This is a genomic window from Mesorhizobium sp. GW821-FHT04C10 (assembly GCF_059420305.1).
Genome location: NZ_JBWKTL010000001.1, coordinates 6,435,618 through 6,550,960 on the forward strand (window position 1 = coordinate 6,435,618; position 115,343 = coordinate 6,550,960).

Annotated in this window: 98 protein-coding genes and 4 pseudogenes (1 of these 102 only partly in view); 28 read left to right on the forward strand and 74 right to left on the reverse strand. The window is 62.0% G+C overall.

What is annotated here, in order from left to right; translation table 11 throughout:
- Positions 1–34 precede the first annotated feature (34 nt).
- From AC07UC_RS30875 to AC07UC_RS30910, 8 genes are all read right to left on the reverse strand, one after another.
- Entirely contained in the window at positions 35–1,054 is a 1,020-nt protein-coding gene (locus AC07UC_RS30875; RefSeq protein WP_494908490.1) for an isopenicillin N synthase family dioxygenase, read from the reverse strand.
- 260 nt (positions 1,055–1,314) lie between these two features.
- Entirely contained in the window at positions 1,315–2,361 is a 1,047-nt protein-coding gene (gene ocd, locus AC07UC_RS30880; RefSeq protein ID WP_140774914.1) for an ornithine cyclodeaminase, read from the reverse strand.
- A 25-nt stretch (positions 2,362–2,386) separates the two neighbouring features.
- A complete protein-coding gene (locus AC07UC_RS30885) occupies positions 2,387–3,016 on the reverse strand; it encodes an FMN-binding negative transcriptional regulator (protein ID WP_494908491.1) in 630 nt (209 codons plus the stop codon).
- A 4-nt stretch (positions 3,017–3,020) separates the two neighbouring features.
- Positions 3,021–3,902 (reverse strand): branched-chain amino acid ABC transporter permease, encoded by an 882-nt coding sequence (locus AC07UC_RS30890; protein ID WP_494908492.1) that lies wholly within the window; start codon positions 3,900–3,902, stop codon positions 3,021–3,023.
- Positions 3,903–3,907: 5 nt separating this feature from the next.
- A complete protein-coding gene (locus AC07UC_RS30895) occupies positions 3,908–4,612 on the reverse strand; it encodes an ABC transporter ATP-binding protein (protein WP_056565325.1) in 705 nt (234 codons plus the stop codon).
- A 4-nt stretch (positions 4,613–4,616) separates the two neighbouring features.
- Positions 4,617–5,783 (reverse strand): ABC transporter substrate-binding protein, encoded by a 1,167-nt coding sequence (locus AC07UC_RS30900; RefSeq protein WP_494908493.1) that lies wholly within the window; start codon positions 5,781–5,783, stop codon positions 4,617–4,619.
- 48 nt (positions 5,784–5,831) lie between these two features.
- On the reverse strand, positions 5,832–7,673 hold the full coding sequence (locus AC07UC_RS30905) for a branched-chain amino acid ABC transporter ATP-binding protein/permease (RefSeq protein ID WP_494908494.1): 1,842 nt from the start codon (positions 7,671–7,673) through the stop codon (positions 5,832–5,834).
- 14 nt (positions 7,674–7,687) lie between these two features.
- The gene (locus tag AC07UC_RS30910) at positions 7,688–8,854 is read right to left on the reverse strand and encodes an NAD(P)/FAD-dependent oxidoreductase (protein ID WP_494908495.1); all 1,167 of its coding nucleotides are present in this window, start codon (positions 8,852–8,854) and stop codon (positions 7,688–7,690) included.
- Positions 8,855–9,008: 154 nt separating this feature from the next.
- On the opposite strand from AC07UC_RS30910, the gene AC07UC_RS30915 reads away from it, so the two are divergent.
- The 5 genes from AC07UC_RS30915 to AC07UC_RS30935 are packed head-to-tail and all read left to right on the forward strand — an operon-like array spanning position 9,009 to position 14,005.
- Positions 9,009–9,947 (forward strand): MurR/RpiR family transcriptional regulator, encoded by a 939-nt coding sequence (locus tag AC07UC_RS30915; RefSeq protein ID WP_494908496.1) that lies wholly within the window; start codon positions 9,009–9,011, stop codon positions 9,945–9,947.
- Positions 9,944–10,606 (forward strand): cysteine hydrolase family protein, encoded by a 663-nt coding sequence (locus tag AC07UC_RS30920; RefSeq protein ID WP_140774907.1) that lies wholly within the window; start codon positions 9,944–9,946, stop codon positions 10,604–10,606. Before AC07UC_RS30915 ends, AC07UC_RS30920 begins: the two co-directional genes overlap by 4 nt.
- Positions 10,603–11,925: a type I glutamate--ammonia ligase gene (locus AC07UC_RS30925; RefSeq protein ID WP_494908497.1), complete on the forward strand. Its 1,323-nt coding sequence runs from the start codon at positions 10,603–10,605 to the stop codon at positions 11,923–11,925. Before AC07UC_RS30920 ends, AC07UC_RS30925 begins: the two co-directional genes overlap by 4 nt.
- Positions 11,925–12,692: an N-formylglutamate amidohydrolase gene (locus AC07UC_RS30930; RefSeq protein ID WP_494908498.1), complete on the forward strand. Its 768-nt coding sequence runs from the start codon at positions 11,925–11,927 to the stop codon at positions 12,690–12,692. The genes AC07UC_RS30925 and AC07UC_RS30930 overlap by 1 nt, the downstream gene beginning before the upstream one ends.
- Entirely contained in the window at positions 12,689–14,005 is a 1,317-nt protein-coding gene (locus AC07UC_RS30935; RefSeq protein WP_494908499.1) for an aspartate aminotransferase family protein, read from the forward strand. The genes AC07UC_RS30930 and AC07UC_RS30935 overlap by 4 nt, the downstream gene beginning before the upstream one ends.
- Before the next feature lie 144 nt (positions 14,006–14,149).
- On the opposite strand, the gene AC07UC_RS30940 is transcribed toward AC07UC_RS30935, so the two are convergent.
- Positions 14,150–15,589, reverse strand: coding sequence for an FAD-binding oxidoreductase (locus AC07UC_RS30940; RefSeq protein WP_494908500.1), 1,440 nt, complete (start codon positions 15,587–15,589; stop codon positions 14,150–14,152).
- 281 nt (positions 15,590–15,870) lie between these two features.
- Here AC07UC_RS30940 and AC07UC_RS30945 point away from each other — a divergent pair, with 281 nt between their 5' ends.
- Together AC07UC_RS30945 and AC07UC_RS30950 are read left to right on the forward strand one after the other, a co-directional pair.
- Positions 15,871–16,347: a carboxymuconolactone decarboxylase family protein gene (locus AC07UC_RS30945; protein ID WP_494908501.1), complete on the forward strand. Its 477-nt coding sequence runs from the start codon at positions 15,871–15,873 to the stop codon at positions 16,345–16,347.
- Positions 16,347–17,204 carry a sigma-70 family RNA polymerase sigma factor gene (locus AC07UC_RS30950; RefSeq protein WP_494908502.1) on the forward strand — a complete coding sequence of 286 codons (858 nt, stop codon included), beginning with the start codon at positions 16,347–16,349 and terminating at the stop codon, positions 17,202–17,204. Before AC07UC_RS30945 ends, AC07UC_RS30950 begins: the two co-directional genes overlap by 1 nt.
- 13 nt (positions 17,205–17,217) lie before the next feature.
- Here AC07UC_RS30950 and uxuA read toward each other — a convergent pair whose 3' ends face one another.
- Complete coding sequence (gene uxuA, locus AC07UC_RS30955; RefSeq protein WP_494908503.1) at positions 17,218–18,402, reverse strand: mannonate dehydratase; 1,185 nt, start codon at positions 18,400–18,402, stop codon at positions 17,218–17,220.
- A 101-nt stretch (positions 18,403–18,503) separates the two neighbouring features.
- On the opposite strand from uxuA, the gene AC07UC_RS30960 reads away from it, so the two are divergent.
- Positions 18,504–19,289 (forward strand): SDR family NAD(P)-dependent oxidoreductase, encoded by a 786-nt coding sequence (locus tag AC07UC_RS30960; RefSeq protein WP_140774899.1) that lies wholly within the window; start codon positions 18,504–18,506, stop codon positions 19,287–19,289.
- 40 nt (positions 19,290–19,329) lie between these two features.
- Here the strand turns inward: AC07UC_RS30960 and AC07UC_RS30965 are convergent, their stop codons facing one another.
- Positions 19,330–19,944, reverse strand: coding sequence for an alpha-ketoglutarate-dependent dioxygenase AlkB (locus AC07UC_RS30965; protein ID WP_494908504.1), 615 nt, complete (start codon positions 19,942–19,944; stop codon positions 19,330–19,332).
- 136 nt (positions 19,945–20,080) lie between these two features.
- On the opposite strand from AC07UC_RS30965, the gene AC07UC_RS30970 reads away from it, so the two are divergent.
- Positions 20,081–20,281, forward strand: a complete 201-nt coding sequence (locus AC07UC_RS30970; RefSeq protein ID WP_494908505.1) for a KTSC domain-containing protein — start codon at positions 20,081–20,083, stop codon at positions 20,279–20,281.
- Positions 20,282–20,300: 19 nt separating this feature from the next.
- On the opposite strand, the gene AC07UC_RS30975 is transcribed toward AC07UC_RS30970, so the two are convergent.
- From AC07UC_RS30975 to cyoA, 8 genes are all read right to left on the reverse strand, one after another.
- A complete protein-coding gene (locus AC07UC_RS30975; protein ID WP_494908506.1) occupies positions 20,301–21,563 on the reverse strand; it encodes a DUF763 domain-containing protein in 1,263 nt (420 codons plus the stop codon).
- A 136-nt stretch (positions 21,564–21,699) separates the two neighbouring features.
- Complete coding sequence (locus AC07UC_RS30980) at positions 21,700–22,236, reverse strand: response regulator transcription factor (protein WP_056570570.1); 537 nt, start codon at positions 22,234–22,236, stop codon at positions 21,700–21,702.
- A complete protein-coding gene (locus tag AC07UC_RS30985) occupies positions 22,226–23,578 on the reverse strand; it encodes an ATP-binding protein (protein WP_494908507.1) in 1,353 nt (450 codons plus the stop codon). The genes AC07UC_RS30980 and AC07UC_RS30985 overlap by 11 nt, the downstream gene beginning before the upstream one ends.
- Positions 23,575–24,387 (reverse strand): SURF1 family protein, encoded by an 813-nt coding sequence (locus AC07UC_RS30990; RefSeq protein ID WP_494908508.1) that lies wholly within the window; start codon positions 24,385–24,387, stop codon positions 23,575–23,577. The genes AC07UC_RS30985 and AC07UC_RS30990 overlap by 4 nt, the downstream gene beginning before the upstream one ends.
- Positions 24,384–24,761, reverse strand: a complete 378-nt coding sequence (gene cyoD, locus AC07UC_RS30995; protein ID WP_494908509.1) for a cytochrome o ubiquinol oxidase subunit IV — start codon at positions 24,759–24,761, stop codon at positions 24,384–24,386. The genes AC07UC_RS30990 and cyoD overlap by 4 nt, the downstream gene beginning before the upstream one ends.
- On the reverse strand, positions 24,758–25,384 hold the full coding sequence (gene cyoC / locus AC07UC_RS31000; protein WP_494908510.1) for a cytochrome o ubiquinol oxidase subunit III: 627 nt from the start codon (positions 25,382–25,384) through the stop codon (positions 24,758–24,760). Before cyoC ends, cyoD begins: the two co-directional genes overlap by 4 nt.
- Before the next feature lie 9 nt (positions 25,385–25,393).
- Positions 25,394–27,391 carry a cytochrome o ubiquinol oxidase subunit I gene (cyoB, locus tag AC07UC_RS31005; protein ID WP_494908511.1) on the reverse strand — a complete coding sequence of 666 codons (1,998 nt, stop codon included), beginning with the start codon at positions 27,389–27,391 and terminating at the stop codon, positions 25,394–25,396.
- Between the two features lie 10 nt (positions 27,392–27,401).
- Positions 27,402–28,583, reverse strand: coding sequence for a ubiquinol oxidase subunit II (gene cyoA / locus AC07UC_RS31010; protein ID WP_494908512.1), 1,182 nt, complete (start codon positions 28,581–28,583; stop codon positions 27,402–27,404).
- 214 nt (positions 28,584–28,797) lie between these two features.
- Here cyoA and AC07UC_RS31015 point away from each other — a divergent pair, with 214 nt between their 5' ends.
- A complete protein-coding gene (locus AC07UC_RS31015; RefSeq protein WP_202323875.1) occupies positions 28,798–30,120 on the forward strand; it encodes an MFS transporter in 1,323 nt (440 codons plus the stop codon).
- 45 nt (positions 30,121–30,165) lie between these two features.
- Here the strand turns inward: AC07UC_RS31015 and AC07UC_RS31020 are convergent, their stop codons facing one another.
- Together AC07UC_RS31020 and AC07UC_RS31025 are read right to left on the reverse strand one after the other, a co-directional pair.
- The gene (locus AC07UC_RS31020) at positions 30,166–30,300 is read right to left on the reverse strand and encodes a hypothetical protein (RefSeq protein ID WP_494908513.1); all 135 of its coding nucleotides are present in this window, start codon (positions 30,298–30,300) and stop codon (positions 30,166–30,168) included.
- A 39-nt stretch (positions 30,301–30,339) separates the two neighbouring features.
- Positions 30,340–31,341: a bile acid:sodium symporter family protein gene (locus AC07UC_RS31025; protein ID WP_494908514.1), complete on the reverse strand. Its 1,002-nt coding sequence runs from the start codon at positions 31,339–31,341 to the stop codon at positions 30,340–30,342.
- Between the two features lie 93 nt (positions 31,342–31,434).
- On the opposite strand from AC07UC_RS31025, the gene AC07UC_RS31030 reads away from it, so the two are divergent.
- Positions 31,435–32,277, forward strand: a complete 843-nt coding sequence (locus tag AC07UC_RS31030; RefSeq protein ID WP_494908515.1) for a LysR substrate-binding domain-containing protein — start codon at positions 31,435–31,437, stop codon at positions 32,275–32,277.
- Between the two features lie 83 nt (positions 32,278–32,360).
- Here the strand turns inward: AC07UC_RS31030 and AC07UC_RS31035 are convergent, their stop codons facing one another.
- The 5 genes from AC07UC_RS31035 to glmS all read right to left on the reverse strand — a co-directional run bounded on the left by AC07UC_RS31035 (position 32,361) and on the right by glmS (position 36,829).
- Positions 32,361–32,690 carry a hypothetical protein gene (locus tag AC07UC_RS31035; protein WP_494908516.1) on the reverse strand — a complete coding sequence of 110 codons (330 nt, stop codon included), beginning with the start codon at positions 32,688–32,690 and terminating at the stop codon, positions 32,361–32,363.
- A 43-nt stretch (positions 32,691–32,733) separates the two neighbouring features.
- Positions 32,734–33,432 (reverse strand): L,D-transpeptidase, encoded by a 699-nt coding sequence (locus AC07UC_RS31040; protein WP_140775218.1) that lies wholly within the window; start codon positions 33,430–33,432, stop codon positions 32,734–32,736.
- A 14-nt stretch (positions 33,433–33,446) separates the two neighbouring features.
- Positions 33,447–34,415 carry an ABC transporter substrate-binding protein gene (locus tag AC07UC_RS31045; protein ID WP_140774886.1) on the reverse strand — a complete coding sequence of 323 codons (969 nt, stop codon included), beginning with the start codon at positions 34,413–34,415 and terminating at the stop codon, positions 33,447–33,449.
- On the reverse strand, positions 34,415–34,702 hold the full coding sequence (locus AC07UC_RS31050) for a hypothetical protein (RefSeq protein ID WP_494908517.1): 288 nt from the start codon (positions 34,700–34,702) through the stop codon (positions 34,415–34,417). Before AC07UC_RS31050 ends, AC07UC_RS31045 begins: the two co-directional genes overlap by 1 nt.
- Before the next feature lie 303 nt (positions 34,703–35,005).
- Positions 35,006–36,829 carry a glutamine--fructose-6-phosphate transaminase (isomerizing) gene (gene glmS / locus AC07UC_RS31055; protein ID WP_494908518.1) on the reverse strand — a complete coding sequence of 608 codons (1,824 nt, stop codon included), beginning with the start codon at positions 36,827–36,829 and terminating at the stop codon, positions 35,006–35,008.
- 587 nt (positions 36,830–37,416) lie between these two features.
- On the opposite strand from glmS, the gene AC07UC_RS31060 reads away from it, so the two are divergent.
- Positions 37,417–38,859: a coiled-coil domain-containing protein gene (locus tag AC07UC_RS31060; protein ID WP_494908519.1), complete on the forward strand. Its 1,443-nt coding sequence runs from the start codon at positions 37,417–37,419 to the stop codon at positions 38,857–38,859.
- Between the two features lie 46 nt (positions 38,860–38,905).
- Here AC07UC_RS31060 and AC07UC_RS31065 read toward each other — a convergent pair whose 3' ends face one another.
- From AC07UC_RS31065 to AC07UC_RS31105, 9 genes are all read right to left on the reverse strand, one after another.
- Entirely contained in the window at positions 38,906–40,264 is a 1,359-nt protein-coding gene (locus AC07UC_RS31065) for an HlyD family type I secretion periplasmic adaptor subunit (RefSeq protein WP_494908520.1), read from the reverse strand.
- Positions 40,265–40,275: 11 nt separating this feature from the next.
- On the reverse strand, positions 40,276–41,988 hold the full coding sequence (locus AC07UC_RS31070; protein ID WP_494908521.1) for a type I secretion system permease/ATPase: 1,713 nt from the start codon (positions 41,986–41,988) through the stop codon (positions 40,276–40,278).
- A gap of 423 nt (positions 41,989–42,411) precedes the next feature.
- The gene (locus AC07UC_RS31075; protein ID WP_494908522.1) at positions 42,412–43,329 is read right to left on the reverse strand and encodes a class I SAM-dependent methyltransferase; all 918 of its coding nucleotides are present in this window, start codon (positions 43,327–43,329) and stop codon (positions 42,412–42,414) included.
- Positions 43,330–43,413: 84 nt separating this feature from the next.
- Positions 43,414–44,673 carry a polysaccharide biosynthesis/export family protein gene (locus tag AC07UC_RS31080; RefSeq protein ID WP_494909012.1) on the reverse strand — a complete coding sequence of 420 codons (1,260 nt, stop codon included), beginning with the start codon at positions 44,671–44,673 and terminating at the stop codon, positions 43,414–43,416.
- Positions 44,660–45,928 (reverse strand): hypothetical protein, encoded by a 1,269-nt coding sequence (locus AC07UC_RS31085; protein ID WP_494909013.1) that lies wholly within the window; start codon positions 45,926–45,928, stop codon positions 44,660–44,662. Before AC07UC_RS31085 ends, AC07UC_RS31080 begins: the two co-directional genes overlap by 14 nt.
- Positions 45,925–46,929: an NAD-dependent epimerase/dehydratase family protein gene (locus tag AC07UC_RS31090; RefSeq protein ID WP_140774881.1), complete on the reverse strand. Its 1,005-nt coding sequence runs from the start codon at positions 46,927–46,929 to the stop codon at positions 45,925–45,927. Before AC07UC_RS31090 ends, AC07UC_RS31085 begins: the two co-directional genes overlap by 4 nt.
- Before the next feature lie 46 nt (positions 46,930–46,975).
- Positions 46,976–47,650 carry a sugar transferase gene (locus AC07UC_RS31095; RefSeq protein WP_140774880.1) on the reverse strand — a complete coding sequence of 225 codons (675 nt, stop codon included), beginning with the start codon at positions 47,648–47,650 and terminating at the stop codon, positions 46,976–46,978.
- Positions 47,647–48,783, reverse strand: coding sequence for a DegT/DnrJ/EryC1/StrS family aminotransferase (locus AC07UC_RS31100; RefSeq protein ID WP_494908523.1), 1,137 nt, complete (start codon positions 48,781–48,783; stop codon positions 47,647–47,649). The genes AC07UC_RS31095 and AC07UC_RS31100 overlap by 4 nt, the downstream gene beginning before the upstream one ends.
- Before the next feature lie 52 nt (positions 48,784–48,835).
- On the reverse strand, positions 48,836–49,558 hold the full coding sequence (locus tag AC07UC_RS31105; RefSeq protein WP_140774878.1) for a nucleotidyltransferase family protein: 723 nt from the start codon (positions 49,556–49,558) through the stop codon (positions 48,836–48,838).
- 574 nt (positions 49,559–50,132) lie between these two features.
- On the opposite strand from AC07UC_RS31105, the gene AC07UC_RS31110 reads away from it, so the two are divergent.
- Positions 50,133–50,807 (forward strand): LuxR C-terminal-related transcriptional regulator, encoded by a 675-nt coding sequence (locus tag AC07UC_RS31110; protein ID WP_140774877.1) that lies wholly within the window; start codon positions 50,133–50,135, stop codon positions 50,805–50,807.
- 89 nt (positions 50,808–50,896) lie between these two features.
- Here the strand turns inward: AC07UC_RS31110 and AC07UC_RS31115 are convergent, their stop codons facing one another.
- Positions 50,897–52,639, reverse strand: a complete 1,743-nt coding sequence (locus AC07UC_RS31115) for a sensor histidine kinase (RefSeq protein ID WP_494908524.1) — start codon at positions 52,637–52,639, stop codon at positions 50,897–50,899.
- Between the two features lie 290 nt (positions 52,640–52,929).
- Between AC07UC_RS31115 and AC07UC_RS31120 the strand changes: the two genes are divergently transcribed.
- Entirely contained in the window at positions 52,930–53,607 is a 678-nt protein-coding gene (locus AC07UC_RS31120) for a helix-turn-helix transcriptional regulator (RefSeq protein WP_140774875.1), read from the forward strand.
- 181 nt (positions 53,608–53,788) lie between these two features.
- A complete protein-coding gene (locus AC07UC_RS31125) occupies positions 53,789–54,919 on the forward strand; it encodes an NAD-dependent epimerase (RefSeq protein WP_494908525.1) in 1,131 nt (376 codons plus the stop codon).
- A gap of 224 nt (positions 54,920–55,143) precedes the next feature.
- Here the strand turns inward: AC07UC_RS31125 and AC07UC_RS31130 are convergent, their stop codons facing one another.
- From AC07UC_RS31130 to AC07UC_RS31155, 6 genes are all read right to left on the reverse strand, one after another.
- A complete protein-coding gene (locus AC07UC_RS31130; RefSeq protein ID WP_494908526.1) occupies positions 55,144–56,346 on the reverse strand; it encodes an acyltransferase family protein in 1,203 nt (400 codons plus the stop codon).
- Between the two features lie 218 nt (positions 56,347–56,564).
- Positions 56,565–58,799 carry an oligosaccharide flippase family protein gene (locus AC07UC_RS31135; protein WP_494908528.1) on the reverse strand — a complete coding sequence of 745 codons (2,235 nt, stop codon included), beginning with the start codon at positions 58,797–58,799 and terminating at the stop codon, positions 56,565–56,567.
- A 73-nt stretch (positions 58,800–58,872) separates the two neighbouring features.
- Positions 58,873–61,083, reverse strand: coding sequence for a GumC family protein (locus tag AC07UC_RS31140; protein WP_494908529.1), 2,211 nt, complete (start codon positions 61,081–61,083; stop codon positions 58,873–58,875).
- A gap of 1 nt (position 61,084) precedes the next feature.
- Complete coding sequence (asnB, locus tag AC07UC_RS31145) at positions 61,085–63,082, reverse strand: asparagine synthase (glutamine-hydrolyzing) (RefSeq protein ID WP_494908530.1); 1,998 nt, start codon at positions 63,080–63,082, stop codon at positions 61,085–61,087.
- 1 nt (position 63,083) lies between these two features.
- Complete coding sequence (locus tag AC07UC_RS31150; RefSeq protein ID WP_140774871.1) at positions 63,084–64,343, reverse strand: O-antigen ligase family protein; 1,260 nt, start codon at positions 64,341–64,343, stop codon at positions 63,084–63,086.
- Positions 64,340–65,557, reverse strand: a complete 1,218-nt coding sequence (locus AC07UC_RS31155; RefSeq protein WP_494908531.1) for a glycosyltransferase family 4 protein — start codon at positions 65,555–65,557, stop codon at positions 64,340–64,342. The genes AC07UC_RS31150 and AC07UC_RS31155 overlap by 4 nt, the downstream gene beginning before the upstream one ends.
- Before the next feature lie 482 nt (positions 65,558–66,039).
- Here AC07UC_RS31155 and AC07UC_RS31160 point away from each other — a divergent pair, with 482 nt between their 5' ends.
- The 3 genes from AC07UC_RS31160 to AC07UC_RS31170 all read left to right on the forward strand — a co-directional run bounded on the left by AC07UC_RS31160 (position 66,040) and on the right by AC07UC_RS31170 (position 70,651).
- Complete coding sequence (locus tag AC07UC_RS31160; protein WP_494909014.1) at positions 66,040–68,616, forward strand: AMP-binding protein; 2,577 nt, start codon at positions 66,040–66,042, stop codon at positions 68,614–68,616.
- A 222-nt stretch (positions 68,617–68,838) separates the two neighbouring features.
- Positions 68,839–70,344, forward strand: a complete 1,506-nt coding sequence (locus AC07UC_RS31165) for a calcium-binding protein (RefSeq protein ID WP_202323888.1) — start codon at positions 68,839–68,841, stop codon at positions 70,342–70,344.
- A gap of 94 nt (positions 70,345–70,438) precedes the next feature.
- The gene (locus AC07UC_RS31170) at positions 70,439–70,651 is read left to right on the forward strand and encodes a DUF768 domain-containing protein (RefSeq protein ID WP_202323889.1); all 213 of its coding nucleotides are present in this window, start codon (positions 70,439–70,441) and stop codon (positions 70,649–70,651) included.
- Between the two features lie 68 nt (positions 70,652–70,719).
- Here the strand turns inward: AC07UC_RS31170 and AC07UC_RS31175 are convergent, their stop codons facing one another.
- The 16 genes and pseudogenes from AC07UC_RS31175 to AC07UC_RS31250 all read right to left on the reverse strand — a co-directional run.
- Complete coding sequence (locus tag AC07UC_RS31175; RefSeq protein ID WP_494908532.1) at positions 70,720–71,739, reverse strand: Gfo/Idh/MocA family protein; 1,020 nt, start codon at positions 71,737–71,739, stop codon at positions 70,720–70,722.
- Positions 71,740–71,767: 28 nt separating this feature from the next.
- Positions 71,768–73,231 carry an aldehyde dehydrogenase family protein gene (locus AC07UC_RS31180; RefSeq protein ID WP_494908533.1) on the reverse strand — a complete coding sequence of 488 codons (1,464 nt, stop codon included), beginning with the start codon at positions 73,229–73,231 and terminating at the stop codon, positions 71,768–71,770.
- 59 nt (positions 73,232–73,290) lie between these two features.
- The gene (locus AC07UC_RS31185) at positions 73,291–73,866 is read right to left on the reverse strand and encodes a DUF1349 domain-containing protein (RefSeq protein ID WP_140774865.1); all 576 of its coding nucleotides are present in this window, start codon (positions 73,864–73,866) and stop codon (positions 73,291–73,293) included.
- Between the two features lie 78 nt (positions 73,867–73,944).
- Positions 73,945–74,973: a proline racemase family protein gene (locus AC07UC_RS31190; protein ID WP_202323893.1), complete on the reverse strand. Its 1,029-nt coding sequence runs from the start codon at positions 74,971–74,973 to the stop codon at positions 73,945–73,947.
- A 95-nt stretch (positions 74,974–75,068) separates the two neighbouring features.
- Positions 75,069–75,752, reverse strand: coding sequence for a GntR family transcriptional regulator (locus tag AC07UC_RS31195; protein ID WP_202323894.1), 684 nt, complete (start codon positions 75,750–75,752; stop codon positions 75,069–75,071).
- 94 nt (positions 75,753–75,846) lie between these two features.
- Complete coding sequence (locus tag AC07UC_RS31200; protein ID WP_494908534.1) at positions 75,847–76,959, reverse strand: ABC transporter ATP-binding protein; 1,113 nt, start codon at positions 76,957–76,959, stop codon at positions 75,847–75,849.
- Between the two features lie 8 nt (positions 76,960–76,967).
- Positions 76,968–77,756 (reverse strand): ABC transporter permease, encoded by a 789-nt coding sequence (locus AC07UC_RS31205; protein WP_140774861.1) that lies wholly within the window; start codon positions 77,754–77,756, stop codon positions 76,968–76,970.
- Complete coding sequence (locus AC07UC_RS31210; protein ID WP_494908535.1) at positions 77,756–78,664, reverse strand: ABC transporter permease; 909 nt, start codon at positions 78,662–78,664, stop codon at positions 77,756–77,758. Before AC07UC_RS31210 ends, AC07UC_RS31205 begins: the two co-directional genes overlap by 1 nt.
- Positions 78,665–78,707: 43 nt before the next feature.
- Positions 78,708–79,838, reverse strand: a complete 1,131-nt coding sequence (locus AC07UC_RS31215; RefSeq protein WP_494908536.1) for an ABC transporter substrate-binding protein — start codon at positions 79,836–79,838, stop codon at positions 78,708–78,710.
- Positions 79,839–79,993: 155 nt separating this feature from the next.
- Positions 79,994–81,640 (reverse strand): choline dehydrogenase, encoded by a 1,647-nt coding sequence (locus AC07UC_RS31220; protein ID WP_494908537.1) that lies wholly within the window; start codon positions 81,638–81,640, stop codon positions 79,994–79,996.
- Between the two features lie 112 nt (positions 81,641–81,752).
- The gene (locus AC07UC_RS31225) at positions 81,753–82,664 is read right to left on the reverse strand and encodes a dihydrodipicolinate synthase family protein (RefSeq protein ID WP_140774858.1); all 912 of its coding nucleotides are present in this window, start codon (positions 82,662–82,664) and stop codon (positions 81,753–81,755) included.
- Between the two features lie 144 nt (positions 82,665–82,808).
- Positions 82,809–84,959, reverse strand: a complete 2,151-nt coding sequence (locus AC07UC_RS31230; protein WP_494908538.1) for a N,N-dimethylformamidase beta subunit family domain-containing protein — start codon at positions 84,957–84,959, stop codon at positions 82,809–82,811.
- A gap of 70 nt (positions 84,960–85,029) precedes the next feature.
- Entirely contained in the window at positions 85,030–86,250 is a 1,221-nt protein-coding gene (locus tag AC07UC_RS31235; protein ID WP_140774856.1) for a sugar ABC transporter permease, read from the reverse strand.
- A gap of 8 nt (positions 86,251–86,258) precedes the next feature.
- On the reverse strand, positions 86,259–87,056 hold the full coding sequence (locus AC07UC_RS31240; RefSeq protein ID WP_494908539.1) for an ATP-binding cassette domain-containing protein: 798 nt from the start codon (positions 87,054–87,056) through the stop codon (positions 86,259–86,261).
- On the reverse strand, positions 87,044–88,150 hold the full coding sequence (locus AC07UC_RS31245; protein ID WP_181180058.1) for an ABC transporter substrate-binding protein: 1,107 nt from the start codon (positions 88,148–88,150) through the stop codon (positions 87,044–87,046). The genes AC07UC_RS31240 and AC07UC_RS31245 overlap by 13 nt, the downstream gene beginning before the upstream one ends.
- Before the next feature lie 131 nt (positions 88,151–88,281).
- Positions 88,282–88,542: pseudogene (locus tag AC07UC_RS31250) on the reverse strand (type VI secretion protein); the annotation flags it as partial.
- A gap of 81 nt (positions 88,543–88,623) precedes the next feature.
- Between AC07UC_RS31250 and AC07UC_RS31255 the strand changes: the two are divergent.
- Positions 88,624–89,640 carry a Zn-dependent oxidoreductase gene (locus AC07UC_RS31255; RefSeq protein ID WP_494908540.1) on the forward strand — a complete coding sequence of 339 codons (1,017 nt, stop codon included), beginning with the start codon at positions 88,624–88,626 and terminating at the stop codon, positions 89,638–89,640.
- Position 89,641: 1 nt separating this feature from the next.
- Here the strand turns inward: AC07UC_RS31255 and AC07UC_RS31260 are convergent, their stop codons facing one another.
- The 6 genes from AC07UC_RS31260 to AC07UC_RS31285 form a co-directional block, all read right to left on the reverse strand.
- Positions 89,642–90,349, reverse strand: coding sequence for a cyclase family protein (locus AC07UC_RS31260; RefSeq protein WP_140774853.1), 708 nt, complete (start codon positions 90,347–90,349; stop codon positions 89,642–89,644).
- Positions 90,346–91,284, reverse strand: a complete 939-nt coding sequence (locus AC07UC_RS31265) for an ABC transporter permease (protein WP_494908541.1) — start codon at positions 91,282–91,284, stop codon at positions 90,346–90,348. The genes AC07UC_RS31260 and AC07UC_RS31265 overlap by 4 nt, the downstream gene beginning before the upstream one ends.
- A complete protein-coding gene (locus AC07UC_RS31270) occupies positions 91,281–92,150 on the reverse strand; it encodes an ABC transporter permease (RefSeq protein ID WP_494909015.1) in 870 nt (289 codons plus the stop codon). The genes AC07UC_RS31265 and AC07UC_RS31270 overlap by 4 nt, the downstream gene beginning before the upstream one ends.
- 97 nt (positions 92,151–92,247) lie before the next feature.
- Positions 92,248–93,738 carry a sugar ABC transporter ATP-binding protein gene (locus tag AC07UC_RS31275; RefSeq protein WP_494908542.1) on the reverse strand — a complete coding sequence of 497 codons (1,491 nt, stop codon included), beginning with the start codon at positions 93,736–93,738 and terminating at the stop codon, positions 92,248–92,250.
- A 13-nt stretch (positions 93,739–93,751) separates the two neighbouring features.
- Positions 93,752–94,840, reverse strand: coding sequence for an ABC transporter substrate-binding protein (locus tag AC07UC_RS31280; RefSeq protein ID WP_140774850.1), 1,089 nt, complete (start codon positions 94,838–94,840; stop codon positions 93,752–93,754).
- A 61-nt stretch (positions 94,841–94,901) separates the two neighbouring features.
- Complete coding sequence (locus AC07UC_RS31285; RefSeq protein WP_202323904.1) at positions 94,902–96,149, reverse strand: enolase C-terminal domain-like protein; 1,248 nt, start codon at positions 96,147–96,149, stop codon at positions 94,902–94,904.
- Positions 96,150–96,297: 148 nt separating this feature from the next.
- On the opposite strand from AC07UC_RS31285, the gene AC07UC_RS31290 reads away from it, so the two are divergent.
- Entirely contained in the window at positions 96,298–97,044 is a 747-nt protein-coding gene (locus AC07UC_RS31290) for a GntR family transcriptional regulator (RefSeq protein ID WP_140774848.1), read from the forward strand.
- A gap of 213 nt (positions 97,045–97,257) precedes the next feature.
- Here the strand turns inward: AC07UC_RS31290 and AC07UC_RS31295 are convergent.
- The 5 genes and pseudogenes from AC07UC_RS31295 to AC07UC_RS31315 all read right to left on the reverse strand — a co-directional run.
- Positions 97,258–97,460, reverse strand: a pseudogene (locus AC07UC_RS31295) (DUF2958 domain-containing protein); the annotation flags it as partial.
- Positions 97,461–98,412: 952 nt separating this feature from the next.
- Complete coding sequence (locus AC07UC_RS31300) at positions 98,413–99,630, reverse strand: low temperature requirement protein A (protein WP_494908543.1); 1,218 nt, start codon at positions 99,628–99,630, stop codon at positions 98,413–98,415.
- A gap of 14 nt (positions 99,631–99,644) precedes the next feature.
- A complete protein-coding gene (locus tag AC07UC_RS31305; RefSeq protein WP_119920624.1) occupies positions 99,645–99,914 on the reverse strand; it encodes a hypothetical protein in 270 nt (89 codons plus the stop codon).
- Positions 99,915–99,927: 13 nt separating this feature from the next.
- Positions 99,928–101,304 (reverse strand): aldehyde dehydrogenase family protein, encoded by a 1,377-nt coding sequence (locus tag AC07UC_RS31310; protein WP_494908544.1) that lies wholly within the window; start codon positions 101,302–101,304, stop codon positions 99,928–99,930.
- 85 nt (positions 101,305–101,389) lie between these two features.
- Entirely contained in the window at positions 101,390–102,163 is a 774-nt protein-coding gene (locus AC07UC_RS31315; protein WP_494908545.1) for an SDR family oxidoreductase, read from the reverse strand.
- Between the two features lie 144 nt (positions 102,164–102,307).
- Here AC07UC_RS31315 and AC07UC_RS31320 point away from each other — a divergent pair.
- A pseudogene (locus tag AC07UC_RS31320) lies at positions 102,308–102,733 on the forward strand (LysR family transcriptional regulator); the annotation flags it as partial.
- Here the strand turns inward: AC07UC_RS31320 and AC07UC_RS31325 are convergent.
- Positions 102,731–102,928 (reverse strand): annotated as a pseudogene (locus AC07UC_RS31325) (transposase); the annotation flags it as partial. The pseudogenes AC07UC_RS31320 and AC07UC_RS31325 overlap by 3 nt on opposite strands.
- 77 nt (positions 102,929–103,005) lie before the next feature.
- Complete coding sequence (locus AC07UC_RS31330) at positions 103,006–103,656, reverse strand: TetR/AcrR family transcriptional regulator (RefSeq protein ID WP_494908546.1); 651 nt, start codon at positions 103,654–103,656, stop codon at positions 103,006–103,008.
- Here AC07UC_RS31330 and AC07UC_RS31335 point away from each other — a divergent pair.
- The 7 genes from AC07UC_RS31335 (at position 103,639) to AC07UC_RS31365 (ending at position 112,653) form a co-directional block, all read left to right on the forward strand.
- Positions 103,639–105,000, forward strand: coding sequence for an extracellular solute-binding protein (locus AC07UC_RS31335; RefSeq protein ID WP_494908547.1), 1,362 nt, complete (start codon positions 103,639–103,641; stop codon positions 104,998–105,000). The two genes, AC07UC_RS31330 and AC07UC_RS31335, sit on opposite strands and share 18 nt — an antisense overlap.
- A gap of 196 nt (positions 105,001–105,196) precedes the next feature.
- Positions 105,197–106,561: a glutamine synthetase family protein gene (locus tag AC07UC_RS31340; RefSeq protein WP_494908548.1), complete on the forward strand. Its 1,365-nt coding sequence runs from the start codon at positions 105,197–105,199 to the stop codon at positions 106,559–106,561.
- 118 nt (positions 106,562–106,679) lie between these two features.
- Positions 106,680–107,987, forward strand: a complete 1,308-nt coding sequence (locus tag AC07UC_RS31345; RefSeq protein ID WP_494908549.1) for an NAD(P)/FAD-dependent oxidoreductase — start codon at positions 106,680–106,682, stop codon at positions 107,985–107,987.
- 31 nt (positions 107,988–108,018) lie between these two features.
- Positions 108,019–109,740, forward strand: a complete 1,722-nt coding sequence (locus AC07UC_RS31350) for an amidohydrolase (RefSeq protein ID WP_494908550.1) — start codon at positions 108,019–108,021, stop codon at positions 109,738–109,740.
- A gap of 7 nt (positions 109,741–109,747) precedes the next feature.
- Positions 109,748–110,938, forward strand: a complete 1,191-nt coding sequence (locus AC07UC_RS31355) for an ABC transporter ATP-binding protein (protein ID WP_494908551.1) — start codon at positions 109,748–109,750, stop codon at positions 110,936–110,938.
- A 15-nt stretch (positions 110,939–110,953) separates the two neighbouring features.
- Positions 110,954–111,853 (forward strand): ABC transporter permease, encoded by a 900-nt coding sequence (locus AC07UC_RS31360; RefSeq protein ID WP_494908552.1) that lies wholly within the window; start codon positions 110,954–110,956, stop codon positions 111,851–111,853.
- Positions 111,850–112,653, forward strand: a complete 804-nt coding sequence (locus tag AC07UC_RS31365; RefSeq protein ID WP_494908553.1) for an ABC transporter permease — start codon at positions 111,850–111,852, stop codon at positions 112,651–112,653. Before AC07UC_RS31360 ends, AC07UC_RS31365 begins: the two co-directional genes overlap by 4 nt.
- A gap of 181 nt (positions 112,654–112,834) precedes the next feature.
- Here the strand turns inward: AC07UC_RS31365 and AC07UC_RS31370 are convergent, their stop codons facing one another.
- From AC07UC_RS31370 to AC07UC_RS31380, 3 genes are all read right to left on the reverse strand, one after another.
- Positions 112,835–114,046 (reverse strand): saccharopine dehydrogenase family protein, encoded by a 1,212-nt coding sequence (locus AC07UC_RS31370; protein ID WP_494908554.1) that lies wholly within the window; start codon positions 114,044–114,046, stop codon positions 112,835–112,837.
- A 69-nt stretch (positions 114,047–114,115) separates the two neighbouring features.
- Positions 114,116–115,264: an arginase family protein gene (locus AC07UC_RS31375; RefSeq protein ID WP_494908555.1), complete on the reverse strand. Its 1,149-nt coding sequence runs from the start codon at positions 115,262–115,264 to the stop codon at positions 114,116–114,118.
- Between the two features lie 47 nt (positions 115,265–115,311).
- On the reverse strand, positions 115,312–115,343 hold the 3' portion of the coding sequence (locus AC07UC_RS31380; protein ID WP_494908556.1) for a M24 family metallopeptidase. 1,120 nt of this gene lie beyond the right edge of the window; only the last 32 of its 1,152 coding nucleotides appear in the window; the start codon falls outside the window, past its right edge — the gene reads right to left on this strand; the stop codon is at positions 115,312–115,314.

Below are 115,343 nucleotides of genomic sequence, written 5' to 3' on the forward strand. Positions count from 1 at the left end.
TAGCGAAAATTCTGTCCCTTCTTCGCCAGGAAGCTCAACCAACCCGGCTTTCCCCTTCAAGCAGATCCGCGTAGTGGCGCCTCGCGACGTCGGGATGCGAGCGCAGCCGGCTTTTCAGCACATTGGTCCCAACATCGCGAAACAGCGGATTGTCCGGATCGCTGGCCGGCCCGCGCGCCTGCACCGCCAATTCCTCGGAAAGGCCAAGCAGCGGTATCGTCGCATCGAGCCTGGCGCTGAAGAAGAACGGCACCGAAATGCGTTCAACGCCGGCAGGCGGCGTCACGACCCGATGCACGGTCGCGCGCAAATAGCCGTTGGAGGCCAGTTCGAGGAGTTCGCCGATGTTGACGACGAGTGTGCCGGGAATGGGATCGACATCGACCCAGGCGCCGTCATAGTCGACCTGCAGCCCCTTGTTGTCATCCTGGAGCAGCAGCGTCAGGAAACCGCCATCCTTGTGCGCGCCCACGCCCTGCTCGCCGCCGGTTGCATCGCGGCCGGGGTAGCGCACGATCTTCATGCGATGGTTGGGCTCCCCGCGATAGATCGGGTCGAAGGCATCCTCGGGCTGATCGAGCGACAGCGCGAAGGCTTTGAGCAACCGGATCGCCACGGCCGTCACCTTGCTCTGCCAGGCAAGCAGCGCCGGCTTGAGGTCCGGCAGCGCCGCGGGCCACTGGTTCGGTCCCTGCAGCCGCGTCCAGGCGGGAACCCCCGGCCCTTGCGCGATTGCCGGGCGTTCGACGCCGATGTCGAGCTGCTCGCGCCAGTCCTCCTTGCCCTTGGTCAGTTCGCCGCCCGCGCGCGTATAGCCGCGAAACTGAGAGGACTTGACCATCTCGATTGCAAGCTTGTCGGCTTCCGGCAAGGCAAAGAAGTGACGCGATGCGGTGAGTACCTCGCTGATCTCCGCCCAGGAGATGCCATGTCCAGCCAGGTAGAAAAAGCCGATGTCGCGCGAAGCGGAGCGCAAGTCCGCCAGAAATGTCCGGCGTTCCGACGCGCCTTGCTCAAGACGGCTCAAATCGAGCACAGGCACTATTCTAGGCATATCAGGCTCCTTTCCCAGTGCTTTGCGGATGTTGCTTGAAACCTCCATCCGCAGAACACGGCCGATTGAACATGCAGGCACTTTTGCGCGACCATAGCCGCCATCAACGCGCGCAAGTCTCATCGACTTCGAATTGCCGGGAAAGAAACGATCGGCCCTTCGTCGCGGCCGCGACGAACAATTTTTCCATTCGGACGGGCGAGCTGATGAAGATCGCGATCATGCCGGGACAGGCAGACTCTGGGCGCGCCCAATCTCCCTCAATCCTGCCGGGCCGCCCTCAACAGCATGCCGAACAGGTCGCGCGGCTCATCGGGGTCTGCCAGCATGTCGAGTTCCTGGTAGAGGCCGGTCGACTTCAGCTGATCCCTGACATAGCGCAGCGCCGAAAAATCCTCGATGGCGAAGCCGACGGAATCGAACAGCGTGATCTGGCCGGCATCGCGCCTTCCTTGCACGGCGCCTGATATGACCTGCCACAGTTCAGTGACCTCATGATCCGGTGCGAGTTGCTGGATCTCGCCTTCGATACGGGTCTGCGGGGGATATTCGACGAAGATGTCGGAGCGCAACAGGATGTCGCGGTGCAGTTCTGTCTTGCCCGGGCAGTCGCCGCCGACCGCGTTGATGTGGACGCCGGAGCCGACCATGTTGTCGGTGAGAATGGTGGCATACTGCTTGTCGGCGGTGACGGTGGTGATGATGTCGGCGCCCTCGACCGCCTCCTGCGCGGTCGTGCAGGCGGTCATGTCGAAGCCGAGACCGGCCAGATTGCGGATGCATTTCTCGGTCGCCGAACGGTCGATATCGTAGAGGCGCAATGTGTCGATGCCGAGCAGTGCCTTGAAGGCCAGCGCCTGGAATTCGGCCTGGGCGCCGTTGCCGATCAGCGCCATGCTGCGGGAGCCGACTGGCGCCAGATGCTTTGCCGCAAGCGCCGACATCGCCGCCGTGCGCAGCGCGGTCAGGATGGTCATTTCCGACAAGAGCACCGGATAGCCGTTGTGGACATCGGCCAGCATGCCGAAGGCGGTGACCGTCTGGCGGCCCTCGCGCATGTTCTTGGGGTGGCCATTGACGTATTTGAAGCCATAGACCTCGCCGTCACTGGTCGGCATCAGTTCGATGACGCCCTCGGCGCTGTGCGAGGCGACACGCGGCGTCTTGTCGAACAGGTCCCAGCGGCGGAAATCATCCTCGATATAGCCGGCAAGTTCGACGAGGAAGCGTTCGACGCCGATCTTCAGCACCAGCTTCATCATGTGGTCGACGCTGACGAACGGCACGATGTTGAGATTGGGGATCATTTTGTTTTCCTTGCCGGCGTTCCGGTCAGTCCTTGCGATGCGCGTTGTGCGCCTTCATCATCGCGGCAAGCGCCGGGTCTTTCTCCTCCAGCGCGCTGATGGCGCCACCCGTATCGTAAAGGCGCTCATCCTGCCCCATCTTGAACTTGGCTTCGAGCCGCTCGATCGGCAGGTCGAAGCCGATGATGTGAGGTATGCGCCGTTCCATGCCGCCGGGACCGAGTTCGCGCATGCGCCAGCGGTCGTCGCGACCCTTTTCCAGCACGTCGACCAGTTGCAGCAGATGCCGGGCAGTGGCGTGCTCGTCGAGTGGCACCGGATGGCCGTGGCAATGAACCACCGCAAAGTTCCAGGTCGGCGCGCTGTCGCGCACCGGGTTGCGCGGATACCAGGAGGACGAGATGTAGCCATGCGGCCCCTGGAAGACGGCAACCGTCTCCCTGCCCTGCGCAATCAGCTCGCTGTGCGGATTGGCCCTGGCGAGATGCGAGACCAGCGTGCCGTTTGCGCCCCGCGTGCGGTCGAGCACGAACGGCAGATGCGAGACGACGAGCCCTTGCGGTCCTGATGTCACCACCGTGGCGAAAGCGGCCGCCTCGATCAGGCCGATCACGGCGTCGCGCGACAGCGGCGCGAATTCCGGCTTGCTGTACATCAGATCAGCTACGCTGGACCCGGACCGCCGGGATCAGGCCTTGCGGCCGCAACAGCAGCACGGCGATGACACCCGACAGCACGATCGCGTCGCGATAGGGCGCGATCGCCGCCGGCAGCGTCGCCTGCAGCAGCACCTCGATGATGCCGAGCAGGAAACCGCCCGCGACAGCACCCGGCAGGCTGCCCAGCCCACCGACGACGGCGGCGATGAAGGCTTTCAGCACCGGCGTGAAGCCCATCAGCGGATCGACCGAGGCGCGCTGCGCCACCCACAGCATGGCCGCCAGCCCCGCCAGCAGGCCGGAGAGCAGGAAAGCGGTGGCGATGATGCGGCTGGCCGGAATGCCCATCAGGCGCACGACGTCGAAATCTTCCGCCGCCGCGCGCATCGCCGTGCCGGTGACCGAGCGGCGCAGGAAGACCTCCAGCGCAATCAGCGCCAGCGCCGAGACGACGATCGAGATGCTAGGACCGACGCCGATGGTGAAATCACCGAAGGAGAAGGCGCCGGTCATCCAGCCGGGCATGGCGACAGCCTGCGGCCGGGCCGAAATGCCGTTCTGGAAGACGACTTTCAAAAGGCTGGACACGGCGAAACTGGTCAGCAGAAGACTGGTGACGCTGGCGCCGCGCATCGGCCTGAAGGCGATACGCTCCATGGCGACAGCGGCGAGCGCACCGCAGGACACGGCGACAAGCACGGCCACCGGGAAGGGAAAGCCGAGCACCAGTGAAGCCAGAAGCGCGTAGCCCGACAGCGTCATCAGCTCGCCATGGGCGAAATTGATGAGGCCGACGATGGAGAAGACGATCGCCAGGCCGAGTGCCAGCAGCGCATAGACGCCGCCGAGGCTGACCGCATTGATGATCTGCTGCGCGATCATGCTTCTCAAGCTCCCAGATAGGCCTGGCGGACGAGGTCCGAAGAGGCGAGTTCTTTTGCCGTGCCCGACAGCACCACCTCGCCATTGGCGAGCACGACGGCACGGTCGGCGATTTCCAGCGCCAGTGCCACATTCTGCTCGACCAGAAGGATGGTCAGGCCCTTGCGGCGCAGTTCGGCGATCAGGTCGAAAACGGTGTCGATCAGTTGCGGGGCAAGGCCGAGCGATGGCTCGTCGAGCAGAATCATGCGCGGTTTGCCCATCAGGGCGCGGGCGATGGCCAGCATCTGCTGCTCGCCGCCGGACAGATTGCCGCCCTTGACGCGATGATAGCGACGCAGGATCGGAAACAGCTCCAGCATCTCCTCCTCGCGCACCCTCGCCTCGGCGGCGGGCTGATGCACCGCGCCGCCGAGACGCAGATTGTCGGCGACCGTCAGGCTGGCGAAGATGCGGCGGCCTTCGGGAACCAGCGCCACGCCCTTGCGGGCGATGGCCTCCGGAGCCAGGCCGGTAATGTCGGCCCCGTCGAACACCACCTTGCCGGACGCAGCCGGCACCAACCCGGCGACGGCGCCAAGCGTCGAGCTCTTGCCGGCGCCATTGGCGCCGACCAGCGCGATGATCTCGCCGCTGTCGACGGTGAGGTCGACACGGCGCACCGCCTCGACTTCGCCGTACCGGATTTTCAGGGCTTCGACGCTCAGCATGGCATCACGGCGCGGGAACGTCGGCGGCGGCGGGGATCAGGGTTTCGACATGCTTGCCCTCGCCGCCGTCGTAGCGCATCAGCGCCACGGGCCTGAGCGGCATGCGGTCGGTGCCGGCATAGGTGATCTTGCCGGTGATGCCCTCGAAATCCTTGAGGTTGGCGATGGCGTCGCGGATGGCCTTGGGATCGTCGGAGCCGGCGGTCTTGACCGCCTGGTCGAGGATCAGCCCGATCTCGTAGCCATTGACCTCATAGGTCGATTCCGGCGCGTGGCCGGCATATTTGGTGAAGGCGGCGTTGAAGGCTTCGAGCTTGCTGCCCGGCTCGGCATAGCCGGCCGCGGTATAGACGACGCCATCGACCAGCTTGCCAAGGGCCTTGATGGTCGGCGTGCCGATGGCATCGGCGCCATAGACCGGGATGGTGACGCCGGCGCCGCGCAATTGCTGGATGAAGGCCGGGAAATCCGGCTCATAGGCCGCCGTCATGATCAGGTCCGGCTTGTCGGCCAAGCCTTTGATATTGGTGATCTCGGCGGAAAAGTCCGGCTGGCCCATTGTGAAGGTGCCGCGGCCGACGACGGCGCCGCCCTTCTTCTCGAACACCTTGCCGAAATATTCCGGCAGGTTGGCGGTGTAGGTGGAGTCCGGCGAGGTCAGCAGGAACACCTTCCTCTTGCCTTCGGAGACGGCGAAATCGGCCACTGCCGTCGCCTGCACATTGTCGGCCGGATAGGTGCCGAACATCACGTCGCCGACCGCACCTGTGAGCACGGGGGCGGAGCCGCACAAGGTCAGGGTCGGAATGCCGAGCGGCTGGGTGAGCTGGCCGGCGGAAATCGAGGGATCGGCGTCGCAGGGCGTGATCATGATCTTGGCGCCGGCGTCGATCAGTTCCTGGGCGACGGTGGCGGTCTGCGCGGTGTCGGAGCGCGTGTCCTTGATCAGCAGCTTGACGGTGTATTTGCCACCGAGCCCGCCCTTGGCGTTGAGCTCGTCAAGCGACATGCGCAAGCCGGCAAGGGCCGGCTGGTCGTAGGGGGCAAGGCCGCCGGTCTGCGCGGTCGCCGCACCGATGATGATCTCCTCGGCACTCGCCGTCGAAATGGCGGCGATGCCGGACACCGCCGCGCACAGGGCAGCGCGGTGGAGGCGATAGAGGCTTGGCATGTCGGTTCTCCTTCTGGATTTGTTATCGTTGGCTGTCGTCGTTGCGGTCTATGCGGGCTGGTTTTCAGGTGTCGCGGTCTTGGCGCGCGCCGTGCGGCTGCCGAGATAGGCGGCGATGACGGCGGGGTTGTTCTGGACATCGGCCGGCGTGCCGTCGGCGATGACGCGGCCGTGGTCGATGACGACGATGCGCTCGCAAAGGTTCATCACCAGCCGCATGTCATGCTCGATCAGCACGACGCCGATGCGGCGCTCGGCGCGCACCGCCGACAGGATGGAGACGAGTTCGGCGGTCTCGACGGCGTTCATGCCGGCGGCCGGTTCGTCGAGCAGCAGGAAGCGCGGCTTCAGCGCCAGGGCGCGCGCCACTTCCAGCCGACGGCGCTGGCCATAGGCAAGCCGGGCCGCCGGCTGGTCGGCTGACTTCTCCAGACCCATGCGGGACAGTTCGCGCATGGCGGCCGCCTCGGCGCGGCCGAGATCAGGTTCGACCTGGCGGGCGGCGACGACGACGTTTTCCAGCACGGTCATGTGCGGAAAGACGCGGATGTTCTGGAAGGTGCGGGCAATGCCTGATCGCGCAAAGCGAAAGGCCGAGGCCTGCCGCACCACGCCGCCGACGGACACGGTTCCCGCACTGGGTTGCACATCGCCGGCCAGCATGTTGAGCAGCGTCGTCTTGCCGGCGCCGTTGGGTCCGATGATGCCGGTGATGCTGTCGGTCTCGAAGCTCAAGCTGACGTCATCGACGGCGACGACGCCGGCATAACGGCGCGACAGATGGTCGGCCATCAGCCGGTCGGCACCAACCTGTTGCGGCACCGCGGCCGAAGCCATGTCCGCCCGGCGCCCGGACCGGCGCAAAAGGTTGAGCTCACGCTCGCCGAACAGGCCGGTGGGCCGGCGCCAGATGACCAGGATCATGGCGATAGCCAGCACGCCCTGGGTCAGGCCGAAGAGAACAGGCAAATGCAGGCCGAGCACCTCGCCGCCGCCCTCGAAGCGGCGCACCACCTCGATCACCACGATGGTGACGATGACGCCGGCGAAGGCGCCGAGCGAGGAGGTCATGCCGCCGACGATCAGCATGGCGAGCATGGTGAAGCCGAGATCGAAATAGAAGTCGCGCGGCGAAAACGCGCCCAGGAACTGCGCCATCATGGCGCCGGCGGCCATGGCAGCGACAACGCCCGCCACCCAGGCGGCGAGCCGCGCCGTGCGCTGGTCAACGCCGACAGCGGCGGCGCCTCGCTCGTCATTGGCGGCGGCGCGGGTGGCAAGACCGAAGGAGGTCTCGCGAAACAGCCTCGCCGCGATCAGCGTCACCGAGGCGATCGCCGCGGCGGTCCACAGCCCGACCTCTCGCGGCACACCGTAGAAGGGTTGGCTGCCCCGGGTGATCTCGCGCCCGGCGACCAGCAGCGTGTAGACGATGATCAGCATGGCGAGCGTGGCTATCGAGGCACTCGATCCGGTCAGTCGAAGCAAGGGCGTGCCGGTCAGCAGACCTATGACAACAGCCAGAACCAGGACGACGGCCAGCGCCGCGAAGAAGGAAAGTTGGTACCCGCCAAGGAATTCCGGCAGATCGCGCAGCGCCGTGCGCTGCAGCGCGCTCGGCATGGTGAGAATGCCGGTAGCGTAGGCGCCAAGGCCTACAAAGGCGGCCTGACCGAAAGAGACGATGCCGCTATTGCCGGAGAAAATCTGCAGCCCAAGCACCGCCGTCAGCATGATCGCGGCATAGGTGACGACGCGCTGCATGGCGGCGCCGCCGAAGATGAAGGCGGCAAGCGCCACCAAGAGCAGCACCGCCACCATGCACAAGGCATCGGCCGTGGCGTTGCGAAACGCGGCCGGCATGAAGCCGCGCGGCTTGCTCCCGCTCATCATCACCGCCGCCATCACGCGGCCTTGAAACGGCTGGGCGAAAACGGCGCCAGGATCGGCTGAGCGCCTTCGGTGACCAGTTTGGCGATTGCCTCGCCGACGGCTGGCCCGGTCTTGAAACCGTGGCCGGAGGACCCTGCCGAAACGACCAGACCTTCGACACCGGGCATGGCGCCGATGACCGGCAGGTCGTCGGGGCTCATATCGTAGAGCCCGGCATAGCCCGGGCGGATGCCAAGCTCGGCCATTGCGGGCACACGGGCAGCAAAGGTCTCCAGGATCTCGACCGATTCGGATTCTTCGACGCCTTCCATGTAGGTGTCGGGGTTCTCGACGAAACGCGGCCGGCCGGCGTGTTCGTGACGCAGGCCGGTGCCGCCGCCCGCCCAGGTGCCCGCCAGGATGACGCCGTCATTGTCGGGCCGCGCGTAGTTGCAGGAAATGTCATCGCACCAGGCGAACGGCATCACATGCCTAGCCTTGCCGGCGGCGTCGAGCACGGCCATCGGATGGCGCTCGACATGCAGCGGCAGATCGAGGCCGGCCGTCGCCAGCAGGCGGCGTGTCCAAGGGCCGGCGGCCAGCACGACCGTATCGGCCTCCAGCACCGTGCCATCGGTCAAGGTGACGCCGGTGATGCGGTCTACCTGCCGTCGGAGGTTTTCGACAAGCGTGTTCTGCAGGATCTTAGCGCCATTGGCACGGGCGGCGCGGGCGATGGCGTTGGTGGCGCCGAAGGCATCGGCATAGCCATATTCGGGTTCCCACAGCGCCAGTGCGACATTGTCCAGCGCGAAACCAGGCGCTGCATCCGCAAAGGCTTGCGGCGACAAGGTCTCGATCCGCGCGCCCTCGCCGCGAATGCGTTCGGCCGCCGCCTTCCAGCCCGCCACATTGTCGTTGCCGCAGACCCACATCATGCCGATCTCGGTGACGAAGGACCCCTCGCCCGCGATCTCGGGCAGCGACACCAGGATCTCGCGGCCACGGATGGAAAGCTGCGACAATTCCGGCATCAGGTAGAAGGCATGCAGCAGCGCCGAGGACTTGCCTGACGGACCGCCGGCGGGATGGGTCTGCTCGATCAGCACGACATTCGCACCGGCCTTGGCCAGATGATAGGCGGTGCTCGATCCAACAATTCCAGCACCAACGACGATGACGTCGCTTCCGTTTCGCATGGCTGTTCCCCACAGTCTCTTGGCTGCTTTCCGACAAGGTAAGGCTACTCTTCCGACTATGTCAACATCTCTTCATTGTTGACCTGAATTAAAATCCCTGTAATAAACTCGACATAACGAGGCTAAGAGCCCAACACCTATTTCGGGGAGGCCAATGGCGATACGCGATGTTCTGATGCGCGAGGATCTGGCGCTGACGCCATCGGAGGAGAAGATCGTCCGGCTGCTGTTGACGGACTATCCGACCTCCGGCCTCGGCACCGCCTCGTCGCTTGCACGACGTGCCGGCGTCAGCGATCCGACCGTGGTCAGGCTGGTGGTCAAGCTCGGCTATGAAGGCTTTCCGGACTTCCAGGCAAAGCTTCTGGCCGAAGTCGAGGCCAGGCTGCATTCACCGCTGTTGATGATGGAGGCAAAGCGGCAGAGCGGCTCAAGCGACAGCGCCGTGCTCGCCTATCTCGATTCCGTCACCGCGGCCCTGCAGAAAGCCACCGCCGCGACACCGGTGCAGACCTATGAGCGGGCCGCCCGCCTTTTGATGGAGGCCAAGGGTGAGATCGTGCTGGTCGGCGGCCGGTTCAGCCGCCATATCGCCGGCATGCTGGCCGGATATCTCGTGCAGTTCCGCACCGGTGTCCGCGATCTCGGCGTGCTCTCCCCCCAGGCATTCGACACGCTGGCCGACCTCGGCCGCCGTGACGTGCTCGTCGTCTTCGACTATCGCCGCTACCAGCTCGACGTGATGGCCTATGCAAGCCAGGCAGCGGCGCATGATGTACGCATCCTGCTTTTCACCGACCAATGGCTGTCGCCGATATCGGATCTCGCCGAAGTCACGATCGTCAGCCCGCTCGAAGTCGCCTCGCCCTACGACACGCTGGCGCCGGCAATCGCACAGATGGAAGCGCTTACCGCCCACATCGTTTCGACGTTGGGCGACGACGCCCGGGCTCGCATCGAGAGGATCGAGAAAGTGCGGCACGCCAATGCGGTGACGCTCGACAGCGACCCGCAAGAGAACGGCGCACGCCAGGCAGCCGGACCACGCAAGACACCCGGACCCAAATCACCAAAGCAGGACGACAAAGCATGACCCAAGCCTTATCCAAGCAGGCCTTACCCAAGCGAGACGAAGCCTTCCGTGCCGGCGAGACGGCGCTGCTGCTCGTCGACATGCAGCGCATCTGGCTGGAACCGGGCGCCGATCCCTCGCATCCGGAGCGCGGCCCCGACCATTATTTTTACCGCAAAACATCCTCGCAGACGATCCCCAACCAGGAGCGGCTGCTGGCGGCGGCGCGCGCCAATGGCGTCGAGGTGCTGCACACCATCATCCAGAGCCTGACCGAAGACGGCCGCGATCGCTCGCTCGACCACAAGCTGACGCCGATCCATGTCGCGCCGAGCCTCCCCGAGGGCCTGCCGGTTGCATCGCTGGCGCCGGTCGGCGACGAAATCATGCTGCCGAAGACCTCGTCCGGCATCTTCAACTCGACCAATGTCGACTATCTCCTGAAGAACCTCGGCATCCGCTACCTCGTCGTGGTCGGCGTGCTCACCGACCAATGCGTCGACATGACCGTGCGCGATGGCGCCGACCGAGGCTACCTCGTCACCTGCGTGTCGGACGCCTGCGCCACGATCACCCAGGAGCGCCACGATATCGCGCTGAAGGCTTTCGGCGGCTATTGCTGGGTCAGCGACACCGACACCGTCGTCGATCGTTTCAACGCCCTGGGAAAAAAGGCATGACATCGACCGTCGAGCCCCTCGTTGCCGTCGTCACCACGGATCTCTGCGCCGTCACGCGGGGCCGCTTCGTTGTCGAAAGCAGACTGCAGAAGACCGCAACAACCGGTGTCGGCTGGCTGCAGGCCAATCTGTCGATGACGCCGTTCAACTCCATCGTCGATCCCAATCCCTGGGGGTCGTCCGGCGATCTGCGGCTGATCCCCGATCTCAAGGCGCGCTTCCGAACCGAACGGACCGGAGCGGCGACGCCCTTCGACATGGTGGCCGGCGACATCGTAGAGCTCGACGGCAGCCCGTGGCTCGGCTGCACGCGAACCATGCTCAGGGATGCGCTGGCGGAGCTGAAGGCAGCGACCGGCCTTTCCGTCATCGCCGCCTTCGAGCATGAGTTCCACATTGCCGGCGGCAGCTTCGCACCGGCGCATTCGATGTCCTTCGCCGCGCTGCGCCGCACCGATCCGTTCGCCCCCAATCTGATGGCGGCACTGGAGGAGGCAGGCGTCGGCCCCGAGGTGGTCATCGCCGAATTCGGCGACGAGCAGTTCGAAGTGACGCACGAGCCCGCCGATGCGCTGACGGCGGCCGACCGCGCTGTCGCCATCCGTGAGATCACGCGCGAAGTGGCGCGCAATGCCGGCTGGCGCGCGAGCTTCGCGCCCAAGACAGGGCCAAATGCCGTCGGCAACGGTGTGCACATCCACTTCAGCTTCGTCGACGAGGCCGGCAAGCCGGTGACCTACGACGCAACGCAACCTGGCGGCCTGTCCGCCAAGGCTGGCGCCTTCTGTGCCGGCGTGCTGCGTCACCTCCCGGCGATCACCGCCATGACGGCGTCGAGCGTGTCGTCCTTCTACCGGTTGAAGCCGCATAGCTGGAGTTCGTCCTACACCTGGCTCGCCGACCGCGACCGCGAAGCGTCGCTGCGCATCTGTCCGACGGTGACGATCGGTGGACGTGATCCCGCGCGGCAATACAATGTCGAATACCGGGCGGCCGACGCCACCGGCAACCCCTATTTGTCGCTGGCGGCGATCATCCGCGCCGGGCTGGAAGGGCTGAAGGCGGACCTGCCGTCGCCGCCGTTGGTCACCGGTGACCCGACCCTGATGAGCGAGGCGGAGCGGACAAAGCTCGGCCTGGTGCGGCTGCCGGAGACCTTGCCGGCGGCACTGGATGCGCTTCTCGCCGACAAGACCGTCACGGGATGGTTCGCGCCGGTCTTCATAGAGACCTTTGTGGGACTGAAGCGCCATGAGGCCGAGCGTCTGGCCGGCCTCGACCCGGCCGCCATCTGCGATCTCTACCGGACGCTTTATTGATGACTGCGCAGACTGAAAAAGATTGGCCCGTCGCCGTCGAGGCTGTCAACGAGCACGGCCACTCGGATATTGTCCTGCTGTGCGAGCATGCCTCCAACCACATGCCAGCCGAGTATCGGCAGCTCGGCCTCGATGCCAGCCATCTGCAACGCCACATCGCCTGGGATATCGGCGCCGCGGAGGTGACGCGCCTCTTGTCGGCACGGCTCGATGCGCCGGCCTTCCTCAGCGGCTATTCGCGGCTGCTGATCGACCTCAATCGGCCATTGGGCACCCCGGGCAGCATCCCGGTGCTGTCGGAAGATACCGGCATTCCCGGCAATGTCGGCATCGATGCGGCGGAACGGGACCGACGCGCCAAAGTCATGTTTTCGCCTTTCCATGACCGGGTGGCCGCACATCTCGATCGACGGGTGGCCGAAGGGCGGCCAACGCGGATCGTGACGATCCACTCCTTCACGCCGGTCTTCCTGGGGGTCGCCAGGCCATGGCATGCGGGTGTGCTGCATGAGCATGCCGCCGGGCTCGCCGAAGCGATCCTTTCGGGCCTGCGCGCCGACGCGGCACTCAATGTCGCGGCCAATGTGCCCTATGTGATCAGCCGTGACGCCGATTACGCAGTGCCCATTCACGGCGACGATCGCGGCATCCCCGCCGTCCTTATCGAAATCCGGCAGGATCTGCTGGCAAACAGGGCCGGCATCGAGGAGTGGGCGGACCGCCTTGCGGCGGCACTGCCGGCACACGAGACGGAGACGGTTTCGTGAGCAATCCGAGCCTGCGCGAACGCGACGCCGCGACCATCGCGCAGATCGGCAAGCTGCGCTTCTCGCCGCTCAGCGTCGTCGGAGGTCAGGGTAACAGGCTGATCGAGGAAGGCGGCCGCTCGCTGCTCGACCTGTCGGGATCGGCCGGCCCGGCGGTGCTCGGCTATGGCCATCCGGCTGTCGTCGAAGCGGTCGAGACCTCGGTCCGGAACATGGCGGGCGCCAGCCTGCTGCTCTATCCGAACGAGCCCGCCGTTTCTCTGGCTGAGCGGTTGCTCGCGATCACACCGGGAGAAGGAGAGCGGCGCGTCTGGTTCGGCCATTCCGGGTCGGACGCCAATGACTGCGCGGTGCGCGTGCTGCAGGCGGCCACCGGCCGTTCGCGCTTCATCTCCTTCATCGGCTCCTATCACGGCAACCTCTCCGGCTCGATGGGCATCAGCGGCCACACCGCCATGACGCATACGCTGCCGCGACCGGGCGTGGTGCTGCTGCCCTACCCCGATCCGTTCCGGCCGAACTTCAGCGGCGAGGAGGTGCTTGCCCTGCTCGATTACCAGTTCGAGACCACCTGCCCACCGCATCAGGTCGCGGCCGTGTTCATCGAACCGCTGATGTCGGATGGCGGGCTGATCGTGCCGCCACCGGGGTTCCTGAAAGCACTGCAGGAACGCTGCCGCAAACACGGCATCAGGATCGTTATCGACGAGGTCAAGGTCGGGCTCGCCCGCAGCGGCATGATGCACTGCTTCCAGCACGAGGGACTGACGCCGGACCTAGTCGTGTTCGGCAAGGGCATCGGCGGCGGGCTGCCGCTGTCGGCCGTGGTCGGGCCCAAGGAGATCATGGACCATGCGCCGGCCTTCGCCTTGCAGACCACCGCCGGCAATCCGGTGGCGACATCGGCAGGCAATGCGGTGCTGAAGACGATCGAGCGCGAAGGCCTGGTCGAACGCTCGGCGCGGATCGGCATGCTGTTCTCCGACGCACTGCGGGTGCTTGGCGCAAAGCACGAGATCATCGGCGATGTGCGCGGCCGCGGCCTCGCCATCGGCGTCGACCTGGTCAAGGACCGCGTGACCCGCGAGCCGGTGCCTGCCACGACCACGGCCAAGATCATTTATCGCGGCTATGAGCTGGGCGCGGCCTTCACCTATGTCGGGCTGAAGGCCAATGTGCTCGAGTTCATGCCGCCGCTGACATTGACCGAGGACGAAGTGGCCGAGGGCGTGGCGATCGTCGACCAGGCGATCGCCGACGTGAACGCCGGCAAGGTCTCGGATGTGGATGTCGCATCCTTCATGATGTGGTGAAGAAGAAACGCGCGCTCCATCAATTTGCGCCAGCGGATCGGTCCTGTCTCCTGAAGCATGAACGGAAGAGCCGTGACCCATGGCTCTGCGAAAGCCCGCGCCACTGGCGGAGGCGCGGGCTTTCGTCACGGCAACGCGGCCGGCTCAGGCAGCGCGCTGGCTTTGCTTCGGCCGCAAGTTCTGGTTCATGCGGAACATGTTCAGCGGGTCATAACGCTGCTTGATCTCAAGAAGCCGCTGGTAATTGCCGCCATAGGCCGCTTCGACCCGGTCGACCTCGTCCTCCGGCATGAAGTTCACATAGGCCGTGCCGGCGGCATAGGGTTTGGCCGCCTCATAGAGGCCGCGCGCCCAACCGATGCAGGCCCTGTCCATCGCCGGTTCGCGCCAGCGGGCATGGACATTCATGACGAAGTGCGAGCTGCGTTGCGGAAACGCGGTTGCGTTCTGCGCCACACGGCCCGCCGCACCGCCGACATGGCCGATGAATATCTCGCATTCCGGACCGGGAAGCTCACGTATCGCTTCAGTGACGATCTCGGCTGCCCTGTCGGAAAGCTCGGTGAAGTCATGGCTCTTCCAGTAGTTGCGGGCGCCGGGGGTGAGCAATGGATCAAATGCCTGCTGCCAGCCGGTGAACGGGTTGGGGCCGACGACATCGGCAATCGGCGAGCCGATGGCGCGAAGCTTCTTCGTCGCCTTTTCACCTGCCTGGAGATCACCGCAATAGCACATGGCCAGCACCAGAACATCCTTGCCATGCCACTCGGCCGGCAGGAAGGGCAGCGGCGGCGCTTGCCGCATGACCACCCAGCAGGTCAGTTCGTCGGGCGCCGTTTCGAGCGCCTTGCGATACTCCTCCAGCACCTTCTCGGCATCGGCGAAAGGATGGACGACAAGCCCCGACAGGACCTGCGGACCCATCTGGTGAAGCTGAAACTCGAATGCCGTGACAATGCCGAAATTGCCGCCGCCGCCACGAAGCGCCCAGAACAGGTCCGGATTTTCCGTCTCGCTGGCGCGCAGCAACTTGCCGTCGGCGGTGACCACATCGGCGGAGACAAGATTGTCGATGGTCAGGCCGAATTTGCGGGTGATCCAGCCAAAGCCACCGCCCAGCGTCAGGCCTGATATGCCGGTTGTCGAATTGATGCCTGTCGGCACCGCCAGCCCAAAGGCCTGCGTTTCGCGGTCGACGTCGGCAAGCGTAGCGCCAGGTCCGACCCATGCCCGCCGTGCGGCGGGATCGACCCGCACCGACTTCATCGGCGACAGATCGATCATCAGACCGCCGTCGCAGACGGCGCTGCCGGCAATGTTATGGCCGCCGCCGCGCACGGAGACAAGAAGCCTGTTTTCCCTGGCGAAATTCACGGCACGGATAACGTCGGAGGCGCCGACGCAACACACAATCAGCCCGGGCCGTCGGTCGACCGTGGCATTCCAGATGGTGCGGGCTTCGTTGTAGGCGGCGTCTCCCTGCTGGAGCAGCGTGCCGCGCAATTGTGCGGAAAGCACTTCGATGGCTGCGGCGTCGACTGTCGTCTTGCCGCGATCAAGCGTGGTGAGGCTCATGCTGTTCATGGTTTCCTCCCGATTTGCTTATGAGCCGTTCTCCTTCAAACGCCTTCAATTCTGCTCCCATATTAGACGTCGCGCAAGTTTATGCGGGCTTTGAGCCAGATGGTGGGCCGCCGCTTGGTGCGCATCCAGTTGCCAGTGGTCGAAGGTGACTTGGCCGACGCCGCTAAGCATGCTGGAGCGGCTGACGGGAACAGCGCATGGCCGAAAAAATCCTGGCCTTCATGTCACACTGGCGGACACTGCCTCGTCATGTGGACGGCACCAACAGAAGGAAGCCTACCATGACCGCAAAAATCGATCTCTTCGCCGTCGCCCCTTCGCTGATGAAGAACTGGCAGCGCTCCTCGATCGAACTCTCCGCAGCCGCCAGCCTCGAGCACAGCCTCACCGAACTGGTGAAACTGCGCGCCTCGCAGATCAATGGCTGTGCCAACTGCATCAATCTCCACGCGACGGAGGCGCGCGAGAACGGTGAAACCGAGCAGCGCATCTATCTTTTGCCAGCCTGGCGCGAGGCACCCTGCTACAGCGACCGCGAACGCGCGGCCCTTGCCTGGACCGAGGCCTTGACCCGGCTCTCGGAAGGTACCAGCCATGCTAGTGTCCATGAAGAGCTGAAGGCGCATTTCACGGAGGAGGAGCAGATCAAGCTCACCTTGACGATCAACATCATCAACGCCTGGAACCGTATCGCCGTCGGTTTCGGTCTGTATGCCGACCCGGCCGCCGTGAAGGCCGCCCGGGTGGCCGCGGCCTGATGACGAGCGCAGCGCCCGACGATGCCGCGGCGGGTTTCGGTCCATTGCGTCCAAAGCTTATGCGCGTCGCCTACCGCATGCTGGGCTCGGTGTCGGACGCCGAGGATGCCGTGCAGGAGGCCTTCATCCGCTGGATGAAGGCCGACCGCGACACGGTGCGCGAGCCCGAGGCATTCCTGCGCCGCACGGTGACACGCCTGTGCCTCGACCAGCTCAAATCCGCGCGGCGCAAGCGCGAGACCTATGTCGGCCCCTGGCTTCCCGATCCCGTGGTGGAAGACGACGAGGTGGAAGACGTCACCTTGCCATTGATGCTGGTGCTGGAGCGCCTGTCTCCGCTCGAGCGGGCGGCCTTTCTTCTGCACGATGTGTTCGGCCTGGGATTCGACGAGGTCGCGGCCGCGATAGAACGCGACCCGGCGGCCTGCCGCCAGCTCGCGACCCGAGCGCGTGGCCATGTCCGCGAGGCGCGGCCCCGCTTCACGGTGGAAAGGCAACGCGGCCTGGCACTTGCCGAGGCCTTCTTCACGGCTTCGCGCAGCGGTGACATGAAGGCGCTTGGCGCGATGCTGACGGCAGACGTCAGCGCCCATGCGGATGGCGGCGGCAAGCGTCCCGCGGCCACCGAGCCGGCCCTGGGTTTCGACGCCGTCATGAAGCAATATGAACAGGTGGCGGCCTGGTTGCGCACGCATGGCTCAAAACTTGTCCGCGTCGGTTTCATCAACGGCTTGCCGGGGTTCGTCACCCTGGAAGCCGATGGCGAACTCCAGACCACCGCACTCGACATCGAGGACGGCAGGATCGCGGCCATCTATGTCGTGCGCAATCCTGACAAGCTCAGGCACCTACACTAGGAGCCGGATTCGATCAGGCCAACCCGAACTTCTCCACGGCGCGCATGATGCCGCGCAGTTCGGCGAGGCCTTTCAGCCGGCCGATCAGCGAGTAGCCGGGATTGATCTTCTTCTTGCCGATATCGTCGGCCAGCAGGTGGCCATGGTCCGGCCGCATCGGAATGCGCCAGTCGGCGCGACCCTCCTTGCGGCGGCGCGCCTCCTCCTGCATCAGAGCGAGGATGACATGCGCCATGTCGGTGCCGCCCTCTAGATGCTCGGCTTCGTAGAACGAGCCATCTTCCTCGATGGTGATGTTGCGCAGATGGACGAAATGGATGCGGTCGGCGAATTCCTTGATCATGGCGACGATGTCGTTGTCGGCGCGCGTGCCATAGGAGCCGGTGCAGAAGGTCAGCCCATTGGCCGGGCTGTCGACGGCGTCGAGGATGAAGCGCGCATCCTGCGCGGTCGAAACGACGCGCGGCAGGCCGTAGAGCGAGAAGGGCGGATCGTCGGGGTGGATGCACATGCGCACCCCCTCCTCTTGCGCCGCCGGAATGATCTCGCGCAAGAACCAGGCGAGGTTGTCGCGCAATTCCTTCGGCCCGATCCCGTCATACTCCGCCAAAGCCTCGCGAAAACTGTCGCGGTCGTACTTGCGCTCGGTCGCCGGCAGGCCAGCGATGAGGTTGCGCTCGATCTGGTCGACCTGCTCCGATGTCAGCGCCTTCAGGCGCTTCTCGGCCTCGGCGATACGCGCCGGCGTATAGCTGGCCGCGCCGTTCTTGCGCCGCAGCACGAAAAGGTCATAGGCGGCAAAATCGATGGCATCGAAACGCAAGGCGTAGCCGGTTGTCGGCAGGCGATACATGAGGTCGGTGCGCGTCCAGTCCACCACCGGCATGAAATTGTAGCAGATCGTCTTGATGCCGGCCCTGGCAAGCGTGCGGATGCTGTCGCGATAGTAGCCGGCGTAGCGCTCGCGTTCGGGCGCGCCGATCTTGAATGAATTGTGGACCGGGATGCTCTCGACGACAGACCATGTCAGGCCGGCGGCCTCGATGATGCGCTTGCGCTCGAGCACATCGGCTTCAGGCCAGGCCCTGCCATCATAGATGTGGTGAAGCGCCGAAACCACGCCGGTAGCGCCAGCCTGCCTGACATGCTCAAGCGTCACCGGATCATCCGGACCATACCAGCGCCAACACTGTTCCATTGCAACTTTCCTTTTTGCGAGAGACCGGCAACCTATTGTTTGACTCCGATGAGTGTCAAACTCAGAACCGGGTTTTGATAGCGCATGAAGGAGCTCCCGCGATGAAGGATTTCGACGGCAAGGTGGCATTGGTGACAGGGACGACCGGCATCGCGCTCGCCACCGCAAGACGGCTGGCGCAGGGGGGTGCGGCGATCATCGCCTGCGGCATCGACCGGGCCGCCAATGCCGCCATGCAGGAAAGCCTTGCCAAGGCCGGAGCGGATGCGCTGGTGCAAACGGTCGACGTCTCCGTTTCCGATCAGGTCCGCGACGCGGTCGCGGCCGGCGTCGCGAAATTCGGCGGCATCGACGTCATCGTCAATTCCGCCGCGGTGCATCCTTACGGAACCGCGACGACGACCGACTGGGAAACCTGGAACCGGGCGATGACGGTCAATGTCGGCTCGATCTACCTGACCGCGCATTTCGGCATTCCGGAAATGATCAAGCGCGGCGGCGGCGCCATCGTCAACGTCGCTTCGGTGCAAGGCTTCGCCTGCCAGCAGAACGTCGCCGCCTATGCCACGACCAAGGGGGCGATCCACACGCTGACCCGCTCGCTGGCGCTCGACTACGCGGCATCAGGTATAAGGGTGAATTCAGTCAGCCCGGGCTCGATCCGCACGCCGATCCTCGAAAAGGCCGCGCGTGGCGACCATGGCAGCGATGCCGATGTCGAAGAGGCCTACAGGCGCTTCGGCGCGGCCCATCCGCTTGGCCGCATCGGCGAGCCTGAGGAGGTGGCGGAGCTGATCGCCTTCCTGTGCTCGTCCAAGGCCGGCTTCTGCACCGGTGCGGACTACAGAATAGATGGCGGCCTGACCGCCGGCATTGGTGTGAAGTAGAACGAGGACGATCGGCCTTGCCTCACCGCCGACGCGATGCTCAGGGGTTTTGAGAGCGCAGCGTCCGCAAGGTGATCGAGTAGCGATGCTCGGCGAGCGGCGGGATGCTGTGCTCCCACTCCGTGCGTGAAGGGCCGGCCATGAGATAGGCCGACCGTGGCTCGACGACGATGGTCCGGCGCTCCCATTTGTCACCATGCTTTCGCCGCAGCCGAAAGCTGCAGGGCGCCAGCAGGGAAACCCCGGCGACATCTTCGAAATGCGGCTTGTCGCGATGCCAGCCTATACCGGCGCCAGGCCGGTATTCATTGATCAGCACCTGCGCGAAGGCCTCGGCAGGCCGGTGCGCAAAGGCCGCGACCTGCTCTCGCAAAGGCAGCAGGAAGTCGGGGATCGGCAGCGCCTCGACGACTTCCCGACGGTCATAATCATAGCGCAGACCGAAACCGACGACGCGACGGTTTGCCAGATGACCATGGAAATCGAACGCCTGGAACGGCAGTCCTTCAAGATGCCGGGCAAGCTCCGTCTCTTCCCGCGGCGTGATCAATCCGGGCTGGTAGGCAAAACCTTCGGGCAGATCCTCGGCGGTACCAAAGAGATCATGCTGGAGTACCGGAGCGCGGCCGGTGGCTTTCGATTTGAGCGACGACATCCCGCCTAGATGGTGAATGCTGTGTAGCAAGGCAATACGGAGCCCTTGCTCGCGTGCGGACAGGTGATGCCATGGGCAAGGCAGGGAACTCGATCCGTGGCTGGCGGGTTATCTGGCTGAGCAGTCAGGTGCCAAGATGCCATCGACCGCGATCCGAAACACACAATACGATCCCGCGACCAGAACCCTCTCCGTCTGGTTCGTGCCGAGCGGCGATCGCTACGATTACGCGGACGTTGCCCCGGCAACCTATGCCGCTTTCATAAAGGCTTCCTCGAAAGGCCGCTTCTTCAACGAATTCATCCGGGATCGCTACAGCTACCGTCGCGTGGCGTGACGCGGGCGCTGGCGACCTGTCATGCCTTCTTGTTCAACTCTGCCGGCGTCTGGTCCGGCGCCGGTTCCCAACCAAAGACGCTGCGGCCGCCAAGCAGATGCGACTGGTCGAATTCGCCGGCGATGATTTCCTTCAGGCTGGGGCCGGTGACGTATCGCTCGACCTGCCGCGACTGATCGTCGAGCCGCCTCAGCGCGCCGATTTCTTCTTCACGACCAAGCTTGGCCTTTTGCACGGCCGACTTCAGCACGCCGATTGTTTCGTCATAGACCTTGAGCGGAACAGGGAACGGGTGCCTGTCCTTGCCGCCATGCGCCAGCGAGAAGCGGCCGGGATCGGAAAACCGGCACGGCGCGCCATGCACCACTTCGGCGACGAGGGCCAGCGCGCGCACCGTGCGCGCGCCCACGCCGGGAACCAGCAGAAGCTCGGAAAAATCCTCCGGGCCGCGTTCGGCGGCGGCCGCCATGTTCCCGTGAAGACGACGCATCACGACATCGCTTTCGCGAACATCATGGTGGGCCGGCATGACCAGATGCGGTAGCAGCGGCTGCTCGGGAGCAGATGCGGTGCCGGGGTGCAAGGCAGCGAACTCGCGCAGAATGCGGTCCGGCCCAAGGTCCTGGAGCAGATCCAGCTGTCCCTGTCGCGAGGCCTCGGCGCGATGGTCGGTCAGGTTGACGATCTCGCCCTGGTTGGCGCCCTCGATCGCGGCGTGCGGCTGATCGACAAAACTCTTCAGACCCTCGGACAGCCAATGGTAGCGGCGCGCCACCTTGCTGTCGCCGTTCATGCCTTGCTGCACCACCACCCAGTCGCCGTCATCGGTGACGATGAAACCGTGCAGATAGAGGTCGAAGCCATCCTGAACGGCGGCGCTGTCGACCTTGGCGACCAGCCGGCTGACGGTTGCCAGGCGCGTGCCGTCGAAGCCGATCCGCTCGCCTATTGCCGCAAGTTCATGCGGGGTCTTGCGCGAATGCGCGCCACGGCCGCCGCAGACATGAATGCCGAGTTCGCCCGACCGCGGCGTCAGACCGCGTTTCAAGGCACCGACGACGCTGGTCGTGATGCCGGAGGAATGCCAGTCCATGCCCATCACGGCGCCGAAGGACTGGAACCAGAACGGATGCGCCAGACGCCTTAGCAACTCGTTGCGGCCGTAGTGATGAATGATCGCCTCGCACATGACGGCGCCAAGGCGCGTCATGCGGTCGCCCAGCCATTTCGGCACGCGTCCGCCATGAAGTGGAAGATCAGCACTGCCCGATCGTTGCGCCAAGTCCGTTGCCTGTTCCGGTTGCTATCCGGACAGATATGTATCCGAGATCGCATAAGGAAGCATCGAATGAGAGCGCCCGAGGTGGTTCGATGGGCCACACCGGGTTCGACCCGATCACGGGCACGGCAACTTCCTGCTATCTCACCACGCGTTTTTCGAGCTTGCGGGCCAGGGTGCGCCGGTGCAGGCCGAGCCGGCGCGCGGTTTCGGAGATGTTGAAGCCGGTCTCGACCAGCGTTTCATGGATGCGTTCCCATTCGAGGTTCTTGATCGAGGTGGGACGGCTGCTCAGCGAAACCGAAACATCGCCCTCGGCGCGGCCGAAGGCGGCTTCGATATCGTCGGTGTTGGCGGGCTTGGCCAGGTAGTGACATGCGCCGAGCTTGATCGCCTCGACCGCCGTGGCGATGCTGGCAAAGCCGGTCAGCACGACAATCCTCATCGAAGCATCGCGGGCGCTGAGCAGCTTGACGCATTCCAGCCCGGAGCCGCCGGCGCCAAGCTTGAGATCAACGACGGCATAAGCCGGAACCGCTGTCTCGAGGGCGCGAGCCAAGTCTTCCCTGCCGTGGCAGACCATGACGTCATAGTCGCGCTTTTCGAAAGAGCGCTTCAGCGTTTTCGCGAAGGTGGCGTCGTCCTCGACGATAAACAGGGATCGATCAGGCCGCATGATCATCTCCATCGGTCAGCGCCGCGAGCGGCAGCGAGAGGGTAACACAGGCGCCCTGCTCCATATTGCGCGCCGAAAAGTCGCCGCCGAGCTTTCGAACCACGTTGACGACCAGGAAAAGACCAAGGCCACCGCCCGGCCGTCCCTTGCTCGACATATAGGGCTGGCCGAGCGCGGCCAGTATACCCTTGTCAAAACCCGGCCCACCGTCGCGCACGGAAATCACCAGTTTCTCGCCTTGCCGCTCGGCGGTGACGTCGACCCAATCGGGCGATGCTTCCTGGGCGTTGTCGAAGACGTTGAAGATGACCTGCTTCAGCGCCGTGTCGGAAACGATCTGCTCGTCGGGTTCGAAATCATTGCTGTAGCGCAGATTGAGCGGCTGGCGGCTGACACGCCATTCCTCGACAAGATCGTCGAGGAAATGGCGGATGCTGGTGCGGATCGTGCCTTCGCCCCGCGCCTGTCCCGACGACATCAGGATGCCAGAGACGATGCTTTTGCAGCGCTCGATCTGCGCCTGCATTTCGGCCATGTCCGCCGCCAGTTCGCGGTTGCGCGTGACGCTGCGCATCTGGCGCCAGTCGGAGAGGATGACGGAGATGGTCGAAAGCGGCGTGCCCAGCTCATGCGCGGCGCCCGACGCCAGCAGGCCCATGCGCACAATGTGGTCCTCCTCGGCCGATCGCTGGCGCAGATCGGCGAGATAGGCATCACGTTCGCGCAGATTGCGATTGATGCGCGTCATGAAGATCACGATCAGGCCGGCAGCCAGCACGAAGCAGATGAACATGCCCCTGATATGCAGGACCAGCAGGTCGCTGCCGCCGTGATGCGGGATCGCGATCGGCTGGAACTGGAAGGTGAGGAAGACGAAGCAGGCGGAAGCGGCGGCCACCAGGCTCCAGGTGGACCAAGGTGTCAGCAGCGCGGCGCCAAGCGTGATCTGCAGCAGATAGAGTGACACGAACGGGTTCGAGGCGCCGCCGCTGAGGTAAAGCTGGGTCGTCAGCGCCGCCATATCGAAAATGAGCGCGACGAACAGTTGCGCGTTGCTGATCGGGCGCTGACCGCGCAAGGCGAGCAGGCTGAAGATGTTCAGCCCGACGAGGAAAAGCACCACGCCCGCCATCTCCGGCAACGGAAGCGGGATATCGAACCAGTATTCCGTCACCAGGATGGTGAGGACCTGACCCGCCACCGCCAGCCAGCGCAGCTGGATGAGCAGGAGCAGGTTCTTCCTGTTCGCCGCGTCGGGATCGGCGACCGCGCCGCCCTTGCCAGCAAGGGATGCCGCCGCGAAGGATTTGTCGTTGCGAAGCATTTGGGTCGGGACGCTCATCTTGCAGGTCCTTGCCGCCGGCGGCGACCGATCATCGGCGCGGCCAGGGCCGCGGCAAGCATCGCAGCGAGCGTGAACCAGGTCAAAGCATAGACCAGATGGCTGTTGCGGAAAGTCACGACGGTCAGGCCGCCGCGCGGCCAGTCACCGGATGCCCCCGCATCGACGAAATAAGGCGCGACATCTCTCAGGCCGCGCGCGGTTGCGATGGCGGCGACGTCGCGCGAATACCAGCGATTGGCCGCGGCATCGTTGCTGCGCAGGAAGCCGCCGCCGGGCTCGCTCATGCGCAACAACCCGTCAATGACGGCCGGCGACGGAAAACCGCCGCTCTCCCGTTCGAATTCGGCCTTGCGCTCCTGGGGAATAAAGCCGCGATTGACCAGCACGACAAAGCCGCTGTCGGTTCGCATCGGCGTCAGGACCCAATAGCCGCCGCCAAGCTCCGTCACCGCCTGCACCAGCGTGTTGGCGCCGCCCAGAAAGCGCCCGGCCAATCGCACATGGCTGTATTCGCTGCTGGCTGCGGTCATTCCGTCCCAGGTGCCCGGGCCAGGCGCATCGACAAGCGGAGCATGGATACGTTGGTCGACGCGGGCGATCAGGTCGAGCTTCCAGACCCGCCTTTCCAGTTGCCATATGCCGAGCCCAGCAAACACCAGCACGCCGAGGAGGCCAAGCAACACAAGGAAAAATCGCGACGCGGGCGACCTGCCGGCGTCCCTGCGCGGCGCGGCGGACAAGCCTATGCCAGCGTGCTCGATCCCTATCTCGCCAGTGGTCCTCCTCGCGCCCGGCGACGGGCTCATGGCATCTCGCGCATGTCGTGAAGCCCGGGCATCATGTTGGCGTTGAGATGGTACATCACCCAAAGCGAGCCGGTCAGCACGATGACGACCAGGATCAGCGTGAAGATCAAGGCCAGCATCGACCATCCGCCCTCCGAGGCGGTGTTCATATGCAGGAAGAAGACCATGTGGACCACGATCTGCACCGCGGCGAAGACCATGATGACGATCGCCGTGGCCTGCTTGTTGTCGAGAGCGCCGGTCATGACCAGCCAGAACGGGATAGCGGTGAGGATCACCGACAGGACGAAGCCGGTCAGATAGCTTTTGAGCGATCCATGCGCGGCCCCGCCATGGGCGGGGCCGTGATCGGCGGCATGATCATGAGCGCTCATCGCAACATCCCCATCAGGTAGACAAAGGTGAAGACGCCGATCCAGACGACGTCGAGGAAGTGCCAGAACATCGAGAGGCACATCAGCCGGCGGCGGTTGGCTTCGATGAGGCCGAACCGGGCGACTTGCGTCATCAGCGTCACCAGCCAGACAATGCCGAAGGTGACATGCAGCCCGTGCGTGCCGACCAGGGTGAAGAAGGACGACAGGAAGGCACTGCGCTGCGGCGTGGCGCCTTCATGGATCATGTGGGCGAATTCGTAGAGCTCGATGGACAGGAAGGCCAGGCCGAACAGGCCGGTCACCGCCAGCCAGGCCTGGGTCGCCGCGATTCGGCCCTTGTCCATGGTCAGCATGGCAAAGCCATAGGTGATCGAGGAGAAGAGCAGCATGGCGGTGTTGACCGCCACCAGGTTGAGGTCGAACAGGTCCTTGGGCGCCGGACCCGCGGCGTAGTTGGCGCCGAGCACGCCATAGGCCGCGAACAGCATCGCGAAGATCAGGCAGTCGCTCATCAGATAGAGCCAGAAGCCGAGCATGGTGCTGCCGCCTTCGGCGTGCGCATGCTCTTCTTCCAGGTGGAAAACCGGTTCGGTTCCGGTCGTGGTTGCCATCGAAGCCATGCTCGAACCCTAGCCCTGAGCGGCGAGGAGCGTCGTCCTCGCCTCTTCCGTCTGCGTGACCTCGGCAGCCGGAATGTGGAAGTCTCTGATATAGTTGAAGGTGTGGCCGATCACGGTGGCTATGAGGCAGACGAAGCTCAGCGCCGCCAGCCACCAGATGTACCAGATCATGCCGAAACCGAGCGCGACGCTAAAGGCTGCCAGGATGATGCCGGTGCCGGTATTGCTGGGCATGTGGATCGGCTTGAAGCCCGAGAGCGGCCTGATGTAGCCGGCCTTCTTCATGTCCCACCAGGCGTCATTGTCGCGCACGACAGGCGTGAAGGCGAAATTGTAGGCCGGAGGCGGCGAGGACGTCGACCATTCGAGCGTGCGGCCATCCCAGGGATCGCCTGTCGGATCGGCCAGCGCCTCGCGCCTGCGGATGGAGACGAAGATCTGGATCAGGAAGGCGGCAATGCCGATGGCGATCAGCACCGCGCCGAAGGCGGCGATGACGAACCAGATCTGCAGCGAAGGGTCGTCGAAGACGCGCATGCGGCGCGTCACGCCCATCAGGCCGAGTATGTAGAGCGGCATGAAGGCGAACCAGAAGCCGACCACCCAGCACCAGAACGACACCTTGCCCCAGAACGGATCGAGCTTGAATCCGAAGGCCTTGGGCCACCAGTAGGCAATGCCGGCGAACAGGCCGAACAGCACGCCGCCGATGATGACGTTGTGGAAATGTGCGATCAGGAACAGGCTGTTGTGCAGCACGAAGTCCGCCGGCGGGACGGCAAGCAGCACGCCGGTCATGCCGCCGACGGTGAAGGTGAGCATGAAAGCCACCGTCCACATCATCGGCAGTTCGAAGCGGATGCGGCCGCGATACATGGTGAACAGCCAGTTGAAGATCTTCGCCCCTGTCGGGATCGAGATGATCATCGTGGTGATGCCGAAGAAGGAATTGACGCTGGCGCCGGAGCCCATGGTGAAGAAGTGGTGCAGCCAGACAAGGTACGACAGGATGGTGATGACCACCGTCGCGTAGACCATCGAGGTGTAGCCGAACAGGCGCTTGCCGGAGAAGGTCGAGGTGACCTCGGAAAAGACGCCGAACAGCGGCAGGATGAGGATGTAGACTTCCGGGTGACCCCATATCCAGATGAGGTTCACATACATCATCGGGTTGCCGCCGAAGTCGTTGGTGAAGAAGTTGGTGCCGACATAGCGGTCGAGCGACAGCAGCGCGAGCACCGCCGTCAACACCGGAAAGGACGCCACGATCAACACGTTGGTGCACAGCGACGTCCAGGTGAAGACAGGCATGCGCATCAGCGTCATGCCGGGCGCGCGCATCTTGATGATCGTGCAGATGAGATTGATGCCCGACAGCGTCGTGCCGACGCCCGCCACCTGCAGCGCCCAGATGTAATAGTCGACGCCGACGTCGGGACTGTAGCCGATGCCGGAGAGCGGCGGATAGGCGAGCCAGCCGGTGCGGGCGAATTCGCCGACAAACAGCGACGCCATGACCAGGATCGCGCCGCCGACCGTCATCCAGAAACTGAAATTGTTGAGGAAGGGGAAGGACACGTCACGCGCGCCGATCTGCAGCGGCACGACGAAGTTCATCAGCCCGGTGACGAAGGGCATCGCCACGAAGAAGATCATGATCACGCCGTGCGCCGTGAAGATCTGGTCATAGTGATGCGAGTTGAGATAGCCCTCGGAGCCGTTGAAGGCGATGGCCTGCTGCAGGCGCATCATGATGGCGTCGGAGAAGCCGCGCAGCAGCATGACGAGGCCGAGCACCATGTACATGATGCCGATCTTCTTGTGGTCGACGCTGGTGAACCACTCGCGCCACAGATAGGTCCACAGCTTGAAATAGGTGATCGCGCCGAAAAGGGCGATGCCGCCAAGCGCCACCGCGACGAAAGTGGCCACGACGATCGGCTCGTGCAGCGGCAGCGAGTCCCAAGTCAGACGGCCGAAGATGAACTTGGTCAGCGTATCGGGCATCGGTTGTCTCTCACAATTCGCGCCGCAGCAGGCCAAGCGCCGGCGTATCCGCCTCGGCGCGACGGCTCTCGGTCCCGGGCCTGAGCAGCCCCGCCCCGCGCAGCGGAGAAAGATCCTTCGACGGCCAATCCGTCGGCGTGGCATTGCTGGCGGCGCGTGCCGCGGCAGCCGCTTCCTCCGCCGTGCAGATGCTGGCGACATAGGATGGATCGTTCCCGAACACCGCGCCGCGCCGGGCGAGCTTGTCGTATTGCAGCGGCAGCGTGTTGCGGACGCCGGCAAGACCGAGGCCACCCTTGGCGTCGATCGACATCATCTCGTTCATGCACATCTTGCCGCGCTCGACGCACAGGTTGAGGATGGCGCCGTAAAGGTCGGGATCGACGGAGGCATAGTGGCGGACCGGCTCGTTCTCGCTCGGCTTCTCGAGTTCGAGATAGTTCTCGCGGTTGAGCGCCGCCGAGGCTGTCTTGCTCTGCGCCACCCACTGGTCGAAAGCCTGGTCGGACAAGCCATGGAAGGCAAAGCGCATCCCCGAGAAGCCGGCGCCGCTGTAATTGGCCGAGAAGCCGCTATAGGTGCCCGGCTGGTTGATGACGGCGTGCAGCTTCGTTTCCATGCCCGGCATGGCATAGATCTGCCCGGCCAATGCCGGAATGTAGAAGGAGTTCATCACCGCCGACGAGGTGATGCGGAAGTCGATCGGCTGGTTGACCGGCGCGGCCAGTTCGTTGACGGAGGCGATGCCGTAGTCTGGATAGATGAACAGCCATTTCCAGTCGAGCGCCACGACCTCGACCTTGAGCGGCTTGTGGTTCTGCGTGACCGGCTGGCCGGGCTCGATCCGGTCGATCCGACGGTATGGGTCGAGCAGGTGCGTGCCGAGCCAGGTCAGCGCCCCGAGACATATGATGATGAGCAGGGGCGCGGCCCAGATCACCAATTCCAGTTTCGTCGAATGGTCCCAGTCCGGCGTATAGGTCGCCGAGGCGTTGGATTGCCGATAGCGCCAGGCAAAAAAGACGGTCAGCGCCATGACCGGCACGATGATGACCAGCATCAGCAAGGTCGAGACCACGAGCAGGTCGCGCTGCTGGACCGCGACATCGCCGGCGGGCGCGAGCACGACCAGATCGCAGCCGCTCAACAACCCGGCCAGGGGGAACAGAAGCAAGGTTCCAAATCGTTTCATCAAACGCTGCCCTCGATGGACCGCGGCAACGGCTCATGTTGCAGTGCGGTATCAATCAAGGGCTACTGCTCGCGGCGGCGCGGTGACATTGGACAATTTGTCCAATGCCCAGAAGGCATGGCTTTGGCCCAGTGTGCAGCGCACAATGGAACCTTTGGGGAATCCCCCGAATTGGGTCCCGGACACTTCATTCCACGCGGTGGCGACGGATAAGATGGCTCAGACTTCGACTGCCGAAACGAACAGCGAGCTGATCGGCTCGCATCATGGCCAGGTCAGCGCGGGCGACATCGCGGTTGGCGTGATCGTCGGCAGGACGTCGGAATTCTTCGACTTCTTCGTCTATGCGATCGCCTCCGTCATCGTGTTTCCCAGGCTGGTGTTTCCGACGCACGATCCGCTCGTCGGGACGCTGTATTCCTTCTCCATCTTCGCGCTCGCCTTCGTCGCGCGCCCGTTCGGCTCCGTGCTGTTCATGGCCATCGATCGCGCCTATGGCCGTGGCGCGAAACTGACGATCTCGCTGTTCCTGCTCGGCACGTCGACCGTCGCCATCGCGTTTCTGCCTGCCTATGGCGATATCGGCGTGGTCGCGATCTGGCTGCTGGCGCTTGCCCGCATCGGACAGGGACTGGCGCTCGGCGGAACATGGGACGGACTGCCCTCGCTGCTGGCGCTGAACGCGCCGAAGAACCGGCGCGGCTTCTATGCCATGATCCCGCAACTGGGCGCCCCGATCGGCCTCATCGTGGCAAGCTCCCTCTTCGCCTTCTTCGTCGCCAACCTGTCGGCCGACGACTTCTTCACCTGGGGCTGGCGCTATCCCTTCTTCGTCGCCTTCGCCATCAATGTGGTCGCCTTGTTCGCCCGGCTGCGCATTGTCGTCACACCTGAATTCTCGAAACTGTACGAGAGCGGGGACCTGCAGCCGACACGCATCAGGGACACGATCCGGGCCGAAGGCCGCAATGTTGTCGTCGGCGCCTTCGCGCCGCTAGCGAGTTTCGCGCTGTTCCACATGGTGACGGTGTTTCCGCTCTCCTGGGTGTTCCTGTTCACCAATGAGGGACCGGCGCGGTTCCTGGTGATCGAGGCGGTGAGCGCGCTGTTCGGCATTGCGGCCATCGTCGCGTCAGGGCCACTGGCCGACCGCGTTGGACGCCGTGCGCTGCTTGGCGGTTCGGCGATCGCCATCGCGACGTTCAGCGGCTTTGCCCCGCAGCTTCTGGATGGCGGTGCAGTCGGCGAAGCCCTGTTCATGGTGCTGGGCTTCATCCTCCTGGGGCTGAGTTTCGGGCAATCGTCGGGCGTCGTCGCCTCGAGCTTTTCCCGGCAGCATCGCTATACGGGCTCGGCGATAACCTCGGACCTGGCCTGGATGTTTGGCGCCGGCTTCGCGCCGCTCGCGGCCCTGCTGCTCGCCGGCAATTTCGGACTCATCGCCGCCGGCGCCTATCTGCTGTCGGGCGCGGCTTGCACATTGCTCGCCCTGTGGATCGACGGACGTCGTCCGGCCGCGGATCGTCAAGCCGATTAATCCGGGGCCTTCGATTGCGGATATGAGGCCGATCGCATTGGTGACTCAGCCCGTTGCCGCATTGCCATGCTCGCCTGCCCGCCCAATGCGGCGCATTCTCCAGGCGGAGGTGATCCACCGGGCCATGTCGCGATAGAAGGCTGGGCGCCGGCCGACAAATTCGCGCAGGATGAAGCCCATCCGCGGCGCGAGATCCTCCTGCTATACACGCAAACCCAACTAAGCCACCGAAGCAGCCGGCTTGGCTTGCCGCGTGGCGGACCGGTGCGCCGCACTGGCATATTTCTGGGCGATCATGGCGCAGACCATGAGCTGTATCTGGTGGAAGAGCATCAGCGGCAGAACGATCGCGCCGACGCCCTGGCCGGCAAAGATGACGTTGGCCATCGGGACGCCGCTCGCCAGGCTCTTCTTCGAGCCGCAGAAGGTGATCGTGATCTGGTCGGCCTTGTCGAAGCCAAGAAGCCGGCTGCCATAGGCCGTGCACAGAAGCACGAGGCCGAGCAGCAGCATATCGGCGACAACGACCACGGCGATATCGCGCAGCGAGAACATATGCCATAGCCCCTCGGCGACGGCCGTGCTGAAGGCCAGGTAGACGACCATCAGGATCGAGCCGCGATCGACGGGCATCAGCAGCGTCTTGCGAGATCGTATCCAGTTGCCGATCCGCGGTTCCAGCAGCTGTCCGAGTGCAAAGGGCAAGAGCAGTTGCACCAGGATCTGGCTCACCGCGTTCCATGAAAACCCGCCGTGACCGCCGATGGAGAAGAGCAATCCGACGAGCAGGGGCGTGAGGAACATGCCGAAGATGTTGGAGGCGGAAGCCGAGCAGATGGCCGCTGGGACATTTCCACCAGCCATCGAGGTGAACGCGATCGAGGACTGGACCGTCGAGGGCAGGACACACAGAAAAAGAATGCCGAGATAGAGCGGCTTAGGCAAGATCGCGGCAGGCAGATAGCCGAGCGCCAGACCCAGCAGCGGGAACAGGCCAAAGGTCGTCAGAAGGATGACCAGGTGCAGGCGCCAATGCATCAGGCCGGCGACAACGACATCGCGCGAGAGCCGCGCGCCATGCAGGAAAAACAGAAGCGCCACGGCAAGATTGGTCGCAACCGCGAACCATCCCGCGAACGTCCCGGTTGCTGGCGCGACAGACGCAAGCGCGACCGTGCACAACAGCAGGATCAGAAAGGAGTCCGGCAGAAAGCGGCGCATGACATGTTCGCTCCAGAATGGGCCCAGCGCCGTCTTTTCGTGCATTGTGAAATAGGATACAAGGAATAACAGTTATCGTGATTTGAGATATCAGTGCTCGATCTGGTCCAACTTCGCAGTTTCGTCACCGTCCAGCAGATGGGAAGCTTCACCTTCGCGGCCGAGAGGCTGGGGCTTGGGCAATCCACCGTCAGCCAGCACATCGGCAAGCTGGAGGCCGCGATTGGCAGGCGGTTGCTGGCCCGGGATACGCACAAGGTGGTGCTGACGCCTGACGGCGAAGCCCTGCTCGGCCATGCCCGGACCCTGTTGTCCATAGAGGGGCAGGTGCAGGCGCTGTTCACCGCGCAGAGGCTGCGCGGCACATTGAGGCTCGGCGTATCCGAGGACCTGGTTGCCAGCCGTCTGCCACTGGTGCTGGAGGATTTTGTCCGGTCTCACCCATCCGTCGATCTCGAACTGACCGTTGCTCTCAGCGGCGTGCTCTACCAGATGCAGGACAATGGCGAACTCGATCTCGTCCTGGCGAAGCGCCGGCTGGGCGACAGCCGTGGCCGGCTCGTCTATCGTGAGCCGCTTGTCTGGCTCGCCCGTGATCCGGAACACGTCCTGTCACTCGCGGCCTTGCCGTTGATCTCCTTCCCCCCGCCGAGCGTCACGCGCATCATCGCGCTGGAAGCGCTCGAGCGGCATCGCATGCCGTGGCGCATTGTCTGCACATGCGGAAGCCTGAGCGGGCTGACGGCCGCCGCACGCGCCGGGATGGGGGTTCTGGTGCAACCGCAAAGCATGTCGCCTTCAGGTCTCAAGGAGATCGGCCGCCTGCCACAGTTGGAGGACGTGGAATTCGTCCTCATCCCGAGCAAGGGCGCCGACAGGGCGCTCGTCTCAGCGCTTTCGGATGATATTCTGAACAAGGTGAGAGGCCTGCGCTGACCGGCAGCGTAGGTGGCGGTCAGCGCTGAAGCCCGGCCGAGCGCGCCCGTCCCGCTCCTCGATGCCTTTCGGCTTTTCTGAAATCAGGCCGGCTGAACTGAAGCCACCTTGCCGTCGCTATCGACGATGCAGCTGGTTGGCTTTCCCGCGACGTTCAGTTCGACCTGGAAGCTCTTGGAATCGAGCCTGCGCGAGCTGGTCGGCAACGCCTTGCCGCTATCGACCCCGCCCGCTTTCGCCGCCGCGCCGGCGCAAAGAAGCTGGAGATCGGCCGGTGCTGTTTCGACCGTCGTCCTCGACATCTGGTCGGGCGTCGGCGCGCTCTGGCATGCCGCCAGAACCGTTGTGATGACGATTGAGGCCGATCCGCAAACGGCCCAGTGCCTCATCCTGATCTGCCTGCCGGTCTCCATGGTGTTGTCCCCTGTGTTTATCGAACTATACGTCCGTCCTTGATCACACACCCTTGTAGAGCGCCGCGCCCTGCATCAGCACGATGACCTTCGCCCCGACCTTGATGCGGGAATGCAGATCGATGATGTCGCCATTGTTCATGCGGATGCATCCGGAAGACACGTCCAGACCAATGGTCCACGGTTCGGGCGTGCCATGGATCCGGTAGATGGTGTCATGGCCGTCTTCGTAGAGGTAGAGCGCCCGCGCGCCGAGCGGATTGTCGGGCCCACCGGGCATGCCATTGGCCCACGGCCGGGCTTTTGGATCCCGGGCAACCATTTCGGCCGGCGGTGTCCAGGTCGGCCATTCCGCCATGCGCCCGACCTTGACGATGCCGGCCCATCCGAAGCCCTCCCGGCCCACACCGATGCCGTAGCGGATCGCCTGCTGGCCGGGCTGGACGAGATAGAGGAAGTGCTGGTTGCCGTCGATGATGATGGTGCCGGGCTGCTCGGCGGTGCGGAACTTGACCACCTGCGGGCGGAAGGATTCCGGCACCTGCTTGTGAAGCTTGTAGTACTGGTAGGCCTTGGTGCGATTGTAATCCGTCCACTGCCGCGTCTTGGGATCGTAGACCTGCGTTCCCGCGGCAAGGGACGCGGTGGTGGAAAAAACCAATCCCAGCGCCAGCACGACCGCGAGGCCTGCCGCATGCCTGCCGCCAGTTCCCGCCGCTCGTTCGTCGGTGCCGAACCTCATCTTCCTGCGTCTGGTCATTGCTTGGCCCATCCTTCGACGCGCGCCTCGTTCTTGGCCACCCATTGCTCGGCGTAAGCAGAGGGCGCCTGCCGCTCGACCTGGAGCGCGTAGCTCATATCGATCGCCTCCTCCGGCTTGAAGTCGACGTGCTCCAGGAAGCGAACCACCTCCGGATGTTTCTTGCGCAACGAAGTCGCGTAGGCGATGTGGTAGTGGGCCGTGTCCCAGCCAACCGCGGCATTCGATTTCGAAAGCCATTGCGGGTCTTCCGTCGGCAGGACGATCTTCCATTTGGCGGCATCGTATGGTGGCTCCGTCAGGCGCACGATGTCATGCAATTTGAAGACCACATGCGGCGCATAGCAAGCGAAGACCATCGGCCGATCCGAGGCCTCCGCCGCATCTACAGCCGCCATGCCAACATCTTCCGGCATTTCGAGCAGCGTCAGGTTCTTGGCATAGCCGTAGCTGTTGGCGCGGATGCGCTCGATGGTGGTCGACGACCACGTTTGGGCGCCAATCCACATCTCGCCCTTGCCGTCTCCGTCCGTGTCGAGCGCCTCGGTCTTCTTCGGATCACTGAGGTCGGAAATGTCCTTGAAGCCGTATTTGTCGGCCGCTGTCCGGTTGGCGCAGATACCCTGCCAGGCCGGAACTCCGATCGGGCTGATCGCGACCGTACCGGCCTGGGTGACATACTTCTTGACCAAGGTGTCGAGGTTCGGCAGCCACACTTCCGGATGGATGTCGACCTGGCCGGAGTCAAGACCGGCGAATGCAATCATGGTGCCCATCTCCACCACATCCGCATCGAGCCCGAACTCCTTCTTGAGACTCACTTTCAGGATGTTGGCCGTCGCCTGGCCCGACGACCAGTTCGGCATTGCAATAACCAGATCAGCAGCGTGGGTGCGAATATCGCCGAACACAATCGCCGAGGCAACCACCGCCACTTTCAATGCCAGTTTCACCAGGTCGGCCATCAAGTGATCCTCTTTACGTGCTCATTTTGGAATCCTGTCGAAGACACCCAATCGCTAAAGCAGTTCATCGACAGCTGGTTTCGTTCGTCGATTGCCACCGGAGATGCCTCCAACCTTTCGGCCAGATTGTTGGTCTGACCCGGAAGATTGCGTCGCCTGTTCGGATCCACAACGGACAGAGTAGCGCTTACCGCCAAGCGGCGCCAGCGCTCCTCCCGCGCGGTGGCGCGGGCGGTCGAAATCGTCGGAGGAGCCAAGATGAGCAGGGATTGCTTCGCGACGGTCATGGGAGCCCCGAATCTGACTGGCGTCGCTGCCAAGCTTGCATCTGAGGCCGCATCGAAGGAGTACGTAACAGTAACAACCATCGGCTCACACAGGAAGCAACTGGAGTTGCAACCGCGACCACGACGCACGTCGTCGATCGGAAGCACCCACTATTGCCGTCATCGCCGAAGCAGCTTCCCGCCGCCGTGGAAACCTCCGCGGGATCCGCCTCCGCCACCAGGATGGGAAATCAGGGCGTTGTGCTGGATCCGGTCAGCAGCTGCCGCATGGTGCGGCCTGCCTTGGAAAGCGCGACATCGCCGTCACTCCACCGTGACGGATTTCGCCAGGTTGCGTGGCTGGTCGACGTCGGTGCCCATGAAGACGGCGGTGAAATAGGCCAGCATCTGGATCGGCAGCGCATAGATGATCGGCGAGATGATTTCGGGCACGTCCGGCAGGATGATGGTCTCCATCGTCTTCACGCTCGCCTGCGCCGCCCCCTTGCTGTCGGTGATCAGGATGATCTTGCCGCCGCGCGCCGCCACTTCCTGCATGTTGGACACCGTCTTCTCGAAGATGCGGTCATGCGGCGCGATCACGATGACCGGCATGTTCTCGTCGATCAGCGCGATCGGCCCGTGCTTCAGTTCGCCGGCCGCATAGCCTTCGGCGTGGATGTAGGAGATTTCCTTGAGTTTCAGCGCGCCTTCCATGGCCAGCGGGAAATTGGTGTCGCGGCCGAGATAGAGCACATCGGAATAGCGTGACAGCTCCCGCGCGATGCGCTCGATCTGCTCCTCGAGCTTGAGCACCTGGTTGGCATAGCGCGGCGCTTCCGAGAGCGCCCGCACCAAGGCTTTCTCCTCATCCTTCGAGATCGCCCCGCGCGCCACGCCGGCGCGCACCGCAAGCGACGCCAGCACCGAGAGCTGGCAAGTAAAAGCCTTGGTCGAGGCGACGCCGATCTCGGGCCCGGCCAGCGTCGGCAGCACGACATCGGATTCGCGCGCCATGGTCGATTCCCGCACATTGACGACGGCGCCGATCTTCATGCCGGCCTTGCGGCAGTAGCGCAGCGAGGCCAGCGTGTCGGCGGTCTCGCCCGACTGCGAGATGAAGAAGGCGGCATCGTTGGCCGACAGCGGCATCTCGCGATAGCGGAACTCCGAGGCGACATCGATGTCGACCGGCAGCCGCGCATAGCGCTCGAACCAGTATTTGCCGATCAGGCCGGCGAGATAGGCGGTGCCGCAGGCCGAGATCGCCAGCCGGCCGATCTTGGCGAAGTCGAACGGCAGGTCGAGCGGCTTGGAGACACCGGAGACGAAGTCGACATAATGCGCCAGCGTGTGCGAGATCACCTCGGGCTGCTCATGGATCTCCTTCTCCATGAAATGCCGGCGGTTGCCCTTGTCGACCATGAAGGAAGTCGACAGCGACTGCTGGCGCTTGCGCTCGACTTGTCTGCCGTCGATGTCGAAGATGGCGACGCTGTCGCGGCGCACCACCGCCCAGTCGCCGTCCTCGAGATAGGTGATCGAATTGGTGAAGGGCGCCAGCGCGATGGCGTCGGAACCCAAAAACATCTCGCCGTCGCCATGGCCGACGGCCAATGGCGGGCCGTTGCGGGCGCCGACGATCAGGTCTTCGTCGCCCTTGAACATGATGGCCAGCGCAAAGGCGCCTTCGAGCCGCTTCAGCGCCTGGTGCGCCGCCTCGACGGGCTTGCGCCCCCTGGCCAGTTCGCGCGCCACCAGATGGGCGACGACCTCGGTGTCGGTCTGCGAGGAGAAGGAATAGCCGTCGCGCGTCAGTTCATCGCGCAGTTCGGCGAAATTCTCGATGATGCCGTTGTGAACGATGGCGACACCGTCGGAGAAATGCGGATGCGCATTGGTTTCGTTGGGCACGCCATGGGTCGCCCAGCGCGTGTGGCCGATGCCGATCGTGCCCTCGAGCGGCTCGTCCTTGAGCCGGCGTTCGAGATTGATCAGCTTGCCCTCGGCGCGACGGCGGCCAAGCTCACCCTTCTCGATGGTGGCAACACCGGCCGAGTCATAGCCGCGATATTCCAACCGCTTCAGCGTAGCCAGGATGAGCGGAGTAACCTGCGAGTGGCCGACGATTCCAACGATGCCGCACATGGCTTTGCCCCCATATAGCCTGCAGAATTCCAGCCCCATTGCGCACAAGAGCCATGTTATCCCTCCCCGACCACGGACTGATCGTTCATTTGAAGGAGCCCATGGACTTAATCGAAAGCTGACCTGTCGCGTTTGAAGTCCGAAGTCGCCCAAGAAGGCGCAGGCTCCGTGGCGGAGCCTGCGTGGTCGGCCGCGAGACACCTGAAGACGGGCAGTTCGTTCGAATGATGCGCTTCGGTCAGCCGAGGCGCATGTTGAGTCAGCCGGCAAACCAAAACACACCCAACAGCCGGTTAGGCCCGGCCGCCTGATGCCCCCCTCCAAGAGGCTGTCGGGCCGCTTGATCTACATGGGGCTCGGACTGCCCCGGATGCCGGCAAGCGAGCGGTACTGAGTCCACGCAGGAGATCAACAAACCTTGGCCTGTCGCTCACAATTTTCGACCACTCCTTGCGGTTAAGGCGCTGAAATCGCTGGCGCTCGGCATCGTTTGATTGCACGAAGACGCCGAACTGACCTCTCGATACAAAGGGGAAGCTTAATCCTCGCCTTGCTCGATCCAGGCATGCTGAAGGGGGATGTAGGGCATGAAGTTCAGAGATCTGATCAGGCGTGCTGACAACGCCGAGAAGTCCTTCGAGGACCTTGAGGCCGACTTGGCGAACGCCGTCGACGAGTGCCTTGGTTTGTCCGATCTGTCAGAGCAGGCAACAGATGCCGTCGCTGGCGAGACGCCCATGCAAGAGGACAACAGCGAACAGGACAACAGCACCCAAACCGGAGACGGCGCCGTCACTGCGGAACCCGCGCGACGACTGACCTCCCATACGCAGAGCCGTATGGCCGCCTTGACTTCGTTTGATGGGCTGTTTCGCGATGCGAAGCTCCACTTCGAGGAGATCAACGCGAAACTGTCGGAGATCGCAAGCACGCATCACCTGACCCGCGAACTGTTCCACATTCTTCACGCCGACATTCTGCGAGCCAACGAACTGGAGCTGGCGAATCTGAACCTGACCTCGGAGCAAAGGAGCCTGTCGGACAGGCTCAATGATCTGAACCGAAGGCAGCATGAGCGGGAAGGCATTGTGGAGGCCTTGCAGCAGCGCGAGGCAAGCCTGGTTCAAGACTGTGAGGCGCTTCGCGGCGCACTGGCCGGAGCAAGGCTGGAACTCGTGGAGGCCGCGAACACGAACGCGAAAAACGAAGCGGAATTCGGGGACATCACGAACGCACTTGCAGCTGCTACCGTCGAGGCCGACAGACGCGCGCGCGAAAACAAACAGCTGCGGGAAAAGAATGTCAGCCTGTCGATCGACCTCGAAAAAGCGCTGAAGCGGGAAGACGAGGCGCGGCACAGGCTCGACGGGTTTTCCACGATCCATGCCAACGAAGCGGCACGAAATTCCGAATTGCTGGCTGCACTCGGCAAGAGCGAAAAGGAAGCGACACGACTCCATACGTCGCTCGAGGTCGCCCAGGCGAAACTATCCGAGATGACGGAAGCCGCCCGTATCATGGAAGCGGAGAAGAACGCCGAGATCGAACGCTGCCGTGCCGAAATTCGAGGATCGCGTTCCGAGATTCAGAACCTCCATTCGCGACTGGAACTCGCATCAAACGCAAACAGCGAAGCCTCGAACGAACTCGCCAAGCTCAGGCTTCAATGGAGCGAGGCCGTGGCGGAAAAGCAGGTCGCGGATGAACGGTTGGCTGCTCTCACCAAGGAGGCTGAAACCGACAAGCTGAACCTTTCGAAGATAACCGCCAATTTTTCACAGCTTTCCCTGCAGCAGGCGTCCGATCAGATACAACTCGATGTCCGCCGGCAGGAATGCGAAGACCTGCGGACCGAAATTGCGTCGGTCAACGCCCGGATCAGGGACCTCCTGCCTCTTGAGAGGCTCCATGCGACGACGAAGGCCAACGCCTTGACGCACAAGAGCGATGCAGCCAAGGTTCCCGTGACGGTGGAGCGAACAGCGCGCTCCATGCGCCGCGTTCGCCGGAGGGCGCTCACCGCATCATAGAAGGAGGCTGCCCATATTCGCCGCCTGCTTCCAACGATCCCTCACATCATTGGCGGAAAGCCCTCGACATCTGATCGGTGAGAGGCTTCAGCAGATAAGACCAGACGCTGCGTTCGTCCGTGCTTATATGGACCTCTGCCGGCATGCCTGGCTTTAGCACCTTGGCATCGGTCAGGCAGGCTGCCTTGTTCTCGACATTGATACGCGCCGAGAAATACGAAAGCTGTTTTTGTTGATCCTTGATCAGGTCCGCCGAGATGCGCTTGACCGACCCCTGGCAAGCAGGCGTGGTGCCGGAGTCGAAAGCAGGAAACCGGATCGAGACCCGCTGGCCGGGACGAATATCATCTATGCGCGACGGCGGAATCAGCGCGTCGACGACGAGGTTGTCGGTGTCGGGGACAATCATCATGAGCACTTCCCCCGGGGCGATGACGCCGCCGATCGTGTGGATGGAGGATTCCTGCACCGTTCCCGATTGCGAAGCGCGGATGGTGGTTTTGGTCAATTCGTCCTGCGCCACAACCTTGCGCTCTTCGAGTTCGGTCTGCTTGGCCTCGGTTTCGCGAAGTTCGCTGGTCACCTCACTGCGCCTCTGTTCATCGAGCTGAAGAATTTGCAGCTCGGTCTCGCTGATCCGGGCCTGCGCCTCGGCAACCGCCGCCGCAAGGCGCCCTGACTCTCCGTGCGCCCGGGTTGCATCCAATCTGATGTTGCTCAGCCGCTCCTTGGACACCAATTTTTTTGTGAAAAGCGCCTGGACGTCGGCAAGATCCCCATCCAGCAAGACCACGGATTGGTCTTCCGCAGCCTGCTGTGCCTTGAGGCCATCGATCTGACGCTCGAGTTGCTTTGAGCGACTTTGCAACTGTGCCTTCTGCCCCGTCAACGCCGCGGCGCGGCTTTCAAACAGGGCGCGCTCGCCATTGACGAGTGCGGCCAGGTCCGGGTCGCCCATCCGTGTCTGAAGGCCGGAAGGAAGCTGCATCTCCGACAGGCCTTGTCGCTCGGCTTCCAAGCGCGCCAGTCGAACGGTGGCGCGATCGAGATCCTCACTGATTATTTGCAGGTTGGCCCGCGTCAGCGTGTCGTCCAGCCTGGCCACCACATCGCCGGCCCGGACATGATCGCCATCTTGCGCGAAGATGCCCCCGATCGTGCCGCCTGTCAGATGCTGGACTTTCTTTATGTTGCTCTCGACCACCACGGTGGCAGGCGCAATCACCGCGCCGGCGATCTTGGTCAAACCGAGCCAAAGCCCGCCGCCGACAATCAGCAGAGCCGTGATCGCCGCGCCCAGGATCAGGTTGGCCCGGATATCATCCCGCACCTCGACCGAGTTCGCCTCGGTTCTTCGGCTCGCATCGGCGAGCGGCACGTATGAAAACATCGTCGCGTCAGACATGGAGCAACACCTCACGCATGACCGCTTACTCCCTTCTGTATCGGGACAACCGACGGAGGCCGTTCAGCAGGCGAGGGGAAGGGCCGGATAACGTTGGCCAGCACCTCCTCGCGCGAGCCAAAGGAGTGAAGCGTCCCATTCGACATTACCAGTACCTTGTCGATATTGGTGAGGGCGGAAGGACGGTGCGCAACGACGATGACTATGCCTCCACGCTGGCGCACCGCCAGGATCGCGCCGGCCAGGGCGGCATCGCCATCGACGTCCAGGTTTGAATTCGGCTCGTCGAGGACGACAAGAAACGGCTCGCCATAAAGTGCCCTGGCAAGCCCAACGAGTTGCCTCTGTCCGGCCGAAAGGGCTGCCCCTCCCTCGCCTACGCGTGTTTGAAAACCATTCGGCAATCGCATGATCATCTTGTCGACGCCCGCCGCCCTGGCGGCTGCCAGCACGCCCTTGGCGTCGCCCTTGCCGCCAAATCTCGAAATATTGTCGGCAACCGTTCCATCAAACAGTTCAACATCTTGCGGCAGATAGCCGATATGGGTGCCAAGCTGTTCGTGACCCCATTGGTCGAGCGAGGCTTCGTCCAGCCTTACCGTTCCGCGAAGCGGCTGCCACACGCCCACCAGCGCGCGCACAAGTGTCGTTTTCCCGGAACCGCTTGGGCCGACAATCGCCATTCCCGCGCCCCCCTGCAGGCGGAAACTGACATTGGCCACGGTCGGTTTTTGCTGACCTGGCGGGGCTATTGTCAGTTCCTCGACCGCAAGCATCGCCTGCGGGGCTGGCAGTTCCATGAGTTCGTCATGGCTGCCGAAGGCGGTCAGCGCCCTCGCCAGTTGGGAATAGCTCTGACGAAATGCCACAAACCCTCTCCAGTTTGCCATCGCCGCGTCAACCGGGGCCAACGAGCGGCCCAGCAATATGGAGGATGCTATGATCACGCCAGGCGACGCTTCACCTCCGATCACGAGATAGGCACCAAGCCCCAGGACGCAGGACTGCAAGGCCATCCGCAGCGCCCTCGACGTTGAACCGGTGGCGCCGACGATGTCGGAAAGGCGCTCCTGGTGCGTGAGATATGCGTGATTGACCTCACCCCAACGGCGGGCAAGCCGCCCGGAAAGGCCCATCGCGCGGACAACTTCCGCATTGCGACGGCCAGAGTCGGCAAGGTTGCGTTGCGACACAAGCGTCTCGGACGCGCGCGCGGCCGGGCCGCGACCAAGGATTTCCGCGACAACCGTGAGCAGCACGACAACAATCGCGCCGCCCGTCGCCAGCAGACCGAGCGAAGGATGCAGAAGAAAGATGACCAGTAGATAAAACGGTATCCACGGTGCGTCGAAGACGACAGTCGGCCCCAATCCGGAAAGGAAGCCGCGCAACTGATCCAGGTCACGAAGCGGCTGTACCCGGCTCGCGTCCTGCCCGCCGATGAGCGGCAAGGACAATGAGAGGCCGAAGACCCTTTGCTGCAGAGTCTTATGGAGCCGATTGCCGATTCGAACCAGGAGGCGAAGCCGCACGAAATCCAGCAGGCCGTAAACCGCGTAAAGGCCCAGCATCCCGATCGTAAATCCGACCAGCGTCGGAACGCTCTGCGAAGGCAGAACGCGGTCGTAGACTTGCAGCATGTAGACGGAGCCGGTCAGGGCAAGAATGTTTATGACCGCCGAGAACACGCCAACGCCTATCAGTGCGGGCGCGACGCCAAGCATAGCGCCACGTAGATCGGGCGAGTTTCCACCAAGGCTCATGGCTTGCGACCTCCGGTAAGAAGTCGTCGGGCAGGTTCACTGGCTCCGCCGGCCGTCAACAATTTTTTGGTTTTCAGGAGCGTTTTCCCTTTTTGCCTTATAATATTACGCCCCACTAACGTACGTGGCCTTCGGTTAAAATGCAGCGAAATCGTGACGCTGGCCCGAAAAACCGGGAATCGACGCATTAAATCAGGGGAAAACTGCCGTTTTGAGATCCGAGGAGGGCTGTACAGATCGCGTTTCAGGCAAACGAAATCGAGCCCGCATCATTTTTTTCAGGGGGGTGAGTCGCCGCAGAGGCAAAGCCACGGCGCCCGGCTCACGGCCGTTTCACCGAGCCATTTTAGTGAGCGATCTCGTCTTCTAATGCTTTCTCGCGATCTAATGCTTCCTCGCGATAACCAGGAAATGCTGCGCCAGTTGTCCGGGAACGCGCAGGGTTCTGGATAGCTTCTCGAAGGGCTCGATCAATGCTTCGCAGATCCGCGGCAAGAGGCGTCCGGGCCGAGGCAGATAGCCGTAAGGTATCACTTCCTCCACGACGAAGCCCGAAGCGGTCAGGAGTTTCTTGAATCTCGTCTCGCTTAGCGTGTTGCGAACCGTGCGTCCAAGCGACCAATTGAGCAGCCGGCAAACCAAGCCGATGGGCGAAGTCGCATTCATATGAACGTTGCACACGAGCCTTCCGTCATCCTTCAACTGCTGGTTTATCGCTTTCAGCGCTTCCCGTTTCAGCTGATCCTCGGCATTCAGAAAAAAGCGAAACGCGGTTACGACATCGAAGGTCTCTTCGAGGGATTCCATCGTCATATCGATGTTGCGTAGTTTCACATTGTTCGGAACTTGCGCGCAGGCAAGCATGGATTTGGAAACGTCGACGCCGACCACCTCGCCGAAAACCTCAGCCGCGACGTTGGTGATGCGACCTGTTCCGCATGCGAAATCGAGGCAATTTCGACCGGCTCCGCCCATTGGGCGAAGAACGTCCAGGATCATGGGCCTTTCGATTTTGTCCCACAGCGCACCGTAATAGCCGAACTCGTGCGTCATGTTGTAGTGCGCGCCGTAGCCTGGCGCGCAGTGACTGGCCCTGTAGTCGTCCGACACTCGGTCGCCCTGCGTGTGGACCTGCTGGCTGGACGCCAAGTCCTGCCAAATCGCGGACTTGCCGGGTTGAGCCTCGGCCATGAGAATTCGGACCGCCGAAGGCGCACCGACAGCATAAGCCGCCGGCTGAGCCATCCGAGCCGTGTTCATCGACCATTTCCGCTTCGCATCTCGCCTGGAATTGAGCCTCACCAGGATCTCCTGTTCGGTTTGTTCGACCCTCCAATCGAACAGTTTCCCAAGCCCCCCTTTTATCGGCCGGCGATTGAAGCCGCCCTATTGGATTGCAGCACTTTGCAGATCACTGCTGAATTTGGCTTCGACTGTATCCCCCGGCATCACAATAGTATCTTCGTCCGCCGAGATTTTGCGCCACTCGTCGCCTATCTTGCGCACGATAGTGACTTGAGCCTGGATCGTTTCGCCGGCAATCGGCAATGGCTGGGCGGATGCTCCGGTCGGTTGCAACTTCTCGCTGGCGGCGCGGAGTCTGGCGGTGACATCCCCCAGCCGCGCGTTGGTGTCCTTCAGATCCGTCAGCAAGCCAACCTTCCTCTGATTGTCATTGCGTTCGCGCTGCCTGACATAGTCCTCCTGCTGGCGCCGCGCTCTCATGAGCTCGACCGAGGTTTGCAGCGCACCGCTTGAGGACAGAAGCAAGGCGCGCCTGACATCGGCGAGCCGGGTGTTGGTCAGATTGCCTGCGTCGAACGCCTTGGTTACTTTCGCCAGGTCGTCCTGATCCGCCTTAACGCTCTCGGACTCGACCTGTTCGCGCTTCTGCAAAAGCTCGATTTGATCGGCCGCGTCCTTCTGGCCCTTCTCAAGGAAAGCCTGTTCCTGCTGGAAGTCGCTCAGCGCGATCTTCAGCGCGTCCGCCTCGGCCTGGGCGACCGCTGACCCGACGCTGGGCGACAGAGGCGACCCCTGTGGCGTCTGCTTGTCGAAATCCGCCTGGTCCTGAAGTTCGGCGCGGAGACGGGCGGCGTGAAAATACTCTTTGGTGTAGTCGCCCCAGAGTGTCTCGTAATCGCGCCTGAGATCAACCGGGTCGGGTCCTGTCTGGCCCGCGCGCGACCGCAAGAGGCTGAAGCCGCCGGAGACGGCGAGCGCCTGCCGCACGGTCATGAGCGGACGGTAGACCTGCTGTCCCGGCGTAAGCACGTCGCCCGTCACGTAGATCGGACGATAGTCGGCGATGATGGCCGTTATATCGCCTGGTTTGACGACAACCATCTGCTCTCGTCCATCGGGCAAACGCACGTGAAAGATCGTGGCCGGCAGAAGCGTCTGCATGCGGTTCTGCAATTCGGACGCGGTCAACCCTCCGACCATAACCATCCCGACTTCGGGAAGGGCGATATTGCCGTCCATCTGGACCACGGCTCGCTGCGTTCGATCCGGAATTGGCGCTATCCCTATCTCGACCGTATCGCCAGGTGACAGGCGATAGGGCTCGACCTCGCCGGCGGCAGCCATCGATGCCAGGAACATCCCGGCAACCGAGGCAAGAACGGTTCTTTTAGCGAAGGCCATTTGCGACAATCTCCTTATGGTTCGGCACCGGCTCCGAAGGCCATTCAAGACGGGAAACGAAATCGTATACCGGGCCACCGGGCACGCCCCAATTGCTCGACCAGATCACCTGCGAGCCATCCGGAGACGGCGAGGCATGCGTCTCGCTCCAGTAATCGAAGTGCGCGTTTTGCGTGTCGACGACACGGCGGACCTCTCCGCTGCCGTCCAAGCGCAGTGCAATGACCTGCTGCGCGTAAGGCGCCCAATCAGGGTGCTGCGCTATTTCGGCTGGTGTACCGCCATAGCTCAGAAACACCCAGCCCGGCCTGTCCAGCGACCTGAGCGACGCATGCATGGCCTCGCCATATCTCATCAGCGAGGTGACCTTGCCGTCAGCCAATCGGCGCTTGATCACCTGATATTTGTCGGGATCCGATTTGCTGATCCCGACATAAATTTCGCTGCCGTCGGCATCGACCGTCATGTCGCCATGACCGGGCCGGTGGTGCTCCATCCACTTCTGGCGCAGGACGCCGTCGATGGAAAAGATGAAGTTCGGTTCATTGCCGTCCGGCAATACCTGTGAGCACACAATGTTGATCCCGAGCGGGGAGATCGAACAGGAGCCGGTGGTTCCTGGAAGCTGGGCAAGATCGATATCCGGGAACTTCTTCCGCTCCTTCAGGTCGTAGCCAAAGACCACCGCCTTGCCGTCATTGCGCGTCGCACGCACAGCGATGCGGTTGCCATCGCGGCTCGGATTGCCCTTGTTAGGCCCGAACTGAAGCTTGCTGTAGGCCGACGAGGCGAACACGACGTCCTCATGGTTGGTGCGTGGCGCCCAGGTTGAAATCTGCCGGCCGGCAACGCAGATCATCAGCTGGGGATCCCTGGGATGCCATTCGCACTCAATCGAGCGGTCGCGGTGGAATAATGGGACGTAGCTGTGGCCGTCGAGAAAGCACATGCCACCGCAACCATTGACGATCAAAAGAAGGCTCTGGTCGGCATTCCAGGCCTGTGCGCTTGAATAGCGGTGGGTGCAGTATTTCGTCCCGCATACACCGGCCAGGCCGAGAATTCCGGGTTCTGTGATGCGCAAGAAGACCGTGCCGGACGCCGGATCCCTTGTTTCACCCAGATAGTCCGGAAGGTTGGCCGCCACCAGCGGCCCCGACGCGTTGCTTGCCCGACCGCCGGCCATGTAGAAATTCAGGAATACGGCACCGGCAATCAGCAACAGTGCCACCACATGCCGGCGCAGCAGGGTCATGTCATATAGCCCTTTTCGCGCCGTACCCGGCCTTCGCCAAGGCGCGCGCGCCACCATGCGATCGTCCGCTCGAGCCCATCGCGCAGACTGGTCTGCGCCCGCCATCCCGTCTCGCTTTCAAAGCGCGAGGAATCGGCGAGCAAGGCGCGAACCTCCGAATTTTGCGGCCGCAAACGGCTTTCGTCGCGATGGACCGGTTTTTTGGAACCGCTCAATTCGAGGACGAGGTCCAATACGTCGGAGATGGTCACGGCGCGTTGGCTGCCGGCATTGTAGGCATGGCCGAATTCGAGCCCCGCCAAGCCGGCCGTCAGGAACGCCGCGGCGGTGTCTTCGACAAAGGTCAGGTCACGGATCGGGCTCGTATCACCGACCATGATCGCCGGGCAGTTCGGGTCGAGGGCCTGCCGGATGATGGTCGGCACGATGGCGCGCTCACTCTGGCGAGGACCATATGTGTTGAAGGGCCGCATAATGACGACCGGAACATCAAACGACCTGGCGTAGGACTCCGCCATCATGTCGGCACCGATCTTGGATGCCGAATAGGGTGACTGTCCCTGCAGCGGATGCGTTTCGCGAATGGGCATGGTCTGGGCGGTTCCGTAGACCTCGCTCGTGGAGGTATGAACCACCCGCTCCGTCTCCCATTGACGTGCCGCTTCGAGCACGTTCACCGTGCCCAGGATATTGGTTTCCACATAAGACTGGGCGGCCGCATAGGAATATGGAATCGCAATCAGGGCAGCCAGATGAAACACGACGGCCTGGCCCCGCATGATCCGGTTCAGGAACGCGCTGTCGCGGACGTCGCCGCGGACGAGCTTCAGCCGGCTGCGGATGTTGTCCGGCAAATCGTCCAGCCATCCATGGCTGTCGAAGGAATTGTAGAGCGCCAGGGCCGTGACATCGGCCCCGTTGCGAACAAGCGCTTCGGTGAGATGCGAACCGATAAATCCATCCGCGCCTGTCACTAGAACTTTCTTGCCATTGTAGCTCATGACTGCGCATTCCCTTGGCTTGATGGAGCGCTTTCCATTTTGGGGTTCATACGTCGATCGGCGGTGATGGAACCCAGCCGACAACCGCCAGGAAGCCGCGTGCCATCCACATGATGTCGGAGCCGATGGTGCGCTGCGGATAGTAGGACAGGTCGAGCCTTGCCTTGGCCGGGAACATGACCTCCCGGTAGAACAGGATCGGATCCACGGATTGGGGAAATAAACGCGCCTCGTGCCGGAAAAGAACCTGCGTTGGGCCCAGCAGGCCAGGTTTGTAGCGCAGGACGGCCTCCAGGCCACCGTGGAAGCAATCGGCGAAAGCCAGGCTCTCGGGTCGTGGCCCAACGATCGCCATCTCGCCTTTGAGGACATTCCACAGCTGCGGCAATTCGTCGAGTTTGGTCGCGGCGAGGAACCGGCCTATCGTCGTCATGCGGCTGTCGCCAACCATGGTCAGGGCGAGGCCTTGCGAGCTGCAGTCCACCCTGAACTTGCGGAATTTGTACATGCGGAAGGGTTGGCCACCGGCGCCCATGCGGGTTTGCACGAACAAGACGGAGCGGCCACCTTCGACCAGAAGCGCCACGGCAATCAGAAGCATCAGCGGCGCCAAAATAACGGACGCGGCGCCGGCAACCGCGAGATCGATCGAACGTCTCACGAAGCCATGCGTGGGGCTTGCCACGAGACGCCGGTGAAGTGAGAGATCTGATGCATTCATGCCGCGGTTCCTGTCTGAGCGCCGCTGCTAAGCGCGGCTGCCAGCGCAGCCACAACTGCCTCCGCGACAGGCGACGTGATCTGGGGGTGCAGTGGAATTGTCAGCTCTCGCTGAGCAAAATCCTCTGTACGCGGCAAATGAGTGTCGGGATAACGCTCACGATAGAACGTCATCTGGTGCACCGGCGGATAATGGATCGTGGTCTGGATCCCCAGCGCTCGCAATTCGTCGATGACATCCTGCCGCCTCGCATAGCGCGGCAGGAGGATCGGCATGATGTGGTAAGCCGACGTCCGGGGTTCGCTGAAGGGAACCGTCACGGCAGGGCAGCGTTCCGCGATGAGGCGCCGGTACAGTACGGCCAGGATGCGCCTGATTTCGTTCCACTCCTGCAGGTTCTGCAGCTGAACCAGTCCAATCGCCGCCCGCAGCTCATCCATGCGGTAGTTGAACCCGAGCATGGTGACATCATATTGCGGCGTACGGCTGTTCAGCCGCTGATGTGTCCCGGTGGTCATGCCATGCCCGCGGGCCTGGCGAATCCTGTCGAGCAGATCGGGGTCGCGCGCAATCACGGCGCCCCCTTCCGCCGTTGTCATGTTCTTGTTGCCATAGAAGCTGAAGGCAGCCGCTGCGCCGAATGTCCCCACCTCCCTCAGGCCAGGAGCATGCGCGGCATCTTCGATGATATGCAGCCCTCTAGCCCGGGCGAAACGCTGCCACTGTTCCCGATTGGGGAGGTAGCCCGCGAAATGCACGAGAATGACCGCCTTTGTGCGTGGCGTGCACCGCGCTTCGGCCTCCGCGAGCGACATCAGCGGCACGTCGGCCGACTCGATATCGACAAAGACCGGCGTGGCCCCGACATACAGCACGGCATTCGCGGTCGCCACGAAGGTCAGTGACGGAACCAGCACCTCGTCGCCCGGCCCGATTCCCAGCGCGTGCAGGATGAGATGAAGCGCCGCGGTACAAGAACCGACCGCAACGCAATCCTGTGCGCCATGGATGTCGGCAAAGGCCTGCTCGAAAGCTTGTACCCGCTCTCCCATGGTAAGCCAACCGCTATCAATCACCTTCGATAGGGCTACCTTCTCCGGTACACCTAGAATTGGTGCGCTCACCAAGAGCATCTTGACCTCCTGAACTGTTATTTGCTGGTTCGGCCTCTGATTTCTGAACTCTTCACGCGGCCGCGGCGGCGACCTCGATCGAGGTCGACTGCTCTTCCCAGGCAATCGCCTGTGCGTTCTGGAAGTCGTCAACGCGACCGATGTCGAGCCAGAGACCGTCGTGCTTGTACACATGCACGGCCGTGCCGCCCTGCATCATCTGGAGCATCAGATCGTCAAACCCGAAAGGGATGCCGGAAGGAATGAACCGCAGGACATCCGGGTTCATGCAGTAAATGCCCATGCTGACGAGATGGGAAAGTGTCGGTTTTTCCCTGAAGAGCTGAACGGCATTGTCGACCTCGTCGATGACGCCGAAGTCCATCTTGATCAGCCGGCAGGCAGTGGCGATCGTGACCGGATCCTTGTGCATACGATGCGCGGCTACGAACCGGCTGAGGCTTAGATCGGTAAGAACATCGCCGTTGAGCACAACAAATGTATCGTTCAGTTCTTCCCTGATCAGAGACAGAGGCCCGATGGTGCCGAGCGGCTCCATTTCCTGGGTGTATCTGATCTTCAGATTCCATTGCGATCCATCTCCACAGACGCTGCGGATCAGGTGCCCGAGATAGCCGGTCGTGATGTAGACCTCTTCTATGCCGTTGCGCCGCAGCCACTTGAGAAGCAACTCAAGAACGGGCCGGGCTCCGATCGGCATCAAGGGCTTCGGCAAGACCGACGTGAAGGGCCGAAGGCGCGTGCCCATTCCACCACATTGAATCACCGCTTTCATCCGATCCTCCCTGATTTACAATTTGGTTCTGTCCGGGCATCTCGTGTTCGAGTTCATTCGGACTTGGCATCCGGCCCGACCCTCGGCGGCACTCCGAACATCATACGAGAAGGGTATGTGACAGCTGGGGTGGCTGTCGTCGTGCATTCGAATGGCAACGCGCCAACGCTCTTCCGGTATTGAATTTTCCGCGAAATCGAGGCCGGCCTGAGCGGTGAGGACCTGGCCGCGAGCAGCGTCCGTCAAGTGCCGGGGTTGGCCTGTGAGCCCCCGGTGAAGGCAGGTGCTGGCATCAAAAAGCCGTGAGGCACCGCGGCCTCTTGTGCTCGATATCGCTCAGCAGGCCGGGCAGCTCGCGCAGGGTTAAAAAAAATAACAGAAGCTTTTTCGCAATTTAGGATTATATTATGCATGCGTGATGTTCGCGGGTGGGGACGCCGTGGATATCACTGTGATGTGACGACTGGTGGTTGATCACGACTTTCAGGATCGCCGCAGTTGTGTCCATCATGGAGGAATGGGAGGTTTCAGCGGGTTTTCTCGTCGGGAACCGAGTGAGCGTTGGGGTAGTTCAATGTATCGGATCGTCATCGCTGACGATCACGGCTTGTATCGGCGCGGCTTGCGGCTAGCACTTACGGCTGGGATTCCGAATGCCGAAATATTCGAGGCTGCGTGCTTCGATGCCGTGGTCAATCTTCTCGAGGAGCAGGCATCCATCGATCTTGCGATCCTCGACCTTAACATGCCCGGACTGTTCAACCAGGAGGTCCTCGGGGACGTTCTGTCGGCCTATCCCGGCACGCGCTTTGCGATCGTTTCGGGGGACGATTCGCGCTCTGAGATACTGACCGCTCTTTCGATCGGACTTCACGGTTACATCGTCAAGTCGCAGAAAGACGAGGAAGTCGTGCTGGCCGTAAACGAGATCCTCTCCGGCCGGATCTATGTGCCGGCGCTATTGTCTCGAGCGTCGGCCGAGAAGCCATATCCGACCTTGCCCCCGGCGAAAAATCAAACTCGTCGGAGCGTGAACGGCGCCAATCTCGACAGGCTCACACCGAGACAGCAGGACGTCCTCAAACTGATGGCGGAGGGGTATTCGAACAAGGAGATCGCCCGCAACCTGGATATTGCGGAGGCGACAACGAAAATTCATGCTGCTGCCGTTCTGCGCGAGCTCGGCGTCCGAAACCGGACCGAAGCAGCCGTTTTGCTGCAAAGCTGGCTGTCGAGGAATGTCAACTGACGGCCATCGCTCAGGGCGAGCGGTTTGGGTGACATGCGCAGGGCAAGAACTTAAAGCGTGTCACCAGATCGTCTCACAGATGACGCGCTTCAGAGTTCGATTTCCTTCCGCGACAGCCGCAACGAATACCGCAGTCCGTGCTCCGATATTTCCAGTTTCGGGGAATGACCGACAAGCGGCGTGCCGTCGACGCCGATTATCATGGAACCGAAACCGTGGCGCACGACCTTTGCGTTCTTCCGCCGTCCCGATTCCACCCAGTCGAACACAAGATCGTCGCCCGCGCCGTCGGGTGCGAATTGCCACTTAACCTCGACCTTGCCTTGTGAGTCACCCAGCGCACCGTGTTTCACGGAGTTTGTCGTCAGCTCGTGAAGTATCATCGCAAAGCTCTCGGCGGCGCCACCCGGTACTAAAACGGAGGGGCCGCTGATCGTTATATCCCGTGTTTCCTTGAAGGGCTGCAGTTCCTGGGCCACGAGCTCGTGGAGCAACCCTGAAATATTGCTATGACCTGAAAGGAGCATGTGCGTCGCTTCCAGCGTTCTGATCCGATCGATCAGCATTTCCTTGTATTTGGCAACGTCGTTCTCGGGAACATTGATCATCTTCACCAGGGCCGTGATGACCGGGAACAGGTTGCTGAACCGATGGCGTTCTTCGCGCATGATGCGCTCGCGCTTCTTCACGGCAGCGCGAAGAAGCGTGGTTTGTCGACGCTCGGTGAGATCGGCAGCCACCCCGATGCGCAACGGTCGATCGCCGTGTTTTTCCTGCCGACCGCGCATGGCAATCCAGCGCACATGGCCGTCCGTCCGCCGGACACGGATCTCGATGTCGTAATTCACACCCGACGATGGTTTTGCCGAGGCCGCCAGCTTCAGCCAATCGGCCGGATGAATCACGGTCGAAAGTTCTTCCAAGGGGCGGACGCGCGTTGGCGGCAGGCCAAGGATGTCCCAGAACTTGTCGGAGCCTGTGACTGTCCCCTCCTTGAGATCGATACGCCACGTACCCAGGCGTCCGGCAGACAGAGCGAGATCAAGCCATTCCTTCTGAGCCCGGAGAGCCTCGCGGGCGGCTCGGCGTTCGGAAATATCGTCGATCACCACGAACACGCTCTCGGTGGACACCTCGTCAGGCCGCGACGAAGACAGGGCCAGGCGAGCCCAGAACGCCTTGCCGTCCTTCCTCAACAGGCGAACATCCGCAGCGGATGACGCGGCGCCATTGCTTAGATCTTTCAACAAATCCCGCACGGCATCTCGATCGTCAGGAAGAACAAGCGCCTCCAGCTCCAGCTGCGCAAGCTCCTCTTCTCCGTAGCCGGTCATCTCAAACAGACGTCTGTTCGATTGCAGCAGTTCGCCACGTCGATTGGCATTCGCAAAACCCAAGGCGGCGCGCTCGAAGGCCCACCGATAGCGGCCCTCGGCAGCATCGATGGCAGCAAGCCTTGCCTCGGCGACCTCGAGCGCCTCGCGCAAATCCTGTCGCAGGCGGTGGAACACAAACGCGATCAGGCCACCCGAAACCAGGAGGAAGATGGCGCGCGTCCAATCCTCCGCAGAGATTTGAGAATTCAGGACGCGCTGTTCCCACAAGCCGGCGGCTGCCATGAGAAGCGTTGCGGCGATGGCGAGCAATCGCCCTTCGAGATATGCAATGATAATAATCGCAGGGATAAACGCAATAAAGGCCGCGTCCTGCCCAACATGTATTGTATTTGTTATCACGAATATTAAAGAGACCGCCAGCACCAACAGCGAAGCTACATGAGCTAACGGGGTGCCTGGCACATTCAATTTCAGTCGACGCAGAACCAAACCCATGCGTCAGCCTACAACCTTCCGTCTAGTCCGTCGAGACTAGGCCGTGAAGGGGCAACCTAGTACCACTGCCGGATTGCCACGCCTTTCCCGGCGAATAAAATCGAGGGTTGGAAGGGCTCATCAGAACGCACATTTCAACGAACGCTGCGGAATCGTTCTGCCGCAGACTTCTTCAACTATGTCAAAACCCAAGACAGAGGAGCGCGCTCTGGGTGATATGTGAAACTCATAGCAAGTAAATGATGCGTAATTTACTTGCGTCAGAAGCAACTAGGGTTGGGGTAGAAGCTATGACACTGATTGACAGGCACAACGACGTGGCTGCGGGCAGCCAATACATCGTACTGAGGAATACTCGCAATGCACGCTCGACACACCTCTCGGATCGATCGGACGCCAGAATTGGCGGGGCACAGCGACGCAGTTTGGAATCCATAACCGGCATGCTCGACCGCATAGGCTGCGGTTATCTGGTGCTGGATCGCGACAGAAAAGTAATCGAATGGAATGGGGCCGCTCAAGACACACTGGAGCGGCAGGGCGAAGCGGCCGAAACGGCCAGCGAGCTTTCCGCGGGGCTAAGGCGGCTGGTCGCGAATGTTCCGGTCCATTTCCAGCCAGGCTCACTGTCATGGGTGGTGATCCGCAGCAGAGGCGACAGGCCGGTGATCCTGAATGAAACGGGCGTCATCGCGCCCGACGGGACGAGCATCGTCGCCTTGCTGGATCGGGAGAACACGTCAGCGGCCAATCCTCAGACATTGCAAAGGATGTTTGGCCTGACCAGCGCGGAAACGCAGCTGGCATTGCGCCTGGCTCAAGGCGACGCGCCGCTGGAGATCGCTCGCAGTTGGCGCCTCAGCCGCACCACGATCCGCTCCCAGCTTGCCTCGCTGTTCGCCAAGACCGAGACAAAGCGCCAGGCAGAGCTGGTGGCTCTTCTGGGGCGCATTTCGGTCCTGCCGTGAGATAGGCAACTTCGCCAGGTGTCGGCATCCGTCCGGATCCACTCGATCGGGAATCGACCGTAGCAACGCAGCCGTGCGGCTGCGTTGCTACGGTCATGGAACTGACGGCACCCTCTATGCCCATTTCGACGCGCGGTCGACACAGGCAGCGCCTGGAATCTCGAAACAGGAGTGACTTGCTATGGTCGAACTGAATTCGACAGGGCGGAAGCTGGCGGATGCCGCTCGCTTGCAGTCTGACGGCGCTGTCTCGGAACTTGCGCGCGCTGGGCCGGTCGTCGTCACAGGTGCCGCTGGATTCATCGGGTTTCATGTCGCGTCACGGCTTTTGCGACACGGCGTCGAGGTTGTCGGCGTCGACAATTTCACGCCCTACTACGATCCAAGGCTAAAGGAAGAGCGATTTGCACGCCTCTGCGCCGAGCCGAGGTTCACTCCCATGCGGATGGACCTCGCGGACCAGGCGCTCGTGAAAGCGCTGTTTTCCGACTTCCGGCCATCGCATTTTGTACACCTCGCCGCTCAAGCCGGGGTGCGCTATTCGCTCGTCGACCCGCATGCCTATGTGCAGTCGAACATCGTCGCGTTTCTCAATGTCCTGGAGGGTTGCCGGCACACCGGCGTCGGCCATCTCGTTTATGCCTCGTCGAGCTCCGTTTATGGCGCCAATCGAAGCATACCGTTTTCCGAGCACCATGGCGTCAATCATCCGGTCAGCTTCTACGCCGCGACCAAGAGTGCCAACGAATGCATGGCGCATTCCTACAGCCACCTGTTCGGCCTGCCCGTGACCGGATTGCGCTTCTTCACCGTCTATGGTCCCTGGGGCAGGCCCGACATGGCGGTCTATACGTTCACCCATGCCATAGCCGAGGGACGAACGATCGAAATCGCCAATGCCGGCCACGTGTGGCGAGATTTCACCTATATCGACGACATCGTCGAAGGGGTGGTTCGAGTGCTCGCCGCGCCGCCGCGCGCGGATCCCGATTGGGACAGTCAGGCGGCCGATCCCGCCACCAGTTCGGCGCCCTATCGGGTCTACAATATCGGCAATGACCGGCCTGAAGAAATCAACCGCCTGATCGCGATCATCGAGAAGGCGCTCGGCCGCCGCGCGCTTCGCGTCAATGTGCCTTTGCCTCCGGGCGACGTCCTGGAAACCCGCGCCGACGTCAGCGACCTTCGCCGCGCTGTCGGCTTCGCGCCGGCAACCGCACTCGAGGACGGCGTGCAGCGGTTCGTGCAATGGTACCGGGATTTTCACGGAAAACCCGCCAGCCGGGAACGGCAAGCGTTCATTCCGGCATAGGCGAGAAACGGGTGCCGGCGCGGCAACCGGAAAGAGGGCAACGCCGGTTCATCTACCCAAGCCCATGGGGTTCCGCATGCGAACGGATGGCGTTCGCCCTGGAGCAGTTCACCATTCACGGAGATGGCGAACTGCTCTAACTATTTGTTTTGACGGGATTCTTGCGGGAGAACGTTTCACACTTTTCCCGGAATTGCCCTGGCCGGCAGCGTTGTGGTGCTCGATCAGTCTGCCTTGGGATACGCCGGCACCGGAAATGGGCGCAGCTGCTGTCGGGCGCTGGACCCGACTCCCAAGAGACGGCGGGCACGGCCAGTCAGCGGCTTCTCGAACAGGCGGTAGGTGATGAGTGCCACGCCGAAAGTGGTCGCCAGCGCCAACGCGATAAAGGTCCAGGGGCCAAGCACCAAAATCAGGCCGGTTCGCCAGAAGAAGATGCGCATGGCGCGGATCACGAAAGGATGCAGCAGGTAGAGAGCGTAGGACGCATCGCCAACACCAGCGCCCCATCGCGCGGCCAGGCTTTCCTGCCGCAGCTCGCCTGGTGCCAAGGCAGCACTCCAGACGATGAGAGATGCCGGGATGCCATAAACAACGGGGCGAGCAAGGCCGATCGAGATATCGGGAAAGGCCGCCGCGAGCATCAGGGCGGCCAGTCCTGTCGCAGCGACGCAGGCCCTGATGAAACCGGATGGCCGCAGGGTAGAGGTGCACATGATGCCGATTACCACGCCGAAGGCGAACTCGAGGATGATCGGATCGGTCCAGAACGCGAATGGCTCTCGCAAAGGCGCCGCGAGACGGCCTGCGAGCACCATCCCCACCAGGGTCGTGAGCAGGACCATGACGGCCCAACGCATGGGGAGCACGATCGCCGCCGCAAACAACACGTAGAAAAGCATTTCATAGTTGAGCGTCCAACCTAGCTCGTAGAGAGGCTGAACGACGCCGTCAGGGCGAGTGGCGGGGATGAAGAAGTAGGATTCGATTACAAACCTGAAATTGATGTAGGTCTGGTTGAGGAAGGTGGGAGCGAGCAAAGCCACGGCAAGATAGAGCGTGGTGACCGACCAATAAAGCGGGACAATCCGGGCTATCCGGCGAGAAAGAAAGAGACGCGCGCCACCCGTCTTTGCGAACAGCTGTCGTGACGTGTGCACCATGATCAGGCCGGAGATCACGAAGAAGATATCGACTCCGGCGCTCCATGGTATCGGATCCCAGGCTTGAAAGGTGCGGCCGGCCTCCGATTCCAGCGTCGCCGCATCATGCTGGGCGTGGCGCAGCGCAACCGAAGTTGCCGCGAGGGCGCGCAGAACCTGGACCTGTGTGAGGGTTTGACGTTGACCGGGCTCGACAGGCGTCGATCTTTCGGACCGATGGCGCATCGAAGACGTCGAGGCCGCCGCCATTGGTTCTTGTCCCATGGATGCTCCGCAGCTTGCCACAACACGGTGACGCGCGTCCGGAACTCACGCATCCTTCATATGACGGACACAGCCGGTAAAATATGATGGCAGCAGGCCTTCAGCCATCTCGGATGGTGCCAAGCCCACCCGCCGCCGCGATGCCGATGAACATGCATCGGGGCCTTCGTTCACTGACCGATCGGTGACGGGGATCGGCACCGATGGATGAAGTGCCCTTATTTGCCCGCCCTCAAGAACCAATTCCCTTGCTGGGCGTCAATCGCGTTCGGCCTGATCGAGAGCAGGGCAAAAACCAAGCCCGGCAAGATTTTCAGTCGCTTGCCGATATAGATGGCCATGGCAACGCTCCAGATACTTAGGGCAAGCGCGACACCCACGGCAGCGCCGATCGGGCCGTAGATCGCGACGCCGACGGCACAGGCTATGATGTTGGCCGCGGCGCCGGCAATCATCGTCGTTGCGGCGGCCCATTCGTTTCCAGTCATGGTCAGGAGATTCTGCTGAGGCCCGCACAGCGCGACAAAGACATATCCCAAAATGAGAACACGCGCGATTGGCGCTCCCGCGATGTAGCCCTCACCGAAATAGCTCAAGAACGGTTCGACGATCAGCATCATCGGGATGGCCACCGCTATGGCGCCTCCGGCGGAAAGCAACGTAGCCCGTGCGAACAGCTGCTGCAGGGCCTGACGATCTCCCCTGGCATGCAGATCGGCCGCGGTTGGCGAAAACATGGTGGCGACGGCGATGCGAGAGAGCCCTACAAGCATCGCGACATTCAACGCCAAGGCGAAAATACCGGCTTCACGAATATGGTCTGTCCAGCCCAAAACCAGCACCCCTGCCCGGCTGACGAAAACATCGAGCCCGGTGATGAGCATGAGCGGGGGGGCAGCAAACCACCATTCCCTTGATGCATAACTGGGCTGAGTCTGCCGCAAGCCAGATGGTTCGAACCTCCTCGCGGTGATGAACACCAGCCCAACCGTGAAGGCGGAACTTATCAGCACCGCCACCATCACCGCCGGCGCGTCCACGACCCATAGAGCGGACTTGGCCATGATCGCCACCAATATCAGCAGGAGCCCATCTCGCACGATGCGCTCCGGCAACAGCGCCGAGACGACGCCCCCAAAGGCACGTATGACCGTAGCGCCAATGGCATAGGCGGTAATCAAGGGTACGGCCGCCATGCCAAGCACGATACTGATCTCAAGTCCGCTTCGCATATGATCCGATCGCGCATGATCCGAAAAGAAGAGGACCAAGGCAGCGCCCGTCATTCCGAACAGCGCCGCCGCAAGAAGCGACTTCTGCAGGGCGAATTTTATCACCCCCCGCGCCAGATCAAGCCTGCCGTTGGCTCTGTAGGCGGGCACAAAACGCAACAAGGATACATTGAAACCAAGCGTTGCCAGATAGGCGAGCACTGAAGTCCAAGCCAGAACATAGGAATAGATGCCGTAATTGCCGGGTCCGATGAGACGTGCAATGGCCAGTTGTGCAAGGCTCGTCAGCCCGGCACCTCCGATATATATCATAAGGGCGAAGACGCTTGCCCGAGCGAGCCGCGAGCCGACGTCCTTGTTCCGTCGAGGTGTGGCTATTGAGGGAGGGGCAGCGGGATAAACTGAAGCCTTTCGAGACACGCGACTGTCGAGACCCATGACATGGGTTTCGGGGACGCCTTCTCTTCGGTCTTGACCTGCCAATCCCCTATCCATCCGCGAAAGCGCGGAAATGACTTGCTTCTCGACTGTACAAATACCCTTGAACTTCGATTGACTGTCGACATTGTCGACGGGAATAATTTTTTGGCCGGAAGTCGCGAGAAGACCATTTATGGATTCGAACACATCAACGGAGAGCATATTCACGTTCAAGTCGGCCTCAAAGACCCGCTCCGCCGGCGGTTGATGCTTGATCCGCTGCCGTAAACGGTTCTCCACGACATCCGACGGCACCACCAGCCTGATGGTGAGATCGGCCCGCGGCGCGAGGCTGAGCGCCGTTGTGAGCACATCGTTGTCTGTGTTCCCATTGAAAATCGCCAGCGATCCAATCGCTTGAACGTATCCTTGGTCGAAAATTATAATATCAGGCGATTGCCTGGCCCGGCTCCAGCAATGCGAAAGATGCAAAATATATCGCCAGATTCGAGCACGCCAGATTCGCTTCTTTGGTGTTATCAATCTTACCATCGACAGCGAAATCGACAGATCGTTCGCTATCCCGCCCGAGGAAAGCAATATTCTTAGAGTGGAGAATATTGCCGACGCGATTCTCGTGATGAACAGAACGATTCCAAGATCAAGGCTTCCCGCCCTCGTGCTGGGCTTATAGCTGAGGGCGACCTTGGCGTTATAGCCTTTCCCACGCAATTGCTCTGCCAGCGCGTGTGCAAAGGTTGTTTTGCCGGATCCTGGCGGTCCAAAAAATTCAATGATCATTCCGGGTCAGGTCCGATTGCGGGAACGCAGCTGGTTCCCTGTGGTATTTGGCGGAAAGCGGAGGCACGGCCCATCAAACCTTCGCCAACAGGAGGTCGGCGTTATCCCCGAGCCGGTAGCCGCCGTGCCTCTTTAGATTCACCTGGGTGAGCACGCTCCCTACTGGAACGGCAACGGATCCACCGCCCCGGAGCGACTCCAGAACACCACGGGCAATGCTGCGCCTCGTCCTGTCCCAGCGAACGGCGAAAAGCACCGCGTCAGCCCAGCGCTTCAGAAGTCTGGTTTCGGGGCCGCCGAGTCCCAGGGGCCCGTTCATGATGACGACGTCGTAGACCGAGAGCAGTTCATCGGTGAACTGGGATTTGTCGACCGTCGACAGAAGTGTCAGCAGATCATCCGAAGGGGCTGGGGCGGCCATGAGGTCGATGCCGACTTCTGGCATTCTCGTGATTGCATCCTGCAGCGCGCAGCGTTCACTCACATAGTCTCCGAAGGAGTTGTGAGCCTTGATGGTGCTGAATTCACCACGAAACTCGTTCGTGAGCCGCACGTCCTTGCGATCGAGGTCGAGGAAAAGCACCCTTCCGCCCAGTCTCGTTGCCGCCAGCGCCAGACTCCATGCCAGCTCTGTCTTGCCCTCGTCCTGGATGCTGGACGTCACGAGGATGATATGCGGCGGCTGACCCCTGCCCTGAGTGGGCGCCGCGGTGACGAGAAGGGATGTCGCGGCTCTACTGAACGGTGAGTTCTGCTGGCCCAGCACCAGATGCCGCAGCTGTCTCGCATGAAGTCCCGAAACCTTGGGAAGCAGCCCTATGCACGGAATCCCAAGCTCGGCTTCGGCTTCAGCTTCGCTGCGCAAGGTCTGATTGAAGTTGTTGCGGATCAGAACGAACACCGCGCCCATCAGGCCAAACACGATCATGCCGGGTGGAATCAGGAAAATTGGCGACAGGGTCTTGGGATTTGACGGCGCCCATGCCGTCGAAAGGACCGCCACGCCTGGCGAAGGAGCGGCGATGCGCCGTATCAGATCCTGCTGGCGGCCAAGCAGCTCGTTGTAGTGCTGTGTCACGATGGCCACCTGCGGCTCAAGGGCACGCAATCCGGAAAGCTGGCTCGCGGTGTCGGCCACGGCCGCGTCGAGCACTCTCTTGCGGTCCTCGAGAGCCGCGACCTGCGCGCGGTAGACATTTGCCTCTGCGGCGATGTGTGCGATGGCCTGTTCCATCTCGAGGGTGATCGCGCTGCCCGGATCGCCGTCCGCAGCAACCGGCTGGCGTGCCATCAGGTCCGTCAACACAGGCGATCCGATCTCTTCAGCTATGACCGAGACAGAGGCGCCCGCCTTTCGCAGGTCCTCGATATGATTAAGGCGCGATTCCGAGGCGGAAAGATTGGCCTTCGACAAGAAAATCTGCCGGCCGAGCTCCGCTGTTTCATTGGCTGCGTTGTTGGCCGCACTTTGATCGACGGCGCCGTGTGTCAGCCGGTAGGTCTCCAGCCGATCGGTCGCGGCGACCAGATCCTTTTGTACTTGCGGCAGACCGGCGACCAGCGACTCAAGCTCGAGCTGATCCGATGCACGACGTTTCTGCACGAGGTCTTCGATATAGACCTGAGCGAATGTGTTGGCGATGAGCGCCGCACGCGCCGGACTGGCATCGGTGAAGCCGATGGTGATGACGCGCGAGCGCAGCTCTTGTCCAACCCTCATCCCGTTCCGCAGCGTCTTCAGCTCGGCGGCATCAGCGGCATCAGCCGCTTCCGGACTTCCCGCCGCCGGCTTGCCCTGCGACCAGATCCGGTTCAGGAGATTGCTCACGAATGAGCCAGTGGCGGGCGGGACGGCACTGATGCCGCTCTTTCCGGCAGCGTCGGCATCCTGAGCCTTGCGTAGTGCCACCAGAACTCGACGCAGGTGAGCTTGCGACGAGAGCATCGTCAGATGGTCATCTATGCTCGAATCCAGGGAGTCTTGAACGAGCGCCGCGCCACCCGGATTGCCGGTACTTGGGGCGTCGATGATGACCTGCGTCGTCGCCTCGAACAGCACCGGACGGGTAAGGCCCGCCAGGCCGGCCAGGATGCCACCCAGAAGGGCGATGGCAAGCAACAGCCATTTTCTCGTCGCCAGGGTGGTGACGAGCTGATGGAAGGGAGACGACGGTTGCATATGCTCGCGCGGCGGTCGCCTCATCCGCGAATTGGTGTCAAGCGTAGCGACGGCCATTTGCGTAGCGCGCGGAAGTCTGGCGCGGCTGGCTATGGAACCTTCCATCTCAATCCCCTGTCAGTTCGATATCGTAAGAAAGATGCGTTGCCGGCGCCGATGGCCGCATGGCTTCGTTGCGCCACGCCTGGAACATCAGCAGCGGCCACAAGTCGCGGAAATGATCCTGGTTTCCACGCAGGTGATCGCGCCAACATGCGTCGACCTTCGCACAGTCGATGACCCCGTTTGCGGACAGGCGTATCGTGGCGATGATGTCGGTTGCCCAGTCGCGCAGGGGTCCTTTCAGCCAGGCCCCGACCGGAACGTCGAAACCTTGCTTCGGCCGATCGACCAGTGAGCGCGGGACATAACGATCGAGGAGCTGGCGAAGGATCCATTTGCCCTTGCCATTACGGACCTTGGCACTGGTCGGAAGGCGCCAGGCGAATTCCACGACGCGATGGTCCAGGATCGGGCACCGCCCCTCGAGGCTGTTGGCCATGGTGGCGCGGTCGAGCTTCACCAATATGTCGCCCGGCAGATAGCCTGTCATGTCGTCGAACAGGAGACGCGAAAGCAGGTCGTCGAGCTTTGCCGCGACGGCAAGCGATGCCGGCGGCTTGTGATGAAGGAGGCTGTTGGTAGAGGACCCCGTCAGTTGCCGAAGCAGTTCGTCTTCATCTCGCGCCGCGAGCAGGGCGGCGAGGCGGTTCAACCTGTCACCGCGCAATCCGTGCCGCATACTCGCCGAAAGCGGCAGGCTGCCGAAGATGTCTCGGTGGGAGGCCTGAGCCAGCAATCCAGCCCCCGCCGCCAACATTCGACGAAACGATGATGGCAGCTCATGCTGCCTTCTGAGGCGGGTTGCCAGGAAGTGCCGGGAATAGCCCGCGAAACACTCGTCGCCACCATCGCCCGATAGCGCCACCGTTACGTGCTGCCTGGCGAGGCGCGAGACCAGCAGCGTCGGTATCTGCGACTCATCGGCGAACGGCTCGTCCCAGATCCGCGGCAGTTCCGGAATGACGTCAAGCGCCGCGGCCGGTGAAAGGTGAAGCTCGGTATGATCGGTGCCCAGATGCCGAGCAACCGCTGCCGCATGGGGAGCCTCGTCGAACCCGCTCTCGCCGAACGCTATTGTGAACGTGCGAACGGGCTTCCGGGACTGTGCCTGCATCAGGGCGACGACCGCCGAGCTGTCAATTCCGCCCGACAGGAAGGCGCCAAGCGGGACATCTGCAATCATGCGTTCCTTGACGGCAAGGCTAAGCAGCCTGTCGAGCTCCGTCGTAAGCTCCTCGTCGCTGCCGGCGATCGGATTCCGCTGCGCCTTGCTGGCGACATCGGCCAGCGACCACCAGCGGCGAACACGATGCGCAAGCGACCCGGCGCCGCGGGCATTGGCGAAATCCGCCGCCGTCACCGACAGGACTGAACCTGGCGGCAGCTTGAACACGCCCTGCCAGATGCAAAGGTCATCCGGCACCCACCCTTTCGAAAGCATCGTCGCCGCCGCATCGACGTCGAGTTCAGGGTTGAAGCCCGGGAAGCTCGTGATCGCCTTCAGCTCCGAGGCGAAGACGAGCGCTTCACGTGTCGAGGCGACATAGAGCGGCTTTTTGCCCATTCGGTCGCGGGCGAGGTGGAGAATCCGTTTCTTCAGGTCCCACAGCCCGAAAGCGAACATGCCGGCGAAGCGCTGGAGTGCCGTATCGAGGCCCCAGCTCTCGATCGCGCACAGCATGACTTCCGTGTCGCTGGTGCCACGGAAGTGATGGCCCTCCCCCTCCAGTTCGCGACGCAGATCGCGGAAATTGTATATTTCGCCATTGAAGGTGATGACATACCGGCCGCTTGCGGAGTGCATCGGCTGGCGACCCGCCTCCGAGAGGTCGACGATGGCCAGGCGCCGGTGGCCGAAGGCGATCCCGGCCTCACGGCTCATCCAGAATGCCTCGCCATCAGGCCCGCGATGACGAAGGGCCATCGCCATCGGCCCGATCGCCCTGAGGGCATTGGTATCGGCTGCATCTGGCGCCAAGAGAATTCCGGCGATCCCGCACATTCTAATATCTCCTCTGACGAATGATCGTGGGAACCGACTGAGGTGTTCCAGCGACAAGGCAGAGGGTCAAAGAAAACCACACGATCGGATGGCGGATGATCAGGTGCGGAGCACTGAAGACAGCGATCGATGCCGTAAGCGCCACGAGAGCGTCCAGCCTCGCACGCCAAGCGGACCAGGCGGCCGAGCCGAGGATCCACACCAGGGCCAGGACTGAAATCAGGCCGCCCTGAGTGTAGAGATCGAGGATCGTGCTATGGGCCTCGAAAGGCCGCGGCAGAAACTGCTGATTGACCACGGGCGGAGTATCAAGGTGTGGGCCTGGGCCGAGACCCAGAGAGCCGGATCTTGCCCCCTTGTCCAATGCCGCGTCCCAAAGATAGAGGCGAAGTGCCGCGGTTTCCGCGGTCGCTTCCCCGCCCTTGTCCTTGGTGAGGCTCTTGGCGAAATCTTCGGCGCTGGCGGCCTCGCTGAGCGCGTAAGGCGCCATCGACACCGCCAATGGAAGGAACGCAACCGCGAGCAGGAGGGCAAGTTGGCGCGAAAGGCTGGCCTTGCCGCCGTCGCCTGCCAGCAAGGCCCGAAGCCGCAATCCCAGAAGGATCAGGCAGGCCAGGACTGTCGTATAGAGATAGGTATCGCTCTTTGTCAGCCTTCCGACATAGAAGGTGATGATCAGGCTGAATAGCCCAAGGCATCTTCCCCACGGATTGCTGGTGGTTATGGCAAGATGCAGGGCCAGGGGACCAAGCAGAGCGCAGTAGAGCGCAAGCTGGTTCGGATTCTCGGACCAGCCGGAAAAGCGGTCCCAGTACCAGGGACGGACGCCAGACTGATGGATCCAGCCGAAACCAACCCCTAGCTGAACGACAAAGCAAGCACTCGCGATAGCGACCATCCACCAGGCGATACGACGTAAACGGACAGCCGCGTTCGGCTCCGCTGCGGCCAGGCAGGTGACACAGGCCAACAAAACGTACGCCATCGTGTCATGCAACAACGGATCGAGAAACAATGTGGTCGTCATAAAGCCGATGATGGAACCGACGCCCAGGGCAAGCGTCAGGATCAGCCAGAAACGTGCAAGTTTGGCCAGGGCCGGCGTTACCTCCAGCCGGCCGCCAGCAAGGACCCGCGTGATCGACATCAATATCCAGAGCGTGAGGAAGAGTTCGCTGTAGCCGAACGGCAGCCCCGGAATGCTGAGCTGCACCGCGTAGGACATTGCTATGCCGATGGCCAGGAACGCATCACGGATCATTGCCGCGCCTCACCCAATCGGGGGTTTCGCGCACGCTCTTCCATCATGGTCGCGGGGGCCGATCGAGCAAGACTGCCGCTGCCACCGAGCACGGTCTTGTATAGCTCGCAATACTGATCGACGACCCACGACAGCGAAAAGCGCTCCCGCACGAGTCCGACGGAACGGCCGCCCATGATTTTTCCGCAGGCGCGGTCGGACAGGATCTCGATTATTCTGGATGCGAAGCCTTCCGCATCGCGCGGCGCGACGAGATAACCGTTCCAGCCATCCTCGACCACGTCATTGCAGCCCGGCATTCTCGAGGCCACGATTGGCAATCCGGACAATCCCGCTTCCAGCAGCACGCGCGGAATGCCCTCGCGATATTGCGTCGGAAACGCGAACAGATCGGCCATGCCAAGGAGGGCCGGAACATCCCGCCTTGACCCCAAGGCGATCACGTGAGGAGCATATCGCTCGATATCGGACTTGTTGACCGCAAATGGACCTTCCGAATCCTGCGGGCCGACGAGCACGAAACGTGCATTGGGCCTCTCGGAGAGGATGCGGGGAACCGCCTTGAGCAGGGTCGGGATCCCTTTCTGACGGGTCAGCCGACCGACAAAGATCACGACTTCGGCCGACTGAAGCCCCAGTTCCTCGCGCATCATGGCGGCCGACGGACCACGATACTTTGCTGTCGAGAATGCATTCAGGTCGATGCCAGAGCTGCGGATCAGCCGCGCTTTGCCGTTGCCCACCAGCCGGTAGCGCTCGAAGAAGGCTTGATCGTCGCGATTCTGGAAGACGGTCATCGCTGTCCACAAGGACGCGAGGCCCTGAAGAGCGCAGAAGACCGGACGCAGCGCCAGAGCGCGCGGCTCCAGCGACGAGAATGTCCACCCAAGGCCATTGATGGTGCGGATGACCGGAACCTGCCCGCGCACGGCCAAGGGGGTCAGGAGGTTGGGCTTGGTGTCGAAACTTTGAACGATGTCCGGACGCAGTTCGGACATCAATTTGCGGACCGTGCCGAGAGCGCCCCATTCCCCGCCGCCGCTGCTAAAGCGGTCGAACCCAAATCGGCGATGGGGAATGCCGTGGAGGGAAAAGGCGGCCCCCGCATCGCTCGACACGGCAGTGACTCGAAAACCCTTCTCGCGCATCGCCAGCAGGAATGGGATTCTGAGGCGGTGATCCTCGCCTCCGATGCAGACAAGGTGCGGGCTCATCCCATGCCCCCAGGATGCCGGCAGTATCCCGACCGCATCAAATGGCTGGCTCTTGGATCTGCTCTCATGGCCGTTCATCGCCCCTACGCACACAACGCCAAATCCACGCTAGGAGCAGGCCTTCCCGCTGTCCTCGTCTGTTTGAATGAAGCAGGGCGTTGGACGATGCGGCGATGATCGGTCGGCGCATATCGGATCGCCGAGTCCGGTCCGGAATCATTCGTTCTAACGATGCCACGACCGGCATGGTCGCGTAGGACACTGCAAAGCCAGTCAGCAAAAGGGGGACTGTGTTGGAAGCGTTCGAGCGCCTGCGTTCAGAAAGCTCGTTCCCACGCCCCTTGGCGTCCGTTAACGGGCTGGCAACGCGGCAGGACGTTACGATAGATCGCAATATCGGACCTCCAGACGATTTCACATGGAAACGGGCATCGACCCGCCCTCTGGACGTGGACGGGCCAACCAGCCATCCATTCCAATGGATGTGCGACGATTTCTCTGAAAAACCGGCGTTCTGGCATCTGGAGCGAGTTGTCGAAAGATACCCGGACAAAACCGCGATCAGTGACGGCTCTACATCGCTCAGCTTTGCGGAATTGTTGAACGCAGTCCGAAACCTGGCGGGTGCCATCGCTGGTTCTGTCCCACCGGGCAAGGCGGTCGGGCTCCTTATCGGAAATACGTTGTGGTATCCGGTGGCCATGCTCGCCGCCATGCGCGCTGGCAGGCCCGCCGTGCCGTTAAATCCCCGAGATCCGTTTCAGCGCCTCGCTGCAATTGCCACTAGCGCGCGGCTGGCCGCGATCGTCAAGCCAGGACCAGGTAAGCCGGCAGGCTGGCCGGATGCCTCGCCCCTGGAATGGATCGATGCGGCAAGCTGCATGGCCGCAACGGAGGGCAGCTTGCCGGCGCTGCCGTCCGATCCGTCGGTCGATGCCCCGGCAATCGTTCTGTATACGTCAGGCAGCACCGGGGCTCCGAAGGGCGTCGTGAACAGCCAACGGGCGATCCTTCACCGCGTTCAGCAATATGTAGATGCCTGCCACATCGGTCCTGACGATGTGTTCATGCCGCTGACAGGGCCGGCGACGATCGCGGGATGCCGCGAGATGATGACCCCCATGCTGTGTGGGGGCACATTGTATCTCCTGGACATCGAGAGCGCCGGCATTCGCGCCGCCCGCGACAATTTCCAGAAATGGCGGGTGACGGTCGCCTATCTCGTGCCCGCGCTGCTGCGTGTGCTGATGAATGGTTCCGCGTCCGACACATTCTCTTCACTGCGGATCGTGCGCGTTGGTGGAGAAAAGATCTTGTGGTCGGACATAGACCGGCTCCGCGCCAGCGTTCCCGAGTCCTGCTTTGTGCAGATCAGCTATTCGTCCACGGAAACAACAGGCACGCAGTGGTTCCTGCCGAGGGACTACCCGGAACAGGGCGCAACGGTCCCGGTTGGCTTCGTCCTCCCCGGCATCGAATACACGGTCGTGGGGGAAAACGCATGCGAGGTCGCCCCGGGGGACGAGGGCGAGTTGTTGATCAAAAGCAACTACACCACGCTGGGCTATTGGGTGGATGGGGAAAACGTCCCTCTTCAGGCAAGCTCCGCCGATCCCCAGCTTCGGATCTTCGCAACGGGCGATCTGGTCAAGGTCGACGACACTGGACGGATGTGGATCGTCGGGCGAAAGGGACGCCAGATAAAGATCAACGGAAGACGCGTCGAACCCGCCGAACTGGAACTCGTCCTGCGCCGCGCGCCTCAAGTGAATGATGCCGTTGCGGTGGTGACGGACGCGAACGAACTGGTGGCCTTCGTCGTCCCCGCGAGACCGGGCGGAAGCGAGCTCATTGCTGATTTGCGCGACTTGATCAGGACAGCCCTGCCGCCGGCGGTTCATCCAACACGGCTGCACAGTGTTGACGAGATACCGCAGCTCAAGGGCGGCAAGGTCGACGGCGTCAAGTTGCGGGATCTGGATCGCGCGCTGAATGCGCAAGACGCGCAAAACGCGCAAGGTGTCCGGCAGGCGACCGACCCGCTCGATATCGAAGGTGCCGCAGCCGCCGTATGGGAGAGGATACTTCCGGGTAAAAAAGCGGCTGGCAGCCACTGGGACGATGCCGGTGGCGATTCACTGAAGCTGCTGCAATTCGTCATGGAACTTGAGACAGCTTTGGGGCGTGAGCTCAACCTGGACGCGTTCACTGTCGGGATGAGCTTCGCAGATGTCGTCAGGGCAGCGTCTCCAGGGCAAGATGGAGGCAGCTCGCGTGTCGATGCCTCCGGCCCCAAGCCCATCCTGTTCATTGTGCCGGGATCGATCGGCTACGGTCCAAGCCTGGCGGCCTTCGGCGCCGAAATGGGCACTGTCGCCAAGGTTGTCGCGGTGCGCTACGGGGATCTCAACGATCTGCTCAGGGGCCATGACACAATACCGCGAATGGTGGATGCGGTCGTCGAGCAGATCAGCCAGGCCCAGCCAGAAGGCAATGTCAATCTGATCGGCTATTCGCTTGGCGGCGGTGTCGCGTTCGAGGCCGCCGCCAAACTTGTTGCCGCGGGTCGATCGGTCACGTTCCTGGGAATCCTCGACACCAACATCGGGCCAGGACGGCACAACTACCGCGAAACCCTTGCACGCACCGCCCAGCGCATCCGCACGCATAGGGTGACGGTGGATCGCATGACCTTGCGGGCGCTCGCAAAATTGTTTGCCCAATTTGGTGCCGAGGCTGTGCTGGCAAGGGGCATCGACTGGCTGAAGTGGAGGGCTTTCGCCAGGACGCGATTCATTCTGCGCCTCGAGCTCGAGGAAATCCTGCGCATGCGTGCATTTGGCCAGTGGCTCGCGCGACCGAAGCCCGCATTGCCGATTACCGCCACCCTGTTCCGGTGCAGGCGCACAGGCGTTCCGGCAGACCTTGGCTGGAGTGCTTTCGTTGCCGATCTGAGCATAGTCCCGATCGTGGGCGGACACCTCGACATGCTCATTGAACCCCATCTCAGCCATAACCGCCCATTGATAGAAAGGGCATTTCTGGTGCGCGGCGCATAGCAAATAGATGGCCGCGATGCGCGCTCCACTGTTCTGCGTGGAGCGCTAAATATCTTTGGTAATCAAATGCCTCGGAGCCAAGACAGCTGTCCGACTTCGTAATGTTTTGTTTGCGATGATCAACGATTCTATCAAGGGGCGCCGGTATTTGATTTGTCTCTAAAGTATCCTTTCCACTAGGCAGGCGTGGGGCACCTACCGAATCGGACGAAGGATATTTGCATGACAACCCTCCACTATGCCTCGGGTGGGTCGGCCTCCCAGGTCGCAACCGCCGGATTCAACCTTGTCGACGTTTCATCCGTGGACGAACTCAACGCCCTGCCGGCTGGCACGAAAGGCCTGGTCTGGCTCGATGAAGCCAATGGGGCGACCTCGTCCTTTATCCAGAAAGTCACGCCCTTCATCGGCAATCCGAAGGTGTTTGGCTTCTTCCTCGTCGATGAGCCGGACCCGACCGGCAAATGGGGAACCTACGCCACCGCCGCGAATTTGAAGGCGGAATCCGACTGGATCCACTCGCATGTGCCGGGCGCCAAGACCTTCATCACCATGATGAACATGGGGTCTTCCGCAAACCCTGATTTTTCGAACACCTATAATCCCGCCAACACGCATATCGACTATTACGGTTTGGATCCGTACCCGGTGCGCACCGGAACAAGCACGGTCGACTACAACATGATCGACAGGACCGTGGCCGCGGCTGTCGCCTCGGGCATCCCGGTCAGCCAGATCGTTCCGGTCTACCAGACATTCGGGGGCGGCAGCTTCACGACCGACACCGGCGGCCAATATGTCCTTCCCTCCGTCGCCCAGGAGCAGACCATGCTGGACCACTGGTCCAAGCTGGTTCCGACCCCCGCCTTCGATTATGCCTATGCATGGGGTTCCCAACAGGGTGACACGGCGCTTGGAAACTCGCCGGCGCTGCAGGCCCTTTTCCTCCAGCACAACCAGAGCGATACCGGCACATCTTCTAGCGGCGGCACCGGTTCATCCGGCGGCGGCACCACCGTGACGCCACCGCCCACCACCACCACGCCGGTGCCCCCGACGACCAGTACGCCTTCGAGCAGCGATCACGTCTTCTACGGCACTGGTGGGGCGGACGTAATGCACGGCACCACCGGCGCCGACACGATGGCCGGTCGCGGCTACAACGACACCTATTATGTCAACAACGTCGGTGACAAGGTGGTGGAACTGAAGGGCGGCGGCAACGACACCGTGCTGGCATCGGTGAGTTATGCGTTGTCGGCCGGGTCGGAGATCGAACATCTCGCCACCACGAGCCGATCCGGCACAACCGCCATCAACCTCACCGGAAACGAGTTTTCCCAAACCATAGACGGCAATGCCGGCAACAACGTCATCAATGGCGGTGGCGGGCAAGACGTCCTGACCGGAAATGGGGGCAAGGACGTCTTCGTCTTCAATTCCGCCCTCAAGGCCAGCAATGTCGACAAGATCACAGACTTTAATGTGTACCAGGACAAGATCCAGCTCGACCACACCATATTTGCCGGCCTTCAAAAGGGCGCCCTTCCCACCGCGGCCTTCTTCGCCGGCGCGGGTGCCCACGACAGCAATGACCACATCATTTACAACAGCTCGACCGGCGCGCTCTCTTTCGACAGCGATGGTACAGGCAGAGCACATCAGATCCAGTTCGCTACCCTTTCTCCGCACCTATCGTTGACGGCATCCTCGTTCATCGTAACGTGAGCCTTGGAGACGTCAGACCCTGATCAAAAGGGTCTGACGTTTTCTTGAATGTACCTCGGCGGAACGAAATCGCTCCAATGAGCTTTTGTTCGTCATGAGCGCTCGCGGCATAGAATTCCTTCAGAAATGGGTGGAGGAAAATGTTCCACCTTATTCGACGGCCGATCCGGCCCTTGCGGCGAAGCTCGCCGAACAGGCGACCGCGGACGCCATCAAGGCGGGGATTCGGCCTGAGGAAATCTCGGAAGAAGTCGGAAGCATGCTGACCACCATGCTTGAAGTTCTCGATCACCGCGACACTGAGTGATTGCGCATCCGGCTGCATCGGCAGCCGGCATCGCCGCAGGCAGCGCTGTGTGGGACCTATATAAGGGGTTATCCTCGATCCCTGTGGACCAGGACACGCGCCCTCTCCGCTGCAGACCGCCTTATGGCATCGAGTACATGCATTCCCGCCACCGCGTCGCTGATTGGCCAGGGTTGCTTGATCTCACCCCTTATTGCGCGCGCAAACTCGCGGACCTCTTCTTCATATTGGTTTGCCGGCGCAAAGCCGATGACTTCGACATCCCGGTCATAAATATCGTCACGCTTGCGCAGCTTGATGATCGTCTCTTGTTTTGCCGAGGGCCAGACGGCGACCGGGATTTCCATCCAGCCGTCCGTACCGATAACCATGATCCAGTGTGCCCATGCCTGCAGCAGGGCGCCGCTGAACAGAAGATTGCGGTTGTCCGGAAATTCGAGCAGGCCGGCGACGGCAATATCGACACCATCGGGCGCGAGCTTTTCGAATGTCGCGGTCGCGGCGATCGGCTCGGCCTCGAAGAGGAAGCGGGCTGCCGTTATCGGATAGACGCCAACGTCTCCCAAGGCACCACCGCCGAGTTCCGGCTGGAACCTGATGTCCTGCGGATTGTCGTTGATCACACTGTAGGTAGCGTGGATCTGGGTGACGCGTCCGAGCCTGCCACTGCGGATGATTTCACGCGCGGCGAGCCATCGTGGATGATATCGGACCATGAAGGCCTCCGATATCTGCACACCCGTCTGCAGTTGAACCTCGGCCAGGCGCAGGGCGTCCGCCGCATCCAAGGCAAGTGGTTTCTCGCACAGGACGTGCTTGCCGGCCCTCGCCGCGGCAATTGCATCCTCGACGTGCCGATTGTTCGGCGTCGGGATATAGATTGCCTCGACCTTGTCGTCGTTCAGCAAGTCGGTAAAAGACGTATAGTGTTTCGAAATACCGAATTCCGAGGCGACGCGGGCCGCACGAGATCCGTCGCGTGAGGAGATGGCTACCACTTCACACTCCGGTACGGCTTTCATCGCCGGTATCACCCAGTCGCGGGCGATCTTCGCTGTCGACACAATCCCGAAACGGACCGGCTTCATCGTCTTTTTCTCTCTTGCATCTGATGGATCACACGCTCGGGCGCAGGCGAACGAATGTGGACTTCGCCTGCATGAATTCCAGTAATCCGTCAGGACCGTTTTCCCTGCCGAGCCCGCTGGACTTGCTGCCGCCGAATGGCAGCTGGGGAACCGTCTCAAGATAGGTGTTGACGTAGACAAACCCGCTTTCAAGGGCACTGGAGACAGCCATTGCGGTGTCGAGGTTAGAGGTCCAGATGCCATTGGCCAGGCCGTAATGTGTCAGGTTGGCCAGCGCGACTGCTTCGGAAACATCCTTGAAAGTGGTGACCCCAAGCACCGGTCCGAATATCTCCTCGCTGAAGATCGTCATGTGCGGCTGGACGCCGGTGAATATGGTCGGTTCGACGAAATGGCCGTCGCGCAGTCCCGGGCTTGTCGGCGCTCCTCCGCCTGTCACGAGCGTTGCACCTTCCTCCCCGGCCTTTTCGATGTAATCGAGAACCTTCCGCTGATGCTGCGCATGAATCATCGGGCCGAGATCGGCATCGACGTCGTCAGGCGTACCAAGCTTCAGCGCCCTGGCCTTTTCGGCCAGCTTCGAGACAAACTCCGATGCAATAGTTTCCTGGACCAACAGCCTTCCGCCGGCGCAACACTCCTCACCCTGATTGATCGTGAAGGCAGCGAGCGCACCGGCGACCGCCGCGTCGAGATGCGCGTCGGCGAACACGATGTTGGCGCCCTTGCCGCCGAGTTCAAGCGCCACTTTCTTCAGCGACTGGCCGGCAAGGCTGGCGATCTTGCGCCCAACGGCGGTGGACCCCGTGAAGGAGATCATGTCGATGTCCGGATGCAGGCACATGCCCTGGCCGACCACCTCGCCCGTGCCAGGCAGGACCGCAAGGACTCCGTCGGGGATTCCTGCCTGCTTGGCCAGTCGCGCATATTCGATCGCCGTGCCCGCTGTGAGCTCCGACGGCTTGATCACGACGCAACATCCCGCAACGAGGGCGTAGGGCAACTTCTGAAACAGGGTCACTGTCGGAAAATTCCAGGGAAGAATCATGCCGATGACGGGAAGTGGCTCGTAAGTCACAAGGCCCAGTTTCTCGGCACCCTCGTGATTGACGATACGGCCGGGAATGCTCCAGGCGAGCGATGCGGCATAGCGCAGCAACTCCAGCGACCACTCGATCTCGCCCTTGGCGGCAGCGATCGTTTTCCCTGCTTCATCGGCCTCGATGCGGCTGAGCGTTGCGAGATTCTCCAGGATGAGATCGGCCCAACGCAGCAGGATCTTCCCGCGCTCGCTTGCCGCAAGTCCCTTCCATCCGCCTTTCCTGAACGTCTCCTTCGCGAGAACGACGGCACGGTCGAGTTCTGTAGTCCCGGCGAGATGAACTCTGGCGACGCTTTCGCCTGTGGAAGGCGAATTTCTCTCGAAGAGAGTGCCTCCCGCCGGCAACTCGGCAGCCCCATTGATCCAGATGCCGTATTCACGCTTGGTCATTTCAGAATCCCGACGAAGATCGGCAAGGCAGGAGACGCTTCGCATCCTGCGGCTTCAGGTCAGTCATGCAGCTCTTTGGAGATCGGTGGCCCGACCACGAAGTCAGCGAAAGCCACCTCGAACCCCGCACGTTGCGGAGAGCAGCACATCATGCCGACATCCACCCGGTCGGATGGCGGGAAATAGCCGAGCCTTACCGGCTTCCAGCTGTTGTCGGCGGAATCCAGATACTGAACGCGAACCGCTTCGCGATGCCGGGTGAGTCGGATCCTCACGCCCGCCGGATCCGTCGGAATGGCAACCAGGGACCAGTCCGAGACATCGTTTGTGATAACGACGGAAAAGTACATCCGCCCGTCGGTAAACTCGATTCCGGCTTTCACCCAATGTGTTTCGCCGAGCCGCATCATCAGGCCGGCCTGATCGTAGAGGGCTTCATATTCACCCTTGATCGTCACCTCGGCGGTGAAATCCCCGGTGACGCTGCGATACAGAAAATGGCCGTTGTCGCGCCAGAAACCGTAAAAGGTTTCCCTCCAGAAGTCGGTTTCGTGGCCTGTGGTGACACGAAGGAGACCGCCGTCGTTTGTGTATCTCGGTGGCTCGTTGAGCCATTTCAACTGTTCTTCCGCCATCTTCCCACCTTCCCATTCGTTTGTGCCTGTGGCGCCGAGACGCTCAGCCAGCGCCTGGGCCACAGGGGTGCCTGTCGATCAATTGAACCAGGTGTCGGATAGGCGGTAGCCTTCCGGGAACGGGTCCTCGGGATCCACGCCGTAATGGCTCACACCCGTCAACCAGGCGCGACCAGAGACCTGCGGAATGACCGCCGGCACATCACCTGCCCTGGTTTCGGCGATGATCTCGCAGTCGAAAACCGTGTCGAGAATGGAAAGGTGCCTGAACTTCTCACCGACAGCGAGATCGCCACGGGCATGAAGAAGCGCCATGCGCGCCGAGGTGCCTGTCCCGCATGGGCAGCGATCGAGCCGCCCGGGCGACACGACGACCGCGTTCTTGGACGTCTTGACGCCGTTGATGACCTCCACCGGGCCAGCAAATTCGGTCTGATTGATCGTATGGATGAGCGGATTTTCGGGATGAATCGACGGCAGCTGGACGGCCGCCGCCGCCTTGATCCGTTCGCCGATCTCGACAAGCTGCCTGGCCTCGCCGCGCGCGAGCGTCAGGTCCAGATCCGCCGAATTCACGATGCAGTAGATCATCCCGCCATACGCGACATCGACCCGCAGCGAACCAAGCCCCGGAACGTCGATCATGCTGTCGCGATGCATGACGAAGGAGGGGATATTGCGAAAGGTAATGCTCCGGCACTTGCCTGCCCGGCATTCGGCGATCACGTCCACCAACCCCGCAGGTGTGTCGACCCGCACGATCGTCTGAGGTTCCTTCATGGGAATCATTCCGGCCTCGAGCGCGACGGTCACCGTGCAGATCAGATTCGAGCCCGACATCGGCACGAAGTAATCGGACTCCATGACGATCATGCCGATGTCGGCATCAGGATGGATTGGCGGCGTGATGAGGTTGACGGCGGCATTCACGCTGCCCCTCGGATCGAACAGCAGCATGTTCCTGAGCCATGAGCTGTCGCGCTCCAGATTCTCCATCCTTTCGAACATCGTCGCCCCGCGCGGGGGAAGAATGCCACCGGTGATGACCCGGCCGACCTCACCTTCGGCGTGTGCGCCAACGACAGTTATAACGCGATCCAACTGCATGCTCGACTCCAGTGGCTTCTATATCCAATATCCAATATTTATTGAAAGCAAGCAATAGCCAATGGCGGCTTCGCGCAAAAATTACAAACCAACGATCAGGAGTTTTCGAAATCCGGCAGCGCCTGCAGGCCGGCCATCACATCGTCGCGAGCGTCCTCGATGTGCTTCCTGAGAAGCTTCTGCGCCAGGGTCTGATTGCCTTCGGCGAATGCAACCGCCAGCGCCTTGTGGTCTTCCAGTGCTTTGGTCTGCGCCGATCGAGCATCGATCTGAAGACGGAGATATCTGTCGGCGGAATTGTAAAGCGATGACAAAAGAGCCAGAGACCGCGGCCGCCTTGCGGAACGGGACATCGCCTTGTGAAACGACCAGTTGAGTTCACTGAGCTTCGCCGGCGATTCCTTTGCCTCCACCCCCCTGGTATAGTCATCCAGGGCGCGTCGCACATGCTCGACATCAACCTCAGTTGCCCGTTCGATCGCCTTCTTCAGGATGAACGGCTCAAGCGCGAGGCGTGCTTCGAAGATATCGATCGCATCATCCACGGTCAGCGACGCGACAACCGCGCCCTTATGGGTGTGAATGACGACAAGTCCCTCCGCTTCGAGTTGAAGAAGAGCTTCGCGGATCGGGATGCGGCTGACCCCGGCTTCTTCGGCGATCGCTTCCTGCCTGATTTGCTGACCGCCTTTGTAGAACCCGGATATGATCCTGTCGCGGATCAGGTCAACGACCGAAGACGTGACGGTTCGGCGCTTGATGGCGACAGACGGATCCATTTATGACCTATCAGGAAAATTCCAAGCATATTGAATATAGGATATAGAATTGCAACGCTAGTGCGGCGCTCCGTACTGCACGTCCAAATGGATGTCAGGATGACGTCCGGGCAAGCGGCAGAACGGTCGCGCTGTCCTTACGCCACGAGACATGGACCTTGTCGCCCGCCGCCGGAAGGGCCGCACCAGGCATGTTTTGAACCTGAACCCGGAATTTCTGGCCGGCCCGGCTGACCAGATGGAAGAAAGAGCGACTGCCTGAAAAGATCACGTCGGCAACTTCGGCGTCCATCGCATAGTCAAGCTGCGCGTCGGCTTGCCGGAAGGACATCGCTTCCGGCCGGACGGACATTACCGCGGCGTCATTCTCAGACACCGGGACATCATTCGAAACCACATCAAACGGTCCGTCCCTGGTCTCCAGCGAAAGCCGCCCGATGCCAGACCCAGTCAGTTTTCCCTCGAACAGATTTGTTTCGCCAAGAAATTTTGCCGCAAACAGGGATCTTGGGCGAAAGTACATGTCCTGAGGTCTGTCGACCTGAACGATCCGACCGTGATCGATTAGCACAACCCGGTCCGAAAGGATCATCGCTTCATCCTGATCGTGCGTGACATAAACGAACGTTGCGCCGGTCTCCAATTGGATTCGTTTCATTTCTCCGAGCATATGTTGGCGAATCTTGAGGTCGAGCGCAGCCAAAGGCTCGTCGAGCAGCAGAACCCGGGGGCCATTCACCAGGGCCCGGGCCAGCGCCACCCGCTGGCATTGGCCACCGCTGAGCTCGCCGATGAAACGATGCGAAAGGCTTTCCATCTGCACGGTCCTGAGCATCGCCTGGACTCTTTTGCGGCGCTCGTCCTTCTCGACACCTTTGACCTTGAGGCCGTATGCGACATTGTCGAAGACGTCCAGATGAGGGAACAGCGCGTAGCGCTGGAAGACCATGTTCACCGGCCGCTTTTCCGGGGGCAACGCAGCGACGTCCTTGCCGTCGATCTTCAGAGTGCCGGATGTGAGGGCCTCGAAGCCGGCGATGATGCGCATCAAGGTGGTTTTGCCGCAGCCGCTCGGGCCGAGCAAGGTCACGATCTCCCCCTCGTTGATCGTGAGATTGATGTCGGTCAGGGCCTGAAAGAGGCCGAACTGTTTTTGACCGTTCGACAGTTCAATCAACGGTGCTTCTGTTGAAATTCCAGTGTTCATTTGTAGCCTCAAGAGGACGCGCGTTCTGACAGGGCCGATGCTCGCTTGAACCGCCCGACGAGGAAGCCGATCGCCATGACGGCGATCGAGAACAAAAGGGCGAGCGTCGAGACCGAGTTGATCAGTGGCGTGACCGTGCGGCGCATCATCGACCAGATGTACATGGGCAAGGTGGTTTCGGTGCCGGCAACAAATGACGTGACGACGAACTCGTCAAACGACAAGGCAAAGCTCAGGATCGCGCAGGAGATCAAGGTCGGCGCGATCAGCGGAAGCGTTACCCTCCTGAACGTCCCGATCTGCGAGGCGCCAAGGTCGCGAGAGGCCTCTTCGAGTGTTCGATCGAACAGCGCAAGCCGGGCCCGCATGGCGATCATGAGCATCGGCACGGATAGAACGACGTGGGAAACGACGATCGTGACCGTCGAAAGACGGACGCCCAGTTGCGCGGCCAAGACCAGCAATGAGACACCCAGGAAGAGGCCAGGCAGGGCGATCGGGGTGATGCACAGGATTTCGAGAACGCTTCGGCCAATCCTGCCTAGCCGCAACCATGCAAGGGACGCGGCCGTGCCAAGGACCAGGGTGACGATTGCTGTTGCCGTGGCGATCATCAGACTTTTGACAAGAGCCTGGCCGAGCTGCGGATCCTCGAAGATCAGCGCGTACCATCTTAGGCTGTAACCGTTGATGGGAAAGGAAAACGATTGCTCCGCATTGAAGCTGAACAAGACGATTACGACGAGCGGAATCAGGAGATATGCCAAGGTCGCGTAGACGACCGCCTTCAGCAACATCACGCAACCTCCTTGGCAGGTTTGGTCTTACGCTTGGCCGGAATGAGTCCCGTGAGGCGACCCAGGGCAAGCACGAGCGCATAGATGACCAGCGACACGAGAAACATGAGAAAGGCCTGGGCGGCACCGAGCGGCCAATTGCCGGTCTTTCGGAATTGATCCGCGATAAGAAGGCCGGTCGTTTGGCCTGAGGATCCGCCCACCATCTGCGGCGTGACGTAATCACCTGCCACAAGGATGAATGTCAGCATGAAGGCGCCGATAAGGCCTTGCGCGGCGTTGGGAGCGACAACCCGGAAGAAGGCCCCCAAAGCCGATGTGCCGAGATCCCGCGATGCCTCGATAAGTTCCGCCTTGATCTCGCTCATCGCCGAAACGACCATCAGAATCGCGAATGGCAGATAGATGTGGGTCAGCGTTATCGCGACCGCAAATGGGCTGAACAGGAACGCTTGGACCGGTGTGTCGACGATTCCGAGTTGAAGCAACACCGCGTTGAGCAGGCCATTGGTGCCAAGCAATGTGCGCCAGGCGTAGATTCTGACGAGGTAGCTGGAGAACCACGTGACGAGAACGAGATAGAAGATGATCTTCGATCTGGCGACGTAGGTCAGGTAATATCCAACAGGGATCGATAGACAGAGCGTTACGGACGCGGTGACGAGACCGATTGCGATTGCGTTGTAGGTCACTCGCAGGAAGAGCGGCGATCGTAGCGCCGATATGTAATTGGTCAGCACAAAGTCTGGAACGATGCGGAAGCCGGATGACATCCAGAAACTATAGGAGAACAGCAATATAGCGGGCACCACGAAGAACAACAGCATGTAGATTGCCGCCGGCGCGGCCAGAACGCCTCCGGTTCTTTGTGATGGAGTCATCGCAATTCCTTTGACAAGAAAGCGCAAGAGCCGGTCTCGCCGACCGGCCCCGACGACTGGTTACGGTGGATTACAAGCCTGCCTTGAATTCCTGCCAGGCCTGGACCCAGTCCGCATAGGTCGCGTGCTCGCCATCATCGTCGACGGGGGGAATACCCGGCAAGCCAGACGCGAATATTTCGTTGATCTTCGAATAGTCGATCCGCTTGCGGGCGTCGGCATCCAGAAGCTCGACGGCCTTCTTCGAGACCGGCGCCTGTACGACCGCCGTCGCCACCTTGGCCTGGATCTGGGGATCGAGAGACTGGTTGATGAACGCGTGCGCGGTATCGATGTTGTCGGCCGATATTGGAATGAACCAGGCGTCGACCCATAGCACCGGGCCTTCCTCGGGAATCGCCATTTCGAGCGGCACGCCTTGCGCGCGCACCTGCGTGATGATTGACGGATCCGCCACAAGAACCGCCGCGACTTCCTTCGACGCCACGAAATTCGCAACATCGCCCTGATTGATCGAGATCAGGCGTGCCTGGTTTCGATACAGGACGTAGTTCTCGAACGCCTTGGCTAACTCCTCGCGGGTCAGCAGAGGATACTTGTCACCCAGGCCGACCAGGCGGGCGATCAACGGCCAGTTGCCCGTCGCATCGTCCATTATAGCGATCTTTCCTTTCAGGCTCGGGTCCAGCAGATCCTTGTAGGACGCGGGTTTTTTGATCATGTCGGAGTTATAGAGGAGGGTGTTGAAGCCCCATATGTAGGGCGATCCCCAATGCTTGCCGTCCGAGAACCATGTCGGCTTGTCGAAGAATACGTCGAAGAGATTGTCCGCGTTGTAGTTCGGTATCTTGGACATATCGATTGGCGAAACGATCTTCATATCCTTGATATAAAGCTTGCTGTAGGCCTGATTATATTCGGCAAGATCGATGGGAGGAGGATTGCCGGCAATGAATTTGGCCTGGACATCGTCCTGAGACGCTATCGAGGAGGTTTCCGCGGTGACACCATTGGTCGACCGCCACTCCCGCAGCTCATTCGTCATGTCGTAGCCTTCCCACGCCATGATCTGCAATGAGCCGCCAACCGCCGCACGGGCTGGCGTTACGAACAGTCGCCCGGTCGACACTCCAAGGCCGGCGCCTGCCAGGCCGAGCAGCGCGGTACGTCGGGTGAGCTGGATTGTTTCAAGCATAGACATCTTTGGTTCTTTCGCCATGTCATTCCCCTTTCGTGTTGGTTCACTCACTCTTTTATAATGGATATTGGATATAATAAATTCGCAGTCAAATCATTTGTGAAGCGTGGTGCGGGCCAGGCAGTCCGGCTCCGCGGGCGATCGCTCTCCGGTTGATTTCAGCTCAAGCGCTTCTCGTCGGCGTAGTGCGCCACTTGCGGTGGCAGCGCCTGGCGACCTCGCACGCGATCGACCATCTTCTCGGCGATCATCATTGTCGGGCAGTGGAGGTTGCCGTTGGGAATGCGCGGCATGACCGAAGCGTCGATCACCCGGAGGCGTTCGACACCATGGACCCGACCTTCGTCATCAACGACAGCCATGTCGTCATTGCCCATCCGGCAACTCGAGCACGGATGGTATTGCGTCCCCATATTCTCCTTGAGCCAAGAGAAGACCTCTTCGTCGGATTTCTTGCGCAGGCCGGGGACGATGGCTTCGCCGCGGATGCTATCCCAACCCTTTTGTTGGATGATCTCGTCGGTATGACGAACCCCGTCGATCAGATTCCGCCTGTCCTGCTGCTGCTGGAGATAGTTCAACACGATTGACGGGTGCAGCCTCGGATCAGCCGATTTGAGCGTCACCGCCCCTCGGCTTTCCGGCCGGCCAAGGCACACCTGATACTGGAATCCTTCCTCGATGTTGACCTTTCCATGCATCAACTCGCCGAGCATCGGCAGGAACTCGTGCTGGATGTTGGCATACTCGACGGAATCGCTGCTTTTGAAGAAGGAGCCGACTTCCCACAGATTGGTAATGCCCAAGCCCTTTCTGAAGAACAGCCATTGTGCGCCGATTAACGCCATCTTGATGAGGTTCATGTCGACCGCCGGAGACACGCCTCGATGCGAGGCACGGTACTTGACGGATACGGCGACATGATCCTGCAAGCCTTTTCCCACACCGGGAACGTCAGCCACGCCCTTGATCCCGTACGCTGCAAGTTCCGCGGCGGGACCAACACCGGAAAGGAGAAGCACATGCGGCGAATTGAAGGCGCCACCGCACAGGATAACCTCGCGCTCGGCTTCAACTGACTGAACCACGCCATCCTTCTCGAAGGTGACGCCGACAGCTTTCCGCCCACTGAAATCGACCTTGTGAACCAGGGCGTTCAAAAGCAGCTCGACATTGCCGCGCTTGATGGCCGGGCGAAGATAGGCTCTGCCCCCACTCGCGCGGATACCATTGTCGATGTTGGCCTGATAGGCGTGGACGCCTTCCTGGCGATAGGCGTTGTAGTCTTCGCTCAACGGGTGCCCGGCCTGCTGCCCGGCTTCCAGGAACGCACGGAAGGGCTCGAGCTCGGCCTTCAACGTCGTGATCCGTATTGGCCCCTGCCCGCCCCGGTATTCATTGCTTCCCTTGTCATACGATTCCAGTTTCTTGAAATAGGGAAGGCAATGGGCATAGGACCAGTTGGGCAGACCATTTTCCGCCCAGCGGTCGAAGTCGCGTGGATTTCCCCGCACATAGACCATGCCATTCAGGGATCCCGAGCCGCCAAGCATCTTGCCGCGAAGATGGGTGACCATGCGGCCATCGAGAGCCGTCTCGGGCCCCGTTTCGAATTCCCACGTCCGCTTTTTGTCAGTCAGCGGATAGGACATTGCGGCGGGCATGCGAACATAGATCGAATTGTCGTGCGGCCCCGCCTCGAGGACGAGAACATTGACATTACGGTCCTCGCCGAGCCGGGCGGCGACAATGGAACCGGCCGCTCCAGATCCCACGACAATATAATCGTATTTCTTCGAACGCACCTGGCTCACTCCGGCTTCAGAATTCGGCGATAAACCGGCGGACAAGCTAGTGCCACTGTCCGCCGGTTCTTCTCAATATGACGATCCGAAGATCATGATGATGATCCAGAGATCATGCGGCCTGCGGCAGCGAGTAGTTTTCGAGCTGCTTGATCGCGTCCTTGATTGTACGCGTCACGAATTCCCGCTCGTCGCCAACGAGCGGCAGGCGCGGTCCACGCACCCACTCGGGCGCGCCATAGACCAGGCTCTCGGAGAGCTTGATGTATTGGACGAGCTTCACGTGAGTATCGAGATGGAAAGCCGGCGTCAGCAACCTGTAAAGCTGCAGCGCCTCATCCTTGCGCCCCTGGTTGCAAAGGTTGAACAGCGTGACGCATTCCTTGGGCCATACATTTGTCATGCCCGACACCCAGCCGACCGCACCGAGGGCGACGCTCTCGACGACCTGATCGTCGACGCCACAGAAAATCTGATACCGATTGCCGAGCGCGACATACATGTCGGTCACGCGGCGGACATCGCCGGTCTCTTCCTTGACGGCTACGATGGTCGGCGAGTCGGCCAGTTCCTGCAAAACCCGAGGGGTAACGTCGACACCGTAGGCGATCGGATTGTTGTATATCATGATCGGTAGCCCACTGGCCCTGGCAAGGCTCTTGTACCATTCGGCTGTCTCTCGAGCATCGGACTTGTACCCAAGGGTGGGGAACGCCATCAGGCCCTCCACACCAAGTTTCTCGAATTCGCGGGCACGAGAATTGGCGTCGGCCTGGGTGATCTCGGCAAGTCCGGACAGAACTGGAACCCGCCCGCCAGCCGCTTCCTGCGCGCTGCGGATGACGAGTTCCTTCTCGGAAGGAGTGAGGCAGGCATTTTCGCCGAGCATCGGCAAAACGATCACGCCTGAAACCCCGTTGGTGATCAGCCTGTCAATGGCAGACTGATTAGCCTGTACATTGATCGAGCCGTCCTGATTCAGCTTGGTGGTTACGGCGGGAAACACCCCAGTCCAGTTGTTCATTTTTTCCTCTTGCGTTCGATGGCATACCTTACGCCATCACTATATCCAATCTACAATATCCAATATTTCGAGTCTAGCCCTGACCTTCCTGGCAATTCGAAAACCCTGGACGAAAAGCTCAACTCCGTTTCGGAATGGAGTGGCCTACGCCTCCCGCAGAAAGTGACGGAGCACGTTGCCCGTGAGCGTCGCGACGTTGTTGTCGTAGTTGTCGTAGGCAAGCGATCCGGCCCAACAGATCGACCCGACGGAGAATATCCCGCCGCCAGCACCGGTTTCGATGAAGACGACATCGGACCTGACATTCGGGTTGTTCGGTCCGCTGACATTCGGCTCGACCTGCGTGACGGACTCGAGGAACGGATAGTAGGTATCATTGTGCCGCGAGCTCAGGATCACGCGGGCATTGCCCGGCGTCCCGGCGGCGAAGTCAGCGCTGTCCAACTCGTCGCCCGCTGCGCCCCCGAGGACATAGCCAAAGTCACCGATCATCTCATCGCCGATGCCCTCGAACATGAAGGCGAGGTCGGGACTGTACGAGTCCTGCGTGCGAGAATAGCCCGAAGCGGTGCCCCAACCGACGCCGGCCGAGGCGACGCCGAAAAACAGGCGGCTGCTTTGACCTCGGTGCGAATAGAGACCTCCGATCTCTCCGGTCGTGGCATGCATCAATTCAGCCGGATGAGACGTCCAGTTGCGCTCGCCCGAATAGCCGCGCCGGCACTCCAGCGTCATGGTGTCGTCGCCGTCATAGCTCGTCACCCAATACCAGCCATTGCCGCCGAGATACATGAGGCTCCCGCCCTGTCCGGCATAGGCCTTCAGCGCATCCATCTCCAGCGATGTCGGATATTCCGGGTGAGATCCCGAGACAACGACATCATAACGGGCCAGCAGTTCCAGGCCCATGCGATGCAGGTCCTCGTCCGTCGCCACGTCGAAACCGACGCCGGATCTCTCCAGCCAGCCGGTGATGTAAAAGTCAGCCGCGAAATGCCGGCGCGCGGCGTTGAGCCAGGTGATGTAGTTGGGCGAAAAATTGACGACAGGCCGCTTCCACGAGGAGTGCATGACCCCGCTGCCATCCGCATGCCGATCGTAAATCGAAAGCCCCAGTTCGGGGTGCGTATGAACGAAAACATCCGTCTCATTGAGCTGGATCTTGTCGCGCATGCGCTTTTGGTGAGCCTCGCCGCGTTCACCGTATCCCAGATGCTCGTTGGCATAGGCGAGATAGGTGTTCGTGGGCGCCAGAAACAGGACCTTGTTTTTGGATCGCTCGGTCGGCTGGATGTAGAAGGGCAGATGCTCGACCTGGTCGCCCTGTGTAAGCTTGGCGGCATAAATGCCGCTCGGCGTCGCCTTGGGAAACGTGGCACTGAAGTCAGTTTCCCATCGTGCATCGTTCAGATCATCCTCATGGAAATGGATGGCGGACCACTCGGATGGATTTTCCTGATAGCGGACCTTCGTTCCTTTCCACAGATGACCCCGAACCCCGCGAGCCGGCCGATTGACAAGCGTTCCATGCAGGTCGTTGCCTGAAACATCGGTGACGATCAGTGTGTCGATCCCCAACGCAAAGTCCCATGACGCGATCGGCCTTGCCCCCCCTCCGGGTGCGGACAACACCGAGGGATTGTCGATCCGGCCGTTGAACCGGTCCACCGGGCGGTCGCGCTCATCCAGGTTGGAACCGATGAGAATGCGATCGACTCGGGCGGGCTCCGGCGTATCCGGCAGCGCGAGAAATCGCGTTTGCCCAAAACGTTGCGATGGCCATAGTCCATCGACGGCAAACTCAAGGGCAATGCCGCGATCGCTGCGCCCGCCCTTGATATGTATCCACTTCCCCACGTGGTCATCGAGGTTCATGGAAAGAACCTTGGCGTCTTCTCCGCGGCCGACGCGCAGTTCAAGCTGGTCTCTCGCGATGACGAGAGACCAAGAAGCCGTGGTCCGGTCGGTGGCGACAGCCAGGATTGTCTGGCACTCGCGATCCTTGAGAGTTGGCTGGACCCAGACCTCGAAACCAAAAGTCGAGATCACCGGCGAAAACGCGGGCACCACGATCGCGTACGAACCCGGATCAAGGTCCTGAAGCCGCCCCTCGTAGAAACCGGCCGCCGCGTTGACAATCCTTTCTTCTCTCACTGATTGGTCATCGCCATTGATGGCTACGCCATGCAGCCGAACAAACTCGACCGAATATGGCGCTTGGGCCGCACTGACCTTGAAATCGATCGTACCACCCGGCTGGATGCTCACATGACTTGCATACCCCAGAATTTTCACCGTGTTTCCTCGAAATACACTGCTGCACACCCGGCCAACACCGCCGCCGAACCAAGTTGCGTCGGCAAGCTCATGATTTTGCATCCCGCGACAGGAGCCCATCGGCGGTGACGGCAAGCACCAGTATCAACCCCTGAACCAGGTACTTGATCTCGGTGGGGGCACTGAGCAGCGAAAGCCCATTGGTGATGCTGCCGATAAGCAAGGCCCCAAGGAGGGCTGCCCATACGGACCCACGGCCGCCAAAAAGGCTGGCCCCGCCGATGACTGCGGCGGCCACCGCCTCGAGCAAGAGCGTTCCGCTGCCGGATTGAGCGGAAACCCCCAATGTGCGTGACGCGGAGATGATGCCGGCAATGCCGGCCAGCGCGCCAGCGATGATGAACGTGTAAATGCGGATCCGGCCGACATTGATGGCGGCGCGCCGGCTGGCCTCCACGTTCCCGCCAATGGCGTAGAGATAGGTGCCGAACTTCGTCTGGGTCGTGACATAGGCCATGATCGAGAGGAGAACGATCAATATCGCCACCGGCGTTGGAACGCCGCGATCGAGATTGAGAATGGCGACGACGAGACCGCCGGCTAGGCTCAGAGCCGCGATTGGCAGCAAAACATTGCTCGGGATTGATTGATGGATGCCGAGACGCCTCTTGTGGTTTGACGACTGGACAAGGAGCGCGGCAACCACGCCGATACCGATGGCCAGAAGCAGGTAGCCGGCCATCGGCGGCAAGAAGCTGTTGGCGATCCACTGGATATCGGTCCCCGATAGCGGGATCGACCCGCTCCTCGGCAAGAGCATCAGCAGCACGCCCTGCATGGCAAGCGAGGTGCCTAGGGTAACGATGAAAGCGGGCGCCCGGAATCTCGAGATGATCAGACCCTGGACCAAGCCGACCGCCGATCCCGTGACAATTGCCGCCAACAGGCACAGCCACGACGGAAGGCCGACCGTGACCAACAGATAACCCATGACACCGGATGCCACCGCACTAAGTGCGGCCACCGAAAGATCGATCTCCTTCACGATGAGAACGAGCACGAGACCCAGCGCCAGCATGGCCGTCACAACGATCTGAACGGCGAGGTTCGTCAGGTTTCGCGGTGAGAGGAAGCGGTCGTTCATCGCATAGAAGAAAGCCCAGACGAGCGCGATCGCGATAAGGACGGGGATAAACCGATACTTGCCGCTGATCCCACTCAGTATCCGTCTCTGCAGATCCCGGGAGCGTGTACGATCATTTTGCAAATTGGCCCCCTTGCTTATCCGCAGGCCTTTTGAATTGTTCATGGACTTTCCTAGGCGGCTGATGCGGACAGACCGGTGATTGCCGAGACCAGATCGTCGCGCGAGAACGTTCCACGGCTGAATTCAGCCACTTTGCGACCAAGCCGCAGGACGACAACCGTATCAGCCATCTCCTGTACATCGGCCAGGTCGTGCGAAATGACGATGACGCCATGATTGGTCTGGCGAAGTCGCATGATCAACGCCATGACCTCCTTGCGCTGGGCGACCCCCAGCGCCGCCGTCGGCTCGTCGAGCAATACAACTTTCGGTTCCCAGAGCACCGAGCGGCAGATGGCGACCGACTGGCGTTGGCCCCCCGAGAGGCTGCCTACCGGCACCGTGAGGTCGCGCAATGTACTGACCCCCAGTTCGCGCAACACCTTCCGCGCCCGGCTCTCCATGTCGGCACGACGCAAACGGCCAGCGGTCAGGATCCCGCCCTGCAGTTCACGCCCCAGAAACAGGTTCTGGACCGTATCGAGATTGTCGCACAAGGCGAGATCCTGATAGACGGTCTGGATACCCAGCCGCATTGCATCATGTGGCGCGGTGATCCTGACTTTTGCGCCATTGACCCGCATTTCCCCGGCATCGGGCATGTTGATGCCGGCGATGGTTTTGACCAAGGTCGACTTTCCGGCGCCGTTGTCGCCAACCAGTGCGACAACCTCTCCAGGACGAACCGCCATGGATACGCTTTCGAGAGCGTGGACACCGCCGAAGTGCTTGCTGATATTTACGAGTTCGAGAACGGGTTGGCTGTTCGTGTTTGTGGAACCCATCGCGCTCACCGTCACTTGGTGCACAAGGCGCTCTTGACGGCGGGACCCGCGCAGACTTCCTCGCGTGTCAGAATTCCCTTGTCGATCAGTTCCGCCTGCACGTTGTCGCGGGTGATGAAGACGTTCTCGTTGAAGATCGCCGGAACCGCCTTCATGCCGTTATCGTAGGTCCCGTTCACCATCTTCTTTTCTTCGCCATTCTTCTCGAGAAGGGCGACGACCAGCCGGACGGCGCTGTCGGCCATCGCACGATATGGCGGCACCATATCGTTCTCGATGTTGCCGGCGAGAAGATGCTGGATCGTCCCGGCCTGACTGTCATAGCCGCCGAAAACCTTGACCTTTCCAAGCAGATCCTGTGCCGCCAGCGCGGCTATGGTGCCGTTCGCGGAACTGTCATTATGGACAAGGAACGCGTCGATATCGCCACCGGCCTGCTGCAGGCAACCGTCCGTCGCGACGCGGGCATTTTCCTCCGAGAGCTGCAGGTTGTCGCTCTTGCAGACGATCTCGACCTCGCCTTTTTGAACCAGGGGGGCGAGGACCTTCTCCGTGCCGCTGACGATCTCGCGGTCAAAGAAGAAGGATGGGTCGCCCGTAATCAGGCCAATTCGGATCGGCTTCTTTGCATCGGCCAGCGTCTTGACCGCGAAATTGGCAGCCGCCTCGCCGATCGGCTCAAACGGCACGGTGACATAGTAGTCGATGTCGCTGTTGTCGGAATTGTAGGCATACCCGACGATCGGAATGCTGGCGTCGTGCGCCACCTGCACAATGCCCTGGCTTTGATTGGGTACAGCCGGCGCCAGAATGATCGCCTTGGCGCCTTGGGTCACGGCCGCCTGGGCCTGCTCGAGTTGCCTCGACGGATCGTTGTCGGCGCTCAGAACGACAAGCTTCAGATTGGGAGCGTATTTCTTCAGTGCCTCATCCATCCCCGGTTTGTCATAGGCTTCAAACCGCGTGATTTGGGAATTGGGCGTAAGAAAATATACCGTTCCCTCGATCTTCGAGGCGACTTCCTCGGCTTGGGCCGTGAGAGCCCCCATCGCGCCCAATCCCGAAAAGGCAACCGTCAATGCGAAAAGGCCGCGCGCAACATTCCTGGTGAGTTTCATACCATTCCCCTTGGTTTTCATGTTTATAAAGGATATTGGATACAAAAAAGAAAGCTGTCAAGCCGCATGGTGACGGGTATGAGGGCCTGAGCCTCAAAAAACGCTGTTCGCCCTTGAGCAGGCGCGACATGACGCAGATAGCTGAGATGCTTCGCAAGCGGAGTGGCCCGCGCGGAATAACGGACGACGCGCCTTGACGACGGCGCCGCGCGATCGCGAGGTGATCGGGCGATTGGCCTGAATGCTGGCGCGCTGACCGTAACCAAACCGGGAGCGGTTGCCCGATACGATCCGTCCTGAACGCGATACCCACCGCCGGCTTTCTTCGCGGCGGCGCGATGAAGGGCCGCTTGTCCAATTATCCCCGGCCTTTTCCGCTTCGATCGCCACATCAGGGCGCCTGTCGTCGCGGACCAACTTGACGATCGGTTGGCTATGAGCAATTGTCGACTAGTATACCAGTTGGAGTGGCCATGCTTGAGATCCTTGTCCGGACCCCGCAGTTGCTGGAAGTTCGGCAGGGCGCGATGCCCGCGCCCGGTCCTGGCGAGGTCGTCGTGCATGTCAGCCGGGCTGGCATCTGCGGCTCCGACATTCACATCTTGCACGGCTCCAATCCGTTCGCCGTCTATCCGCGCATCATCGGCCATGAATTCGCGGGCACCGTAACCGCGCTCGGCCGTGATGTGACCGGCATCGCGGCCGGAGACCGCGTGGTGGTCGATCCCGTGGTGTCGTGCGGCCACTGCTATCCCTGCCGGGTCGGCCGCTCCAATGTCTGTGCCAATCTCGAAGTGATGGGCGTTCACCGCGATGGCGGTTTTCGCGGCTTCGTGGCAGTGCCGGCTGCCAATGCCATACCGATACCGGCGAACATGCCGTTTGGGCTGGCGGCACTGGCCGAGCCGTTTTCCATCGCCGCCAATGTGCTTGATCGCACCGGCTGTGGACCCGAGGACACGGTGCTGATCTATGGCGCCGGCACGGTCGGCGTCACCGTGCTGCAGGTCGCCAAGCTCAAGGGTGCCCGCTGCATCGTGGCCGATATCGATGAAGCGCGCCTAGAGCGAGCGCTTCGCTTCGGGGCCGACAGGGTAATCCACTCCGCACGCGATCCGGTGCCGGCCGCGGTGCGCACTGAAAATGATGGCCTTGGCCCGACGCTGGTCATCGACGGCGCCGGCATTCCCGCCCTTCTGGACGAGGCTTGCCGCCTGGCCAGTCCGGCAGGCCGCATCGGCCTGCTCGGCTTTTCGGATGCCCCGTCCAACCTCAGCCAGCAGGAAGTGGTGCGCAAGGAACTGGCCATCGTCGGTTCCCGCCTGAACCGCCGGCTGTTGCCGCGCGTCGTCGAATGGCTAGCCGACAAGCGGCTCGATCCGCAAGACATGATCACGCAGGTTTTCGCCGCGTCGGAAGCGCGCGCTGCCTTCGATCTGATCGAGCGGGAACCGCAGCGAACGCTCAAGGTTCAGCTGGATTTTTCTTAGACTAGACCAGCGCCACGGCGCGCAGCGGCGATCCGGTGCCGCCCTCGATCGGAAGCGGCAGCGTGATCAGGAAACACAGCGGCGGCATTTCGCCTAGCCGGGCGAAATTCTCGCCGATCAGGACGCCAGCCGAAAGCAGCGTATTGTGCGCCGGGAAATCCTCGCTGCCGAAACAATCGACCGACAGGCAATCCGAACCGACAATGCGCACGCCACGCTCGACCAGCAATTCGCAGGTCCGCCGCGACAGGCCGGGCCAGTCGGCGAGAAACGCGGCGTGCTGCGCCGGATCGTCCCAGAATTGGTCCCAGCCGAAATGGAAGAACACGGCGTCGCCTTGCTGTATGCGGCCATGCTCGGCCTCGAAAGCGAACACATGCCCCGGCTCGACCGCTTGCCGGGGCTGGCAGCCACGAGCATCGATTGTCACCATGCGGCCGAAGAACCGTTCGACCGGAATGTCCGAGATGGCGGCGCCGCCGCGGATGAAATGGACCGGCGCGTCGAAATGCGTGCCGGTGTGCTCGCTCATGGCCAGTGCGTGATTGCAGGCGACGTCGCCACGGTCGTAGGATTCCACCATCTTCTGGCAGTAGTGCGGGTGCGTCGGCCACACCGGCATGCCAGGCTTCATCGGATGTGTCAGGTCGACTAAGGAGACCGCCTTTGTTTCGAACAGGTCAGCGAGGGTGTCGGTGGCGGATGTCATCTGACGCGCGGCCTCGGCACCAGAGCGACGATCAGGATGATCAGCACGCCGGTCAGAAGGAAGCGCACGCCTGCCTGGATGCCGAAGGTGTTGAGCATGGTGGACATCAGGTTGAAGAACAATGCGGCCCCCCATATGCCGATGGCGTTGGCCTGTCCACCGGCGACGCTGGTGCCGCCAAGCACCACCACGGCGATCGATTCCATCAGATAGGCATCGCCCATGTTGAGTGCTGCCCCGCCGCTGAAGCCGGCAAGCAGGAAGCCGGCGAGTGCGGCGGCCGTGCCGCACAGCATATAGGCCATCAGCCGCACCCGGGCGACGTTGATGCCGGCAAGCCGCGCCGCCGGTTCGCTCTGGCCGGTGGCCAGCAATTGCCGGCCCCAGACCGTGCGTTTGAGGGCAAACATCGCAACGAGGGTTAGCGCCATCACGACTATAGGCATGACCTGCACACCCCCCAGGCTCAACGAGGTGAAGCGGGAAAGGCCTGCCGGCGGCTTCAGCGTCGCCTGGCCGCCGAGATTGAAGGCAAGCGACTGGAAGACGAAGCTCCAGGCAAGCGTGGCGATGATCGGCGGCAGCCTGAGCGCGACGATGGCAAGGAAGTTCGCGGCCCCCGCGAAGGCGCCGACGGCAAGTGCTGCAAGCAGGCCGGGCAACAGCATGCCATCGGACCCTTGCATGACCGTCATCGACACATAGGCGGCGAGCGTCAGCACGGATGGCACGGACAGGTCGATATTGCCCGGTCCGGAGGCGACCACGAACATCTGCCCGGTTCCCACCACGACGCTGAAAGCCCCGAAGGCCAGCGCGCCCGAAAGCGTGGCGCCGGCGCTGCCGATACCCGAATAGGCCGATGTCGCCATCCACATGGCGAGCGCCACGACGAAGCCGTACGTCCACGGCGCGAGGCTCAACCTTCGGGTCATCGCGCCCGCTCCGACAACAGCACCCGCCCGGCCAGGACAAGAAACAGGATGATGCCCTGGGCACCGATCTGCCATGTCGGCGGCACCTGCAGGAAGGACAAAAGCGAGCCCGCGAGCGACAGCGTCAGCGCACCGATCACCGTGCCGACCGGCGAGACGACACCGCCGGTGAAAGCGCCGCCACCAAGAATCACCGCGCCGACGCCGAGCAGCGTATAGGCCGGCGCGACATTGGCGTCGCCCGATGTGGTGAGGCCGGTCAGCGTCAGCCCGGCCAGACAGGCGAGCAGGCCGGCTGAGGCATAGACCGCGACGCGGATGCCGATAACGGACCAGCCGGCGCGCTCGACGGCGCGCGGATTGCCGCCGGCGCCGCGCAGCACCGCGCCATAGGAGGAGCGCGAGATGACGAGATGGCCGGCGAGCGCGGCCAGCGCCGCCAGCCAGATCGACAGCGGCATCAAAGGCGGCTGCCAGCTCATGAACGAAGCCAGCCATGCCGGTGCCGAGCCACCCGGCGCCGGCAGCAGGATGACGGCGATGCCAAGCCAGATGAAGGACATGCCCAGCGTCACGATGATCGACGGCAGTTGCCGTGAGTGGATGAGCAGGCCGAAGCCGGCATAGGCGGCGACGAGGATTAGATAGCACAGCAGCGCGAGCGCAGGCGCGTCCTGCAGATAGAGCGCGGTGACGCAGGTGACCAGCCCGACAAAGGCGCCATTCGAAAGATCGATGTCGCCCAGCATGATCACCATCATCTGCGCCAGAGCGGCGAACACCAGCGGCACCGAGAGCTTGAACAACAGGTGGAAGCCGAAATAGCTCATCGCCGCCGGGCGAATGCTGAAGATGATGGCAAGCATGACCAGCAGCGCGATCGCCGGCAGGCCGGCCTGCAGGGCATTGAGCAAGGCCGGGCGCGCCTGGGAAGACGAACGGGCAGCAACACGGGCAGCCGCGTCAGACATGCTCGCCTCCGAATGACGCCTGCAGGATACGGCCGGTCTCAATGGCGTCGCCTTCCAGCCTGGTCACGGCGCGGCCTTCGCGGAAGACATAGATACGCTCGCAATTGGTGAGTTCTTCGAGCTCGGTGGTGTACCAGACGAAGGAACGTCCGCTCTCGGCCTCTGCACGGATCAGCCGGTAGACTTCCTGCTTGGTGCCGACATCGACGCCGCGCATCGGATCGTCGAGAAAGATCACTTGCGCGTCGGAGGCCAGCGCTCGGGCGAACAGCACCTTCTGCTGGTTGCCGCCGGACAGCGACAGGATCGGCGTGTCGATCGAAGGCGCCTTGACCCTGAGCCGGTCCGACCATTTGCCGGCCAGCTTGCGGGCGGCGGCGCTTGAGATCATGCCGCCGCGGGTCAGCGCATTGAGGCTGCGGATGGTCAGGTTGTCGGCGATCGACCACAGCGCGAAGACGCCCTCCGAGCCGCGATCGCCGGCGACATAGGCACCAGGTAAGGCTTCCCGTTGGCCGCGCGCGGCATAGAACATGGCGCGCAGCCGGTCGCGCTGGCCGTGACCGTCAAGCCCGGCGAAGCCGATGATCTCGCCCTTGCCAACTTCGATGGTCAGATCGGCGGTGTCTCGGCCGGCATGCCGGATCACCGGGGCTTGCGTCGGGGCCGCCTTGCCGACGGAACGGTCGTGCGGCCGTTCGATGCTGCCCATCAGCTCGACCAATGCGGCGCGCGACAGGCCGGCTGTCGGCCGCTCGGCAACCACCTTGCCGTCGACCATGACCACGGTGCGGTCGCAGACGGCGAGGATCTCGTTCAGGCGATGGGTGATCAGGATGCAGGCGATACCGCGTCCTGCGGCGCGACGGATATGGGCGAGCAATTGTTCCGTCGCCTCATGGCCAAGCGCCGACGTCGGCTCGTCGAGAATGACGCAGCGCAGCCCGATGTCGGTTTGCGTGAAGGCGCGGGCGATCTCGACCATCTGTCGCTCGCCGATCGGCAGGTCGGCGACCTTCCTGTCGAGGTCGATGCCATGGCCGGGGAATATCTCGTCCAGCGCCGGGCCGATCACCTGGCGCGCGCGCCGGCGCCAGCCCAGACCACGCAAGGGCCTGTGCACGATGCGGGTGTTTTCCGCCGACGTCAGGTTGGCGCACAGCGACAATTCCTGGAAGATGCAGCGCAATCCGGCTTGCTGGGCTCTGGCCGGGCTCCAGGCACCAATCTCGCTCCCGCCAAGGCGAAAGCTGCCGCTGCTGCGCTCGACCGTGCCGGCCAGCACGTTCATCAGCGTCGACTTGCCGGCGCCGTTGTGGCCGACGATGCCGACGACCTCGCCGGGTTTCAGATGAAAATCCACGCCGCCCAGGGCATGCACGGCATCATAGTGCTTGCGGACATCGCGCACCTCGATAAAGGGGCTGTCCGCATCACTTGCAGTGGCTGCGTCCGTTCTGGGCGGCGTGGGATCGTTCATCATTCAGCCATGCTGCTCATTTCGGCGCGGGAACGCCCGGCAGAGGCTCCTTCTTTACGTTGGCGTCGATGATCTTGGCCACCAGTTCCTGTGGGTACTCGGCATTGACCACGCCACCCTCGGGAACTGTCTTCAGCCACGCGTCGAGATCCGGCTGGTTGATCTGCAGCAGCGGCACTTCGACGAATTTCGGCACCTGCTTGCCGGCCAGGATCTGCTGCGCAACCCAGAACGCGACCTGGGAGACGCTGGGCGTCGCACCCAGCGAGAAGGTTTCGTAGCCGCCGGCGTCGTGCTCCTGCTTCCACAGCGCCAGTTCGTCCTGGCGGTTGCCCATGATGATGATCGGCAGCGGCCGGTTGGCGGCCTTGAATGCCTGCGCCGCGCCATAACCGTCGCCGCCCTGCGTCAGCACCGCATCGACCTGCGGCAGCGATGGCAGGATGCCCGACACTTCCTTCTGCGCCACCGTCGCCGTCCACTGGCCATAGACCTCACCGACAGCCTTGTAGCTGGCGTGAGCCTTCATCGCCTTCTCGACGCCTTCATGCAGGCGCTTGTCGAAACCGTCGCCGGCCATGCCGCGGATTTCGAGGATGTTGGCCGGCTTGTCGCCGAGCTTGCTTGAGATGAAATCGAGTTCGGCCTTGGCGTAGGAATCGAGATTGTAGTCGACGACATAGGCGCAAGGCTCGGTAACGCCGCTGGCGAAAGCGACGACGGTGATGCCGGCGTTGCAGGCATCCTTGATAGCGCCGTTGAGCGCGGTGTCGGAGCCGGCAAGCACGATGATGGCGTCATAGCCCTGCAGGATCAGGTTCTCGATCTGCGAGGCCTGCTCGGTCACTGAATTGTTCGAGCTGACGACGGTGGTCGAAGCGATAAGCTTGTCGGCCACGGCCTTGGCGCCCATCTCCTCAAAACTCTTGATCATCACCTGGCGGAAGGAATTGCCGGCATAGGAATTGCTGAAGGCGATCTTCTTGCCCGAAGTGTCGCCCTTGGCGACGCCGTCCTCGGCCTGGGCGCCTGTCGTGGCAAGGGCCGTGCAAGAAAGCAGCGCCGCGATAAGCAAGGTTCTTCCAGTTGTTCTGGTTCTGCTCATTTTCGTTCTCCTCCTGTTGAAAGTCATAGCGTCCTCCCACCGACCATTTCGAACGAAAAAATCACCCCAGCCCGAGATCGGGCACAGCGGCGTCTCGATGGTCGGCGAAATTCGTGTTGGGTAAAAGCGGATACCAGCCTGGGCGGCCGGGATCGCGGTCATAGGCATAGCCGCCCAGCGAGCGGTAGAGCTCGGCATATGTCTGCAGCTTGTCGCGATCGAGTTCGACGCCGAGGCCCGGTGCCTCTGGCACGGCGATAGCACCGTTCTCGTAGCGCATCTTGCCGCCGACGATGATGTCGTCGGCGAGATGGTGGTAGTGCGCGTCGGCCGTGAAGACGAGATTGGGCAGCACGGCGCCAAGATGCAGCATTGTGGCTAGCTGGATGCCGAGTTCGCCCGAGGAATGCACCGCGATGCCGAGGCCGAACGTGTCGCAGATCTGGGCGGCGCGCACGCAGGCGCGAATGCCACCCCAGAAGGTGGTATCGAGCAGGATCACATCGACGGCGGGATCCCGCACATTGGTGGCGAGCTGTTCGAAATCGATGACGATAGTGTTGGTCGCGAGCGGAATGGACAGCTTTTCACGCAAGCGGCGCATGCCGGCCAGCCCCCAGGTCGGGTCCTCGAAATAGTCGTTCCTGAGGCCCGAGATGGCCTGGCCGAAACGCAGCGCCTCTTCGACCGACAGGGCTGCGTTGGGATCGTAGCGCAGCGTGTCGCCAGGGAATTCCGCAGCGAGCGCCCTGTAGCACTCCAGCTCGTAGTCGGGATGAAACACGCCCGCCTTGAGCTTGTGGGCGGAAAACCCATGCTCGGCCTTCAGGGCACGGGCGTGGTCGAGCAATTGCTCGATTGTACGCACCTCGCCCTTGCCGTTGCGGCGGTCGGCATAACGGAAGAACAGATAAGAGGCGAAGCCGATCGAGTCACGCACGCGTCCGCCAAGCAACTGGTAGACCGGCACGCCGAGCTTCTTGCCGATGATGTCGAGGCAAGCGAATTCGAGCGCTGCGTGCAACTGCGTGCGATTGTTGTAGAGCGATGCCGTCGGATTGCAGATGGCGTAGCGCATGCGGTTGAGATCGAACGGATCGTGACCGACGAGGTAGGGCTTCAAGCCGGCGAAGGCCAGCTCGGCGCCAGCGCCGCCGCCACCCATCTCACCGAGGCCGACAATGCCTTCGTCGGTCTCGACCTCGACCACGGTGCGGACAAAGCGCCCCCAATGCGTGCCGTTGCTGTGCCGCAATGCCGCTTCCAGCGGGACGGTGACGGTGGTGGCCTTGATGTCCGTGATCTTCATGCCGGCTCCTCTCCCCTAGCCGAGTGGCGTTCTACACACTACCATGGTAGTATGTCAACAACGGTCCCGATTGTTGCTTGGCGCTTGAGTTGCGGCGTGCGCAGTGTCATGACCGGAGCCGCACTGGCAGCCGCAGAACGGATTCGTCATGGGGAAGATTTCGGGGGAGGCTAGGTCCCCAAGGAACAAAGGCGCCGCGCCGCGCGAGCCGTCGCGCCTGCTGGAGCCGGTCAACAACCGCATGCCGATCTCGCCGCAGATCTACGAGCGCCTGCGCCGTGCCATTACGACGCTTGTAATGCTGCCGTCCGAAGCCTTGAGCGAACAGGATTTGGCCCAGCAACTCGGCGTCAGCCGCACGCCGGTGCGCGAAGCGCTGATCCGGCTCGCCGATGAGGGCTTGATCGACATCCTGCCGCAGCGCGGCAGCTTCGTCGCTCCGATCCGGCTAAGCGACGTCGAGGAAGCTCAGTTCATTCGCGAGGCGCTCGAAGTTTCGGTTGTGCAAAAACTCGCCGGGCATGGTTCTGAGGGGTTCGTCGCTACTGTCAGAGCCAACCTCGCCATGCAGGCGAAAGCTGTGGCGGAAGGCGACCGCGAGCTGTTCCTCGAGCTCGACGAGGCGTTCCACCGAAGCCTGTGCGAGGAGGCCGGCCTGCCGAAGAGCTGGCGGGTTATCCAGGTGGTCAAGCTGCAGATGGACCGCGTGCGCTATCTCAGCCTGCCCGAGCCCGGCCATCTCGAGACGCTGCTGGCCCAGCATGTGGCGATCTTCGAGGCCGTGGAGACCGGCGAGGTCAAGCAGGCCGGCGCCCGCATGACGGCGCATCTGCGCGAAGTGTTGCGCACCGTGCAACGGCTCAGCCTGGCGCGGCCTGATCTTTTTGGGCGGTGATTTGGGGGAGATAGGTGACTTTGAGTTCTAGCTCCTCCCACTGACGAATACATCCCGCGATCGATACGCGACATTGAAGAGGCAGATGCTCGACGGGCACGGCCACTTCGCTGAATCGGGCAGCCAAGCGCCGCGTACTGAATTGGCAGGCCGCGTCGCTTCGATTCGATGCATAGTTCCCGTGCGCCACAGCCCGTCGGCAGCGGCGCGCGGAATCTGTTCGCCCTGCGGGATGCTTCCAGTTGCCCGGGCAGCCTCGGCATAAGCCGAGATAGGCAACCACCCACGAACAGGAGATCGCGTTCGATCGCCATGCCGAATGGCAGGCGGGCCAACTGCAATTCCGAGAGGCTGAAGCTACCGAGATCGGCCAAACCGAATAGGGTATCGCCGTCCTCGTCGAGTTCGGCCGCAAGTCATGTAACCGCATCGACCGGACTGAAGAATTGGCCGCGATCATCAAGCCCCCTGACCTCTGCAGGGCCCCTTCGTCGGCAATGGAGATAGCCGCCCCTCAAGTGGAGGTAGCGAGCAGGATCTTCCTCTTCGCGCCTTCGTCCCATGGCCTCGCAGAGGCCATTTGGATCACAATAGGTAGCACAATTTGTGACACAAAATCGCCTTCAGGGCAGGCCTGGAAGCCGGCAGTCAGAATTTTGCAAAAGCAAAAACAGCCACTTAGGGAATAAGCCGATGGTACCGTTGGCTGGGATCGAGTCCCACACCAAGCTATTGTTTATATTATGTTTTTTCTGTTTCCGAGCTCGATTTGTATCACAATAGGTGTCACAATATGTAGCACAGTGTAGCGCATTCTCGGAGACTTCACGGATACACCGCAGGCGAGGCGTCGAAGCCGCGGGCAGGCCCATCTCGGCGTCCTACCACATTCGGTGCCGCTGGGCTGAACGCTCTTCATCCGGAAAGAAATGGCAGGCCCGGAAGGACGTCGCAATCAGTTAGTGGGTGGTTCGCCCAGCCATATCCTTCGTATGTTCTCGTATTGGCAAAAGATCGACCGGCTTCGATCCACGGGGTCGACTATTTCCCCGACGTCGTCGAAACCGCACAACACGTCTTTCACGGCTATCGACGTATCCCACACAGGTTCGACCTGCTTGACCTGACCAAACCGACCCCGTCATAGGGGATGAGAAGAATCCACCCTGCGAATTGATGAGGTTGCACCTTGGGGAAAATGGATCAGTACCCAAGACCATGACCAAATGAGGTTTCAATCCTTTCTCGTGGGAAGGCTTCATGCTTTTCTGGATCGCCCCAGGGGCCGGGAATGAATTTTGTAACATCCGGGTCGCGGTCCATTGCAATGCAGGCGCCAGTTGCCGAACGCCTTCATCGCGGCGCCCATCAATGCGTCACCGACTGCCGCTTGCCCGACTCTCGCCGCTTGCGGACCAGCCGGCCCTCCCAGAAGCCTGCCGCCAGCATGACGATCGTCGTCAGCCATCCCATGGTCAGCAGGTCGACGAATGGTGCGACGGAGACGAGCGCCAGGAGCGCAAGGACGCCGGCAATGTGCGAGACCGGCAGCACGCCATAGACCGCCTTCTTGTAGACGGCGCTGCCGAGCAGATAGATCGCCGGGCCGCCGGAGAGTGTCAGCCCATAGGCCGTTTTGATCGCGTCATGGGGATGGGCGAGCACGAGATCATTGCCGACCGCGGTCGCGATGATCCCGCCGACCAGGATGGCGTGGATGTAGTGGAAATAAGCGCCGATGCGGCCGGGATCGTCGGAATGAGTGATGGCGTCGGTCGCATCCTTGCTCGATGTGCCGAAATAAAGCCACCACATGGCAAGCGTGCCGAGAAAGGTCGCGAGCAGCGCCGAGAGGATCGGGATATCCCAGCTCTCGGCGCGCGCCATAGTGGCGCCGGTCGCCAGCAGGGTCTCGCCGAGCGCGACGATCACGAAGAGCTGGCAGCGTTCGGCGAGATGCCCGCCCTCGATGGTCCAGTCGCTGGTCTTCGAGCGGCCGAGGCCCGGCAGCGGGAAGCCGAACATCGGCGAGACATATTCGCAGAGGATCGCGACCGCCCACAGGGCGATGCGGGCTTCATGCTGGGCGAACGCGCCGGCGATCCAGAACACGGCGGCGATCGAGACCCAGCCGAGCATGCGCCGGTAGTTGGCTGCGAGCGGATGCTCCGAACCCAATTCCCAGACGATATAGGCGGTGCGCCCGACCTGGATCACGACATAGGCGAGCGCGAAGATTAGCCCGCGCTCGCCAAAGGCGCCGGGGATCGCCGAGGTCATCAAGAGACCCGCCAGCATGACGGCGAAGATCAGGCCGCGGATGCGCGGAGTTTCCGGGTCGAACCAGTTCGTGACCCAGCAGGTGTACTGCCAGCCGAGCCAGACCGCGAACCACAGGATCAGCGTCTCGATGACGCCGGTCAGATTAAGGTTGGTCAGCAGTTCGTGGCTGAGCTGCGTCACCGCGAAGACATAGACGAGATCGAAGAACAGCTCCTCGAACGTCACTCGCGCATGATGGCCGTCGCGGCGACGCAGCAGCGGGTGATGGTCCGGCGATTTGGTGCTTGTGGAGCTGTCGGTCATGGCGATCCGGCGTTTCAGGAGCGGGCGAATTGCCAGATCGCGATGGCCGCGACGATGGCTGGGACCACGAAGACGACAGCCAGGATCGGCAGTTCCTGCGCCACGGTGTAGCCGGCCCTGTTGACGCCGACCCAGAGGTTGGCGACGGACACGGCAAGCCAGACGGGAATGAAGAGTTTTGCGGCGGTCGCGAGCGCCGGCGTGGCGCCGCCCCAGAGCTGGCCGAACAGCAGGAAGACGCCGAGCAGGACGACCCCGCCAACAATGACCATCAGCATGTGCATCGCGTAACTTCCTTCATGAAAACACGCTCAGATTCTTGGCGATGTCCTTGCCGGCATAGGGCGGGAAGACATCCAGTTCGAGATCGGGATTGCCGATCAGCATCGCCTTGGTGTTGCTGAGCGCGTCGAACCCGGCCTTGCCGTAATATTTGCCCATGCCGCTATTGCCGACGCCGCCGAACGGCAGGCTGTCGATCCAGCAATGCAGGTTGGTCTGGTTGATGCAGCCGCCGCCGAACGACAGCGCCCCCAGCACATAGTCGATCACCGCCTGATTCTTGCTGAAGATGTAGACGGCGAGCGGCTTGGGCTTGCGCTTCATGATCCCGACGATTCCCTTGAGATCGCGATAGGGCATGACCGGGAGCACCGGGCCGAACACCTCCTGCTGCAGAGCCGGATCGTCCCAGGTCGAGGGATAGAGAATGGTCGGCTCGACATAGCGGGCCGTCACATCGAAGCGTCCGCCGTGGACGACCTTGTCGGGCAGGATGTAGGAGGCGACGCGCTGCGCATCGTGCTCGCTGATCATTCGGGCAAAGTCCGGGCTCAGGCTCGGATCCTCGCCATACATTTTGACGATCGACGCCTTGAGCTTGGCGATGAAGGCGTCAGCGACGCTCTCATGCACATAGACATAGCCCGGCGCGATGCACCATTGCCCGGAGATGGCGTTGTGGCCCCAGGCGATGCGGTCGGCGGCGATGTCGAGATTGGCGGTGGCGTCAACGATGGTCGGGTTTTGCCCGCCGAGCTCGAGGATGACCGGCGTCAGGTTCTCGGCCGCGGCGCGCATCACCACCTTGCCAACGGCAGACGAGCCGGTGAAGAAGATGAAGTCGAAGGGCAGCTGCAGCAGCTCGCCGATCTCCTCGCGCCCGCCGGTGACGACCGCGACATTCTCAGGTGCGAAATATTGCGGGATCAGCTTGGCAAACAGCGCCGCCGTCGCCGGCGTCGTATTGGCAGGCTTGAGGATCACCGGGTTGCCGGCGGCAAGCGCTGCGATCGCGGGATCGAGCAGCAGCAGGATCGGCGCGTTGAACGGGCCGATCACCAGCGTCACGCCATAGGGCTCCTTGTAGATGACGCCCCTGTTGCCGGTCGCCTCAAGTCCAGGCGGGATCGGCGCAGGCTGTGGCGCCATCAGCTCGCGCAGGTTCTCGCGATAGTATTTGATCACCCCGCTCGGCACGGTGATCTCGAAGAGCTGCTCGAAAGGCGGCTTGCCGAAATCCTGGTAGAGCGCAGCGCAAAGCGCTTGGCTGTTCTCGGTAAGCAGCCGCTCCATGCGGTCGAGCTGATCGATGCGCCAGTCACGGCTCTTGGTCGCGTCGCTCAGGAAATGCTCGCGCTGGGCATCGAACAGGGGCTGAAATCGATTGGTCATGGCGAGACTCCCGGAGCAGCGATGCAGCGTCGAAGCTGCACCGAAAAGCGGAAGCGGCCGGGACTGACCCCGGCCGCTTCGCCGATTACTTCGTAGTGTAGCCACCGTTGACGAGGATAGTCTGGCCGGTCATCCACCAGCCGTCCGAGACCAGGAAGCGGATGAAGGGAACGATGTCTTCGATGTCGGTCAGGCCGGTCTTGGAGAACTTCGAGAGTGCGGCGGCGGTCTTGTGATAGGCAACCGCGTCCGTCCCTTCGGCCGGATAGAAGAATGGCGTGTCCATCGGACCTGGCCCGATCGCCGTCACCGAGATGCCGCGCTCGCCGAACTCTTTTGACGCGGCCCGCGTGAAGTGCTCGACCGGCGCCTTGGTGCCCGCATAGGCTGCGTAGAATGGCGTGAACGCGCCAAGCAGCGAGGTGACAAGCGTCACGACCTTGCCGTTGTCGCTGACCTGCTTGCCGGCTTCTTTGAGGAAGAAGAAGGCAGACTTCGAGTTGACCGCGGTCATCTCGTCATATTCGGCTTCCGAGATCTCGACCATCGGCTTCTTCAGCACCTTGCCGACCGTGTTGATGGCGATATCGATGCCGCCCATCGCCGCCTTGGCATCCGCGAACAGCTTCTCCACCGCGCCTGCCGTGGTGAGGTCGGCCTGGAAGGCAAAAGCCTGCGCGCCTGCCGCCTTGATGGCCGCTACCGTCTCATCGGCAGCCGGCTTTGTGGCGCTGGTGTTGTAGTGAACCGCAACCGCTTTCGCGCCCTGCGCGGCGAGATCGCGTGCGATCAGTCCGCCGAGGTTCTTTGCTCCGCCGGCGATGAGAATGGTTTTTCCCTTGATGCTGTGATCGGTCATTGGCGTTGGCCTCCTTAGGTGCCTGGCGGCCACCCACGGGACCGCTTCCTGCAGTGCACCATATCGTCTATGATTTTGTCACAAAGCCGCTCGTTCTGACATCACCTGTCAGAAATGCCGACCAATCAGACATGACAAGCGCCCGTGGACCGTATCGATCTGTTCCGCACCTTCACCCGCGTCGTCGAATGCGCGAGCTTCACCCGTGCCGCCGATACGCTCGGGATGCCGCGCTCATCGGTATCGGCGGCAGTAATCGAGCTCGAAGCGAGGGTCGGCGCCCGCCTGCTCCATCGCACCACCCGAAAGGTCTCGCCGACCCAGGACGGCGCCGCCTTCTACGAGCGCTGCCTGCGGCTGATCGCCGATGTCGAGGAGACGGAGGGGTTGTTCCGGCAGACGTCGGTCGGGCCGAGCGGTAGCCTCAGGATCGACGTGCCGGGCACCCCGGACGATCTCGGCCAACACCTTGCCGTCAATCATGCCTCGCCGTCGACCGGCCGCGTCGAGGATGGCGAGACGCGCACGCGACCCATGCGCGCCCGCGCCACCGTCAACAGCGCCGAGGCCCTTTAGAAACTCGATTTCCAAGGCTTGCCGGCCTACCAGCCGCTCCAGCGCGGCGATCCGTGCCTCATAGGCCTGCATGGTCTCGGCCGCCGCCACATCCTCGTCGAAGGCGCCGGCCTCGTATTTCTGGACCCAGATACGGATCAGATTACGCGCTAGTTTGTGCCGCCTGGCGAGACCATAGCCTGTCCACCCGAAAGGATCATGCCGGCGGCTTCGTGTCACCGGCTTTTTGCAGCGTCGAGGCGGTCGACGAGATGGATACGAACTCATTACCGGTAGACAGCCAACCAAGGCCCTAGAATGGCCGCAAGCTGCTGCCTGACATGCGAGAGAAAGCTTTCTCGATCCGGATACCTTTCACAGACGTAACTCTGAAAGCCATACGCAACGAGGTACTCCACCACCCCCAGCAACGTTTCGACTGGAGCGGCCGGCTTCAGCAGGCCACGGCTTTCCAGGTGGCCGAAAGCGCATTCCAGCTGGCGGAGATAAAACTCGTTGTCGGACCTGATCTGCGGGCCTGTCTCCGGGTCGGCCGCCAGCACGACCGTTGCCGCGATGGTCTCACGCCACAGCATTTTCAACTTTGGGTCGCCCGGCGGATCGAGCAAGGCCTCGATGACGGAGGTCATATAGAGAATCGGCTCTCCCACGGCGGCTTCGAGCGCGCTCTTGATCGCGTCCGCGTAGGTTTCCCGTTCGTCCTCAAGCAGAGCCAGAAGCACTGACTGCTTCGAATCGAAGTATTTATAGAATGTGGAAATAGAAACGTCCGCCTCCTCCCGGATGCGGGTGATCGTCGCCCCCTGATAGCCGATCTCGGAAAAAAGCTCGCGCGATGCTCTCAATATCTTCCGGCGAATGGCAATCGCGTTCTTCTTCCTTTTTGGCTCTTCGGTTTCTTGTACGACGGAATTCATCGTCGGTTCCTCTGCATGGAAATTCTTGAAGCCAATGCGCGAAGCTGGTTCGGCAGGCGGATAAAGCACAGGCCGACAAGAATCGAAAGCCCGAACGCCGGACGCGGCGGCAGCCCCCTAAAGCGCGTCGCTTCCCCGAACCAGGTCAACAAAAAACAGAATGCATTCTGTTTTTTGTTGACCTGGTTCTTTTTCCGACATAGCGTCGCGCCATCAAAACAAGACCCAAGCGTCAACCAGGGGAACGCGATGAACAAAATAAAACTCGGGCTGATGGCCTTCCTCTTCTCGTCCGTCACGCTTCATGCCCAAGCGGACGACAAGACCCTCAACCTTTTCAGTTGGGTGAATTCCTTCGACCAGCAGCTGCTCGACGAGTTTTCGGCCAAGACCGACTACAAGATACGGAACGATGCTTTCGATTCCGACGAGATGCTGGAGACGAAACTGCTGGCGGGCTCCAGCGGCTACGATCTGGTTACGCCGTCGGCTTTTCCCTTCCTGCAAAGAGAGATCAAGGCGGGGGCGATCCGGCCCTTCGATCCGAAGCAGGTTCCCAATCTCGCCAAACTCGATCCCCAGATCATCGACATGCTCAAGATCAGCGATCCGGAGCTGAACCATTCGGTTCCCTATGCGTGGGGATCGACGGGCATGGGGCTGAACGCCAAGAAGATCAAGGAGGTGTTTCCCGATGCGCCCCTCGACAGCTACGATCTGATGTTCAAGCCCGAAAACGCCGCAAAACTGGCGAAATGCGGCTTCGTGATGGTCGACTCCGCCACGGACATCGTCCCGATCGCCATGCATTACCTTGGCATCGACACCTATTCCGAGAATGAAAAGGAAATAGACAGGGCGGTGGACCTCCTGAAGGCTATTCGTCCGTATGTGTCATACATCGATGCCACGAAGTACCAGATCGAACTGGCCAACGGATCGGTCTGCGCGGCGATCGGCTGGTCTGGCGACATCATCAGCGCTGCGAAAAGCGCGGCCGAGGCGAAGAACGGTGTAGATATCTCCTATGTCATGCCGAAAGAAGGGACCCTCGTCTGGATGACGACCTTGGCCGTTCCCTCGGACGCGTCAAATCCGGAAGCCGGCTACGCCTTCATGAACTACCTTCTCGATCCGAAGGTCGCCGCGCGAAACACCCAGGCGACGGGCTACCCGGTGCCTGTGCCGGAGGCCCGGCAGTTCCTGCCCAGCGCGCTTGCGGAAAACCCGGCTCTGTATCCGCCGGACAGCGTGAAGAAGCAATTCTTCATGGGTTCCTCCCAGGACCCGAAGATCGTGCGCTACGTGAACAGGCAATGGTCGCGCTTCAAGGCCAACAACTGAACCTTTGCGCCTCGCCTCGTGGCCGCCTGCCAGGTGCCGTTTCGGCATAAGGCGGCCTCCGCAAGGTTCGCAATACGACGCAACGGGCAATTGAAGGCGACACGCTCCCGCAAGACGCGTCCGCCTTCCGACTTCCCAATGACCGCCGCCCTCCGCGGACGGCGGTCGGTCCATTCGTTTTCTTGAGAACAGCCTCATGTCTTCTCACCTCTGGGAACAGAACCTTCCCGACAGCTTCGTGCGCTATCAGGCGGGCCGCCGCATCTATGAAGTCGAGTGTATGATTCCCGACATCGCCGGCATTTCGCGAGGCAAAGCGATGCCGGCTGCCAAATTCGGCGCCGCCGCCAGGACCTTTCTGCCGTCATCAATCTTCTACCAGACGATCACCGGCAATTATGCCGATCTCGACATCGCCGATCAGTGGACCGAGGTCGACGTCGTCCTGAAGGCGGAGATGTCCAGCGCCTGCGCCGCGCCCTGGGCTGATGAGGTGACGCTGCAGATCATCCACGACGTCGAGGACAAGCACGGCAATCCCCTCCCAGTAGCGCCGCGCAACGTTCTGCGCCGGATCCTGTCGCTCTACGAGAAGCGCGGCTGGCGCCCGGTGGTCGCTCCCGAGCTTGAATTCTATCTCACCCAGCCTAACGCCAATCCCAGCGATCCGATCGAACCGCCGATCGGTCGTACCGGCCGCAAGGGCATCGGCCGGCAGTCCTATTCGATCACGGCGGTCGACGAATACGGCAAGGTCATAGACGACATCTATGAATTCGCCGAGGCGCAAGGGCTGGAAATTGCTTCCGTCATTCAGGAAGGAGGAGCCGGGCAGCTCGAGATCAATCTCACCCATGGCGATCCACTCCGCCTTGCCGACGAGGTGTTTCTCTTCAAGAGAACGATCCGGGAGGCGGCGCTTCGCAATGGCTGCTTCGCGACCTTCATGGCCAAGCCGATGAAGGACGAGCCGGGAAGCGCCATGCATATTCACCAGAGCGTTGTCGACACGGCCACCGGCGCGAACATATTCTCGCATGCGGACGGCTCGGAGACCGACGAATTTCGCCACTTCATCGGCGGCTGCCAAAAGCACTTCTGGGCGGCGACGGCCCTGTTCGCGCCTTACGTCAATTCCTTCCGGCGCTATTCGGGCGGGGACAGCGCCCCGACGAACATCGAGTGGGCGACCGACAATAGGACGACCGGGCTACGCATCCCGGTGTCGGAGCCAGAATCCCGACGCGTCGAAAACCGGGTCGTGGGCATGGATTGCAATCCATATCTCGCGATCGCCGGCAGCCTGGCGTGCGGATATCTGGGCATGGTCAACGCTGAAAAACCGCGTGCCCCGGCTTCCGGCGAGGGATACGGCCGGGGGCTGGCGCTGCCGCGTAGTCTCTTCACCGCGCTCAAGAAGCTGTCGGAAGACACCGAGTTCCGCGCCGTGATCGGCGAGGAGTTCTGCATGGTCTACGAAGGAATCAAGCACGCGGAACTGGAGGAGTTTCAAAGCGAGATCTCACCATGGGAACGCGAGCACCTGCTGCTGGCCGTCTGAGAATGTCGGGCCTTGCTGTTCTTCCCAGGAGGCGAAAACGCCTGACCTCTTCTCTCGAACGAAAGCCGCGCGGAAGCAGTCAGGCATGTCGTGGAATTTCTCCGGTTTGTAGAGCGCCATGGACCTTTTGACCATCAATGACCGGCCGGGCCAGTATCCCGGCAGCTACTACGCGGCCACCGCCAACGGCAATGTCGGGCCTCGAGCGTCGGCAAGCGGCGATATACGCTGCGACGTCTGCGTGATCGGCGGCGGCTATACCGGTGTCTCGAGCGCCTTGCATCTCGCCGAGAAAGGCTATCGGGTCGTCCTCCTGGAGGCCAACAGGCTCGGCTGGGGTGCCTCGGGCCGGAACGGCGGGCAGGTCAATTCGGGGATGCGGCTCCATCAGGATGAGTTGGAGCACATGTATGGATCCGCGACGGCGCGCGACCTCTGGTGTCTTGCCACGCAGGCCGTCGCGCTCGTTCGAGACCTGATCGCAAGGCATGATATCGACTGCGCGTTCAAGTACGGCGTGCTTACGGCCTGCCATCGCCCCCGTCATGTCGAGGAAACGCGGCGGTATGTCGACAAGCTTCGGCTGGACTACGGCATCGAGGGACTGACCTTCCTCGATCGCGAAGCTTTCCGGGAGATCCTGCCGTCAAATTTCTACTATGGCGGGTCGCTCGACGCCAATGCGGGCCACCTGCATCCGCTGAACTACTTCCTTGGCCTGGCGAGGGCGGCCGAGCGCGCGGGTGCCGTGATGTTCGAGACATCGCGGGTCGTCCACATTGATCACGCCCAGTCGGTGAGTATCCATACGGACCGGGCGAGCGTAACGGCGGATTTCGCGATCATCGGCTGCAATGGCTACGCCGGCGATCTCGACGGGGATATCTCTCGCCACGTGATGCCGATCAACGGCTTCATCGCCGCGACCCGACCGCTTTCGGAAGCGGAGGCGGCGACCGTCCTGACGCGCGATTACGCCGTGGCGGACACGAAATTCGTCATCAATTACTTCCGCCTTTCGCAGGACCGCCGCCTGCTGTTCGGGGGCGGCGAGAGTTATGGCTACCGCTTCCCCGCGGATATCGACGCCGTCGTCCGCCGCCCCCTCGGCACGGTCTACCCGCAATTGAAGGACGTCGAGTTCGACTATCGCTGGGGCGGCGTGCTCGGGATCACCATGAGCCGCATGCCCTATTTCAGGCGGCTGCGTGGCAACGTCCTGACGGCAGGCGGCTTCTCCGGCCAGGGCGTCGCGCTGGCCACCCTCGCGGGCAAGATCATTGCCGAGGCCATCGCCGGGCAGGCCGAGAGGTTCGACCTGCTGGCATCGCTCCCATCCACGCCCTTCCCGGGCGGACCGACGTGGCGGTCACCGCTCCTGGCGCTCGCCATGACCTGGTACGCCCTGCGCGATCGCCTGCCATGAAGTCCGCCCGCCGACTGGAGGAATATCGAAAATGAACACGAACGGGCCGATCGACCTGATCCTGTTTGGCGGGCGGATCAAGACGATGGACAAGGGGCGCCCTCTCGCCCAGGCGCTCGCTGTTTCGGGCAACCGGATCGTTGCGGTTGGCGACGATGACGAGGTGATGGCACTGGCGCAGCCGAGGACCAGGATCGTCGATGCCGATGGCGGCACCGTGCTCCCCGGCTTCAACGACGCCCATGTCCACATCTTCAGCGGCTCGGCGAGCCTGGCGCAGCTCTCCGTTCATGGCATACAGGGTTTCGAAAGCCTGAGCGCGGCGATCGTCCGCCATGCGGCGGCGCATCCGAGTGCGCCTTCCATCGTCGGCCAGGGCTGCCTCTATACGGCGATATCGCCGACCGAACCCATCACCCGACATCATCTCGACCGGATCGTGAATGATCGGCCGCTCCTGCTGGTGGCCTTCGATCTCCATACCGCCTGGGCGAATTCCTGCGCGCTCCAGCGGGCAGGAATTCTCGATGGGCGTGAGCTTGCCGCCGGCAGCGAGATCGTGATGGGCGAGGACGGGCTGGCAACCGGCGAACTTCGCGAGGCCGACGCCATTTCCCTGGCCTATGCCGTGGTGGAAGGCGGCGGGAGGGAGATGCTCGGCATCTGGACGGGAGGCGAGCCCGATAGGGTCACGGAGAGCGAGAGACGCTACGATCTTGCCCTTCTGCAGCGCGGCCTCGCCTACTGCGCCAGCCTCGGTATCACTTCGATCCAGAACATGGACGGCAATCTCTACCAGCTCGAGATGCTGGACGAGATCGACCGGACGAAAAGCCTCCCGGTGCGCGTCCGGATGCCATTCCACATGAAGAGCTCTTCGCCGCTGTCCGAACTTCATGACAAGGCGGCCGCCTGGAATCGTGTCTACGATTCCGACATGCTGCGTTGCGACTTCGTGAAAGTGTTCATGGATGGCGTGACGGAAAGCGAGACCGCCTTCTTCCTCGACGACTACGCGCATCGGCCCGGCTGGAAGGGAACAGCTCTCTTCCAGCAGGAAAAGTTCAATGACATCTGCGCGACAGCTTCACGCCTCAACCTGCAGGTGGCGAGCCACGCGGTCGGCGACGGGGCCGTTCGACGTGTATTGGACGGGTACGAGCACGCCGCGAGCGTGACGGGCGGCCGCGACCTGCGGCATCGCGTAGAGCACATAGAGGTCGTCCATCCCGACGATGTCGACAGGTTCAGCAAGATCGGGGCGGTGGCCTCGATGCAGCCCATCCACGCGCCTCCACACGCGGATGCCGGCGACGAGACGGCGCCGCGACTCATTGGTCCGGCAAGGTTTCCTCACGCGTTCGCCTGGCGTGTGCTCGCCGACGCCCGGGCATCGCTGGTGTTCTCGACGGACTGGCCCGTGGCGCCACTCGATCCGATGCTCTCGATTTCGGCGGCGATGATGCGCGAGCCTCTCGCCGAGGGCGTTCCCGATCAGCGGCTTTCCCTCGACGAGGTCCTGCACGGTTACACGCTGAATGCGGCGTGGGTCGAGTTCATGAGCGAGCGCAAGGGCCGGCTGCGGGAAGGCTATCTTGCCGACATCGTCGTGCTGGATGCCGACATGGAAGGCCTCGCCCCGGATGCCCTGTCCACCGTTCGTGCCGCGCTGACCATATGCAACGGGCGCATCACGTTCGAGCGGGCGAACCGAAGCCGCGACGCGGCCGCCACAAGCCTCCGACATGTCTGAAAGCGCCATGTGTTCAACCGAAAGCCATACCTCCTTGCTAGACGCGAACCCGCACCTCAGTTTGTCAGGAAGCTCCGCTTCGGGCTTCGCACCATGGAACGATCCGAATTCCAAGCCGATCGTGGAGTTCAAATCGGTCTCAAAAACCTACGGCGCCGTCGCGGCCATCGCGGATTTTTCGCTCAAGATCTATGAGCGGGAGTTCTTTGCCCTTCTCGGCCCCTCGGGCTGCGGCAAGACCACGGTCATGCGGATGCTTGCCGGTTTCGAAACGCCGACATCCGGCGAGATCTTTCTCGAGGATCAGAACATCGTTCCGGTCGAACCGCACAAGCGGCCGGTCAACATGATGTTCCAGTCCTATGCTCTGTTTTCTCATCTGACGGTCGAGGACAACATCGCCTTCGGCCTGCGGCGGATGCGGATGCCGAAGGCGCAGTTGGAAGAGACCGTGTCCGAAATGCTCAACCTGGTGCAACTGGAACCGTTGAGACGGCGAAAGCCGCATCAAATCTCGGGAGGTCAGCGCCAGCGTGTCGCGCTCGCCCGGTCGCTGGCGCGCCGGCCGAAAATCCTGCTGCTCGACGAGCCGATGGCCGCGCTGGACAAGAAGCTGCGCCGGGAAACGCAGCTCGAACTGATGGACATACAGCACCGGCTCGGCGCGACCTTCGTCATCGTCACCCATGACCAAGAGGAAGCCATGACGGTGGCAAGCAGGATCGCGGTCATGGACCACGGCGAACTGGTGCAGGTCGCGCCGCCGCTCCAGCTCTATGAAAGCCCGGTGAGCCGGCACGTGGCGGAATTCGTTGGTGAAACCAATCTCTTCGAAGGTTGCGTCGAGACGGGCACGGATGGAAAGCCCCGGTTCGTCCCGAATGGCCTGGATGCAAGGTTCTCCGTCGCGCTGACGAAGCCGGGGCAGGAGGAAACCGCTCGCTACCTCAACATCCGTCCGGAGAAGATGGAGGTGACCCCGCAGGCGCCCGACGATGGCTCGAACGCCATAGCAGGCCGGATCATCGACATCGCCTACCTCGGCAACATCTCCACCTACTATATCGACGTCGGACTTCGGAAGCAGCTGATGGTCCAGATGACGAACAACCAGCGATCGTTGAGCACCCGCTTTTCTCACGACGATCGTGTCTGGGTGTCCTGGTATCCCCAGGATGGACTGTTGCTCGACCACTGAACGTGGAGAAGAAGAATGACCGCGCTTCGAAAGTGGTTGCTCATTCTGCCGCCTTTCGTGTGGCTGCTGGTTTTCTTCGGCGTGCCGTTCGCCTTCGTCGCAAAGATCGCCATGTCCAGCAGCACGCTGGCGATACCGCCATATGTTCCGGTATTCGATATCTCGAAGGGGCTGGACGGGCTGAAAGCATTCGTCGGTCAGCTCGACTTGGACAATTTCCGGATCGTGTTCGACGACGACATGTACGTCATGGCGTATCTGAACAGCATCGGGATCGCCCTGGTCGCGACGCTCCTCAGCCTGCTGCTCGGCTACCCCATCGCCTACGCGATCGCCTCGTCGCCGCGGCGGTGGAAGCCGGCGCTGATCATGGCGATCAACTTGCCCTTCTGGACATCGTTTCTCATTCGCATCTATGCGTGGATCGTCCTCCTGTCGAAGGAAGGGGTCATCAACCATCTCCTGATCTCGTTGGGCGTCATAAGCGAGCCGCTGCAGATCCTGAATACGACTTTTGCCGTCTATATCGGCATGGTCTACGCCTACCTGCCGCTGATGATTTTTCCGATCTACGCGACCCTCGAGAAGCTGGACACCAGCATCTACGAGGCGGCGCGGGATCTCGGCTGCAGCCGCATCGGCGCCTTCTTTCGTGTCACCCTGCCTCTTTCCCTGCCGGGAGTTCTGGGCGGCTGCTTTCTCGTCTGCATCCCGATGACCGGCGAATTCGTTATTCCCAGCCTTCTCGGAAGCACCAGCGTCCCCATGATCGGCCGCGTTCTCTGGGACGAATTCTTCATCAACAACGACTGGCCACTGGCCTCGGCGATATCCGTGCTGCTTCTGGCGCTCCTGGTCGTACCGATCATCCTTTACCAGTTCAACCGCCAGCGCCGCGGAAGGCAACTCGCATGAGCCGCTCGCTCTCCTGGTTCGGCCATGTCTCCCTCGCCCTGGGCATAGCCTTCCTCTATCTCCCGATCTGCGTCGTGATCTTCTACAGCTTCAATGGCTCGGAGTTCATTACCCTGTGGAGCGGTTTCTCGCTCCGCTGGTACAGATCTCTGTACCACAACACCGCCTACTGGTCTGCGGGCTGGGTTACGCTCAAGATAGCGCTCGTCTCCTCGATCATCGCCACGCTCCTGGGCGTCATGGCCGCATGCGCTCTGAGCCGGGTGCAACGCTTCCCCGGAAGAAGCCTTTTTGCCGGGCTTGCCGTCGCGCCCATGGTATTGCCGGAAGTGATCAGCGGGCTATCGCTTCTGCTGCTGTTCGTGGCATTCGGCATCGACCGGGGCTTTCTCACCGTGGTCATCGCGCATGCCACGATGTCGATGTGCTTCGTGTGCGTCGTGGTCTCCGCCCGTCTCTCGCAATTCGATCTGACGATCGAGGAAGCAGCCCGCGACCTTGGTGCAACGCCGCCGCAGGCGTTCTTCCTGGCGACGCTGCCGATCATCATGCCGGCGGTCGTTTCCGGCTTCATTCTTGCCTTTTCGATCTCGCTCGATTCGCTGGTTCTGTCGTCCTTCACGACAGGGCCTGGTACGACGACGCTGCCCCTGCGCATCTATTCCGAGGTCAAGCGCGGCATCCGCCCGGAAATCAACGCGCTCTCGACGCTCATCGTGGCCGTCGTGGCCATCACGGTCATCGCGGTTTCAATCCGGACGAAGTTCCAGGGGCGGGACCGGCTTGAAGCAAGCGGCTGATCCCGCGCGTCGAAGGAAGCCTATGCGATAGGCCAGCGCCGGCGGCCGTAACGAACCGTGTAATCTGCCCGCGCCGGCGCGGATCGCCGCGACAATGCCGGCGGCGATCCGGTGGCATGATGGATGATTTCCGCCGTAGCCGTTTGCGCCACGTTTGCCCGCGAGGCTGGAAGCCGCTTCATCAAGCCTTCGCAGCCGACGGGAATGCCACCGGTATGTCGGCCATCACGCGGAACTTTCGCCGCTCCAGCTCGGCCAGGAACGAGGAGGTCTCGAAGAATTCCTCAGGTCCCCACACGCCTGGCTTGGACGGCGTCTCGGCCAGGAGCTGCACGCCGATCGACAGACCCATCGAGGTTGCCGCGTCGACATAGCCCTCATAGAGGGCATCCGGCAGGCCGATGACCGCGCAGTTGATCGTGGCCGGCTCGCCGTCTTTCTCGCCGTGGCCGATGGCGAGGTGGATTTCCTGCGCGGTCGTCTCCGGGATCTCGGCGCCATGCCGCTCGATATTCCTTTGCATCACGGCATCGAGGAACTGCCGCGGATCGACGCTGACGCCTCCGACCTGGATTGGGTCGTTGATGCGGCCGAATCCCGCCTTCACCAGGCCGACCCAGGCCTCGTGCTCCTTCTGGGGCAGATGCAGTTTCCAGGTGAATTCGCGAATGCCCTTGTCCCGAATGCCCTCGGCCAATGGCACCGTCAGCGGCTCGGAATGCTGGGTGAAGATGAATGTCGTGCGGCCGAAAGGCTCGGGCAATCCGAGCGTTTCCTCGCCCTCTTGCGGAGCGACTTCCCGGTGCATGCCATCGAGGAACTGCATCGACGGATTGGCATACTCGCCAAGCACCGTGGATATCGCGTAGGGCGGCACCAGCACGGGACTGTCCGGTCCGAGGCGCTTGGCGGCCCAGTAGAGGTTGATCCGGTCGATGCGGTGGAGGCGTTCGGCCACCGCCTTGCAGATGACGTTCGAGATGCCCGGATCGGCGCCGAGGCCGAGAATGGCCGTAAGGCCCGCTTGCCGCCATTTCTCCTGGAGCGCCTTCTGCTTAACGGTGAAGACGCCCATGCCGCCGAAATCGACATACGTCTTGCGCATCTCGAAACAGGCCTCGAAGATCGCCATGTGATGGCCGGCAAAGACCGGGACCGCATTGACGCAGACATCGACGCGCCGCAGCAAGCTTCGCAATTCGGCGCCATTGTCGACGTCGAGCTCCACCGGCTTGAGGCGGGGATCGCCGAGTTGATCGGTAAGGCGTCGCGCGCGACCGAGCGACGTGTCGGCGACGATGATCTCCTCGATATGCCGCGAATAGCTCGCGATCATATCCCGTACGGAACCACTGGCCATCGCGCCGGCGCCACCCACCATTAGAACTTTCATCCGTTAAATCCTTGTTCAGCCTGGGCCACGATCAAAGCGCGCCTGAGGAAATGAGATCGTCTTGGAGATTCAGGCGGACAGGGCCGATGTCGTGTCGGTCATGCCGACTTTTTCGCTGTCCCCGGGAATCGAGGCGCCGCTGTCGTCGAGATGCCGGCGCAAATGTCGAAGAGTGGCTTCCGCCTGCTCCGGGTCGTCCGGCATGTAGGCAAGCGGATCGCTCAGCGACATCGGCAATCCGACAAGGCCCTCGGCGACCGCATGAACGCAGAACGCCGCATGGGCCGGGTTGTAGCCGCCCTCCTGGATCGCCAGGATGCGTCCGCCACAGATTTCCCGCGCGAGCAGCCGCGCGTTTGTCGCCAAGTGATGGAAACCGGCGGCCGTGACCAGCATTCGTCCGCCGGGGTCGAACTGTCCGGCGTCCACTCCCGAAGAGATGACGATCAGATCGGGCGCGAACTCCCGGACCGCGGGCGCGACAATCTCGTCAAAGACACGCAGGTAGGTCGAGTCGCCGGAGCCCATCGGCAGCGGCAGGTTCAGGTTGAAGCCGCGCCCGGCGCCGACGCCACGCTCGTCGATCGCACCCGTCTCCGGGTGGGTAGGCCCCCAGGCGCCGTGATCCATGTGCAGCGACACGGTGAACACGTCGTCGCGGTCGTAGAAGCCTGACTGCGTGCCGTTACCGTGATGTGCGTCCCAGTCTATGATCGCCACGCGGCTCATTCCCGCCGCCCGCGCGTTTTCAGCGACGATGGCGGCGTGATTGACGAGACAGTAGCCGTCGGCGGTCTCCCGGCCGGCGTGATGGCCCGGCGGCCGCACCAGCGCGAAGCCCGGGCGGCCGGAGCCGGCGAGGATGGCGTCCAGCGCCGCCAGCGCGGCCCCCGCCGCCCCCAGCGCCGCATCGCAGGAGGTGGGACTGAGCGGAGTGGTGGGGGTCAAGCGTTCCGAACGCGCCGCGGCATGGCGCAGACGATCCAGGTAGCGCCCGGGATGGAACAAGGCGACCCGTTCCTCCGGCGCGGCGGTGGCTTCGCTCCAGGCCAGGTAGGGAGCGACCGGACCCCGTTCCAGCATGGCGCGCATGTTCCTGACGCGCAGGATGCTCTCCGGATGCGGCGTCTGCTCGGCGAGGAGCGGACTGGGAGGCGCCTCGAAGACGCCGGATCCCGTGTCGTGCAGGAGCGCCGCTTTGCTCCAGAAGACATCCAACCGCGGTTCCGCCGGCACAGCCCCGCTGACCGACCCCGCGCCCGCCTTCACGCGACCACCGTCAGGCCTGTCGGCAGGG

Coding starts and splice junctions, on each gene's coding strand:
- AC07UC_RS30875 (WP_494908490.1), bottom strand. CDS start 1,054: ATGCCTAGAATAGTGCCTGTGCTCGATTTGAGCCGTCTTGAGCAAGGC.
- ocd (WP_140774914.1), bottom strand. CDS start 2,361: ATGATCCCCAATCTCAACATCGTGCCGTTCGTCAGCGTCGACCACATG.
- AC07UC_RS30885 (WP_494908491.1), bottom strand. CDS start 3,016: ATGTACAGCAAGCCGGAATTCGCGCCGCTGTCGCGCGACGCCGTGATC.
- AC07UC_RS30890 (WP_494908492.1), bottom strand. CDS start 3,902: ATGATCGCGCAGCAGATCATCAATGCGGTCAGCCTCGGCGGCGTCTAT.
- AC07UC_RS30895 (WP_056565325.1), bottom strand. CDS start 4,612: ATGCTGAGCGTCGAAGCCCTGAAAATCCGGTACGGCGAAGTCGAGGCG.
- AC07UC_RS30900 (WP_494908493.1), bottom strand. CDS start 5,783: ATGCCAAGCCTCTATCGCCTCCACCGCGCTGCCCTGTGCGCGGCGGTG.
- AC07UC_RS30905 (WP_494908494.1), bottom strand. CDS start 7,673: ATGAGCGGGAGCAAGCCGCGCGGCTTCATGCCGGCCGCGTTTCGCAAC.
- AC07UC_RS30910 (WP_494908495.1), bottom strand. CDS start 8,854: ATGCGAAACGGAAGCGACGTCATCGTCGTTGGTGCTGGAATTGTTGGA.
- AC07UC_RS30915 (WP_494908496.1), top strand. CDS start 9,009: ATGGCGATACGCGATGTTCTGATGCGCGAGGATCTGGCGCTGACGCCA.
- AC07UC_RS30920 (WP_140774907.1), top strand. CDS start 9,944: ATGACCCAAGCCTTATCCAAGCAGGCCTTACCCAAGCGAGACGAAGCC.
- AC07UC_RS30925 (WP_494908497.1), top strand. CDS start 10,603: ATGACATCGACCGTCGAGCCCCTCGTTGCCGTCGTCACCACGGATCTC.
- AC07UC_RS30930 (WP_494908498.1), top strand. CDS start 11,925: ATGACTGCGCAGACTGAAAAAGATTGGCCCGTCGCCGTCGAGGCTGTC.
- AC07UC_RS30940 (WP_494908500.1), bottom strand. CDS start 15,589: ATGAACAGCATGAGCCTCACCACGCTTGATCGCGGCAAGACGACAGTC.
- AC07UC_RS30945 (WP_494908501.1), top strand. CDS start 15,871: ATGACCGCAAAAATCGATCTCTTCGCCGTCGCCCCTTCGCTGATGAAG.
- AC07UC_RS30950 (WP_494908502.1), top strand. CDS start 16,347: ATGACGAGCGCAGCGCCCGACGATGCCGCGGCGGGTTTCGGTCCATTG.
- uxuA (WP_494908503.1), bottom strand. CDS start 18,402: ATGGAACAGTGTTGGCGCTGGTATGGTCCGGATGATCCGGTGACGCTT.
- AC07UC_RS30960 (WP_140774899.1), top strand. CDS start 18,504: ATGAAGGATTTCGACGGCAAGGTGGCATTGGTGACAGGGACGACCGGC.
- AC07UC_RS30965 (WP_494908504.1), bottom strand. CDS start 19,944: ATGTCGTCGCTCAAATCGAAAGCCACCGGCCGCGCTCCGGTACTCCAG.
- AC07UC_RS30970 (WP_494908505.1), top strand. CDS start 20,081: ATGCCATCGACCGCGATCCGAAACACACAATACGATCCCGCGACCAGA.
- AC07UC_RS30980 (WP_056570570.1), bottom strand. CDS start 22,236: ATGCGGCCTGATCGATCCCTGTTTATCGTCGAGGACGACGCCACCTTC.
- AC07UC_RS30985 (WP_494908507.1), bottom strand. CDS start 23,578: ATGAGCGTCCCGACCCAAATGCTTCGCAACGACAAATCCTTCGCGGCG.
- AC07UC_RS30990 (WP_494908508.1), bottom strand. CDS start 24,387: ATGAGCCCGTCGCCGGGCGCGAGGAGGACCACTGGCGAGATAGGGATC.
- cyoD (WP_494908509.1), bottom strand. CDS start 24,761: ATGAGCGCTCATGATCATGCCGCCGATCACGGCCCCGCCCATGGCGGG.
- cyoC (WP_494908510.1), bottom strand. CDS start 25,384: ATGGCTTCGATGGCAACCACGACCGGAACCGAACCGGTTTTCCACCTG.
- cyoB (WP_494908511.1), bottom strand. CDS start 27,391: ATGCCCGATACGCTGACCAAGTTCATCTTCGGCCGTCTGACTTGGGAC.
- cyoA (WP_494908512.1), bottom strand. CDS start 28,583: ATGAAACGATTTGGAACCTTGCTTCTGTTCCCCCTGGCCGGGTTGTTG.
- AC07UC_RS31015 (WP_202323875.1), top strand. CDS start 28,798: ATGGCTCAGACTTCGACTGCCGAAACGAACAGCGAGCTGATCGGCTCG.
- AC07UC_RS31020 (WP_494908513.1), bottom strand. CDS start 30,300: ATGGGCTTCATCCTGCGCGAATTTGTCGGCCGGCGCCCAGCCTTCTAT.
- AC07UC_RS31025 (WP_494908514.1), bottom strand. CDS start 31,341: ATGCGCCGCTTTCTGCCGGACTCCTTTCTGATCCTGCTGTTGTGCACG.
- AC07UC_RS31035 (WP_494908516.1), bottom strand. CDS start 32,690: ATGGAGACCGGCAGGCAGATCAGGATGAGGCACTGGGCCGTTTGCGGA.
- AC07UC_RS31040 (WP_140775218.1), bottom strand. CDS start 33,432: ATGAGGTTCGGCACCGACGAACGAGCGGCGGGAACTGGCGGCAGGCAT.
- AC07UC_RS31045 (WP_140774886.1), bottom strand. CDS start 34,415: ATGGCCGACCTGGTGAAACTGGCATTGAAAGTGGCGGTGGTTGCCTCG.
- AC07UC_RS31050 (WP_494908517.1), bottom strand. CDS start 34,702: ATGACCGTCGCGAAGCAATCCCTGCTCATCTTGGCTCCTCCGACGATT.
- glmS (WP_494908518.1), bottom strand. CDS start 36,829: ATGTGCGGCATCGTTGGAATCGTCGGCCACTCGCAGGTTACTCCGCTC.
- AC07UC_RS31060 (WP_494908519.1), top strand. CDS start 37,417: ATGAAGTTCAGAGATCTGATCAGGCGTGCTGACAACGCCGAGAAGTCC.
- AC07UC_RS31065 (WP_494908520.1), bottom strand. CDS start 40,264: ATGTCTGACGCGACGATGTTTTCATACGTGCCGCTCGCCGATGCGAGC.
- AC07UC_RS31070 (WP_494908521.1), bottom strand. CDS start 41,988: ATGCTTGGCGTCGCGCCCGCACTGATAGGCGTTGGCGTGTTCTCGGCG.
- AC07UC_RS31080 (WP_494909012.1), bottom strand. CDS start 44,673: ATGGCCTTCGCTAAAAGAACCGTTCTTGCCTCGGTTGCCGGGATGTTC.
- AC07UC_RS31085 (WP_494909013.1), bottom strand. CDS start 45,928: ATGACCCTGCTGCGCCGGCATGTGGTGGCACTGTTGCTGATTGCCGGT.
- AC07UC_RS31090 (WP_140774881.1), bottom strand. CDS start 46,929: ATGAGCTACAATGGCAAGAAAGTTCTAGTGACAGGCGCGGATGGATTT.
- AC07UC_RS31095 (WP_140774880.1), bottom strand. CDS start 47,650: ATGAATGCATCAGATCTCTCACTTCACCGGCGTCTCGTGGCAAGCCCC.
- AC07UC_RS31100 (WP_494908523.1), bottom strand. CDS start 48,783: ATGCTCTTGGTGAGCGCACCAATTCTAGGTGTACCGGAGAAGGTAGCC.
- AC07UC_RS31105 (WP_140774878.1), bottom strand. CDS start 49,558: ATGAAAGCGGTGATTCAATGTGGTGGAATGGGCACGCGCCTTCGGCCC.
- AC07UC_RS31110 (WP_140774877.1), top strand. CDS start 50,133: ATGTATCGGATCGTCATCGCTGACGATCACGGCTTGTATCGGCGCGGC.
- AC07UC_RS31115 (WP_494908524.1), bottom strand. CDS start 52,639: ATGGGTTTGGTTCTGCGTCGACTGAAATTGAATGTGCCAGGCACCCCG.
- AC07UC_RS31120 (WP_140774875.1), top strand. CDS start 52,930: ATGACACTGATTGACAGGCACAACGACGTGGCTGCGGGCAGCCAATAC.
- AC07UC_RS31125 (WP_494908525.1), top strand. CDS start 53,789: ATGGTCGAACTGAATTCGACAGGGCGGAAGCTGGCGGATGCCGCTCGC.
- AC07UC_RS31130 (WP_494908526.1), bottom strand. CDS start 56,346: ATGGGACAAGAACCAATGGCGGCGGCCTCGACGTCTTCGATGCGCCAT.
- AC07UC_RS31135 (WP_494908528.1), bottom strand. CDS start 58,799: ATGATCATTGAATTTTTTGGACCGCCAGGATCCGGCAAAACAACCTTT.
- AC07UC_RS31140 (WP_494908529.1), bottom strand. CDS start 61,083: ATGGAAGGTTCCATAGCCAGCCGCGCCAGACTTCCGCGCGCTACGCAA.
- asnB (WP_494908530.1), bottom strand. CDS start 63,082: ATGTGCGGGATCGCCGGAATTCTCTTGGCGCCAGATGCAGCCGATACC.
- AC07UC_RS31150 (WP_140774871.1), bottom strand. CDS start 64,343: ATGATCCGTGATGCGTTCCTGGCCATCGGCATAGCAATGTCCTACGCG.
- AC07UC_RS31155 (WP_494908531.1), bottom strand. CDS start 65,557: ATGAGCCCGCACCTTGTCTGCATCGGAGGCGAGGATCACCGCCTCAGA.
- AC07UC_RS31160 (WP_494909014.1), top strand. CDS start 66,040: ATGTGCGACGATTTCTCTGAAAAACCGGCGTTCTGGCATCTGGAGCGA.
- AC07UC_RS31165 (WP_202323888.1), top strand. CDS start 68,839: ATGACAACCCTCCACTATGCCTCGGGTGGGTCGGCCTCCCAGGTCGCA.
- AC07UC_RS31170 (WP_202323889.1), top strand. CDS start 70,439: ATGAGCGCTCGCGGCATAGAATTCCTTCAGAAATGGGTGGAGGAAAAT.
- AC07UC_RS31175 (WP_494908532.1), bottom strand. CDS start 71,739: ATGAAGCCGGTCCGTTTCGGGATTGTGTCGACAGCGAAGATCGCCCGC.
- AC07UC_RS31180 (WP_494908533.1), bottom strand. CDS start 73,231: ATGACCAAGCGTGAATACGGCATCTGGATCAATGGGGCTGCCGAGTTG.
- AC07UC_RS31185 (WP_140774865.1), bottom strand. CDS start 73,866: ATGGCGGAAGAACAGTTGAAATGGCTCAACGAGCCACCGAGATACACA.
- AC07UC_RS31190 (WP_202323893.1), bottom strand. CDS start 74,973: ATGCAGTTGGATCGCGTTATAACTGTCGTTGGCGCACACGCCGAAGGT.
- AC07UC_RS31195 (WP_202323894.1), bottom strand. CDS start 75,752: ATGGATCCGTCTGTCGCCATCAAGCGCCGAACCGTCACGTCTTCGGTC.
- AC07UC_RS31200 (WP_494908534.1), bottom strand. CDS start 76,959: ATGAACACTGGAATTTCAACAGAAGCACCGTTGATTGAACTGTCGAAC.
- AC07UC_RS31205 (WP_140774861.1), bottom strand. CDS start 77,756: ATGTTGCTGAAGGCGGTCGTCTACGCGACCTTGGCATATCTCCTGATT.
- AC07UC_RS31215 (WP_494908536.1), bottom strand. CDS start 79,838: ATGTCTATGCTTGAAACAATCCAGCTCACCCGACGTACCGCGCTGCTC.
- AC07UC_RS31225 (WP_140774858.1), bottom strand. CDS start 82,664: ATGAACAACTGGACTGGGGTGTTTCCCGCCGTAACCACCAAGCTGAAT.
- AC07UC_RS31235 (WP_140774856.1), bottom strand. CDS start 86,250: ATGAACAATTCAAAAGGCCTGCGGATAAGCAAGGGGGCCAATTTGCAA.
- AC07UC_RS31245 (WP_181180058.1), bottom strand. CDS start 88,150: ATGAAACTCACCAGGAATGTTGCGCGCGGCCTTTTCGCATTGACGGTT.
- AC07UC_RS31255 (WP_494908540.1), top strand. CDS start 88,624: ATGCTTGAGATCCTTGTCCGGACCCCGCAGTTGCTGGAAGTTCGGCAG.
- AC07UC_RS31260 (WP_140774853.1), bottom strand. CDS start 90,349: ATGACATCCGCCACCGACACCCTCGCTGACCTGTTCGAAACAAAGGCG.
- AC07UC_RS31265 (WP_494908541.1), bottom strand. CDS start 91,284: ATGACCCGAAGGTTGAGCCTCGCGCCGTGGACGTACGGCTTCGTCGTG.
- AC07UC_RS31270 (WP_494909015.1), bottom strand. CDS start 92,150: ATGCTTGCCATCATCTTCAGCATTCGCCCGGCGGCGATGAGCTATTTC.
- AC07UC_RS31275 (WP_494908542.1), bottom strand. CDS start 93,738: ATGATGAACGATCCCACGCCGCCCAGAACGGACGCAGCCACTGCAAGT.
- AC07UC_RS31280 (WP_140774850.1), bottom strand. CDS start 94,840: ATGAGCAGAACCAGAACAACTGGAAGAACCTTGCTTATCGCGGCGCTG.
- AC07UC_RS31285 (WP_202323904.1), bottom strand. CDS start 96,149: ATGAAGATCACGGACATCAAGGCCACCACCGTCACCGTCCCGCTGGAA.
- AC07UC_RS31290 (WP_140774848.1), top strand. CDS start 96,298: ATGGGGAAGATTTCGGGGGAGGCTAGGTCCCCAAGGAACAAAGGCGCC.
- AC07UC_RS31300 (WP_494908543.1), bottom strand. CDS start 99,630: ATGACCGACAGCTCCACAAGCACCAAATCGCCGGACCATCACCCGCTG.
- AC07UC_RS31305 (WP_119920624.1), bottom strand. CDS start 99,914: ATGCACATGCTGATGGTCATTGTTGGCGGGGTCGTCCTGCTCGGCGTC.
- AC07UC_RS31310 (WP_494908544.1), bottom strand. CDS start 101,304: ATGACCAATCGATTTCAGCCCCTGTTCGATGCCCAGCGCGAGCATTTC.
- AC07UC_RS31315 (WP_494908545.1), bottom strand. CDS start 102,163: ATGACCGATCACAGCATCAAGGGAAAAACCATTCTCATCGCCGGCGGA.
- AC07UC_RS31330 (WP_494908546.1), bottom strand. CDS start 103,656: ATGAATTCCGTCGTACAAGAAACCGAAGAGCCAAAAAGGAAGAAGAAC.
- AC07UC_RS31340 (WP_494908548.1), top strand. CDS start 105,197: ATGTCTTCTCACCTCTGGGAACAGAACCTTCCCGACAGCTTCGTGCGC.
- AC07UC_RS31345 (WP_494908549.1), top strand. CDS start 106,680: ATGGACCTTTTGACCATCAATGACCGGCCGGGCCAGTATCCCGGCAGC.
- AC07UC_RS31350 (WP_494908550.1), top strand. CDS start 108,019: ATGAACACGAACGGGCCGATCGACCTGATCCTGTTTGGCGGGCGGATC.
- AC07UC_RS31355 (WP_494908551.1), top strand. CDS start 109,748: ATGTGTTCAACCGAAAGCCATACCTCCTTGCTAGACGCGAACCCGCAC.
- AC07UC_RS31360 (WP_494908552.1), top strand. CDS start 110,954: ATGACCGCGCTTCGAAAGTGGTTGCTCATTCTGCCGCCTTTCGTGTGG.
- AC07UC_RS31365 (WP_494908553.1), top strand. CDS start 111,850: ATGAGCCGCTCGCTCTCCTGGTTCGGCCATGTCTCCCTCGCCCTGGGC.
- AC07UC_RS31370 (WP_494908554.1), bottom strand. CDS start 114,046: ATGAAAGTTCTAATGGTGGGTGGCGCCGGCGCGATGGCCAGTGGTTCC.